The organism is Scytonema sp. UIC 10036 (genome assembly GCF_009725235.1).
Window position 1 is genome coordinate 1 of the sequence record NZ_WJFC01000014.1, and the last position, 112,134, is coordinate 112,134.

A 112,134-nucleotide genomic window follows, 5' to 3' on the forward strand; every position below is an offset into this window, starting at 1 on the left:
AGGGGGGAAACAGGAAATTTATTTTCCTCCCCTTTATAAGGGGAGGTTAGGAGGGGTAAAAATAATGTGCAACTTCATATTAAATTGGTATTAGAGAATATAGCAATACTAAATCATTTGTAAAATTTTCTCTCCTCTCTTTTCTCCGTGCTCTTTGCGACGCCAGGTGCTTCAACTCTGGGAACCAGAGCAACGCACTGGCTCGTCTTTGCGGTTCATAATTTTTACTTCTCAAATAGGACTGCTAGAATCATGAAAATTGCCTTCACGACTTCAGACCAAATTCATATTAATGCTCACTTCGGATGGGCCAATAAAATTGAAGTCTATGAAGTTTCACCAAATGGATATCAGTTTATAAAAACTCTGCGATTTGATGGCGATCTCAAAGAAGATGGCAATGAGGATAAATTAGTCCCAAAAATTGAAGCTCTGGCTGATTGCACGATTGTTTATGTATCCGCAATTGGAGGAAGTGCAGCGGCTCGGTTAATTAAAAAACGTATTACACCAATTAAGGCAAACTCCGAGGATGACAAAATTACTGATGTTCTAGAAAAGTTAGTCCAGACTTTGAAAGGAAGCCCTCCCCCTTGGTTGCGAAAAGCTTTGCAACAAAAATCACCAAGTTTTGATGAAAAGGAAGTCACTGTATGAGCCCCACTGAAGCTGTTAACGAAACTACTAGCAATGAAGCTTTGAATTCTCCCTTTCTCCGAGAGTTAGTCAGACAAATTCGCGCCCAGGATTCTTATGGATTTTACCGAAACTGGTCGGATGAATTGATAGTCAAACCTTATGTTGTCAGCAAAGAAGCTAAACGCAAAATTTCTGTAGAAGGCGACGTTGAACCCGTTACAAAAGCCAGAATTATGTCATTTTATCGGGCGATCGCAGCCCAAATTGAGCAAGAAACAGGCTTATTATCCCAGGTGGTTATAGATTTAAGCCATGAAGGTTTTGGCTGGGCGCTTGTTTTTTCCGGTCGTTTGTTGCTAGTGACAAGAACCTTACGAGATGCTCAACGTTTCGGTTTTGATTCCTTAGAAAAATTAGTAGCTGAGGGGGAAACTCTGATACAAAAAGGTATTGAATTAGCACAAAAATACACTGAAGTTGCCAAAGTGTAACAGATTTTCACCAACCATTGTACGGGCGCAAGGCATTGCGCCCCTACCAACCACTAACCACTAACGTATGATACAAACAGCAAAAACAGAACCTGTCAGTCAACACGCGATTGAAGACCTAAAACTGCAAATTAAGCGTCTCAATAGTAAAGCGGGTCAATTGAAGATGGATCTTCACGATTTAGCTGAGGGATTGCCACAAGATTACCAAAAACTGACAGCGTTAGCAGCCCAAACTTATGAAGTCTACCGTCAGTTAGATGAACTGAAGCGTCAGCTAAAAAAATGGGAGAAGCAGTCATGAAATGGGATGTGGAGCAATTCAATCAACTTGTCAATACAGAGGAGTATTTTGAGTTTTTTCAACTTTCTTACGATCGCCGAGTTGTCCTTGTGAACCGCCTGCATATTTTGAAACTGTTTTCGCGTTACATTCACGAGATTGATGCTCATAATTTAGAAGCAAGTCAGGCAGAAAAACTCGGTTTATACCGTATCGCCCTTCAACAAGCTTATGAAGTGTTTCTCAAATCAACACCTCTAGAACAAAAGCTGTTCAAGGTGTTTAAAGAGAAGCCTAAAAACATCGTCATGCTGACAGAAATTGCTACAAACTAGGAGGGATAAAGAGTGGTGAATCTCATGCCTACCGAATTAGAACGCTACCGCCGCCAAATTATGCTCCCTGGTTTTGGCGAAGAAGCACAGCAGCGACTCAAGTCAGCCACAGTCTTAGTTACAGGTGTAGGAGGATTAGGTGGTACAGCAGCGCTTTACCTGGCGGTAGCTGGTGTTGGGCGGCTCATTCTGGTTCGAGGCGGTGAGTTACGGCTCGATGACATGAATCGACAGATTCTCATGACCGACGATTGGGTAGGTAAGCCGCGAGTGTTTAAAGCGAAAGAAACGCTAGAGAATATTAACCCAGATGTTGAAATAGAAGCAATATTTGATTACGTCACGCCAGATAATGTAGATTTTTTAGTTAAATCTGCCGATGTGGCGATCGACTGCGCCCACAACTTTGTTGAGCGCGACTTATTGAATGCAGCCTGCGTGCGTTGGCGCAAGCCAATGGTAGAAGCCGCAATGGATGGGATGGAGGCTTACTTAGCGACAATTATCCCTGGTGTTACGCCTTGCTTGTCTTGCCTATTTCCCGAAAAACCAGAATGGGATCGGCGCGGCTTTGGAGTACTCGGTGCGGTTTCTGGAACCCTAGCGTGTCTGACAGCACTAGAAACAATTAAGCTCATCACTGGATTTAGTCAGCCACTCCTATCACAACTATTGACAATGGATTTGAATCAGCTGACATTTGCCAAACGCCATTCTTACCGCGATCGCAATTGTCCAGTTTGCGGTACTCCTTCTTCCCTACCTCTAAAGTTCGTAGTTGCGCTTTAGCGCATACATCCCAACTACCTTCCAGAAAATTACCTCTTTAAAAACCCTAGAAAACACAGAGATAGAGGATTTATTTCTCGCACATCCCTTAGCAAAATTTCTCTAATCACTAAGTACATTTTATGACTCTAACATTAACAGAAGCCGCAGAATTCCGGCTCCGCACCTTTCTTCTAGCCTCTAGCAAAGACGAAAATTCTGCTCTACAGGGTATCCGTGTCGCCGTCGAGGATGGCGGTTGCAATGGCTATCAGTATTCTTTAAAACTTACCAACACGCCACAGATAGATGACATAGTGATGCAACAAGGCAAGTTACAAATCTACATTGACTCGCAAAGCGCCCCATTACTAGAAGGAGTCGTCGTCGATTTTGTCGATGGCTTGTTGGAGAGCGGATTTAAGTTTAGCAATCCCAATGCTACTGATACCTGTGGCTGTGGGAAATCATTTCAAGCAGGTAGTTGTACTCCCGCAGGCATACCGTGTAGCTAATACCCTTTTCTCCCCCCACACCCTACACCCTTTATTTAGAAGGATACATCAATGACAACTTATCAAGTACGTTTAATCAATAAAAAGCGATCGCTCGACATTACCATTCCTGTTGACGAAAACACCACAATTTTAGATGCTGCAGAAGACCAAGAACTAGATTTACCCTTTTCCTGTCAATCTGGCTCTTGCTCTAGTTGCGTCGGCAAAATAGTTGAAGGTGAAGTCGATCAGTCCGAACAAGTATTTCTTGATGAGGAGCAAGTTGCGAAGGGATTTGTTCTCCTCTGTGTCACCTATCCCCGTTCTGACTGCACAATTCGCACTCACCAAGAAGCTTACTTAGTCTGAGTTATACTTTGCACGGGAATAAACTGAACTTTTGATTCAGCGCTGGATCTATTAGCTCTAAGTTCTTAGGGAATTCCCAGAAATAAATTATCCATCTTGTGGTACGGGCGTCCCCGCCCGTCCTCTAAATCTGTAATATCATCTTCGTTTAATAACTCATGAAATAATTTGTTTGTAGTTGCGCTTTAGCGCATGCAACGCCCAAACTTAGTGCAAGCGTTCATCCGAACATGATATAACAGCTCGTGTCGCCACAACAGATTTTTGGATACTTTTTTATTTGAAAGCCCCTTAGCTAAAAGCTGATAAAAATTCACTTTGGTAAATTGAGGAAAATGACGCTGTGGTAACATTCACTGGTTTAACTTTTGGCGGTCAAGTCTGGACACCCCAATTCGTCCAAGAAATTAATCAAGATAAATGCATTGGTTGTGGTAGATGCTTTAAGGCGTGCGGTCGGAACGTGCTAGTACTGCAAGCACTGAATGAAGACGGAGAGTTTGTAGAAGATGAGGAGGCTGAGGAAATCGAGCGTAAAGTCATGTCTATTATTCACCCAGAGCACTGTATTGGTTGTCAAGCTTGCGCTAGGGTATGTCCCAAAAATTGTTACACTCATAGCCCACTCGAACTCAATTAAATAGTGTTGAAGTGCTCATCCGACCATATTATTCTTGGTAGCGAATAACACGCTACCATTTCCATGTTGCTGTGGGACTCCTAATATCCCCTCAATTTGCGATCGCAATGAGTGGCAATCAGCATTCAGTTCTGAATTAACCGCTCAAAATTCTGCTGGTGAATTGTTACCACTTGCAGTAATGCTTCTGCTGTTGCTCTGAGTTCGGTGGTTGATTGTCTCAGATTTACGCTCACAACGACTTGGTTGTCCAACTGCTGCTCTAGGCACTCTCCTCTGTCCTGAGCCATGCTGCACTGTCTTTACTGCTAGTGGTTTCTAATTCACGATTTACATTTTATTCTGCTCTAAACGCATGATTTTTTAGGCTCTTGTACTTTTAGTATTAATAGATAGTAATTACGAACGATTCACTTTTTTGCTAAATTGTCAACACATAAGACCTAATTCTTTTGAAAAATTAATAAAAATGAAATATAAGCAAAAATAATAGGAAAATTATGCTTTTTTCTGTTAAAATCGCAGATTCCTCACAACTTCCTCAAATTTTGATTGGAAAATCAAAGTAGTGTGTTTAGTCATGTCAACGTGACAAGTAGCTAGATAAGAATAAAGTCCACATATAAACTTCCAAACAAGTTTTTTGATAGATTGTCTGTGTATTAAAAAAAATAACAGCGGAAAGTACCCATGAAGGTACTTTTTTTAACGCAGTAAAAAGTAGAGCATATTATTGATAGTTGTTTAAACTATTTCAGCACTACGAATAGAGAAGGATAGCAAATTTTCCAAAATTAACTGTAAGCCTATAACTTAATTAAATAGTAGGATAGCAAATGACAGAGATTTTATTAACCAATGATAATCCTGACACTCAAAACCTCTTAATAAAATGTTTGAAGACAGCAGGATTTGAGGTTTTCATTACAGAAGATGGTCTAGTTCGCGTTCATCTTACCGAGGAGAAATTATCTATCACTGAGGGAAGTAAAAACTCAAATACCCCTCAATCCATATTTCCCTCTATTCCACGACTGCACGAGGTTTTCAAGTTTATCGAATTGAATTATCATCAACCTATTAGCCTAAAAGAAGTAGCTCAAGCAGTCGGTTATTCCTCAGCTTATTTAACAGATTTAGTACGACGTCTTACTGGAAAAACGGTTAATGATTGGATTATTGAGCGTCGGATAGCCCAAGCCTGCAACTTACTATTGTCAACTAACGACTCTGTTAATCAGATTGCTTTACAAGTGGGCTATCAAAATATCAATCATTTCTACTGTCAGTTTCGCAATTACTATAAAACTACCCCCCATGCTTGGAGAGAAGCACAACTTTGCAAACTAGTTCAAAGCAAAAGGCTGCAACCATCAATACCTTTGCCAAAATAAGAGCCTACAAAAATTTTGACAAAATCTGGCAAAATAACCCATAGATAAGCGTTTAGCTGACAAACAGGCTGATAATCTCAAACCCTTTATAATACAGGCGATACGTTAAAAAAATCCTATGGGAAACCTTGCAGGAATTTTTAAGACTAATTGTTTTTGCCAAGCCTCAGAGAAAAAAGAGTGAATACATCCATTCACCCTCGTAAATTGGCAAAGGTATTGTCATGCGAAACCGGGTTTCTATTCCGGCTTATCCGAACCGTATTGGGAGTACAGAAATCGGGTTTCTTGACGTTGCTTAACTAAACCGTATTAAATCTTATACCTAAAAATACTTAATTTGCTCTTGTACTAATATCTAAAAATAATTAATTAGCAATCTCATTTTTTTAATCTACTCTTTGTATTAAGAGATGACTACACATCTAGCAAATAATCTATTATCAAAGGAATAACCAAAACCTCATGTCTACATATAACCCTGAATACTATCCTAACGTCTGCGAATTCACGGTTCCTATTAAACTAAAGATTCCCATCTTTATAGAGCCAGAACTGGTTATCAAACCCGTTGAGTCTGTGAGAGAGAAAGTACATATACATCTCGAACCAGAAATCTACCTTAGACCAGAAGTAACAGCAACTCCACCTGTTTGTGTTCCTCAAAATGGATATAGTCAACAAGCATTGCCTGTTGAATCAACTTTCCAATAGTTATAACTGCAATAAACAATTCACGCAATTTATTTTTAAACAAAAGGATGCAATTCATGTCTACATACAACTCTGAATACAACTGCGAATACTACCCTAACGCCTGTGAATTTACGGTTCCTATCAAATTAAACATTCCAATGTTTATTGAGGCTACACCAGTTATTAAGCCCGTTGAGCCTGTGAGGGAGAAACTAAATATTCATCTTGAGCCAGATATTTATCTTAAACCAGAAGTCAGGACAACTCCACCTGTTTGTGTTCCTCAAACTGGATATAGCAGACAGCAGTTACCTGCTTCACAAACTCTTCCATAGTCCTAAAATATTTATTGGGACACATAGTTGACAGAGTGCAATGTATAGGGCGCGATTTATAAGGGTACAATGCCGCTGCGCCCCTACATATATAACTTATTTTTTCCTTTGATACCATGCAAAAACGCAAACTGAATATTTCGATGATGTTAAAAGTGCCTATTGACCTCGAAATAGAAGTCGCAGGAGTACCACCAATAAACAATCAGCCAGTTGAAGATAACAAAGAAAATCAAAAACTTTTTAACTTCATCGGAGAATCTGAACCAGAAGCGATCGTTAATGGAGTAAGTCTAGCCGAGCTTGATGAAGATAGTCAAGTTCTAGTTAGTGAACTTATAGGTCAACTTGAGCAAAAAGGTAAGATTTTTTCTACATTGTCCCAAATTCAATACAAGCAAGAGAACTTAGGAAATGATGAACAGGAGATAGCAGAGAGGCAATATGAAGATGTAAATACTTTGTTATCCAAAGATGATTTTACAACTATTCAGCCACAAACTCAACTAGATAAGAAAAAAATGACAACGCGCATCTTGGACTCTTTCAACGATGGTTTTACTCTTCTCATAAATACTATGGGAACAGTTTTGTTTCTAGGTAAACTTGCTAACTATAGTTGGGAGTGAAGAAACTGAACAATGCTTTTATAGGAAGGGAAATCGCGATCGCGATTTCCGAACAGCCATATTTTGTAGTAAATTTGGATTTTAATACAGTAAAGTAAACAAGTAGTTGTTGAAGCTAAAAATGGTAAGTCTGTGAAAATTACGGTTCCTGTAGCAGGCTTTGTCATTTATGAGTAGCAAGTGAACGTATTTAGGTGTAAGAAAATTCTAATTAGAGAAGGGGGTAGAGGCGATTCCTATCAGGAGTTGTCTCTACCCCAATAGTACTTGGATAAGCAAAAATTAGAAACCCGGTAACTTCTGCGAAACCGGGTTTCTGGAGCTTTGACTATCAAAAACCTACGCAGTATTAGCCTCTACCCCATTTTCTTTACAAGAATTTTCAGGTAATTAGACCACAATTGTAGGGGCGCGGCGGCATTGCGCCCCTACGAAAAATAATTAATTAGCACTTCTATAACTACCGAAAAATAATTAATTATCAGATCCATTTTTTCTAGCTACTATCTTTAGTATGAAATAACCGAAAGGTTAGAAACAAACTAAATGTCAACAGCAAAAATTCAAAAATGCCAATACAACCTACATACCCAGGCGTTTATATAGAAGAAATTCCTAGTGGTGTACGCACGATTACAGGTGTATCCACTTCTATTACTGCTTTCATAGGACGTGCCAAGCGCGGTCCTGTTAACGAACCAATTACTATCAACAACTACGGCGATTTTGAACGCATTTTCGGAGGGCTGTGGTTAGACAGTTCTCTTGGCTATGCTGTGCGGGACTTTTACCTTAATGGTGGTAGTCAAGCGATTATCGTTCGATTGGTTCATAACGAAACTAACAATAATGAACCTAATACTAATGCTAGAAAAGCAAGCTTAAATGCTAGTGGACTTGAGCTAGAGGCTGCAAGTGAAGGAAACTGGGGTAATTTTTTGAAAGTTCGTATCGACGATGATGTCCCTAAGGATGACAAATCCAATCAAGATGGCTTGTTTAATCTCACCATCCTAGATGAAGCAATGAGTCAAATCGAAGTATTCCGTAACGTCTCAGTGAAAAAGGATCATCCTAGACGAGTGGATATAGTTTTGCTCAATGAATCCAACTTAGTGCGGGTGAAAGTGCAAGAAGAAACTCAAACTCCCGTATTACCACCTGAAAAACCAGCTCCTACCGACCAGGAGGTTAAAGCTAGTGGCGGAGATGATGGTGGCGAGTTAACTCAGAACGACTTCATAAACAACAAAGAAGCAAAGAAAGGTCTTTATGCTTTGGAAAAAGCTGACCTATTCAATCTCCTCTGTATTCCACCCTATAAAGATGGTAACAAGAATATAGATTATGACTCTCTAGTTGATGAAGCAGCTAGATATTGCGAAAAACGCCGAGCCTTTTTCATTATTGATCCACCCAGCAATTGGATTAATAAAGACAAAGCTAAAGAGGGTATTAAAAATTTTGGTACACCCACCAGTTATGCTGCTGTTTTCTTTCCTAGGGTTAAGCAACCAAATCCTCTGCGAAAGAACGCGATGGAAGAGTTTGCTCCCTGCGGTGCGATCGCTGGTGTGTTTGCTCGTACCGATGTTCAACGCGGAGTGTGGAAAGCGCCTGCGGGTACGGAAGCAACATTAGTGGGTGTCCCACAATTGAGTGTACCTCTGACAGATGCTGAAAACGGTGAGTTAAATCCTCTGGGTATTAACTGCTTGCGAACTTTACCAGCCGTTGGTCGTGTCATTTGGGGAGCGCGCACACGGCGAGGAGATGACCGTCTTACCGATGAGTGGAAGTATATTCCGGTTCGCCGTTTAGCTCTTTTCTTGGAAGAAAGTCTTTATCGCGGTACTCAATGGGCAGTTTTTGAGCCTAACGACGAGCCATTGTGGGCGCAGATTCGCCTAAATCTTGGGGCTTTTATGCATACGTTGTTCCGCCAAGGAGCTTTCCAAGGGCAAAAACCAGAAGACGCTTATTTTGTCAAGTGCGATAAGGAAACAACAACTCAGAATGATATAAATCTGGGTATTGTCAACATTGTGGTTGGTTTTGCTCCACTCAAACCCGCAGAATTCGTCATTATCAAGATTCAGCAAATAGCCGGACAAATAGCAGTATAAGGACAAAGGACAGAAATATATGCCTTCTATTTCAGGAACTCGTTTAGACTTTTACAAAAACTTCAAATTTAAAGTCAGAATGGACGGTCAGGTTGTGGCTGCGGTAAGTAAAGTCAGTGGTTTGAAGCGCACAACTGAAGTGATAGAACACCGCACAGGTGGTGACCCTAGTACTGTTTATAAGTCTCCAGGACAAAGCAAGTACGAGGCTATTACTCTAGAACGGGGTATTACTAAAGATTTGAAGTTTGAAGAATGGGCAAACAAAGTGTGGGCGCTTGGTGGTAGCCCAGAAGTTTCCTTGGCTGACTTCCGTAAAGATATCATCATTGAGGTTTACGATGAAGGCAATCAAAATAAAGTGACTTCTTATAATGTTTTCGGTTGCTGGGTTTCGGAATATCAAGCTTTACCTGACCTTGATGCTAGTGCTAATGCTGTTGCGATTGAGTACATAAAACTCGAAAACGAAGGTTGGGAGCGCGGCGCTTAAGGAAAAGATGTAAGGGCGCAAGCATGAGCGCCCCTACGACCAATGTATATGTATCATGCATTTTGTGGATTGGTATTAGATTATGCGATCGCTATCATCCTTAGAACTGTTCAATATTTGGGACTGGGGACATAACCAGCCATCTTGGTCTAGAGCTATCAAGCTACTAGCCACTGCTTGTCCTGATGTACCCCTAGAGACACTTACCCAGATTAGTATTGGTCAGCGCGATGCAATGCTGCTAACTTTACGGGAGTGGACTTTTGGTTCACAACTGGCAAGTCAAACAGCCTGTCCGAAGTGTGGTGAACCTCTAGAACTCAACTTTAATGTTGCAGATGTCCGTATTGTATCACCTCAACTTGAACCAGTAGAGAAATTTTCTCTCTCCCAAGGTGAGTATCAGGTGAGCTTTCGTCTTCCTAACACATCAGACTTGATGGCGATTTGCACTTCTACTTGCAAAGATGTTTTGTCCAACCCACAACAGCACAACGCTCTAACAACGAACCAACAGTTAAAAACGGCTCAACAAGTTTTGCTCGATCGCTGTATCTTATCCGTCACTCATAACAGTGAAAGTTTATCACTTAATAAATTACCACCCAATATAATTGATACAGTTATTGCAGAAATGGCTCAGGCTGACCCGCAAGCGAATGTACCAATAGATACTTCTTGCCCTGCTTGCGGTCACGAATGGCAATTAGTATTTGACATTGTGTCCTTCTTTTGGAGCGAAATTAACGCTTGGGGACTTCGCATTTTACGGGATGTGCATACCTTGGCTACTGCTTATGGCTGGCGCGAGGCTGACATTCTGACTATGAGTCCTAGACGACGGCAACTGTATTTAGATATGGTGGTGAGTAGATGAATAATTATCTTAACCAATTGGTGGCGAAAAACCTCAACTTGGTCGATACAGTTCAACCGTTTCTGCTGTCGATATTTGGTTTTTTACCAGGGTCTTCTATAGAATTGGGGAATGAGCAAAATTGGGGAATCAATCAAGAAATTGTCACAGGTGATAATCAAGATTCCGCCATAACAACTGGGTTGGAAACAAGTCCAGAGGCTCACATATTTAGAAACTCTGACATTGCACAGCCGTTAGACCTGCAAGCGATCGCTGCGCCAACGTCTTCGACAAACGCAAATCAATCACAAACATCGGACGATATAAACGATCCACCGTCAACTAGTTTAACCCCAAGACCTACTCACTACTGGGAACAACCCGATTCCCAGCAATCGCCACGATCTATGGCGATCGCCTCTGATAAATCTTTGTTGCTAAACACAGAAACACAGCCGTTAACGCTAGCACAAACGACGCAAACAAATACTCCCTTACCACATCAAACGGTCAAACAACTAACACAGCCTGCAAAACAATCATTGGGACAGGAACCAGTTAAAAGTCATCCTGGGGTTTCTCTTCCCCAATACCAACAGATGGTATCAAAAGGAAAATCACCAATGATACCAGAGTCAGAACTAGTAGTAACAGAACAGACATCTGATAAAATACTGCCTACTGTGGAGAAACTCCAATTAACTTCGACTGCTGATGTGGAAGCGATCGCTTCTTTATCATTCTTGTCAGTAAAATCACAGCATGCTTCTGTGCCTTTATTAACTCAGCAGCAGGGAACTGAAAGCGATCGCTTTGTTCCATCCTCACCATCATTAAAGGTAATGAGGGAGCAACCCGATTCCCCGCAGTCGCCACAACCGATGGCGATCGCGCCCGATGGATCTTTGTTGCTAAACACAGAAACACAGCCGTTAACGCTAGCACCAACGACGCAAACAAATACTCCCTTACCATATCAAACGGTCAAACAACTAACACAGCCTACAAAACAATCATTGGGACAGGAACCAGTTAAAAGTCATCCTGGCGTTTCTCTTCCCCAATACCAACAGATGGTATCAAAAGGAAAATTACCAATGATACCAGAGTCAGAACCAGTAGTAACAGAACAGACATCTGATAAAATACTGCCTAGTGTGGAGAAACCTCAATTAACTTCGACTGCTGATGTGGAAGCGATCGCTCCCTTATCATCGTTCTCAGTAAAATCACAGTCTATTTCTGTACCTTTATTAACTCAACAGCAGGGAACTGAAAGCGATCGCTTTGTTCCATCCTCACCATCATCAAAGGTAATGAGGGAGCAACCAGATTCCCAGCAGTTGCCACAACCGATGGCGATCGCCTCTGATAAATCTTTATTGCTAAACACAGAAACACAGCCGTTAACGCTAGCACAAACGACGCAAACAAATACTCCCTTACCACATCAAACGGTCAAACAACTAACACAGCCTGTAAAACAATCATTGGGACAGGAACCAGTTAAAAGTCATCTTGGCGTTTCTCTTCCCCAATACCAACAGATGGTATCAAAAGGAAAATTACCAATGATACCAGAGTCAGAACCAGTAGTAACAGAACAGACATCTGATAAAATACTGCCTAGTGTGGAGAAACCTCAATTAACTTCGACTGCTGATGTGGAAGCGATCGCTCCCTTATCATCGTTGCCAGTCAAATCACAGTCTGTTTCTGAGCCCTTATTAACTCAACAGCAAGAAACTCAAAACAATCGCTTTGTTCCACCCTCACCATCATTAAAGGTAATGAGGGAGCAACCCGATTCCCAGCAGTCGCCACAACCGATGGCGATCGCCCCCGATCAATCTTTATTCCTGAACACAGAAATACAGCCGTTAACACCAGCACCAACGACGGAAACCTCACATCCAGGGATCGAACAACTAACACAGCCTGCAAAACAATCATTAGGACAGCTACCAGTTAAAAGTTATCCTGCAGTTCCTGCTTTCCAGTCCCAACAGATGGTATCACTTGGAAAATTACCAACGATACCAGAGTCAGAACCAGCGGTAATAAAACGGACATCTGATAAAATACTGCCTACTGAACAGAGACTGCAATTAACGTCCTCTAGTCATGGAGAAGCGATCGCTCCTTTATTATCATCGGCAGTAAAATCACAGCCTGTTTCTGTGCCTTTATTAACTCAACAGCAAGAAACTCAAAACAATCGGTTTGTTTCATCCTCACCATCATCAAAGGTAATGAGGGAGCAACCAGATTCCCAGCAATCGCCACAACCTATGGCGATCGCTCCTGACAAATCTTTGTTCCTGAACACAGAAACACATCCGTTAACACCAGCAGCAACGACGGAAACAAATACTCCCTTCTCACATCAAGCAGTAGAACAACTAACACAGCCTGCAAAGCAATTATTGGGACAGCAAGCAGTTAAAATTCACCCTATTTCTCTTTTACAAGACCACTCCCCACAGCCCACACCCAATATTATTGAACCGAGAAATGATGATTCTCGTCCCGATTCTATCTTCATCTCAGCCAGCAGACAAGAACGACAACAGAGGGAATCATTCGCTCATTCAACAACACCTACTATTCAAGTTTCCATTGGTTCTATGGAAATTCGCACACCACTACCACCACCACGACCAAAGCCAAGACCAAAACCACCTGTGATGAGTTTAGATGAATACTTACGCCAACGTTCTAGGGGGAGGTGAGCAAGATGAGTAACGCATTATCTATTGCTGCTGTGACCACAACATTACGTTTCTTGTTACAGCGAAGATTTGACACCGAAGGTGGTGGGACTGTCGTGACAACAAAACCTTTGGATAAAGTACGAGATAACAGTATTAGTAACGGAAATCAGGTTAATCTATTTCTTTATCATACGCAAATTCACCCAGGTTGGCGCAACATGGATATGCCTGACCAAGTAAAGCCAGGTGAAACAGCACAGCCACTATTACCGTTAAACCTCTACTACTTACTCACTGCTTATTCTCAAAATGATGATTACCCAGAACCTACCAGTCATCGTTTGCTTGGTTTAGCAATGAGTGTTTTTCACGACCATTCTATACTGACTCCTGCTGATATTAAAGCTGCTTTGCCTACAACCACAGATTACGACCTCGACCAACAGCTTGAACAGGTGCGAATTGTTTACCAAGCGCTATCTGTGGAAGAGTCATTTAATCTGTGGACAACTTTTCAGTCTCCGTATCGGATCTCAGCAGCTTATGAGGTGTCGGTGGTGTTAATTGAAAGTGGACTGAGTACGAAAACTCCATTACCAGCTATTAGACGCCAAGCTGATGACAGTGGGGCGATTCTCCGGTCTGACCTGATGTCTTTTTTACCAATACTACAGTCAGTGCAGTTACCGAATCAGCAAGCTAGTGCCAGATTAGGAGATGTTCTCGTTCTCAATGGTGATAATTTAAACGGTGAAAGTTTAGTTATATTATTTACAAATACTCGTAGAGAAATTACTGTAGAATTACCATCCCCGACAGAGAGAACGGCGAAAGAAATTAGGGTACAATTGCCTGATGAAGCTGCTAACTGGGTAGCTGGTTTTTATACTGTAGCAGTGAGAGTCACCCGGACTGGGGAACAGACGCGGACTAGTAATGAGTTATCTTTTTCGCTAGCGCCAAAAATTTTGGATATCATACCACGTCAGGCACAGCGGGATGCTAATGGGGAGGTGTTGCTGACTGTGGTTTACAGTCCCCTGGTGCGACCAGAACAGCGGGTGGCTTTGTTATTAGGAGACAGAGAAATTGTAGCACCACCCCGAACGACTACCACAGATCGGCTAGAGTTTCGGATTACTGGGGTAAAACCAGGTGAGTATTTTGTGCGATCGCGCATTGATGGAGTAGATAGTTTGCTGGTGGATCGGACTGTGACACCGCCAGTCTTCGACCAGAACCAGAAGGTGACAATTGTATGAGCGAGATGAATAACTGGTTACAACAAAACCAAAAATACTTGGGTCAAGCGCTGGGTTGGTTGCGATCGCGTCTGCAGGAAATAGCAAAATTACCAGATGCAGAAATCCCAGAGGTAAAAGAATTTCCCACTGGCGAGGGGATGAATCCGCCACCAGCGCTGATTTTGTTAAGCCATAAATTAGGGCTATCGCGCTTTGAGCAACAGGTGCTACTATTATGTGTAGCTATGGAGTTAGATACTCGTATAGCTCGTCTGTGCGCCAAAGCGCAGGATAATGAGTACCAGCCTTACCCCACATTTGCCCTAGCTTTATCCCTATTCGACGAATCTGCTTGGAATGCCCTTTCTTGGGAAAGTCCCTTACGGTATTGGCGATTAATTGAAATTCACCAGTCGGGTGTGCAACCGCTGACTAGTAGTGCGTTGCGTGCTGATGAGAGAATTGTTCACTATATCAAAGGGTTAAATATTTTAGATGACCGCTTGGCATCATTATTAATGCCACTGTCAACTGAAGAATGGGAGGTAGAATTACCCCATTCCCAGCAGACTGTTGTGGAGTCAATTTTCCAACAACTGGCACATACTGGCAGAGGGCAACCTTTACCTGTGATACAGTTAGTGGGGGCAGATTCCCAGAGTAAACAACTCATAGCCCAGCAAGTAGTAGCCGCGATGGATAGATACATCTATCGGCTACCGGTGGAACTATTACCCAGCAACGCCAGTGAGTTAGAAACCCTTGCCCGTCTTTGGCAACGAGAAACTTTGTTATTACCCCTGGCTTTATATTTAGATGCCCAAGAGGTGGACGGGAAACAGCATCAGGAAGGAGAATTACCACCCCTGCATCGGTTTCTTCACCGCAGTGGCGGGCTAATTTTTCTGAGTACCCGTGAAGCACGGCAGAATTTAGGACTACCAACCATTGTTGTAGATATAGATAAACCTACAGCACAAGAACAACAAGCCCTCTGGGAGGCGGTGCTAGATTCTTCTTCACAGGAGTATGCGGGAATATTAGCCACTCAGTTTAATCTGAATGTAGTGGCAATTAGGCAAATTGCCGAGACTGCACAGGCGGAAAGCTCAAATTCAGCAATGAATAATCAGATAGAATTGCCTGGGAGTTTGCCCAGATCCAAAATCCAAAATCCAAAATCTAAAATCCAAAATCATTTATGGTCTGGTTGTCTCGCCAGTACCCGCCCACAGTTGGATTCCCTCGCCCAACGCCTCAACCCCAAAGCCACTTGGGATGATATTGTTCTCCCACCAGAAGAGACAAACTTATTGCAGCAAATAGCCGAACAAATCCGCCAGCGCAGTCAAGTTTATCAACATTGGGGATTTGATAAACGCATGAATCGGGGTATGGGTATCAGCGCCTTGTTTGCAGGGGAAAGCGGTACAGGGAAGACAATGGCTGCGGAAGTGATAGCCAATGATTTGCAACTCCATCTCTATCGGATTGACCTTTCGGCGGTGGTTAACAAATATATCGGCGAAACAGAGAAAAATCTGCGGCGATTGTTTGATGCGGCGGAAGATGGGGGGGCGATTTTGTTTTTTGATGAAGCGGATGCTTTATTTGGCAAACGTTCCGAGGTGAGAGACAGTCATGACCGTCACGCCAACATTGAGGTAAATTATCTATTGCAGAGAATGGAAGCGTATCGCGGTTTGGCAATTTTGGCAACTAATCTTAAGAGTTCTATAGACCAAGCCTTTATGCGCCGCTTGCGGTTTATTGTCAATTTTCCCTTTCCTGGCGTGGCTGAACGTCAGGTGATGTGGGAGAAGGTGTTTCCACCACAGACACCAAAAGAGGATTTAGATTATCAGCGCTTGGCGCGGTTGAATTTGACTGGTGCAAGTATCCACAATGTGGCGTTGAATGCAGCTTTTTTGGCAGCGCAAGGGGGTACACCTGTGACAATGGCGCAGGTGTTAGCAGCAGCGCGGAGTGAGTTTCGCAAATTGGATCGACCCGTGAATGAGGCAGATTTTCGGGTTTTAGTACCTACAGGAGTTAGGGGATGAATATCAACATTGATATAGAAAAGCTGGTTTTTGAGGGGATGGCTATGTCTCCCAGTCAGAGGCGGTTGTTGCAAGGGGCGGTGGAGGCGGAATTGGGGCGATTGCTGGCTACTGAGGGGATACCAGATAAGTGGAAAGGGGGTGGGGTAGTGCCTACGGGTGCTATTCAAATAAAGCCAGGAACGAATTTCACTCAGATAGGGCAGCAAATTGCACAAGGAATATATGGAGGAATGAAACCATGACTAGTAAAAGAATTGTACAAACTAATCAGCAGCAAAAAAGCGAAGCACCGAAGGCGAGTGGCATTTTACAGCGTTTAGCTGTGCGATCGGGTTTGGAGGCGGGGGTTCAATTTGAAGAACAAGAAGCATTGGCATTAAGTAATTCTGCTTTTTCCAACGACTTTAGCCAAGTGCCTATTAGCACGACTACATCACAGCAGATTATGGCAAAGCTTAGGATTAATCCAGTAGAGGATAAAAACGATGTAGTTCAGTGCTATCAAAACATTGATAAAGGTAAGCTTTCAGAAAATGCTGAGTTATTAGTTACTAATGCTCAAGAACTCTACGCAAGTGATGAACAATTTAAAAAGACAGATGATTTTAACAGAGTTAGCTTTCGCCAAGGTGAGGAATGGAAAGAGAATATTGGCGGAGAAAGCGTAAATAAAAATTTGAAAAAAGTCATACCTCAAGTGAATGACAAAGAACTATCAAACAGTATAAGCAATTATGGGAAGGATACAGAACCGACAGTTTTGATGAGCAAAATAGAACAGAGAGTAGAGAACCAGTTAAAAGCTCAATTTTTCGATGCAATAACCGATGGAATTCTTCGCCATTTGCCAGATGACTCGGACGCAGCTGCTGAAGCAATAACTGAGATTATTATAAAAAGGGGATCTAAATTTCAAAAAGACAAAGCGAAACAACGCTTGAAAAACTATCTAACCAGACAGACAGAACTTTTAGAGCGACCATTGCTGCCCTCCGATTGTGGAATCTTAGCTAAACTAATAACTGGGGTCAATGAAGAAAAAGAAGAAACCTCAGCAGTTAACCCAGGCACGTTGTATCGATACCAGCGCGACAGTAAAGATAACGGAAATACCGAATGGGATTACCACTATGCCGCCATTATTATGACGGATGGCACCGACCACGTAACTCTGGAAAACGCCGCTGCTAAGGTATCTGATATGTACTCAAAGCTGGAATACGACAGAACCTGGTATTTTGAAATGTATGGTCATGCCGAGGGTCAAACCTTTCAGGACAAGTATAAGGCTGATTTCAACAAGGGAGGAGAAGTGAAAAAATTTACTCCCTCTAATCAGTCGGAAAAAAGTGAGACAGCCCAAGCAAGTGGCATCTTACAGAAAAAGGAAATATCGGGAACATCCAGCGAGAGTATGAATACATTTGGGGTGGTTCAGGAAAACAAAACTGGACTTCCTGACAACCTGAAAGCCGGAATTGAAAATCTTTCTGGCATATCAATGGATGACGTAAAAGTCCACTACAACTCTTCTAAACCTACCCAGTTGCAAGCACTGGCGTACACGAAAGGAACAGAAATTTATGTGGCACCTGGGCAGGAAAAGCATCTGCCACATGAAGCATGGCATGTCGTGCAGCAAACGCAGGGACGTGTGAAACCGACGATGCAAATGAAGGGGGTACAGATTAATGATGATCAGGGATTGGAGAGGGAAGCAGACATGATGGGGGCGAAAGCAATGCCAATACCGCGTCCCACTCCCGCCGCGACCGGGGTGGCGGCTCAAGCGGTGAGGCGATCCTCTCCACCACAGCAGCAGTTATCACAACACCACGCCACAAAAGCCCCCTCTGCATCGACTAGCGATCTCGCGATCCAAGAGAAAGGCGACATCACACGAAGTAGTCAAGTCGCATCAAACAAGCATGTCCTTCAAGCTAAGTTCTTTAATGAAAGTAACACTTTGACCAAGGAGCAGGTGAGCAATTGGTATTTGAATTTGAGCGACTCTGGTGGGCCGACTATAATCCCAGAAGAATACAATCCGATCCTCGCCATCCTCGTGGATAGCGCAGATGAAATTCAGCTAAAGGACTTCAATAGCAAGGACGAGTTTGTAAAATATTTAAACGAAAGAGACAAGGACTACCGACCACGAACAAAAGAAAAAAGCAAGCTGATTCCAGGGACGCTAAGTATTGAGAAGCCTGGTTCTTTAGAGCATTGGAGCCTGGGAAGCAGCGAAACTCATGGGGTTCCCACGGATTTAGATGCGGCAAAAGCGACTGAGTTAACTCATGTAACCTACGACGCAGAAAAATTAAATCATACTTATATCTCGTCGAGTTATGGTAGCAATCCAGGAGAATTTGGATATGGATTCTATCTGACGACGGGTCATCAAATGCAGCCGCAGCAGGCTATTAGTAATCAATGGGGAGATCCGAAGACGAGAAAATTTCCCAAGGATATCGTTCGATTCAGAATTGCGAATACTACACTGGAGAAAATAGTTAGTAATAAAGAACACTTGGCTTTCTTAATTTATATGTTGCAGGCTAGTTCTGGATATCCGGAGGGAATGTCTGAAGATAGCGCTGTAGAGATCATGAATCAGATCAATATCCAAGGGAGAGTCTTAATATTTCCGGACGACAAGGAAAAGCGAATTAAGATCGACAAACAAACGTGGAGTACATGGACCCAATATACCGAACGTAACGCAGGTAACAGTCACCACTTTTTAGTTATAGGCCCTCAACGCCCAGATGCTTTGGCTAATATTCGTCAGATCGCAGTCCGAGGAGAGTATGGCGATCAATTCATAAATATGGCAAAGTGCTCCTATCAGAAATTACAATAGTGTGATCGCGTTCTCTGCGCAACTACAAACCAGTATTAATTTTTGTCTCTACACACGCGACTTCATGTTCTCATAAATATGCCCATGTATGAAGGTTAATGAGCGTGTGATGGGCTTTGTCCCGCCTGAGCGTAAAGCGCACGTTCTGCGAACAGCGATCGCCCTATTATTTGCAGGTTCAACCTAACTGAAGAACAATAAGATTCTGAACGCGATCGCTTGTATCTCCCCTCCTGTCCAATCGCGCTTAGTCTCCCGCCAAACAACATTATCAACAAATCCAACCCTAAGAAGCGATCGCCACGTTATTGTTAAGCCACTCCATAGCCCGTATATTCTCGCATTTGGGGAGCTTGAAATCCTAGAATAATATCATCTTTTGGAACTCCTTGCTCAACAAGTTCAACAGCCACTCTCATTTCCGTCATATTCTGCTCAATCCAAATTTTTCCCTCTTTAATATCTAAATGTAAAACAGAACCATAAACTCGCCTATGACCATCCCATCCCACATTCACCACCATGTAATGATCTTGTTTTGTATCAAAAACCGTGTAACAATCAATTTGACCATTTGCGATGGGAATAGCAGCATAAGCCGTTAACAGCGACTGAATGATATAGCGATAAGATTCTAGGGTATCCATTGTAAAATTACCTCTTGAATTGGGTCATAAACAATTTGTTTAATCTGATATCTCTCTACAGAAATTTGGGCAAATTCCCGCTTAAAAAAAGATTCATAAATATTTATAGGCACCGCCATATAGAGAATCCGATTTGGCTCGCTTATTTCTAAAGCCAGCCGATAATTCAAAAACTGTCCTAACGCAGCATGGTAATCTGTTAGGGGTGAATCACTCAAAAATGTTTTAATCTCAACTGCAATTTTTTCTTCACCTCTGTCTGCTGCTAACAGTTGTTCCGCACCTAAATCTAGACTAGTTAGGAGTGCGAAACTCAAAACCTTGACAGGAATTAAGATACACGAAATGCTCCCTTCCCGCTCCTACCCCACTACTGTTTTTTGTCGCCAGACATCGTATAGACGTTATAATAAAATCAACTTTTTGTTCAGGAGGTGCTTTGCCTGACAGAACCCATAGACGATGCAGCCATTACAGAACTTTACAAAGCTATCGGCAATATTGTTATCCGATTTCCTCTGCTTCACTGTCAAGAATGTGCTAGCACACTCAAAAGATGGCTAAAACAACGTGGAGTACCGGGAAAACTTTGGCGAATTTCTACCCGATACGACCATGAAGATTTTATACTCAGCGCTCGCCTCGAACAACTGTCTTTGCTTTGAAAGCATTACTGAAAATGGTGTTCACTATGGTGTTGAAGTTTATGGAAAAATCTTCGACAACCTTTCTAGACTTGGACTTTCACCAGAAAATTGGGTTGAAGATTTTACCTCCCTATCCAATGAATTTAAAACTGAAGTAATTGAAGAGTTTTAGAGATGCGATTTTATGGAGCTAAGAATGAGTACATTATTTGAACTACTAGAAAAAATTAAAAGCAAACCAGGGTTATACCTGGGAACTGCATCCATTACAAATCTGCGAATGTTTATACTTGGTTATCGCTTTGCGCGATCCGAAGCAGGTATTACTAATACTGAAGCCGAAAGTGACTTTTACAAAAACTTTCAACCCTGGTTGCAAAATCGCTTATCAATCCGTACTGTTAACGCGTGGGACAAAATTATTTTGCTCACCTGTATTGATGAGAAAGCAGGGTTTGATTATTTCTTTCAACTTTTGGATGAGTTTATTCAACGAGACAAAAGCCAAGATATAGATCCAATGTTAGCTGCACAACCCTCACAAAATACCGACAAAGTGCCCACACTACCCCACTAATTGCCTATTGACAAAAATTATCATATATGGGTGATGAATTGTAGGGTGGATACCCAACTATTGAAGATGCAATTGACACAGCTTTGGTGCTACTGGCTGACGAGACAACCAAGCATTGTTCAGAAGAAACCCCAGAATACCTAGCTTGGGTGGAACAAACACGCCTAAAGATTGAAGTTGGTGTGCAGGCAGCACAGCGAGGTGATGTTTTAGATGCAACTGTGGTATTAGCTCGATTACGCAATAAGGTGGAAGTGGCAGCAGCTTCAGCTACATGAGATACTAACTGTTAATCATACCATTTTGCCTACAGATAATTATTCAGAATATTTTGGTCTTTGCTCAGTAATATGTTGTTACTTAACAGAGCATTTGCAGTGATAATGCGGTCGAAAGGATCGCGAGTCCAAGTAATCGTTAAACTAATGCTGATAATATCATTAAAGTTTTTGTTACATATCTTTAAGCCAATCTGCTCAGATAGATCCGCAATAATCACATCTGGCTCATCGGTAATCCGTTTTATCTCATATAAATACTGTAGCTCTAATCGAACAATTGCCGAAATATAAACTTCATTGTCATTAATTAAAGTTTTAGCAATATCAGTTAATTTATCTATCAAACCAGAATATAGCCATACTACTACATGAGTATCAAGATAAATCAATATTAACCTCCTGCTCCCAACTGATATTAACTAAATCATCTGGATTTCCTTGAATAACATCAGGTTTAAAAGTCAAATTGTTAAGCTTATCTTTTTTATCTACAGGAACGATTTTTAACAACTTTCCATTTTTGCTGATTTCTAGTGGAATACCTGTTTCTAGTACCTCATCCAGTAACCGATCAATATTATTACTCAATTCTGTGAGTGTAACCTTCTTCATTGTGTTCCCTAAAAATTGACATTATTTCATGAGTGTAGATATCATAACTCAATTATAAAGTGCGATGTCTACGACGGGCTGCGCCTACGCTCAAGTAAGAGAATGATTTAGAACAGATGCCGAATTTCCAAGTACAATGTTTAAAGGAGTGCGATCGCATAACGCATAAACCAAACCCCAAACAAAGCGATTGTTGGGCTAGAAGTGCCGATCTCTCTCTCCATTCTCACCCAAAATGCGATCGCCTGATATTGTAGTGCGATCGTAGCAGCAAGCTTTGTTGTACCAAAGATTGTCATCATTTGGCTGAAATTCCAAGGCTTTGTCGTAAGCAGCCAGCGCTTCGGGATATCGTTTTAAGTAGTACAGCGCAAAACCTTTGTTGAACCAGGCGGAAACTCTATCCGGCTTTAACTCTAGGGCTTTGTCGTAAGCGGCGAGCGCTGAGGGATATCGTTTTAAGTCAAACAGCGCATTGCCTTTATTGTACCAGGCTGCTTCTCTATCCGGCTTTAATTCTAAGGCTTTGTCGTAGGCAGCGAGCGCTGAGGGATATCGTTCTAACTCAATCAGCGCATCGCCTTTATTTTACCAGGCTGCTTCTCTATCCGGCTTTAATTCTAGGGCTTTGTCCTAAGCGGCGAGCGCTGAGGGATAAAGTATGGAAGCGAATTAGAAATTAATGCTGATATTTCCACTTCTCGACAAAAACGACAAGAACGCAATTTATGGCAAAGACGATTTTGGGAACATCTGATACGTGATGATAGAGATTTTGCCAAACCGCAGCGATTATATTCATTACAATCCTGTGCGCCATCGGCTTTGTTCTGTTCCTGAAGATTGGAAATTTTCAACCATTCATCGGTTGATAGCTGGTGGTGTTTATCCGCCGAATTGGGGGATGGGGGAAATTCCAGAAAAGCCTGAAAGTATTTGGGATATATAGGCGGTGGTGGTGGGTTACGCTGGTGCTGTGGTGCGTTACACTGGCGCTAACGCACCCTACGATTATAGGCGGGGAGTGACAAAGGAGGGAAGGGTTTTACAAAGCGGCTACGCGCTGGCAAATTCGGTATATTGTCTAACATGAAGTGGATGAAATGCTAAAACAATTTCCTCTTTTGGAATCCCTTTGAGCAACAAATCTGTCGCTACCCCATTTTCTGTCCAATCTTCCTCAATCCAAATTTTCTCATCTTTTAAACGTATATAAATATCCTTGTAAATAGCGTGACTCCCCTTTTGATGGTCAAAATAAAAACCTAATTGTTCAATGACTCTAATAAAATCTTTAGCTTTAACACTGGGATAATTACTCATGCCTTGATACTTAAAGGCTTAACAATTAAATCTTCTTGAGGAATTGACTGATTATCAGCCTTTAAACTTTCAATATATAATTCAATAGCTTCTGTAATATTCTCAATGGCCTCTTCAAAAGTATCACCTTGAGAATGACAACCTTTGAGAACAGGACAAAAAGCGTGATAACCTCCATCTGATTCTTTTTCCAGAATTACTGTGTAATTGTAAATCTGTTTATTGTTGTCATTCATACATTTTCAACTTAAAGGCAATTTACCTACTTTTAGCTTAGACTTATTTCATAAAATGTGCGTAGGCGCAACCCGCAGCAGACATCGCTTTTTATTTCATTACGACGGCACAATTATAAAATTTTTACTATTATAACACAATTGGCTCGCTATCGCCACTAATATGTTTTGGTTTGGCTGTGGGATTGTTGCTGATGAACGCAGGCGCAGCCAGTCGCAGACATCGTATTTTTTGGAGAAGAGCGTAGAGGCTGGCGTACACTTGGATCAAACATTTGTGACTGAAAGCGGCGATCAAAAGAGCGATCGCCCATTGCCTTAAACAGAGTTAGAATTTTAGTGATTAATTCCCCAAAATACTAACCCTAATCTACTCCCATTATCAAAACTCATGAAACAAACACATTATCTAACCACAACCGTTCAAAAAGGCAACCGTCTTGAGATTACCCTTCCCAGTTTACCAGAAGGACAAACCATAGAAGTGATTTTAATCGTACCCAGTCAGTCAATGGATCGCCAAGCTTTTCGACAACTCCCAATAGAAGAATGTCGTCGCATTTTAACCGAACAAGCAGAAGCAATGATTGACTATTATCAAGAAGATAAAGAATGTATTGATTGGCTAAATTTTGAGAACGGTGAAATCTATGACTATCAATCCTAAAAGGGGTGAAATTTGGCTGATTAACTTAGATCCAACCATTGGCGCAGAAATCAAAAAACTCGAAGAGCGGTTGTCGTCAACTCAGATTATATTGGAAAACTTCCTCTTAAATTAGTTGTTCCAATTACCAATTGGCAATCATCTTTTAGCGATAATCTTTGGCATATTTATCTAACACCTACAAGAGAAAATGGATTAACCAAACTATCATCTGCTGACGTGTTACAGCTTTGAAGCGTTGACCTACAAAGATTTATTCGTCAACTAGGAGCTTTATCAACTTCCGATTTACAAGAAATAATAACAGCAATTGTGATTATTATTGAATGCGATCGGTAGTCAGGTTAATAAGCGTGCGATACACGAAGTGCGTCTAGCTTTGGGGTGTACGCCTCATCTTTCGTATAAGATACTTTTCCAAAAAACTATTGTGTTTGGGTTGTGGAATTTTTGGTCTTCACCGAGAGGAATGATGCGTAAAATAAAACACAACCATAAACTCGCCGATGACCAAAAGTCAAGCGATCGCCCATGTATGAAGGTTAATGAACGTGCGATGGGCTTCGCCCCGCCTGAGCGCAAAGCGCACACTCTGCGAACAGCGATTACCCTATTATTTGCTGGTTCAACTTCAGTCGCACGGCGATAGCTGATGCTGAATCAGTAAGTCAATGTAGGTTTGTTGACTAGAAGTAGGGGTCACTTCACTTCGCTCCGAATTCAAAAGTCAAAAGTCACGCATTCAAAATTAAGAACCATCAAAATGTGTTGAACCCAGAATTCCCGCAATTTCACCTTGCTAATTACATGCATCCCTAAAGTTAGAAATTTCTGCTAATTTTAGCATTGAAACACAGGATATTCCTGCACCTATTGCATATAATAATTAATTCCCCTGTAGCTGTACGCTCGAATCTTAAGTCACGGTTATTTTGACAAAGCTGAAAAAATTGCTCGTCAGTTAAGTCAACATTTAATTCGAGGGGAGCAGGTAAACTGACGGTATGAGTGTTCATATTATCTCTTGTGAGAGCAGCTATATATCATAACATAATTGACAATGGCAATTTAAAAAAACTAAGCGATCGCAAATTCAGTATATTGTCTGACATGAGGTGGATGAAATGCTAAAACAATCTCTTCCCGTGCAATACCTTTGTGCAACAAATCCGTCGCCACACCATCCTCTGTCCAATCTTCTTCAATCCAAATTTTGTCATCCAGCAAACGAATATGAATCATCACACTCTTAATCCGCTCATCTTTGTGCCAACCCATCAACAGCAAAAGGTACTGATCGTGTACCTCATCAAAGGCTAAAGCACTTTCAGTTGTAGAGCCAGATTTGTCATTCAATTGAAAATATTCTGTTAAAACTTCTTGGACAATTTGACGATGATACTTTAATCTATCCATTGCACAATTACCTCACTTTCTGCATCAACGATTAGCAATTTAACCTGATTGCGCTTGATAATCATTTGGGTTAATGGGCGGTGAAAATAACTTTTATACGTTCCTTGTGTAATCGCCAAATACAGTTGAAAATTTGATGCCGTCTCTAGTAAAATATCGCGATAAACAACATACTGACCCACAGCTTGCTCTAAATCATTAATAAACGAGCGACCTAAGAAGCTTTTGACTTCTACAAGTATTTTTTGCCCCTGTTTTTCTGCCGCAATCGATTTTTCAGCGGCAATATCCACATATAAGCGATCTCCACCATATTCCAAAGTATAATCTTCTGTTATAATCTCCCAGCCATCCTTGAGCAATGCGAATCTCACAGCATTATGGTAAATATCCTTAGCAGGCATTTGTATTTTTAACCTACATACCCCCTCAATTTTAACGCCATATTTCAAGTAAGCGCCTACTTTGTGGAGATTTGTAAACAGCAATCGCTCGTTGATCGGCTGCGGAACCCTCATCAGAAACATTCCTCATGAATTTCCTAATTCCCGATGATATCCTGAGTGCTAGTGAAATGGCCAAAGATGATATCCTGAGTGCTAGTGAAATGGCCAAAAAAGCTGCAACACTAATTAATCAGACTACGGTGGGAGCGATAAGAACCGTGAGGACGATGAAGCAATACGTATCTACATGGAGCGACTGCACAACGAACCGGGCGTAATCCGACAAACTGGAGGGCTGAATGAAGAAGACCTCAACCAACTAGAGCAACTTATCAAACAACGAGTGGGCGATAAGCCCAAGGCTTGACGCCGTCCATGGGTATCGCCTAATCAAGTTAGGTGCGGTATGTAGTTGGCACGGCTATCAAATCGTAAATGATGAGCTTATTTGGTGCATTATTCCGCTCCTACACCTAAAAATAATTAATCACTGCTTCTATATAAGACCGAAAAATAATTTATTAGCAATCCAATCAGCTTTGAATACGATCTGTATAAGGACAGGATGAAAGGCTTGCGCGTCAGCAAGCTTAACTTCTGTTATGCAAATAAGGTAGTGGCTCATTGTCAACTGCTGTAGAGACTTGGATTCATCTTTGTCTCTACACACTCAATTTGATGCTCTCATCAATCTCATTATTCTTCAATTCTCTCACCAAAAAACTGATGTCTGACTTTATTCTCACTACTGGCGACCCAGCCATATTCAACCCCACCTTTGGAAAAGCAATAGTTGTTGTATTCCCTGGTACATTGAGCGGTACTGGTAGAGCTACTGTGCAAGGCAGAACCATTTGTGTGGAAGGCGACGAGAAAAGAGTGATTGTTCCTGGTTGTCCTTACACAAGTCCGCCATTTGTCACTCCCGGCGCTGGAATACTTTTCATTCAATCCTTAAACGCCAATCAAAAAGCCACAAGAGTTAAATCTGGGGGAAAAGCGGTATTGCTCAAAGGCAGTACCTTCAATGCGAGATTTCAGGTAATGGTTCCTGCTATGCAACCATCATTACCAGTGCCGATACCAGACCCAGTTCCAGTATATACTGGCACGGGAACTTTTCTCACTACAAATATGAGAGTAAAAGGAACATGATAGAACGTGAATGGTGGACGGAAGATGGCGAACTATAGCAATCCTATTTGAGATCCAAATAAGGGAGACAAGGAAGACAAGGAGGACAAGGAAGACAAGGAAGAGGTGTTTGTAAATCATTTAGGACTGCTATATATACCTAAAAATAATTAATCAGCGCTTTGATTAATACCGAAAAATAATTTATTAGCTATTGATTCAGGAAAGGATACGATTTTTAGTAGGAAAAAACAAAATGGTTCGCGTTATTCAACATTATCACTATGCCTAGCTTTCCCCGTGCTCCACGCTTATTTAAAGGAGCTATTGTTCTGCTTGATTCTGTCAGCTTTTTCCCCAAAGGGATGGTGACACTACAATATAATCCTGAAACCCTCAGACGTACCTTGCAAGTACAGAGGACTGGATCTGACGGCGGCGATCACCTTGAAGCTTTGCGCCTCACTGCACCACCCATTGAAACAATTCAGTTAGAGGCGGAAATCGATGCTACAGATCAACTAGAGTTTCCTGTAAAAAATCCTGTCACAGTGGTAAACGGTATACATCCCCAACTAGCAGCTTTAGAAACTATTATTTATCCCAAAAGCCGCGAAATTCAGCAAAACAATGTGCTTGCCCGAAGTGGTAACTTAGAGATTGTGCCAATAGAAGCTGATTTAAGTGTATTTGTGTGGAGTGTAAACCGTGTTCTACCAGTACGCCTGACTGAATTCAGCATCACTGAAGAAGCATTTGACACCTTATTGAATCCCATTCGTGCCAAAGTTAGTTTGGGAATGCAAGTGTTAAGTACGAATGATTTGAGATTTGACCATAAGGGTAGTAGCTTGTTTAGTGTGCATCATAAACAAAAAGAAGTGTTTGCAAACATGAATTTGGGTTTGAATGCTCTAGGAGCGATCGCTTCGTTGTTATGATTTTGTTTATTATAGCAGTTTTTACAGAAATAACTCACACTGTTTGTAAGGTTGCAATGCCTTACACCCTGCATCAGATAAACCTAGTTTCACCTATAACATAAACAAGAGCAAAATGTTTTCTACTAACAGTCGTTATTATGGTATAAAAATGGCCACAATGCAAACAGCATCTAATCAAACTGTAGCTTACCTGCAACGCCGATTTCTCCCACCATCTGAGAAACTTGAAGTCCTTCAGGAACATACAGTGACTCAAGGCGATCGCCTGGACAATATCACAGCTCGTTATCTAGGCGATCCGGAACAATTCTGGCGTTTGTGTGATGCTAATAATGCCATGCACCCTGATGAATTGACTGCCCAAATTGGTCAAAAACTGCGTATTCCTCTTATTTAAACAGGTAGAATTTATGCCCGACAATGGTATACGCTTAGAACTTAGGATTGGTCGTCCTACCACACCAGTACCTGCTCCCTATGAGGTGGTAGATGCGCTGGTTGATTTAGAAGTCACTCAGCAAGACCGCGACCGTAGCGGCTTTCAAATGACCTTTAGTCTTGGCAAAGAACTCAGAAATTATTCAGATTATTGGTTGCTACGCGAAGGAATATTAAACCCTCCCAATCGAGTTATTATCACAGTTATTATTGGGGTCTTAGTCGGTACTAATCGCCCAATTCAACGTAAAATTTTAATTGATGGAGTTATTACTAACCATCAAGTTGTTCCTAGTAATCAACCAGGTGAATCAAGACTCATAGTCACTGGTGAAGACATTAGTTTGATGCTCGATCTAAAAGAAAAAAGCACGACTTATGAAAACCAATCTGACTCTAATATTGTTAAGCAGTTGTTACAAAACTATAGCGAATATTGGTCAACAACTGATGTGCAAAATAGCGAATATACACCCACAAAGGAAAAACTTATCACAACTCAGCAGGGAACTGACTTAGATTTTATTCAAAAACTAGCGCAACAAAATAGTTTTATTTTTGAAATTAAGCCTAGCAACATTCCTGGTAAAAATATTGCCTATTGGGGTGAGGACAAACGAAGCATAACTCCTTTTCAACCCGCACTATCAATGAATATGGGGGCGTTTACAAATGTAGATTCCTCCATTACATTCAACTTTAATGCTTTAAAACCGACTGAACCTCAAATGGAAATTGTTGATGACACCTCCGGACAGCAAATTCCCGTTCAGATTCCCACTTCACTAGGTCAACCCTTAGCTAGCGAGCCAGCAAAACCATTACGTCAAACCATACTACGCTGTAGCGATAAACTTGACCCAATTCCAGCAAAGCTTCGCGCTGAGTCAGAGCTGTCACGTTCGCGTGAAGATGCGGTAACTGCTAGCGGAGAAGTAGATACGGTGCGCTACGGTCATGTCTTGCAAGTGCGTCAATTGGTAGGAGTACGAGGTGTAGGTAAAAGTTATGGTGGCTACTATTACGTCAAACAAGTCACACACCGCATCAAGCGCGGGGAATATAAACAAAGCTTTACCCTCATTCGTGAGGGAAGAGGCGCAACAACTCAGAGAGTAGAAGTATGAACATACAAGAACATAGCGGTTGTGGAAGTACTAACAAACAAAGTTCTCCTTTTTATGGTAAATACCGTGGGGTTGTTAGTGATAACAAAGATCCGTGGAAAATAGGTCGATTGCGAGCTAAAGTCGAAGATGTGTATGGCGATCGAGAAAGCGGTTGGGCGCTGCCTAGTGTACCTTATGCAGGAAAAGGGGTTGGGTTGTTCTTAATTCCGCCTGTAGGCGCTTTAGTCTGGATTGAATTTGAAAATGGAGACCCAGATTATCCTATCTGGACGGGCTGTTTTTGGGCTGATGACAAGGTAGGAGCGGGTATATTACCAGCGACACCAGCGAGCCCAGAAATAAAAGTGCTGAAAACTGATATCGGTACGATTGAGATCAACGATACCCGTGGTCAAGAAAGTATCACTATTGCAGCTAAGATAGGTGGACAAACCATGCAGCTAGCGATAAATGCTTCCGAAATTAAAATCATCAATGGTCTCGCCTCTGATGTTGGAGCTGCTGCTATTAGGCTGAAAAACACTCCAGCAATTGAAATCAGTACCGGGCGGGGTGCAAGCGTAAACCTCGATGGAATGAAAGTTTCCATCAATGGCAACGCTTTGGAGGTGATGTAATGAACATTGATTTTCCACTTTCTTTTGACAAATGGGGTCGCACCGCTAGCACTAGCTATGAAAATCACATCCGCGACTTGATTGAGCAACTCTTATTTACCACTCCAGGGGAACGGGTTAACCGCCCTGATTTTGGCTGTGGCATATTGTCTTTAATATTTTCACCTAACAGAACAGAACTGGCAACAGCAATGCAAGTGACTATTGCAGCGGCTATTGAGCGCTGGTTAAGTGATTTGATTGACCTCAATACGCTGGAAGTTAAGAGTGAAGATTCGAGTCTTTATATAACAGTGCAGTATCGAGTGCAAAGCACTGGTGAGGAACAAACAGCAACTTTTAGGACGACAGTACCATGAACAATTCTTTGTATAGTCGCGATATGTCGCGTCTCTACACTTGTCAAAATGAACAGCGCCGCCACGAAGTCCGCAGACAGGGAAGAAACGGGCTAGATTATTTGGAAGTTGGTGAGGACTTGCGATCGCGTAGCGGCTCCTTTGGAGCATCGCTCTACGTCTACTTTCTGGGAACAATACCTGACAACCTAACAAAGGAGAACGTGCGGATTGAAGGGGGTCAGCGCATTCGCAATCTTCAAGTGACTAGTTTAGAGGTAGAATGCCCTGAAGACTCCGAGGCTTACTTAAAAGTCAATCTCAACCAATCGGGTGATTTCTCTACTTACACTTTGCGCTTAGTCGCATTAGATGAGCAAGGCAAACTGATACAACATCCTGATTTTGACTCGCGCTTCGCTCAATTGCAATTTAAATTCCGCAAGAGTGATTGTAGCAGTGAGTTAGATTGCCTGCAACAGGAAAGTTGCCCACCACCGCAACTGGTTGAACCGAATATTAACTACCTAGCAAAAGATTATGCTAGCTTTCGCCAGTTGATTTTAGACCGCTTGTCTCTGATTATGCCGGACTGGCAAGAACGTCATGTCCCCGATCTAGGCATTACTATAGTAGAACTTTTAGCCTATGTTGGCGATTATTTAAGTTATTATCAGGATGCTGTTGCTACAGAAGCTTATCTAGAAACTGCCCGTCAACGAATCTCTGTTCGTCGCCACGCTCGTCTCATTGATTATCCCATGCATGAAGGCTGTAATGCTCGGACTTGGTTGTGGATAGAGACAAATTTTGATGTTCGCCTTGAAGACAAGAAAAACTTTTACTTTATTACTGGTTATAAAAATGCCCCGCTCCTTGGCACTATTCTTAGGGCTAACGAAGACCTAAAAGATGTTCCTCCTAATAGTTATGAGGTGTTTGAGCCTCTAACTCCTGCACCTATCCAGCTTTATGTTACCCATAATCGGATATGTTTTTATACTTGGGGTGAAAGTTCCTGCTGTCTACCTTCTGGTTCTACAAGTGCTACGTTGGTGGATGGGTTTGTACCTTCCCAAGATGACCGTAGGGACGCAAATGCGGATATGGGTAGGGGCGCAAGCATGAGCGCCCCTACGGATACCCCAACACAACGGAAATTGCGGTTGAAGGTTGGTGATATTCTGGTTTTTGAAGAAATCAAAGGTCCAAAAACGGGTCATCCAGAGGATGCAGATGTTACCCATCGCCATGTTGTACGTCTTACCAGTGTCAAACCGAGTATAGACGAACTTTACAATCAGCCGATTCTAGAAATCGAATGGGCAAAGGAAGATGCGCTGCCTTTTACACTTTGCATCTCAGCAATTATACTGTCAGAGGGGAATGCAAATATGGGTGGTACGGGCGCAAGGCATTGCACCCCGACAATGTCTTGCGCTTTGGTTGAGGATATTAGTGTTGCTAGGGGCAATGTTATTTTAGTCGATTACGGTAGAACTATCTGTAATGAGGATTTGGGGACAGTCTCAGGAAAAGAAGTCAGGCACAAGTGTGAAGAGGAAGGGGAACTTGTAAAAATTGATGTTGTACCAGACCGTTTCTGTCCTATCTTACAAGAAACACCTTTAACTTTCAGTCAACCTCTTTCAAAGAAAACCTTTTCTCAAGCTCCTGCTTCTAGTTTATTAAACCAAGACCCTCGCCAAGCGTTACCTCACATTTATCTACACGGTAGGGTCGTAAATATCGGTATGGTTGCAATGGGTGGTACGGGCGCAATGGCTTGCGCCCCTACGGATGATGATAATCTGTGGGTTCCCCAACGCGATCTCATAGATAGCGAAGGTGAAGATAAACATTTTGTTGTTGAGATGGACAATGATGGACAAGCCCATTTACGCTTTGGAGATGGTGAGTTGGGAAGTCTTCCTGCAGTGGGAACTCACTTTTGGGCTACTTACCGAGTCGGTAACGGTCTATCCGCTAATGTCGCTGCTGGTGCAATTTCTTACATTGTCTTCCGTAATGTCAATTTTAATGCTCTCAGGCTAAAAGTACACCAGCCGTTACCTGCTATAGGTGGGACACCGCCTGAACCCCTATCTCAGGTGAAATTATTAGCGCCGCGCTTGTTGGAAGATAAGTTAGAGCGTGCGATCGCAGAAGATGATTACGCTCAACTGGTGATGCAAAATTTCTCTACCAAAGTGCAACGCGCAGCAGCAACATTCCGCTGGATGGGAAGTTGGTATGAGGTGTTGGTCATTGTCGATCCATTAAATCAAGACGACGTTGATGATACGCTACTTCAAGAGATAACAAATCATTTAAACCTTTACCGTTGCATAGGTCATGATGTGGTCGTCAAGCCAGCAACCCGCGTCCCACTGGACATTGCTATGGAGGTATATGTCAAATCTGACTATCTACGAGGTCATGTAAAACCAGCTTTAATCGATGCTTTTAGCAACCGTATTTTACCGGATGGACGGCGGGGATTTTTCCATCCAGACAATCTTACCTTTGGTAAAGGAATTGCACTCAGTCAACTTGTTGCGATCGCTCATGCTATCCCCAGTGTTGAAAGTGTCTCTATAACAAAGTTAGAACGTCTTTTTGAAGGTGCAAATGGAGAGATTGAAGCAGGATTTCTACCCATTGGTCCTTTAGAAATCGCCCGACTTGACAACAACCCTAACTTCCCCGAAAACGGTAAATTCTTTTTGGATATACGAGGTGGAAGATGAAATTAAGCTGTAACTGTGGCTGTCACTCAAACCAGAACTCAAACTGTGGCTGCTGTACGGGTGTAGATATTTTGACACCCATGAAGATAACAAACCTACCAGGTTCGTCTACTTTATCATACCGCGTGGGTACCCATGCCACCTTTTTGGAAACAATGAAAGCGCGTCTAGCTAACAACAGCTTTCCAGCGCTCAACAACCTGAAAACAAGAGATGCTAACGACTCCTCTATCGCCTTCTTAGATGCATGGGCAACAGTTGCTGACGTTCTGACATTTTATCAAGAACGCATCGCTAACGAAGGTTATTTACGCACCGCAGTTGAGCGTCAGTCCCTGGTGGAATTAGCACGTTTGGCAAAATACGCACCATCACCCGGTGTCAGCGCCAGTGTCTATTTAGCTTTTACCCTTGAAGACGGCTACAATATAGAGATTCCCGTTGGTACTCGCGCTCAAAGCACACCCACTTCTGAGGGACTCCCCCAATCATTTGAAACATCGGAAAAACTAGAAGCCCGTGCAGAGTTGAATATTCTTAAACCCAGGATGACTCAACCGCAGGGGATTACTCTAAATCCAGATAAGCCCAATCCAACGGACGCCTCAAAAATTGACAAGCTTTATTTAGAGGGTATAGGGGCGAACCTGCAAACGAACGATCTCCTTTTATTCATCTTTGGCAATAGTGACAAGCAGCAGATTTGGCGTCGGGTTCAGACGACTGAACTTCAAACTGCTGACAATCTAACCAAGATTATACTACAGCCCCCTGCGCCAGCGATACCACAACCTGACTCGCAAACCACGACTCAGACAGAACAAAGTGGCTCATCGCGAACCCCAACTAAGGCAGAAAAAATAGAACAAATCCTCAAACCACCATCACAGCAACCAGCCAATGCTTTACAATTGCAGCGTACAAACGAGCAAATCTTTGACCCTAAAAAGGTAGACATTACACCGTGGTTAATTAAAACTTTAAAGCCTGCTGTAGGTAGCGCAATTTATCAGATTTTAACAGGTAATGGGATTTGTTCCGAGTTACAGCAAATTCAGGCTTTAGGTATCAAAGCTGCTCCTTTTGGACATAACGCAGGACTAAATCTTGTTCTCAACGAAAGTGGGCAGTTTACTAATAGATTTGAAGAATGGCAAATTGCAGGTGTAGAAAATAATAAGCTACCAGCAGAGTTGCAAAAGGTTTTAGCATTAGATGCACAGTACGACCAAATGACACCAGGAAGTTGGGTTGCGATCGAGCGTGCTGATAAAAATGAATTGTGTATCTATCGTGTAGAAAAAGTTGAGAATATATCGAAAACAGATTACGGCCTAGTTGCTAGGGTAACACAACTGACTTTAGATAAACCTTGGTTACAAGAAGAGGATATATCTTTGGAGATAATGCGTAAAACTACGGTATATCTCAAGAGCGAAGTTCTCTCTTTATCAGAAAAACCTATCAAATTGGATGTATCCAATAAAACAGAAACATCTACCGAAAATGACATCCTCGACCAAATGGAAATTGAACTGGATAATCTTTACGAAGGTTTACATCCAGGTCGTTGGCTAATTATTTCTGGCGATCGCAATGATACATCCAATATAAACGGTGTCAAGGGTAGTGAAGTCGTTATGTTGGCTGGGGTCAGACAGGACGTAAATCCTAATTTACCTAATGATAAACCCCACACCTTCCTCAAATTTGCTCAACCTTTAGCCTATTCTTACAAACGTGACACTGTGACTATCTATGGCAATGTGGTAAAAGCCACTCATGGAGAGACGCGTACTGAAATCCTGGGTAGTGGTAATGCATCTGTAGCAAACCAACAATTTACCCTCTCTGGACGACCCCTCACTTATCTACCGGGGCTGACACCCACAGGTGTTACCAGTACCTTGGAGGTCTATGTTAACGATGTCCGTTGGTATGAAGCAGAAACTTTGAATCAGTTAAGCCCAACTGACCGTTGCTTTATGACTAAAACTGACAATGATGGCACTGTAACTATTATCTTCGGCGATGGGAAAAATGGGGTTAGGTTACCTACTGGTATTGAAAATGTTAAAGCAGTTTACCGCATTGGTATTGGCAAAGGGGGTAATGTTGGAGCAGAACAAATCAAGCAACTTGCGACACAACCTCTAGGTTTAAGAGGTGTCATTAATCCCTTACCAGCAACGGGTGGTGCAGACCCTGAAAGTCGCGAACAAATCCGCCGCAATGCATCTTTGGGGATGACATCCCTTAACCGTACTGTTTCCGTCAAGGATTATGCAGACTTTGCTCGCAACTTTGGTGGTATTGGTAAAGCAAGCGCTGTGTATCTTTCAGATGGGGTTCGTCAAGTTGTTCATCTCACCATCGCTGGCGCTGACGATATTCCTATTGATAAACACTCAGATTTATACCGTAATTTCCTCCAAGCACTACACAAATTTGGTAACCCCTATCAACCAATATGGGTAGATATACGCGAACTTATGCTGTTAATTATCAGTGCTCGTGTACGTATTTTATCCAGTTATCAATGGGAAACAGTAGAACCGAAAATCCGTGCTGCATTACTCGATACTTTCAGCTTTGACCGTTGGGAACTGGGTCAAGATGTAAGACTGAGTGAAGTCATTAGCACGATTCAACAAGTGGCTGGGGTAGATTACGTGGATGTGGATATCCTAGATTCCGTTTCGGAAACCGAAGCTAAACAACCAGACCTTTTAAAAATAAAACTTGAAAACCTAGCAAAGGTGGGTATGGGAATAAGTACAGCACAGCCAAAACAACGTATCGATGTTAACTTAGCTTTTGCTCATCCAATAGCTGGTAAACGCTATTCTCCTATCCACCCTGCTCAATTAGCTATTCTTAGCCCCCAAGTGGCGGACACGCTGATTCTTAAGGAATTGAAATGATGAACAAATCACCAGACCGTCTTTACGAACTCCTACCAGCGATTTACCGCATTCGCGATGCAGAACTTGGTTATCCCCTTCGGGATTTATTGCATGTCATTACAGAACAGGTAGACGTTGTTGAAGCTGACATCACTCAACTTTATGACAACTGGTTTATTGAAACTTGCCAAGATTGGGTAGTACCATATATTGGCGACCTCATTGACTACCAAAGCGTCCTTTACACTGGTAAATTGAGAAACGCAAGTACTCTTGAAGGACAACAGCACAACAAAATTTTAATTCCCCGACGGGAAGTTGCAAATACTATCCGCTACCGCCGACGCAAGGGTACCCTGGCGCTGATCGAATCCTTAGCTTATAAGATTGCTGGTTGGTCAGCACGAGTTGTAGAGTTCTATAAGTTCCTTAGCTATACGCAGAATATCAATCATTTGGGTTCCCTCAGTCAAACAACAGTGAATTTGTGTCAAATGGATGCACTGGGTAAATTGGATAGCCCATTTGATGAATTAGCACATATAGTAGATATACGTAGAATCCTTTCTCAATATGAGACCGGGAAATACAATATACCCAGTGTAGGGGTCTTCGTTTGTCGGCTCAAAACCTACTCTGTAACTAGGACACCAGCTTATTGCTTGGAGGAAGTGAGCCCTAATTGCTACACCTTCAGTATAACAGGCAACGATATTCCTCTCTACACTCACCCAGTACTCGAAGAAGATTCCAGCCAAAATCCTCGTGAGTGGAATTTACCCATTCCCATCAGCCGACGAGCTTTGCAGTCTCGCATGAGTGACTATTATGGCCCAATCTCAGAGCAATTTCTCAAAAGTTTAGAAATCTGGGTGGGAGATGGGTCACAAGTGCTACCAGTAGCGCCAGAGAAGATTATTGTTGCTGACCTGAGCGATTGGAATTACCAACCTCCTAGAGACCATGTCGCAGTTGACCCAGAACTCGGTCGTATGGTTTTTCCACGACGCCAATTACCTAAAAATGGAGTTTGGGTTTCTTACTATTATGGTTTTAGTGCTGACATCGGTGGTGGTGAATACAACAGACCATTGTTGAATCCTGAAGGAAATTTGCTGCTTGACGTAGAAGATGCGATCGATCCCGCAGGACTGATCGCGAAACTGAAAGAGAATTCTCCTTTATCCCAGTTTATGCGATCGCAATTCTCCCTCAATACCCAAAACCTGTTGAATAGTCACAATCCCGTTTACTCCCCCCAACTATCATTAATTAAGGCTGTCGTTGATGAACTTAACCTACTGCTTCTAGGCGAAAGTCTTTATGAGGAACACCGTTTTGCATCTATAAGGTTAACTGAGAGAACCAATTGGTTGGTTCAGCACAACCTGCAAGGTAAAGAACTGATTCGCCTCAATCGGTTGCTTTTACAAGAAGTCTTTCCCTACGAAATCAGAAAGCATAAAGACTATGCACTGTACCAAGTCAGTCAAAATATAAGAGAATGCCATCAAACTATTACTGAAGCAATTTTACAATGGCAGAGAGAGAAACCTCGTCGTGCTGTCATCGAAATTCTTGATAGCGGTGTCTATGTAGAACGGATTGACATTCACCTAGAAACTTCTCAAACCCTGCAATTACGTGCAGCCAATCGTCAACGTCCAGTCATTCGCATTCTAGACTGGAGGACTTCTTACGGAGATGCGTTAAATGTCACACTCAACTCAGGAAGTTCCTTCACCCTTGACGGCTTACTCATTACCGGGCGAGGAGTCCATATAGAAGGCGTAGGGGCGCAAGGCATTGCGCCCGTACAGACATCAAGACATGGGATGCAAAAACCACCATCAGTATTTATCCGTCACTGTACACTAGTACCAGGTTGGTCATTGCATTGGGATTGCGAACCTCGACACTCAAATGAACCAAGTTTAGAGCTATTCAACACAGACGCACATACAGTCATTGAACATAGTATCGTTGGCTCTATTGAAGTCAACCAGGATGAAGTTCAGACTGACCCCTCACCCATACACATCTACGATAGTATAATAGATGCTACCAATGTGGAACGGGAAGCCATTGGAGCAGTAGGTAGCTCCATAGCCCACGCTCGGTTAACCATTGCACGGAGTACTGTACTTGGTCAAATTAACGTACATAGTATAGACTTAGCAGAAAACAGTATTTTCAACGGAAAAATATTCGTCAGCCGTCAACAACAAGGTTGTATTCGTTTTTGTTATGTGACTCCGAACTCACGCACGCCACATCGGTATAATTGTCAACCCGATTTAGTAGAACAGGCGATCGCAGAAGAAGCTGAACGACAACAAGAACGCGATCGGGTACAACCTCAGTTTAACAGCACACACTATGGCACACCCACATACTGTCAGTTAGCAGATAGTTGTGCGGAGGAAATTAAACACGGCGCTGATGATGAATCGGAGATGGGTGTTTTCCATCACCTGTATCAATACCAAAAAGCGGCTAATTTACGCAACCGTTTGGATGAGTATACACCAATTGGTATGCAAGTAGGCATTATTTACATTAACTAAAGAGGATAATATGCAAGGCGAATTTAGAGGGGATTTTACCCGTAACACCTACGATAAGAGCAAGCAGTTCTTACGAGTACTCATGCAGCAAGGACGAGTTCAACTCGATGCTGACTGGAACGAACAGGTATCTATTTTATTAGATCGCATACAAACCTTAGCGAAGGACATCATTGGACTGCATGGGGGTTCAGAAGATAATTGCGGCTTTGAGTTTATCGCTACTGAAGAACAGATTGATAACCTCAAAAATTTGAGCGATGGGGAAAAAGCAACATTAAAAGAACAATTGCGTTCCGAAGGTTTTCTCATTGGAAAAGGGAACTACTATGTAGAAGGTATACTGTGTGAAAATAACAACTACATACCCTTTGCCAAGCAACCAAACTTTACCCCTAATCTTAGTTTAGGTCCCCGTGAAATCAAAGAAAAAGCTATTAATTATCTTGCTTATCTAGACGTTTGGGAAAGGCACATCACTCACGTTGAAGATTATGATGAGTTAAAAGCAGGGATTCGTGAAGTTGCTTTAGGTGGTGTAGATACGGCAACTCGCTCAAAGCTAGTATGGCAAGTAATGCTGAAAAAACTTGACGATGATAACAATATAAAAATCATTGGGAATCAAGTTAAAAGGAACTATAATTTTTTCCGGAATTTGTTAGGTCAAGACCATTTGAAGCCAGGAAATGGAGTGTTGAGAGCCAGAACAACAAAACTCTTGACTCCTAGCTCAAAGGATTCTTGTATCATGCCTTTTCATTCCAAATATCGTGGAGCAGAAAATCAACTTTATAGAGTAGAGGTTTTTGATGTTTACCGCACTGGTAACAATTGTAAGGTTACATTTGTTTGGTCGCGGGATAATAGCTCAGTTGTTTTTCCTATTGTGGCATTTTCAAGTCTCACAGACTCAACCATAACGCTCACACTTGAATATCTAAAATGCGGCGATCGCTTCAGTTTATCGCTAGGAGATTGGGTAGAGATTGTATACGATAATTATGTACTTCATGATGTTCCTAGAAAACTGTTCAAAGTTGATAAAGTTGACCCGATAGAAAACCAAGTTACACTCTCGTTAGAAGTAAATTCTGAGAAAATAGACTCTCGGCTCCATTGTTGGAATGCAGTTGGCTCGGAACAGCGTCCTCTACTACGCCGATGGGATTCCCGTGAAATTTCTGTAGAACCACAGAACGGAAAAGATGAGTGGATTGCACTAAAAGATGGTGTTGAGGTTCAATTTTCAGAAGGCTTTTATCAGGTAGGTGACTATTGGCTGATTCCCGTCCGTACTGCCACAGGAGATGTAGAATGGCCTAAAATAAAAGATGGAGATAAACTAATACCAGATGCTCAAAAACCTCATGGAGTAGCTCATTATTATGCCCCACTGGCAATTATTTCAGTTGATTCAAATCAAGTAGAAGCTTATGATTGCCGACAGAAGGTGAGCAATCAGACTAAATTTGAATTGAATCGTGTTATTAACGCTAGTTGGCATCACGATCAAGTGTTTGAAGTCAGCAACTTAGGAGAACAGGGAGAGGGAGAAACCACAGCACCAGACCAAATCTTTGATGTTAAGTCACAAGATTTAAAAAATTTATTAACTCAATTAGGATTGGTGATTGAGTTCCAAAAAGCAGTACGAGTTGATAGTCTGCACCAGCGTAGTCTGTTACTTTCAGCACAAAAAATTACCCCAACAGGTGGCATAGAGTCTTATCTGTTACCAGTAAATATTGAACCAGTGGAAGTTAAAAAGAGGGAAATAAAGTCTATTCGTTGGTTCATTGGTAACGATATTGTCAGTAACGAATTTAATTTAATTACAGAAGTTGAGAGAGCGAATAATCAAGACTTTACTAATGCTGTTCGTTTGATTCTGCCTCAAGATTGGTCTACAAAAGAAGTTTTTACGAAACATACTTTCTCTCAGTTGAAAGTCATACTACATGGTGAGTTCATCTTGAATGAAGAAATTCTACTTATTATCCCAAATCTGAATGACACCAAGAAACTTAATGATGGTATAATTCCAGAGAATTTCCGCCAGCATTTGATGGAACAAGGTATTTCCATTTCCCACAAAGCTCTTCTTTTTAAAGAAAAGGATAACCTGAGATGGCGCTTAATTAATGGAGAAAAGATGTACGTTATTAGGCAAGAAAACAATCAACTAACTGTTAACACAGTTCATGCACTTGATGGAAACCATATCTGGCCCGGTGTACCCGAAATCCCTAGTGGAAATGGGTCAAGTGGTGATAACTGGATTAGTATTATTAATATCCTGCAACCACAATAATGTAAAGCCATTCACCAGATTTGGGCCAAATCCAAAACAAAACCAGGTAAAACATCCTCTCCCAATAAAGTTTGTGGACTTTGTAAAATTTCAACTTCTTGATGAGGACGATAAATTTCTAAGAGCTGCTGTTGGCGATTAATTAACCATCCCAGTCTTGCGCCATTATCTATATATTCCCTCATTTTGGCGCGTGTTTTTTCCTTCCCCTGTAGCTTTCCGCTCGAATCTCAAGTCACGGTTATTTTGACAAAGTTGAAAAAATTGCTCGTGGTTCACCACATAAGTTTTGATGGGCAGCCACCTCGTTCCCAGGCTCCGCCTGGGAATGCCTTAGTAGAGGCTCCGCCTCCCAAATGCGAGGCAGAGCCTCGCTGTCTGCATTCCCAGGTAGAACCTGGGAACGAGAGGAGGGGATCGGTTTACTTACCCATCGAAATTAATGTGGTGGATCACTCGTCAGTTAAGTCAATATTTAATTCGAGGGGAGTAGGTAAACTGACGGTATGAGTGTACAATTGAACTCTCTTGGCTTTGAAAAACTTCCAAGAAATAAATTTTGTTGATTACTTTTTTATTTGGAGCTAAAACAGAGTCAGAATATACAGCAGGGTAAATAGGACAATCCAGATGATGTCTACAAAGTGCCAGTAGATTTCTGCCATTTCAATGCCAGTGTGTTTAGTGGCAGAGTAATGACCGAAACGGCGCGATCGCCACAACACTCCTAGTATCAACAATAACCCTACAAATACGTGCAAACCATGAAAACCTGTCATCAAGTAAAAGCAGTTGGCAAACACGTTAGTTGTTAACCCATATCCCAGTGTCAGATACTCATAGACCTGACCTGCAAGGAAAATAGCTCCCATCAAAGCAGTGATACCATACCACAATCGCATTCCGGCGATATTGTTCTTCTTAATCGCTGTATCACCTAAGTGGATGACAAAACTGCTAGAAACCAGGATGACTGTATTAATGGTAGGTACAAGTAATTCTACTTCTGTCCCTTCAGGAGGCCAAACTGCGGTAGCACCGCGTAAAAATAGGTAAGTGGCAAAAAAACCACCAAACATCAAGGACTCGGAAACCAAAAAAGTTAGCAACCCAAACACTCGCAAGTCTGGATGTTCTTCATGGGAGGCTACTGAATCAAATGCTATTTCTGGCGTGTTAAAAGTTGAATCCTGCATAAGTTCCAATTTCTAAATGAAGGATAGATTATGCTTTCTCCATTCCCACCACACGATTACCAATGTTTTTTGTCTCTCGCCTCAGCGTCCTCTACGGTTTTTAGTTAGGTAATCTTTGGGTGGGACAGGAGTAAAAAAGTTGCCATGTATGCGCTTAAGCGCAACTACGAACCAACAGGGACGGCTATTTCGCTAACTTCATCGCTTTTACCGTATTCGTAGGGACCGTGAGTGACTACAGGGAGTACTGCCCAGTTTTCAATTGCGGGTGGAGAACTGGTTGTCCACTCTAAAGTCAGTGCATCCCAAGGGTTATCTGTTGCTTTGGGGCCATACAACCAACTCCAGACAGCGTTGATAAAGAATGGTATTACAGAGACTCCTAAAATAATTGCTCCAAAGGTACAAATATGATTGATACCAGCAAACTGAGGGTCATACATTGCAACTCGTCTCGGCATTCCCTGCAATCCCAGTTGGTGCATTGGTAGGAAGGTGAGGTGAGTGCCGATAAAGGTCAGGGCAAAGTGAACCCGTCCCCAAGTTTCATTGAACATACGTCCCGTCATCTTGGGAAACCAATGATAAATTCCGGCATAGATACCAAATACAGAACCGCCAAACAAGACGTAGTGGAAGTGACCAACTACATAATAGGTATCGTGAACGTGGAGATCGAAAGGAGCCGTACCCAATGTCACGCCGCTCAGTCCGCCAACGACAAACATTGACAGCAAGCCAATAGCAAACAACATGGCACTGGTGAAGCGGATTTTGCCACCCCAAAGTGTAGCTACCCAACCAAAAATTTTTACCCCCGTAGGAACGGCAACAATGAGGGTGGAGATAGTGAAGAACATCCGCATCCAAGCAGGTGTTCCACTGGTAAACATATGGTGTACCCAGACAAATAAACCGATAACGCAGATTGCTAAGCTGGAATAGGCGATCGCTTTATAGCCAAAAATCGGCTTGCGGGCGTGAACCGGAATCACCTCGGACATAATGCCGAAGATCGGTAATATCATTAAATAGACTGCGGGGTGGGAATAAAACCAGAACAAGTGTTGGTAAAGCACCACATTTCCCCCGGCATCAGGTTTAAAGAAAGAAGTGCCAAAGTTGATGTCAAATAACAACAGCACCAATCCGGCTGCGAGCACTGGGGTGGAAAGCAGGGCTAGGACTGAAGTTGCCAGGATTGCCCAACAGAATAGTGGTATTTGAGTCCACTTCATACTGGGAACTTTCAGCTTCAAAATCGTAACAACAAAGTTTAACGACCCCAAAATTGAGGAAGTCCCTACCAACACAATGCTGAGAATCCACATTGACTGGGCTGTATTTGCTGTAATTAAGCTCAAGGGCGGGTAAGCAGTCCAGCCACTTTGGGAACCGCCAAACAAGAAACTTGCTAGCAATAACGCTCCAGCCGGAGGATTGAGCCAAAAAGCGATCGCATTGAGTTTGGGAAACGCCATATCTCGCGCTCCAATCATCAATGGCACTAAGAAGTTGCCAAATCCGCCAATGGCAGATGGGACAATCCAAAGAAAAATCATGATTGTGCCGTGATTGGTCATGAAAGCATTATAGAGATTGGGGTCGAGGACATCTGAATCTGGCGTATATAATTCGATTCGGATGGCCATTGCCATCAATCCCCCAATCAGATAAAACACAAAGGCTGTAACCAGATATTGGATACCAATAACTTTGTGATCGATGTTAAAGGTGAAGTAGTCGTACCATTTCCAACTCTTGGGTAGTTCGTGATGGGTAACGACTTCTGTTGCTGGTGAAGTTTCTAACTGTGTCATACCAATTTTGGATTTTAGATTTTAGATTTTGGATTGAACAAGAATACCTATCCGAAGTTGGTATCATCGATGAAAACAGGCTAAGGATTGACTGCAACGGTTCGATCCATTTCTGGCTGCTGGGCTACGCGGTTTTCTTCCAGCCAGCGATCGAACTCTTCCGGCGTGTGGACGATTACAGAAGAACGCATACTGCCGTGATAGCCGCCACAAAGTTCGGTACAAACTATTGGGTATTCTCCGGTTTTTGTTGCGGTGAACCGTAACTGTGTGGCTTGACCGGGAATTGCATCTTGCTTCAACCGGAACTGTGGAACCCAAAACGAGTGGATCACATCATTTGCAGAAATGTTAAGCAGTACGTCTTGTCCGACTGGAACGTGCAATTCGCCAGCAATGATATTGCTATCGGGATAGTTGAACAGCCAAGCATACTGCATTCCGCTGACGTTCACGACTAGAGATGGTGCCTTGCCTTCGTTAGCAGGTATAGAACCAATACCAATTGGGCTGGAGTTGGGTTGTGCTGTTGACTGGTGGGCGATCCCATGATGGGCGATCGCATCAATTCCTCCCATTTCAGTGTAAACATCGACACTATATATCCCCAGTCCGATAACAATGATTCCTGGTATGATAGTCCACAAAACCTCTAGAGGAAAGTTGCCTTCAATTGGCAGCCCATCACCGTTATCTCCGCGACGACGGCGAAATTGAATGATAGAAATTAGAATTGCCCCTTGTACTACCAAGAACAAAGCAGTACCAATGGCGACCATAACGTTAAAGAAATTGTCTACTAAAGGCGCTTGTGCAGAAGCTTGCTCTGGCAGAAGAGAATGATGTTGCCCTACCCACACGCTGATAAGAGTAATTAAAATGCCAGCAATTAAGGTGAAGATCCCAAGGGGAATTTCTTTCATAAAATAATTTCCTCTGGATAAGTATTTCGCTCCCACAGTCTTTCCAACATTTCGACTTGTCTTTGCAGCACACTAGTACGATAAACAACATATCTGTCGTACAAAGCAATTCCCAAACCAAAACCAATAGGGGAAAAAAACATCAACCATAATGAAAGACAGATAACTGTATTGTCCTCATGAGTCGTTAATTGCTGGCTATCGTTAACTGCATACAGTAAATGTTGTGTCGTCATAAAATCGAGATGGTGCTTCCAAACCAAGCCGACGACTCCTATAGCTGGAGAAAGCACGACTAAGGTTAACAAACAAACTGTCAGAAAATTCAAGAGTTTAGGTTTCATCTTGGTACTAATGCGCTCTAGTAATATTTACTGCACGAACCTTCTTGTTAGCACTTTGTGTATCAACAGCGTTATATCAGTTACTTCATCTTTCAGTAGCACATATTTAAGCGTGTACTCAACTGTTAGAATCCTTAAAGGATAAGGACTGCAAAATTTTTTGCCTTTGGGGTACTAGTATTTTATTGACGTTGTTAGCACCAACAGCAATATAGTTCAGTTAAGTCAGTTGGCGAGAAAAAACCAAACTATGTAACGAAAAGTAAAATCTGTATATTTGGTTCTTAGTAGCGCTGTCTTCGCATGCATCGCCACTACAAACCAACAATCGTTATTTACGCCCACTTACTTAGCAACGATCAATTCCGATTGTTTTACCTCACCTCTCACCTCTTACCTCTGCGTACTCTGCACCTTAGCGGTTAAATAAATAACTTTTGAACCGCAGAGGACACAGAGAACGCAGAGAGTGAAGATGAGGAATTGCTGCCAGAAGCCAAATTTTATGAGTGACCTTGACAGGGCTAGACTAAGGGGGGTAATAATGTGATTAAAATCACAGCCAATCACTTTTCAAACATCCTCTTAAGGCGAAATACTTTGTATAATAATTTTGCCAGAAATATTAAGATTTCATTTAATAGTTCAAATTGAACAAAAGCCTCATAATTTTCCGGTTAAAAAAATTACTAAGAAAAATTTAGAAGAGTGCGGCTCTCAGCACAACGAGTAGGTCGGCGTGACAAAGCCAAACAATCTAAAGATAAGTTAATACAGGGGGTGCATTTACCAAGGTGATTGAGATATGGACGCTTGTTTAAGGGTATTTTGGACTTGCGATCGCGATAAAACTCTCTTATGTCTGAGAGATGCGAATGTACCGCAGAAAGTCAAAGATGGTATAACTGCACTAACTTTGATATGGTGAGGAATCAATGGAAGCTGAAGCTTGTAGGTATATACAGCTTTAGTTAGCATTTCAAAGGTGAAAATCACTCCTACACGACTATGCCTTACGCTATTACTCAGCGCTGTATTCAGTGTCATAACTGCCTTCCTGAGTGCCCTACAGGTGCCATTAAAATTATCGAAGGCGAATACTGGATTGACCCTAGTTTGTGTGATAATTGTCAACATTATGTTGCGCCGCAGTGTGTAGTTTTGTGTCCTGTCAATTCTCCAGTTCCTTGTCAAACCAAAAAGGGTAGATACAAGGTTGATGAGAGAAATGTTCCCATCCAGGAGCTTTTTCTTGACGGGAAAAGCCATCCTTTTGCTTCAGCGATTGTCATTTGGGAATTGTGTAACGTTTTAGCACAGCGACAATCTCTTCCCTGGAAAATAGATGCTTTTGGAAAGCTGCATTATCAAAGGCAAATTCATGGAGGTAAGGGAACGATCGCCTTCCAAGTTACAGACAGTGTAGGTTTGGAGCCGCCCGTTGCACTGAAAGGGGAAAAGGTTTTCTCTGCGATCGAGACATTTGATATGAGATCGGCTTGCGTACACTTGCTATATGCTGCTCATGTTACTAACCTAGATAAGCCTTGGGAAAAAGAGTTCATCATCAACGACCGACAAATTGAGGAATATCTGGGATTGGACAAGCGCACGGACTTGAGCAAACCTATTAAGTTAGCTCTCATTAAAGAACTTGCTCAACAACCCTGCCGATTTATAGCTTCTATTCATTTGCCTCCAAAAGGAAAGATCGAGGGGGTCTGCCTTGAAAAAAGTCGTATATGGCATTTATTGGACATTCAGCACCACTTTCAAGAAGATGAGATGGGCTGCAAACATCTGGTGGGTTTGACTTTCAAAATTAAAGCAGGTCGGTGGGCGCAGTATTTTCTCAATCGGCAAGGGTGCAAGGAGCGTACTGCTTTCTACCAATATGGTACTTTACCCAAAGCCTTACTAAGTGCGGTCATGAGTATTTGGCAGAAGCATGAGGGTGCAGCTCGGATGATGCTGTGGTTGTTATTTAAAACCAAAATGGGTAGAGAACAGCGGGTGACGATCCCCACTCTCATGAAAGTTGCTTATGGGGAGGAAAAATTTAGCCAAGTATCTTTGCAACCGGAGAATCGCCAACGTCTGCTAAAAATATTTGAAAGCGATTTAGAGGTACTCAATCATTATGGATTCAAACCTATATTCGATCCAGTGACCTATCCATTGGAAATTCAACCTTTATGGGCTAAGCTAGTTGATATTCCAGAAGACGGGGAAGCAGCTGTGGAATTCTGGATTGATGATGGCAGTCATGACACCCGATTGACCGATGCGGCTCCTCGTGGTAAGTGGAATCGATTGATGAATGCCCGCATCTTATATTTTGAAATGCCACCAGAGTGGAAAAAACAACTTGCAAAGTCTAAGAAGAAACAGAAAACAACTAACCGCAAAACACAGTTAAAACCGCAAATAACTCTCTCTACTGAATATATTTCTGAAGCAAGAAAAAAATTGGGGTTGAGCCAAAGAGACTTGGCACAACTAACAGGTAAAAGTCAGAGTTGGATTCGTGATATTGAAAATGGGCGTTTTCAAGCTAAGTTAGAAGACCAGATGTTATTGCTAAAAGCGCTGGGGATGAATTAGATTTTGAGATGACGAAGCGCAACAGCAAAATAGTTAGAGATGAAGCATGAAATACAAGCCTCACAACTAAGAAATAGCTTTGCTCCATCTAAGTTGGCATGATGTAGTAAAGCTGCTCTCAAGTCTGCGTAGCTCAAATCTGCCCCATTATTCGACCTTTGATTTATAACTCTAGCACTTTCTTATTATGGACATTTGAGAGCATTGCCTTCTAAGGTTGGGTTAACACTGCCATCAGTTCTGCGACGGACATGATACGTTCAGTGTACTTAACATTAGCTCCAGAAAAAATTAGACCGTGTTCTACGTCTCCAGATGCAGCTTTAGCTAGCGCTTGGAGAAGACAATAAGTTTTTCCAGTGTCTCGACACAAGCACGCTTCTAAGCAATTAGCTACACATCGCCGTTCTAATGCTGTTGATGAGCCAGCTATTGCCTGCTGTGCAAAGGGATTGCGTAAAGCACGACTGGGTTTTCCTACAGGGCTGGGCACAGTCACAATATCTTCTGGACAGGCTTTGAGATGGCACTCTTTATAACGTTGGTCAGCATCGCATTCTTCTGTGGTAATGAAGCGAGTACCGATTTGGACGCCATCTGCTCCAATTGCCAATATGCGATCGATATCGCTTCGATCCCAAATGCCTCCCGTAACAATCAACGGAATTATGACACCTAGCTTTTGTTCCAAATAGTCTCGCAGCTGAGAAATGAGAGACTCTGTCGAGAATTCTGGAGTGTTTACGTGTTCGCACTGCGTGAAATGCCCCCCAACCATCTGACAATTTTCGACAATCAAGGCATCGGGTAGTCGATTGTATTGACGTTGCCAACTTTCGCAGATGGTTTGGGCTGACAGCAAGTCGGAGATGCTTGGCACTAATGCCACATCGGGATAGTCTGCTGTGTACATCGGTAAAGTCAGAGGCACTCCAGCTCCAGTAATAATAAAATTGGCTCCATGAGCAGCAGCTGTCTGAGCCAACACGGGATAATCTTTGGTGGCAACAAGAATATTAACCCCGATCGCTCCATTTGGGCTAAGGGTGCGGGCTTTGGTCAGTTCATCTATCAAAGCAAGTCGATTGGCTTCAAAAAAGTTCCCTCGTTTGCGTTGACGAAAGTAGGGAGAATGCAACCCCAGTCCCAGCGAGGCGATCGCACCTACTCCACCTGCGTTGGCAACTGCTGCTGCAAGCTTTGCGCCAGATACCTGTACTGCCATTGCACCTTGAACAATGGGATAGCGGGCAACGTGTTTGCCAATCCGTAGGGGATGTAAGATAGAGGTCATTAAAATACATTTCCTTATAACTGTTGAGTCATTTTAGCACCTCAGTGTTCATTGTTGCTTTGGTATGGAGTATTGGGGTAGCTTTTTCGGTCTGTTATAACTAAGCCTTTAAAGTAGCGAGCGCTACATCGGCAAAAATTGATTCAAGAATTGAATGAGTTTTTCTACCTCATAGTACAAAAGTATTTCGCGATCGCGTATAACCTGCCAAACAACTTGTTCTTTTGTAGATATCACTTCTATGCAGATGGGAGAGGATTTGCTCTCAGTCTGAACAAGAAATCCCACTCTTTCCAAAGCGCGTTTTGTCCATAACGCTTCTACACCGTCACCCACCAAATCTACTGCACCCCGTACTGCTGTATTAAGATGAAACTCTCCAGAAGTAATATCAAATTCCACTCCTTCACTGCGGAAAGTTTCGGCAAATGCACCGCTCAAAACTAAATCTTCCGGTGCGCCAACGTGCAAAGTTCCATTGCTGGCTAATAACCAAATTTTGTCTGCTAAACGTAAAGCGAGATTGAGATCGTGGGTGGATAAGAGAATTGCTTGGTGATTTTTCCAAGCAATCTGGCGCAGCAATTGCATAATTTCCACACGTCTGGGTAAATCTAAAAATGCTGTTGGCTCATCAAGTAGCATGACAACAGGTGATTGTGCTAAAGCGCGTGCGATCGCAATTTTTTGTCTTTCTCCGTCACTAAGTTCGCTAACATGGCGTTGCGCTAAGTGTGTGGCACCGACAGATTTTATTGCCCAAGTGACAATTTCTTCATCTTGCGGTGTTAACTTTCCCCACCAATCCGTGTAGGGATAGCGTCCTAAAGTCACAAAGGTGTATGCTGATAGCATTCCTACATCTATCTTCTCAGTCAGCACCAAGCTGAGACGTTTTGCTAATTCTTGCGGTGGTAATTTATAAACATTTTCTCCTAACAGTTGCACTTCCCCTTGAAGAGGGGGTTGCATGCCAGCAAGCGTCCGTAGTAAGGTTGACTTACCCGCTCCATTGGGACCGAGCAAACAGACGAGTTCTCCAGCTTGGAGTGATAGGTCAATACTGGATGCAACTTTTCGTAAAGTTGTCTGGGATGTTTTGTAACCAATAGTCAGGTTGTGGGTTGTGAGAATTGCATCACTCATGTGGGAAAAGATTTTTGCGAATTGCGTTTTAAAATGACCCAGGTAACCACAGGAGTTCCTATTAAGGCAGTGATAGCATTTAATGGTAGAACAATTTGACTTCCCGGAAGTTGGGAAATCAAATCTGCAATTAATGCTAGAATAGCACCCATCATTGTAACTGCTGGAATTAATATGCGATGATCTGAAGTATTAAACAAACTGCGACATAAGTGGGGAATTGCGACACCCAAAAAGGCGATGGGACCGCAAAAAGCAGTGATTGCTCCTGCTAAGACAGAAGCACTAGTAATAATTAAAAATCTGGCTTTTTGTACTGTTAACCCCATACTGCGTGCATAAGATTCTCCAAGTAACAATGCATTGAGTGGTTTTGATAGCAAGAGCGCCATCAGCAAACCCAAAAGTATGACAGGAGCTAAAATAATCATTTGTGTCCAAGTTACCCCCGCAAAACTGCCAAAAGTCCAGATAAGATAAGTTTGAATGCGTTCTTGGGAACTAAAATTTAGTAAAATACTAACAATGGCACTAGTAGCGTAGCCAAATAATAAACCTAAAATCAACAGTGTCATTGTGTCGCGGACTCGGCGAGCAACCAGTAACATCATTCCTAAAACTGATGCTGCACCAAGACTGGCTGAGATGACTAAACCAAAGTCGCCAATTATGCCTAAATCTTTTAATAGTGTTGGTATACCTGTGGCGGTAGCTGTGAGGACAACTAATGCGACTCCTAAACTTGCTCCCGAACTAATTCCTAAGATGAATGGTCCGGCTAGAGGATTTCTAAATAAGGTTTGCATTTGCAAGCCACTGACTCCTAATGCTCCACCTGCAAGGATTGCAGTCAATGCTTTTGGTAAGCGAAATTTGAGAATGATGCTAGTCCATGTGGTTTTTTCTGGTTGTTGTCCTAGTAGGATTGTGATGACTTGATTGAGGGGGATTTGAACTGAACCTAGGGCTATATCGAGCAGGAAGGCGAGAATGAGGGTTAAAAGTAATGTGGAGAAGAGGAGTAGTGGTATGGGGAGATTTTTGGAGGTTTTTAAAAATGGCATTTTAATTATATAAACCGCAAAGGTGCGAAGTACGCAAAGAAAGAAGGTAAGAAGGAGAGTTTTGGAACTTAGGAAAGTTTACGATAGTATGTTAGCTTGTGAGCGGGAAGGATTTCCGGATGCAGAATTTTAATTATATCGGATAGGATGAGATGGGGGTTGCTAATGCCGCTTTCCCAGCAGTCATTGCCATTACTGGAGTTAAGACGAGCGTTGTTGTTATAAAGGTTTCCGTTTTTTACTGCTTTAAAAGTAGCATAGCGGTTATCGTCTGCCAGTAAGTCTTTTCGTGTTTTCCAATATTGGCTACCGTTTAACCAGTAATCAGCATTGGCACCACGTTCAAAGACTTCTTCAAAGGATAATGGTAGAGAACCTGATGATTTATTATCTTTCCACACATAGTTTGCGCCTGCATCAGCTAAATATTGGGCAACATAACTGTTACCTCCTGGCATATACCAAGTTCCTTTTGAGTTAAATCCTACGAATACGGTTGGACGATTTTTAACAGCTTTTGCTTTGGTGGAGATTGTTTGATATTGTTTTGCTACTTCGTTGAATATTTTTTCGGCTTTGGCTTCACGGTTAAAAAATAAGGCAGTAAACTTTAGCCATTCCGCTTGTCCTAATGGAGAGGATTCCATGTATTCGGCGTTAAGAGCCACTTTTAAACCTGCTTCTAGTAATTTGGGGTAACTATCAAATTCTGGATTACCGACTCCATACGTTGTCACTAAGTCGGGATTTAAATCTAATATTTTTTCTATATTGATATTAGCATTATTTCCTACTGAGGCAATTTGACTGGCTTTTATTTTCTGAACAACACTAGCAGTATTCACTTTACTGATGTCGCTGAATCCAAGAAGTTTATCTACAACTCCTAATTTATCCAAATGGGGTAAGTGAGTTGTTGACAGCGAGACCATTGTGTTTATTGGGATTTGAATAATTTGTGTTTCTTTATATTCTTCTGGTATTGGTGTACCGCATTGAACAAGAACATATTGAAATGTCACGTCAGCATTTCGCCAAGGATTTTTGATTGTAATAACTTTGTAATTATCGCGATATTCTACTACAAACCCCTTGGCATATTTCACACTCGCTTTTTCTGGAAAGTAATTGATTGTTGGTTTATAGTTTTGAACACATCCTTGGAGAACATTGGTATTGGAAGAGAAAATTGTGCCATCAGTCAATTGATTAGTATCACTTACTGTGTTTGACTTGTGACAAGCTATAATCAAAACAGCAATTAAGACTATCTGGCACAAGAGGATTAGGGTTTTAGATTTGAGAAATCTTGCACCTATCATGCATTTGATCCGGGTGGGTAAGAATGTTGGGTTAATTTATTTCCTTGAACTAAATGCTCGTTGACAATTTTTTCAGCAATATCTGGATTGACACGAGTATACCAAGTTCTATCCTCTGAGTAAAATACGACAGGACCAAGTTTACAAACTTCCAAACATCCAGAAGTTCTGACTTCCACTTCTAAACCTGCTTCATCAACTGCTGCTTTTAATGCATCATAAACAGGTTGCCATTTTTGCGAAGGAAGACAGCGACTAGAGGTACAAACCGATATGTAAGAATGTTTCAGGGGATTTTTGTGAAATGGTAGGGGTTTATTTCCTAATACATAAATATCCCGAAGCTCTTCATACAATTCTAATTTAGATAGATCGGGTTTACCTTCTGGTAATAAGTTTTCTCCCTCCACTAATGGATTGGGTAATAAGATTGTCATCAATTGCTCGCGATCTCCATTCCAAAATTGTATTCCCCAACTTCTAGGGTTTCCCTCTTCGTTAAACCGACGATAAAAAGCTGCACGGCTGACTTGGCGCTGTTTCCTTAATTCTACTGGTGTATTGCAATGGGGACCTCCTAAATTTGCCTCAATACACAGGTGCAAGTGCCAACCTTCTGCTGCGACTGTAAGATATCCATCATAGAGAATACAAAGTTTGGGAGGGGCATTAAATTCTAATTCTAAAACACTTCCTTGTACAATATGCCCTACTCCTACTTGATGCCAGTTTTGCTGAAACAGAGTATATAACAGTGATGAAAGCACATCAGTACTACAATCAAAATCTTCATATTCTATCTTTCCTCCAGTTGGTGAAGGTTCAGAGATAACACGATTTAATGGTTTGACCCAAGGATTGAATTCAGTCATAGGGATTTTGGATTTTGGATTTGAGATTTTGGATTCTTAGTTAAACAACTAACAACTAACAACTAACAACTAACCACTAACCTAAAAAGTCGAATTTATACCTACTTGAAAAACTCTACCTGCATCGGGAAATCCAGGAAATAACTGATATCTTTGATTAAAGATATTGTCTACGCTACCTGCGATTACTATTTTATCACTTAGAGGCACTCTTAGTTTAAAATCAAAAGTTGTATACCCTGGTAAAAATTCAGTGTTCGTATTATTGGTTGGATATGAACCTAGGGAATGCATAAGTATTCCTGCGTATAATCCTTGGGGTGTTTCATAGGAAACTCCGAAATTTAAACTATCTGCACCTGCAAATCTTAATTCATTGTCTTCCTCGTCAAGATTGACACTTTCTAAAATGCGAGGTTCATTGAGCGTGTAGTTCACAAAAGCGTATAGGTTTTTTGCCAGTTGTAGGTTCAAAACTGCTTCAATTCCCAAGGTGCGGACTAAACCAATATTCTCGTATGTAGCTACGGGAACAGCAAAGTTATAGGCAATTAGGTCTGATATTGTATTGTTAAAAAAGGTTAAACGCAATAGACCGAAGTTCCCAAGTTTCTGGTCAATTCCTATATCATAGCTGTTTCCTTTCTCTGGTTCTAAATTTGGATTACCTACAAAGGTGGAACCTCTAGCATACAAGTTAAAAAGGGTAGGTGCGCGAAAATTCCTGATGTAGTTGGCTCTTATGGTGGTAGAGTCTGTAAGTGCTAGTTTTGCGCCTACACTGGGAGATGTGAAGGAGCCATTCACTAAGCTGCTAAAATCTTGGCGTATGCCAAAATTCATACTGAAGCTTGGGGTAAAATTTATTTCATATCTAGCAAACAATGCTCCTTGATTAATACTATCGTCGTAACTAACTGTTTGTTGGTTGTTGAAATAGGTGAAGGTGCTGTTACGTGCTGATACACTGCGGTAATCAAAGCCATAAACCAATGCTTGATTTTTAGCAAAATTCCAACTGTGCTGTACTTGCATTCCGTAAGAATTTTGCTCGTTATCAAACCGATTTTGAACGTTCAGTGTTCCAGTACGATTATCAGAACGGGTGTTGAGAAAATCTGCGTAAAATTTCGCTGTCAGCAGGGAATCGTTTCCTCCTCCCAGTTTTGAAGCCCAGGTTAAGTCAGTGAGAACTTGATCTGTGTATTTCCGATTGTTGTCGGTTAAGGAGTTGAAATAACCTTGTCCAAAGACTGGGAAAGGGATAGGAACTCCTCCTGGAACTCCTTGATCTTTTGAAAGGTACAGAGTTGACAGAGTTAGGGTATTGCGATCGCCTATATTTCCTTCTAACTTAACATTAAAGTTATTGTATAGAGCTTCATTATTTTTTCTAGTGCCTTCAAAGTTCGCTTCTGGAATCGAATAAAGATAATTGTTATCAGCTTGGGTGCGATTGTACCCCACAACCCATCCAATATTGCCTACTTTCCTGCTATTTTGAATAGTCTGTTGATTAAGCCCATACGCACCAACTGTGACTTCCCCTCGTGTTGTGAGTGTCTCTGTTGGAGGGCGAGTGATGATGTTGATAACTCCTCCAATTGCGGAGGAACCATAAAGGGTAGAACCTCCTCCCGGTAAAACTTCTATTCTTTCAACAATGTTGCTAGTAATTTCTGAAAGGTCAAAACTACCGCTTCCAAGATTGTTAATTGGTCTCCCATCTAGCAAAATCAAAACTTGTTCCGAGTTGGAACCCCGGATAAATTGACCGCTTAATGCGTTCACCTCTGTCCCGACTGTACCATCAGGTAAGATTCCTGGAAGAAATCGCAGTGCTTCTCTGACAGTTTTCGCTCCCTGCGCTTCTATTTCTTCTCCTGTAATGACATAGACTGGACGAGTAGAATCTTTGACTGTTCCTTCTCTACGAAAGGGTGTAAATACAGGTTGATTCAATACCTTTCCTGTGACATTCAGTTCAATATCTGGTTCTTGTTCGTTAGTTGGCGCTGGTGTACTTTGGGTGATGGTTGTGTTATGAACTGGTTGCTTGTTTTGTTGTGCGAGCGCGCACTCGCTCTTACAAAACATCCCCCAAGTCACTCCAATAGACACAATAAGTTGAATTCTCCAACTGAGAACACACAAGGTATTCATTTCTCTCCTCACTGATTCAGCTTTTTTAGAAACCACTTTCTGTACTAAAGAGTTAAGCTCATCCCACCCTGAAGGAATGGGACGAGAGCAAGAAAGCAGGAATGGGGCATGAGGCATGGTAAATTACAGCAGTTTGCACCTAAATGAACTACACTGTTTGTCATAGCGCAGTGTTAAGAGCGCCCCTACAACTGTGGTCTATTGACTTGAAAATGACTGTAACTCAGCACCAATGCCTCTAGATTGGTATTTGGCCCAAACTTTTACTCAGATAAATCCCTGAGAGTGCATTGAGCGACGAACTATAGAAAAATTGAGGGTGCCGATGTGAAAGTCACCAATTGTGAGATGATAATTGTTACCATAGCAATGGGAGGAATTTTTGCCAAGATTCCTTTTTTGAGAGGTTCTGGTCTTTCTGCCCAAGGCAACAAGCCCTGGGGATGAGTATGATACTTACTAGCGCACTCCAACACACCTGCTATTGCTGAAAGAGGTAAATCTGGTGATAAATCACCAAAAAGATAAGTGTATTTATGACTTGCTGCAAAAGAAATAACACAAGAACGATTGCAAGCGCTCATACATTCTACAGGTTGAATTTCAAACTCTGAGTGCAATTCCCAATCAGAGAACGATTCCTGCAATCGCTGTAATAGTTTTTCACCACCACTTACGCCAACTCGCTTTCCACCTTGCCATACACTGGCGCAAGTGGTACAAACAAACATAATATGCTGTATTTTCATCTATACCTCGTAGATGAGCATCAATAAAAGTTAACCAATCGGTGGGCGTTCTGACTCAAAAGGAAAACCTTTATTACAGCTGCGGGACAGTGCCGGATTTGCACCGAACTTTCCCCGTTACCTCTAGTGGCTGGTCTCCACTAGAACCGAATTGTTTTTTACGATATCACATTTGTGTAGCTGCTCATCTTTAATTTTTGGGGGCGTTGGCACTTTGCCTAGAACTGAAACAAACCATTTCAGCCAATCGATCCCATTGCTCATCGGTTGTTCATTCAAATCGCTGCTCTATAAATATGCCCGATCTAGTGATGTTATACAACATTAGAGTTATCAGAACGTGTATGAAATGGTTCCTTGTACTGTGAATGGCGCATCAGGGTAAATAATGTTTCTACTTTGAGATGTCTCGTAATATTCAACGCCAAAGAGATTTCTGATATTGAGCGCAACCCGCCACGTATCGCGTTTGTAGAAGATGGTGGCATCTGTTCTGAAGTAGCTTGGCAATTCAAATGTGTTCAATGAATCCCCAGGTCTATCTCCAACAAAAAATAATCCAAGTCCTCCTCCAAAACCTTTCAAACCGCCATTCTGAATTTGGTAAGTTGTCCAAAGACTGGCAGTATGTTGAGCTGAGTTAGACAATCGATTACCAATGGGAATTGTGTTGTCTTCCGTGACACGGGCATCAATATAGGCATAGGTTGCAATAATGTTCCAACCGGGCAAAATTTCGCCAATCACATCCAACTCAAAGGCAAAGTCTTTTCTCCCACCACTGTCACTCGTACAGTATTTGCATCAATATTTGTGACTGTAATCTCAGTAATTCCCTCCACTGTCCTGAAAGCATAAACCAAAACTCTAGGGGATGTGGATGGTCAATGCTTTGTATGATTAAATTGTCAGGGCGCTGACAGCTCTCAATTTCCAACAATAAACCTTGTCGCAATTCAATTCGCCGATGATATCCTTCTCCTAATGTTTGGGGAAACTTGCAGGTCACATCTAATTGATCGTCGGGGTCATGATGTTGGTTTTGATCGACTTCTTGAAAGAGTTCCTCGTGCGCTTGTTGGGAAATAGTAATAGTCATGATTAATTAAACAGGAGCTTATTGAGATTAATTATTACTATTTTCTTAGCCCTACACAAGCTAGATAAGCTCTCATCTTGAGGTGTCAAATTTCTCACCAGTCTATGTAAGAATATTGCCCCAAACATTTAGCCGATCGCTGTTTAAATTTGTGCGATCGCATGGCAGCGCCGCCGTACCCGGCTTATCGTGCTTGTACCTTTAGCCTTAGCATCTACCCCTGTTAAGGTGTACTAACAAAGTACTAGCTCAAAGCCTGATTCTTACGTCGCACCCCCAGGGCAAACGCATCTAAAAAGGCAGGGGAAGCAGGGAGGTAGGGGAGGCAGGGGAGGTTGGGAAACTGGTAAGTGTAGAAATTTAAGTTCGAGTCGTGGTGATTACCCATAACAGTTAATAAAATTGGCATCAACTGCTGAATTTTAGGGACTAAAAGCAGCCTGATAAAGGGAGTATTAAATAAAGAAACTGTTAGCATTTTTTGGCTAAATAATTCAATTAAATTTTCCCAACTTCTGAGGCAAGTTCCTGTCAAAAACTAACATATATAGAGCAACTACAGAAGTGAATGTAAATGATATCTTTAGCTGTTCAACGATTAATTAACCAGGGGGATGGATTGTTAATCATATTGACGCTCACCAGACAAAACTTGATTGTAGCGGACGTAAAGTTCTTGTCCAGTAGATACTTCTATGTAACCACATTTGATAGCAAAGTCAATCCAAGGAGCGTGTTTCCGCAGCTTCAGCTTCACAATCATTCAATTTTGCAATAAAAGCCGCAACAAGACCGCCTTTTCCTCCAAGCTTCTGCCAGATTAGCACAAACGGAGCGTGAACAACGACGAATTTGATCGGTTAAAGCATATTTTTCTTCAAGTTTATCTCGTCTACAACGTCTACAACGTATACCCTGTATATGTTTGACGTTGTGTATATCTTCTACAACATAATGAAAGTCCATCGTGCGCTCGATAACTAACGGTTGCTTCTTTGCCATAAATATTCTAGCGTCCGTCCTTTTCAAACTATTGTTTCTAGAGGTATCCATTCGTCAGTAATTTCTCAAACTAAAATGCCCCCTTTAGTGCCTTGACTTGCTTAAACTAAGCCTTGTTCTTGAGCTAATTTAAACCACTTTGAGAAAGAATCAGTAATTTGATGAAGTTATTCAGAATCAGTGAAATTTGGTGTCCAACCTTCTTCTAATGCTTGTCTGAACAGTCCAGCTTTTGATTGAATTTTTGGCTGACTCTTTAAATATTCCTCGATGGCCAATAGAGCATTAAAAATTTCCAGTTGTGTTTTAGATTCGAGAATTTTCTTAAGTGTAGCATTCATTTTAATTCCTAGACTTGATAGTTTCATCCGCAATTGTTCCTCAACTTCACTCTCCCTAAAATTTGGCGGGAATTTTTGATTAATAAGAAGAGTCTCCGGGGGAATTTCTCTCAAATTAGTTTGAGAAGCTAGGAATTCATTTCTGACTCTTTCCAGTTCTAAGTTCAGAATTTTAATTTCTGATTTCTGTCTCATATTTTCTTGTTGAATCCGGTCTAACAAATCTAGTTTAATTCCTAGTTGATAAAGCTCGCCAGTCATTTGTTCATTTTGTCTCTTCAACTCTTTTTTTTCAAATTCAATCATCTTAATTCTTGAGCGCAACTGTTGAATGATAACTTGTTTAGATTTTTCTGATGCAGTTTGAGGACGAGTTAAGATTTTTGCTTGCTTAACTTGTTTATCCCGAATTTCTTGAATACGGTCTTTAACTTCCGGATATTTATATAGATAACTAACACTTACATTTGCTTCCCTAGCAATATTGCCAAAAGAAAGGCGCTCATCATTCTTTAGCAGTTTATGAATGGCGAGTTCGGTCCGCTCAATACAATCTTGTTTGCGTTGTTGTTGCGTTGCATTTAGTTTAGCTATTCTTTTTTCTTTTCCATTCATATGATTCTTCTATACCAGACGATCGGGGCTATTTACTGATTACCAGACTCCAATGTATTAAGAATTTTTTCTAAATTATCCTTGACTCTTTTATTCATTTCTGCATGACGTTGCCAATCTTTTTCTTCAGCATTTTTGAGAATTTTTTTGGTGGATTCAAGTTGGGTTTTATGCTGTTCTAAAAACTCGATAGTTGTGCGAAAATCACCACAGGTAAGGCAAGCATTAGCATGAGGGCATTCACCTAATATAATTGGTCTAGCACAAGAACCATTAGGTAAAGATTGAGCTAATACTTTTTTCTTAAGAATGTGTAAGTCTAAATTATTGTCTATTTCTGGATTTGTAGATTCAACAACTTCACCAGCAACATTTACTACTCTAATATCATGATATTTAGCTATTTCTTTTTTCAAAGTTTGGTCATAAATGTGAGCATAAACTTGAGTCATTGTCGGAGAATCATGACCTAAATATTTTTGAACAATGTGATGCGGAACACCATTATTAATCATGCTTGTGCCTACAGTATGACGACATTGATGAGGATGAAAGTGCCAGAGATTTCCGTTCTCATCACAGATATTATTTTCAACTATAAGTAGATTGATATTTTTGATAAAACTTTGTTTTCCCCTAGCTCTATCTTTTCTTCTTGGTGAAGGAAAAAGAAACCAAACGTCCTGACCATATTTCTCTTTAGTTTTCTGTTGTTGTTCTTGAATTATGATAGTAACTTCACGAGTAATAGGAATAGTAATTTCTTTCTTCATTTTGGTTTGGTAATATTGCAGAAAAAAATCCCCAGAACTATCTTGTTTAATACAATTCATCGAAAGATTACATAATTCACTAATTCGCATTCCACAACTTATCAAAATTAAATACATTCTTTGATCAACTCGCTCGGGAATTTTCTCCAAGTTTTTATTTATAGCTTCCATGACACTTTCGGGAATATATTTAGGTGTTCTACTCCGATTGTATCGGGGGAAATCATCTTGATAAAATAGCTGAATACCAGTTATATCGAGCCATTTTTCTCTAGAGCATATTTCCAAAAAGTCTTTGAGACTTGTGAGAATTTTATGATGAGTTTGATCTGTGAAATTTTGACTTTTTAAATAGCTCAAAAAAGCTAGAACAAGATGGCGATTGATTTGGCAAGGCACAACCGAAGAATATTGTTGTTCAATAAAATCCGAGAACTGAACTAAGGCATAAAGTCTGAAACGACAAAGTGAAGTAGAAACAAGCGCTAACTTATATTTGATGAATTTTTTAGAAGAGTTCCGTAACCAATCTTGCTTAATCGGCGTAAAATCAAATTTATTTTTATCTACTAAATTGTCTAGATGAAAATTTAACTTTCTTAAATCCCAAATATCTTTATCATATTCATCTCTGTCATCATAATAATCGAAGATGGTTTGATAAAGAACACCGAAAGTATAAATAGTCTCATCTTTGGCTGTATATTTTTTACGTTTTTTTTCTTTTGTAATCATCTCGTATTCTCTCTGAGAAAAAATTTGATTTCTGATGAGATAGCTGGTCAATAGTTCTGACCACTGTTTGACTTCTAACTCAATGATTGAACTGACTAGATTTTCACAATTTTGCAAAAATTTGATAAGATAATTAATTTTCGTGGCTTTGGCTTGATGAAGAGTAACCCATCCCCATTCTTTTGTGATTATCTTTTGATAGCAAGCATATTTAATTTCTGTTTTCAGAATATTAGGCAACCCTTCAAAATAAATATATACTCCTCTGATATCATTAGAGCCTTTCAATGGATTCTCATTGGGATTCCATGTATCATCTGCCCAATAACCCTTTAACTCCTCTTGCATTTCAACGTACTTAATTCTTGACCATTTAATCTGAGAAGATGATGGCTGTGTTGGTTGAATATAGTTTATGTTGCCTGACATTTGTTCTGCTCTTGGTTTTTTAAATATTTTTGGTACTCGGTTTTCAAGTCATCATCTAGTAAATGAACATAAGTATTAACAGTAGTTTGAATATCGCTATGTCCCAATCGCTTTTGAACATAGCTCATATCCCATCCGGCTCTAATTAAATTAGTTGCGTGGCTATGTCTTAATAAGTGAGCACTGGCATAAATATTAGTTTTTTTACTAAGACGACGGAATAAACTATCTACTGCTGAATATTGAAGCGGTGTTCCTGGTTCTACTTTCTGACTCCAAATACTTACAAACACATAATCTGAGTCAACATTTTCTGGATATTCTTCAATTAGATAATCAGAATAAAATCTCATGACTTCTTTATTAACATGAATTATTCTGTTTCCACTTTTGGCTTTAGCTTGGTTGAAATTATCAAGTCTATTTGTGATTTTTATTTCATTTTTACCTCCGGTTGCCATATCTTCATGCCTTAACCCTAATGCTTCTCCGATACGCATTCCTGTTTCATAGAGAAGGCAAATTAAGAATTTATCTCTCATGTGATTACAGGCCTTAATTAAATTCTTTACTTGTTCATCATTTAGACAACCAGGGAAGGTTTTAGGCTCTTTAACTTTTAATAATCTCGTCTTGGCTAATTTTCCTTTGCTAATATGATGTAAAAATGGTTTGTATTGACGAACCGAATTCACTCCATAACGATAGGCTTCTATCCCTTCAGTCTTTCCTAAACGTTCGTAGAACTCATAGAAGGAGGCTACAGTAGTTAAAGCATGGTTAATAGTTTTCTCTGACCTTTTGGACTGTTGTGGATGAAGTGGTATAGTTCCTGGTTTTGGATTTCTCAGCCAATGAATAAACTCTGATAGTTGCGACAAATTAACTTCTTTCCAGTCTAAATAGCTTTGCTGTAAATACTCCCAGTAGAGTTTTAGGTTTCGTGCATAACTAGCAATAGTGTTCGGCGATCTTCTCAGACTTTCAAGATAGCGTAAATATTTGGATATCGGTTCAACAGGTAGATAGTTATCATCCAACACCAACCAAATTGTTTTGCCGTTTTCTAATTGTCCTTTCTGTACTTTCATATAAATATTGTACATGATATAGAAACAATCAGCAAAGAATTTACACAATAAACTTCAATAAAGTTTGTCGGCTCTTGTTGTTGTTGTTATAGAATCTAATTATTTCATTGGAGATAATCCACAGGAAATCTTTTAGACAACTCAAAAATTTCCATGGCTACAGAAAAAGCAATTTTATAAATTCCTAAATCTTTATGGTCTTTGAGCGGTTCTAAGCGTCATTTTCCTTACCTTCATAGTATGAATCATACCTGAGATCTTTATAGAATTTTTTCTGAGGATAGACTCCGAGCATCAAGTCTTCACAAACATGACCAATTACTAGTATAATTTATTTTCAGAAACTTGATTCAACAAAATTGATTATTTTGAAACTAATTGTAAAACTTGACTTAAGTAGTTGTCGTCCATTGCGGCTAAAAATTGTTTATTTTTAATTCCTATCTTCTTGCTCTTTTCTTGACCTAAAAGATTAATGGCTATCCGACGAAGAACAGCAAAATTCTCAGGTGCATTATCTTTCCGAATTCGGCAGTCGTCCTCACTAAAAGCAACATCCAGCACCCAGTGGAGAGAATTTTCAACTCCCCAATGACTGCGTATCGCTCTACCTAATTTTTCGGCGTCATTGTTTAAACTACAAATATAATAACGAGTTTCCACAGTAGTTTTACCATCCACAGTTCTGACTGATTCAACCATCCCTATACTATTTAAATTAACCCATTGATGATTTGGGTCTATCTGCTGCGCTATATTTGACAACATTAAATAATTCCGTATTTCTTCTCTTCCATGACTTTTTTCACGGGTATGATAACTGCTATGGCTGTATCCATCAAATTTTTTGGCGATGGCGTCTTGAAATATTTGCTCTACGTTTTTATACAGATTCTTTTGATTCTTTTTTAGCGTAATCACGTAATCTCCTTGCTGCTCGGTAATTAATTTCACTATGTTTTTCTGACACCCCATTGCATCAATTGTTACTAGACAACCAGCAACATCTAAGATTTTAATCAGTTCGGGAATTGCTTTGATTTCATTTGATTTTTTATCGACTTTTCGTTGTCCTAAAACTAATCGATTTGCCGTTGCCCATGCATTAATCATATGGATAGCTGCTTTATCTTTTCCTTTCTCATAAGAGCCTTTTAAACTTTTTCCGTCAATTGCTATAATTTCTGATTCCGTTGTTTTACTAATAGATTGAATCCACTGGAAAAAACATTCTTGGAACTCTTGTGGATTGATTCGAGAAAACAACCTCGCAAAAGTATCATGTGATGGTGAGACCAGTCCTGAAGGAGGGTCTCCCTCCGCAGGGAACTGGCGAACCCGAAGGGTATACCATTTGGTAACTCTAAAAACTGTTTCAACCATTTCTGCTTGGCTTTTCCATAAGTTTCTATTGCTACCCAACGAGGAAGCTCCACAGATCACAGCACAAATAGCAATCGTAATAATATCAATCAGCAAGTGCCGCTTTGTCCGATCTCTTCTTGGATCTGATAAATCAGCAAAGTGCTCAGCAATTGTTATTTTGGGTTTAATTTTCATACCAATTGAACCAGAGGTACTCCATTTTGGCTTGATAGTACCACAAGGCTCCTTAATTACCTACTTTCAATGAAGCACTTGGACAAAAGTCTAGAATCCACATATATAGGTGAGATTTGTCAGGCTGCGCTCTCAACACTGTCTATGACTCTTAATTCATAGTTTGGCTCAAATCTGACACCAAGAAAACTTAATGTCGTTTTGATATACACTACTATTTCTTCGGCTCTTATTTTACTAATTAAGAGCTAAGAAAAACATTGCCGCTTTATTGCACTGCTTTTGATTAAGCCATTGATGATACCGATTAGGTGTAAGATCTCAGTTGACCGACTGCTCCGCGTGCTTCCTCTACCGAGCGAGCTCCCCCTCTCCCCTCTTCCCTGCCTCAATAGCTTCCCCTGCTTCCCCTGCCTCCTCTGCCTTGATTTTAGATGCGTTTTCCCTGCGTCGCACCCCAATCCTAAAATCTAAAATTGATGCAAATATTAATTTTTAGCTTCCAAATTTTAATGGGTGCGAAGCTAAACCCGTTCTCTGAAGGATAAACGTTCTTGGCGGCAAACCCTTGGTTGTTAGCGACAGACATAATTTTTGAAAATAGAGTACCTATTAGCTTAAGAAACATCTACAAAGTAAGGAGTTTTATCATTATAAATTACTCCTGATTTTGCTCGGAATTAAGATGAATTTTTTGCTCTCGTATTCTCTCTATAATTCTTTTTTCTGCTGCCTCTAATTGAGCAAGTTCTTCTAAGGTTTTTTGTTTCCTTTTTTGCACTACTTCTAAGTTCTTAATCAGGTATTTACCACTTAAATAGTAATCAAACGTTCGTAATGCTTCTTCATCCGATATTTCTCTCCCAGTACAAGGACTACTTTCTAGTTCTTCTGCTTCTTCAATTTGATTCTTAACTTGTTCCTGCATCACTTTTACCTCCAACGTCTGATATGTTCCTCTAAAAATTGTAGCGCTCTTTCCTCCGTTAATATCATTTCCCTGGAACCATCTGGGTTCTCCTCGAAGCCAATCCTTCTATAAAACTCAATAGATCTAGGTATCGCTGCTACTTTAAATATTCCACTCACTTCATTAGGAGCAGAGGTCATTTCCTGAATAATATCAGCTATCAACCACTCAGCCGCTCCCCTACAAGTTTCAGATACGCTTCTAGGTAAACAATTCCAAGGTGCGGCGCAGACAATATCTAATAATATATGCTGTTGTCGTCCTTCATTCAAATAAATTTCCCCAATTCTGTATTCAATAATTGCACCAGCTTGAAGCATATCATTATTCACTACCCCTCTAAAATTGGTTGGCTCATCTCCAGAGACTTCTAATAAATCAAGACATATATTTGCACAATCTCCAAATTTAGTTCCTAAAGCATTATTTCTATTACCACCATAAAACTCAATCAAATAATCCTGTATTTTATCTTGCCAATACAACAAGTTAGTAGCCACTAAATTATTAGCATAATTTACATAAACAAATTTATTTTTAGTCATACATTGACATTAACAATCAAACATATATCTTTCCAATTCTCACCGATAGCGCTTATGACAACTATGACGGCATATCCACCCCCACTGTATCCCCTTCAAAACGCTTTGTAACAAAACCCCAGCACACATTTGATCTGAGGTTTGAAGAGGCGAACTGCATCCATCTACTCTATCAAATAGCGATCGCGCTTTCATGCCCCCTCGTGCGATAGCTTCGCTGGTGCCAAGGGCAGATCGCTTCAAGACGAGACGCGCTCTTTACGCTGCTGCTCCAGTGTATCAGGATATTGCCCCAAACATTTAGCTGATGACTGTTTAAAAAATTAGAATTACCAAAAATGAGCGATCGCTAGGTCGATTACCTGTTTGAATTTCCACTTCCTGGTGTAGCAACAACGCCAGCAGTTCCAGTGCTTTACTTTCCAAATACACCCGTTTGGTAAAGCCCTGGTAGGGGACAGCGTAAAATTTGCTGCAACACGCTTTGCATGAATGGGGTTGTATTGCTACAAAGACCATAACATACTCGATCGGAAGGTCGTAGTAAGTGTTGCAGTGCGGCGGGCAGTTCCCCTGTTAGGTTACCGATAAATGAGCGCAGGATTTCTGGCTGAATTAACACCTCGACCGAGAAAAACGGCTGCACAGCGAAGGCGGCACAGCAGTCTTTGGGAGCTAAACCATTCCCATAGAAAGTATATTGTCCAGCACTAAATGAGAAGTTATCCCAATCAGAAACTCCTGACGTCAAAAAGAAATATCCCAAGTGGCGTTCTTCTTCAGGATACTCCACAATTAGATCGTCATACTGTCGAATGTTTTCAATCCGCAAAGACAGCCCTTCTCGAAGCTGAATTTCTCGTACCCATCCCTCTCCCAACTGTTTTGGATACTTCCAAGTAATATCCAAATCATCGGTTGGGTCACAGTACTGCTGCGTTTGGTCCACTTCTTCAAACAATTTCAAATAAGTTGGGTGTGAAAGTGCGATCGCCAACCGCATCGTTTAGCTGAGTTATTCACTAAACCTCAACCCAAGGTAGCAACTGTGTAGAGATTTTTAGGGGGCAAAGAAAGCCCCCTTTGTTGTATCCACCCGCACAAAATAGAGAATCGCTAAGAGCATTTATATTCCTGGATATAATCGGGAACTTGACCATCCGGGATTTTAGACAAAAATCAACAATTATTTCTTAAATTGGTATTACCTATTCTCCATAATGTGTACCTATCACTTTTCCTCGAAAGACAATGTAATTGTAGATGTTGTAGAACAACATAATGGGAATCAGAAATCCAATGAAGATAATCATAAACACTAACGCGCTAGGTGCTGCGGCTGCTTGATAAATGGTGATACCAGGGGGGATGATATAGGGAAAAACAACTAATCCTAAGCCCACAAAGGTAAGCAGAAAAAGCAGCACTGTCCAAACTAGGGGAGTAGTTTCTGCTTTGCGGTTCAGGCTTTGAATCAATAACCCAATCAGCAGCACGCCTAGCACTGGAATGAGTGAAAATAGATAGACTTCTGGCTGGTGAAATAACTTTGCTCTGGCATTTTCATACACAACAGGGGTGGCGATCGTGATTAAAATTGCACCCAACAGCGTTGTCCAAGCAGCGAGTTTTGCTGTGCGGTAATGAGATGTTTGCAGTTCTCCCTCAGTTTTCAGGATGAGATAGGTGGAGCCAATCAATACATAACCCTGGATCAATGTCAAGGCAACTAAGAGCGATCGCCAATCGAGCCAATCCCATATACTGCCGATAAAGTGACCCGATTCATCCACTGTAATGCCTTCTAAAATGCTCCCCAAGGCAAATCCTTGAAACAGCGCCGCCATGAAACTCCCAACTCCAAATGCCACATTCCAAAACAGTTTGTGGGTAGAATGCTCTCGAAACTCAAAGGCCACAGCCCGAAAAATCAAGCCAAAGATCATGCCAAAAATAGGAATGTAGAGCGCATTCAAAATGGTGCCATAAGCAAGAGGAAATGCCCCAAATAATGCACCCCCCATCAACACCAACCAGGTTTCATTGGCATCCCAAATATTACCCAAACTCGTCATTAAAATGTCCCGTCGCTCCTCATTAGAACTGGTTAGCGACAGGATACCTACGCCTAGATCGAACCCGTCTAACATGACGTAGAGAAACAAAAACAGAGCCAAGATAATAAACCAAACCTGTGCTAAAAAGTGTTCTAAATTCTCCATACAATTACTGAATTGTTTTACTGCTGTGCTTCCACAGGACGTTGATCTCGAACAAATTCAGCCGGAGTAGTTTCTACGGCTGGTTGGGTGTCAATACCTGGAACCGGAAGCTCCAGATTGGGGCCTTGACGAACGATCCGACTACCAAAGAATAAGGCACAAATAAACAGGGCTGTATAAATTCCCGCAAAAATTAGCAAGGATGTTAAAACCTCAGTCGCTGGTAGGTGGGAAACGCCATCTGCTGTGCGAATTTTCCCATAAACTACCCAGGGTTGCCGTCCAACACAGCGCACAATCCAGCCTGATTCCACAGCAATGTAGCCCAGTGGAGCCGCCAAAATCCAGATTCGCAGTAGCCATTTTTGCTGGGCGATCGCCTCTGGTGACAGCCTCCCCCGCAACCATTGAATCACACTGATACCCATCAATCCAGCCAAGAAAAAGCCGATACCGCTCATGATGCGGAAGGCGTAATAAATCAAACCCACCATCCGGGGGCGATCTTCAGGTTTCCACTCTTTCAATCCCAGAACGGGTTTAGACAGATTTTTTTTGAATTCCAAAATGTAGCCTAAGCCGTTGGGAATTGAGATTTCCCAGTCATTTTTCTCAGTCTGGTTATTGGGTAATGCGACTACACTCCAGGGCGCGGGCTGTCCGGCTGGAGTAGTTTCCCACTTGGCTTCCATCGCGGCGAGTTTGGTAGGTTGATAATCAGCTACCTGTTCGGCGCTGAGGTGTCCGACATAGATTTGTAATGGGGTGACAGCGATCGCTGTTGCTAACACAATTTTAAGCGATCGCGCAAAAAAGGCCTCATGACGGTGGTTGAGAATATACCAGGCGCTAATTCCCCCAATTACAAATAGAGAAGTTTCCAGTGTCGCCAAAAACATATGCGACACGCTGTTGAGCATGAAGGGATTTAAAATTGCCTGAAAGTAATCATCAACAACAAACTTCCCGTTCACCATTTCCCCGCCTGCTGGGGTCTGCAACCAAGAGTTTGCCGCTAAAATCCAGAAGGTAGATAGGTTTGCGCCAAAGGCAACCATAATCGTGGCAAAATAGTGAATCACTGGGTTTACCCGTTCCCAGCCAAACAACATAATCCCCAAAAATCCAGCTTCTAGCATGAATGCCATCGAAGCCTCAAAACCTAAAATACTGCCAAAAAAGTCACCTACCGCTTCGGAAAACGGGGCCCAGTTCGTACCAAATTGAAACTCCATTGGTAAGCCAGATGCTACACCAATACCGAAATTCAACACATATAGCTTGGCCCAGAAACGAGCATGGTGGTAGTAATCAGGATTGCGTGTTTTTAGCCACATTCCTTCAACGAGCGCCAGATAAATCCCCATCCCAGTGGTGAGAACAGGCCATAGCATATGAAAAATCGCCGTCAGTGCAAACTGCATCCGCGATAGAGCAACGGTGTCCGATAGAAAATTCATGAACTAACCTCTGAATTTGTTTCAATCTTGATTTGCACGGCATCTTGGGATCGTAGTCGCAGTTTAAAGGTGGAAGATACTCAAACATGGTCTTCTCCTGTGCAGATCTACAGCACTTAATCAAAGTTAACACGTATCTTCTTCAAAGAATGCATTCGCTCCTGATTTATCTAGCCATTCTTTAACTTTTTTCTAGATTTATTAGTTTGACAAGATGTCCTATTTAAGGATGACAACCTGTCGTTTGACATTGGTAGAAAATTCACCATAAATTTTTGATAAACTACTAAATATTGTTTCTAAAAAATCTGGTAGAAAATATTTTTTCATTGGAGGAGCAGCACTTCGGTCTTTTCGACTTCGCTCAAGGCAAGTGGCTCAGTAACCAAGGGGCAGAGGGGAAGGGAATAATTAGCTTACTTAAGTGCATCGATCGCTAGTGGCTATACAGGCGGAGCGCGGACATTCAGTTTTTGATTAATCAGTTGAAATAGAGGACTTGTTACAGTTCAATAATTCTTCAAACAGTTGTTACTGCATATTGGGATAAAAATGTGATACAATGGTAATTTAAATATTAAGTACCAGTAATGCGAGTTCTCAGGCTGTAAATCAGGGTCAAAATATTTATATCAATAGCTATGTCAACAAGAACGCTCGATCTTCAACAATTACAAATCAGTGTTAGTGAGTTGCTCTCCTTGATTCAAGATGACAAAGAAATAGTCATTACTAATGGTAGTACTCCTGTTGCTAGATTGACTCTACTTAATCCTGTTGCTCAAGTCATCAGTGAATCAGAAAAAAAACCTCTACCTGGATTAAATTTAGGTGCAATGGAAATGAGTAATGATTTCGATCAACCTTTATCCGATGAATTTTGGTTGCAAAATTCATGAATTTACTATTAGATACACATACCTTTATTTGGTGGGATAGCGAGCCAACAAAACTTTCTAAGCAAGCATTAGACTTATTAGCAGATAAGAATAATATTAGGTTATTAAGTGTTGTAAGTCTCTGGGAAATCCAAATTAAACACCAGTTAGGTAAACTAACACTAAATAAACCTTTAGGTGAAATTATTGCTAGTCAACAAAAAAATTATATCGAAATCTTACCAATAACCGTTGCTCATGTTTTAGCTTTAGACGGTTTGCCCCTCTATCATAAAGATCCTTTTGACCGATTACTGATTGCTCAAGCTAATATAGAAAATTCTGTGCTAATTAGTTGTGATGCTGTTTTTACTAATTATTCAGTTCAAGTAGAATGGTAGCTGATGCTATGCAATGAGAGGATTTCTGAGAAGTCAATCATGAATACTAGCTTTGGCAATGTGGTTATTTATAGTCGATGATGAGTAGTTATAGCAATTTGTCTAACTCTTGGATGCACCACCCTTGGCTAATGAGAATTTGCAACAATTGTTGACAACAAAAGCACCATGGGAGTAATGGTAGCAGGAGAACACAACAAGTTAATACAGGCTCCTTAACCGATAAAATCAGACCATCAGCTAAAGTATTTTAAGAAATTTCGGGATTATGTATTTGATTTTATTGAACCAGAAACCGCTAAGACATCCCACGCGCCGGAGTCTTTGTGGTTGAATTGTACTGTCCGCTGGAGGATTGGTATGACTACACCTTATTTTTAGCATTATGGATTGAGATAGCTAGAAGTTCTGCTTCAAATTCCTCTCAAGCAGCAGCACAAAAGTTCCTGAGTTTCTCCCACATCTCATGGTGTCTGGAGTTTAGACTAAGACATGAAAAATGGCCCAGCGATGCTGGGTAAAATAAACTTCCGCCAAAAAATGAACGAGATATAAATACTAAGCTGATTCAGCCGTTTGTTTTCGGTGCTTAGAAGTTCGTTTTTTAACAATTGGGTAGCGGGTTTTACGTTGTCGCTGCTTTCCTGTTTTCCAACCAGGAGATTTTCCACGGAGTTTTGGAGAACTTGCAGGAGATCCAATCGCCGCCAAAACTCCTCCCATAGACTAAACAACCCTTCCAGGGGTGAGTTGTGCGATTGATTTTTGCTCTTAGGAGAGGATTATCGAGTACAGTATCACGAGCTAACCATAGTTCCCAAGTGATTATAGGCATTAGCTCACTCCACCTTTCACATTGTTTAGGTGTAGCAAATTTAGGAACTGAACCACAAGGCTTTAATTCCTCTCTCCCTTCAATAGCTGAGCAAACGTACAGTATTTAGTCTAAACTCCAGTAACGTAATTACGTGCTAAAAAATGGAAGTAGAACTTTGCCAAAGTCAATTGGAAGCGTAAGCACGTAAAAACGGCAATATTATCGTCCCACTGACATTTGACTTGTTTGCGGTTTGAAGCGTTCTTGTTTGCAGTTCCTTACAGCTATGTTACAAATAAAGAAACTCTACGGATTTTAAAGTTATGCCGTCGGTTCGCTTGATCAACAATCGCTATGCTCTATCTCCCCAACAACCGCGCGCTGGTGGAATGGCTGATGTCTATAGAGCAAGAGATTATGAACAAGAAGAACGACTTGTGGCGGTGAAAGTATTCAAACATGGGCAGCTTGAAGGCGATATCTTAGAAGAGTCCTTCAGACGTGAAACCCAAGCACTCAAAGAATTAAAGCATCAGGGAATCGTAGAACTTCTTGACTTAGGCAAGGATGAAAGTACAGGTAAATATTTCCTTGTTTTAGAGTGGATGGAACAAGACTTAGCAAAATTGTTGAAAGAGTCTCCATTACATGAGTGGGATTCTTTTTGGCAAAATGTGGCTTTTCCTGTATTACAAGCTCTGGCTTTCTCTCACAATCGCAACTACAGCCATCGAGATATCAAGCCCAATAATATTTTAATTAGTAGCGACGGTAAACCAAAACTTGCCGACTTTGGAATATCTAAGCTCAGAAGCTACTTTCGACCTAGCATTACTCTAAGGGAGTTTGTATCTCGTCCCTTCACACCACCGGAACCTGATGATGGCACTTATCCTTACACCAGGGATGTCTTCAGCTTTGGCGTACTGGTACTAAAGTGCTTAACAAAGGTAGAGATTAATGATTATGATGCCATACCTCAAGGGGTGGCTGCATTTAATGCACCACCTGAAATTATCGAAGTCATAGAACGTGCTGTTTCCTCAGATCCAGCAGAACGCCAACACAATGCAGAAGTGCTACTGACAGAACTTAATGTTATCCAAGAAAGGCGATCGCAAATCCTGTCAACTAAAAAACGTGCTTGTTATCTGATATTAACTCGAAACGCCTTGAAAAATCTTAATAACGAACTTCAAACATCAGAAGCGGAAATTCAAAAAATTATTCTAGAGGATTTGAATACAGCTTGTGGCATCAGCCGTTACCGTAACCGTAATTTCAACTCTCCTGAAGAAGAATTTCGAGAAGAACACTATTCTATTTTTGGGGTTAATTATAAATATCATGTAGCGGTAGGAAAAGAATACCTTGATATTATTAATGCCAATACTTTCTCTAGTGCCTTGCTAGAAAGAAATCGAGAGCAAGCTTGGATGCCTCCATACGAATTTAAGTTTGGTAGGCCACTCTTCATGTCTGAAGCCGTAGACGTTATTATAGACATGGAGAATGCAGTTGAAGAACACGAAGCTAACCTCCGACAAACAAAATTAGAAGCGGAAAAACAAAGATTATTCCAGACTTGGTTTAATATTCTCCAAGCTAAAACCGATTGGGAAAGAAGCCGAGAACAGCCAATTAAATATACCGATTTTACTCGTGATGGCAAGCATCTTATCTTTGAAATCTCAGAAATGCCAGATAAAGATATAGCAGGACAACCCCGACATATTATTAACAAAAAGGGATTTAGTATTTTAGGAGGAGATGTTGTTGAAGTCCAAGAAGCTATTGACAAGTTAATTCTCTATGTGAAACATGGACAACCAGACAGACTGCCAAAATCCGGTGAGCTAGTTTTTGATATTCGGGCCACTGAAACCGCATTAAATCGCCAAAAATACGCGCTAGATGCAATTAGATTCGACCGTGCAGTTCGGTCTGATATGCGTCAATTATTTGTTAATCCTCAAGAAGTCAAGCATCCAGAAATATCTAGAGATATAGAGTGTTTTCAATCTCTGAATGAATCACAAAAGGAGGTTGTAGAAGCGGCATTAACAACACAAGATTTTCTTTTGGTTCAAGGGCCACCAGGGACAGGAAAGACAACCTTTATTACAGAAATCATCATTCAAACTCTTCTGCAAAACCCAGAAGCACGAATCCTGTTGAGTTCACAAACTCATGTAGCATTGGATAATGCACTAGAACGGATTCAAGACCAAAACCTTGACTTAAAATTGTTACGCCTTGGTAATCATGAACAGGTTTCAGAAAACATTCACTCTCTGTTATTAGAAGAACAAATGGAGAAATGGAGAGAACAGGCTGAAACTACCAGTAAAAATTTTATAACAGAGTGGTCTACTAAAAGAGGTGTTTCTCAACAAGAGTTAGAAAAAGCTATTTTATTTCAAGACCTAAAAGCTCTATTCACAAAGCTTAATGAATTAAAAACAGAAGCAACAACTCGCAAAGAAGAATTATATGAAATTTACCCTACAGACCATGACATAGACAATCCCAAATTTCCAGCTAAACAGAAAATCCCCAAAGATAAAAGAGATGAATTTCAGCGTCTTACAAGTGAACTTGAAGAATTGCGGGAAGAACAAAAACAAGTACGAGAGCAACATAAAGCCAAAGCCCAGCGTCTCCAAGAAATCACAGGAATTGCTAAAGAGGAATTATTAAAACTCAACGCTAATCAACTAGAAGAAAAGAGCAATCAGTTGATTGACCCTCATGCTCCAGATGCCAAAATGTTACAGCAACTAATTAGTATTCAAGCCGAGTGGTTTGACTGTTTTGGTCGCAATGACAATTTTAACGATCCACTAATCAAACGTTCTGCTGTAGTAGCAGGAACTTGTATTGGCATTGCTAAATACATTCAGGATATAGAATTTGACCTTTGCATTATTGATGAGGCATCAAAGGCTACAGCAACAGAAGTATTAGTCCCGATGTCGAGAACTCGGCGATGGATACTTGTGGGTGATCCGCAACAACTTCCACCCTTCCAAGATGAAGTCAGCCGCAATCCAGAATTTTTAGATAAATATGATTTAACTGAAGATGACATCCAAGAAACTTTATTTGACAGACTGCTAACAACACTCCCTGATAGTTGTTGTAAGATGTTAAAAATTCAGCATCGGATGGTTGAATCAATTGGTAATCTAATCAGTGAGTGCTTTTATCAAGGTGAACTTAAAAGTGCCAGAAAAGATATAGATGCAAATTTGGCTAAAGTTTTACCACAACCAGTAACTTGGTTGACAACTTCTAATCTGCCAAATTATCAAGAGCAATTTGTTAATTACAGTTATAACAATAGCTGTGAATCCAGAGCGATTATTAATCTGCTTCGCCAGATTAATACAATGGCAGAAGCAGCAGAAAAAACCTACAGTGTGGCAGTATTAAGTGGTTATTCAGCACAATTAAAATTGCTGAGTCGCGGAATTAATACAGAATTAAACAATTGGAAAAGATTAACCATTAGATGCGCTACAGTTGACGCATTTCAAGGAAGTGAAGCTGATATAGCTGTATATTCTATCACTCGTTCAAACAAAAAAGGGGAAATAGGTTTTCTTAGAGATGAAGCACGACTAAATGTTGCTTTATCTAGAGGCAGAGTTGGCTTGTTGATTGTGGGAGATCATCATTTTTGTCGGAGTTCAAAAAATAATCCTTTGTACCAAGTCTTAGATTACATTGAACGCCATCCTGAAAGTTGTAGCTTAATGGAAGCGATGAATGGTAAGTAAATAAAATAGGTAAACAAAATTATGAATTTAGACAAGTTTATCTCTCTCTCAGCCAACGACCTGCTGCGTTACAATAGAACAGGTTTTGATTTAGTAGCCTGTAAAGAGGTAGGTTTACCTGTTTATAAAGTAACTATTGAAGCTTTAATACAATTACGTAAACCAATACCACCAATAGAGGAATTTGTCTTAAAGGCTATTGATGCTGGGCTGAATTTAGAAAAAGATATTAGTGCTTTTCTCGGTATAGAAAAGCAAATTTTAAAAGATGCAATGGTCAATTTAAGAATGAGTGAAAATATTGACCTTATAGCTCCTGACGATTCTCGGTTACAAGTTTGGAAATTGACTAAAAAAGGTATTACAACTCTCCAAGAAGCTAAAATTATTGTTCCAGAAGAGCGTACATTTGATATAGATTTTGATGGATTATTACGATATCCACGCTGGTATGGCAGTAATTCATACTTTTTAAAACACAAGGATTTACGAGAGCAAGACATTATAGAGATTGATCCGTTTCCAAATAAACCTCCAGAATTATCTGATATCAAACTTAAAGACGTAGATGAAATTATTCGTCAAATTGAGGGAGCTAGTAAAGCCAGATTTAAAGAAGAGAAAGACTTACTAGCATTAAAAGCAATTGAAAAAAGGCAGAGATTTTTTGAAAAAGCTTTGGCACTCATATATAAAGCTAAAGATAGTGATGATGTTCAGGTGGCATTTTTAATTGATGATGTAATTTCCAGTAAGCATGAAGCTGCTTTTGCTCGTTCTAATGGAATTAAAAAACTTCGCATTGTCGAAACTCTAAAAGAAAGCTCACCCAGGAAATTAGCTGAAGAAGTTTTAGGAAGTGATTTTGTTAATCAAGCTCGACTAGAAGAAATTGATTCTATTAAGTCTGAAATTTATACTAGTCAAGTAAAAATTGTAGCTGAAATAGAGAAAGTTAAAAATAACCTTGAACAAACTGAAAATGAAGATGAAAAAGCTATTTTTGTGCAGCAACTTCAATCTGCACAAAAACAAATTGAAGAACTTCGGACACAGCTAAATTCGCTCCTAGCTACAGTTACCATGCGTTGGTTAGATATGTCAGAACACCGTCCGCTTCTGGAACAATCTCTCCATGATACTCAAGAATGTTTAATGATTATCTCACCTTGGATTCGAGCTAGTTCTGTAAATAAACGATTTCTTGCAGATTTTGAAAATCTCCTTAAGCGGGGAGTGCAAGTTTATATTGGGTATGGTTTGGGAGAAGACGATAACGATAGAAAGTACAAAGAAGATATCGAAGCAGAGAAGAAAATAAAACAATTGGCCATTCAGTACAGAAATAATTTCCAGCTAAAGCGTTTGGGAGATACCCATGCGAAAATTCTTATTTCTGATACGCAATTTGCTGTTACCACAAGTTTTAACTGGCTATCTTTCCGAGGCGCGAGCGATCGCACATTCCGTGATGAACGGGGAATACTTGTATCCGAACCAAAGAAGATTAGTGAACTATTCGACACCTATAGAAAGCGATTTGACGAGTAAAAGAGTTGATTGGATCGTACTAACCTTTGGAAAGGCGTAGATATAACGTAGATACTGTTGGCGAATTCGGGAAACGCTTGTCCAGGGAGGAAGACTTGAGGAGTAAAGCGATGAGGTTGTATAGAGGTTGAGCCGAGATAGCTGCATTTTCGGAAATTAAGGCTGAAAATTATTGTCTTACGTACTTACTAAAGAGATATTAAGACCATTTGGGAGAAATTCGTTCAAAGCCAAGACATTAGTACATTGCCTTTTTTTCTCACTTGTGAGAAATCCGGGACCAGTGTCCAACAGAGCCATAGCCTCGATAGAGCGATCTCTGTAGGTCAGTGTAGTCGGGAGATACGGCAACGTGCTGGATAGACCAAGGCTGTTAGTTCGCTCAATGAAAGGAAACCGCTTGCCATCAAGCATTGCCTTCTTGCCTTGTTGCTACTAAAAGATCTGAAAGTTTTTGGGCAGCTTCATGAGCCTCGTAAGGCGACCATACCACTGCCTCAGTAGATGCCAACTGCTTTAGCAGTAAGTTTTCTGAGGCGGGATCAACGGCTGGCTCAAGCTCATGGCCTTCTTGCTGCGGGGTGCTGATGACCGACTCTAGCTCGCACCCCTCTTCCTTAGCGACTGCAAGCAGCAGGAAATGGATGAGGCGGAGCTTATCTTGGTGAGATAATTGATCGACAGCAGGCAGTAATTCGGAGAGCGGCATAGGCTTATAAAAAAGCAGTTGTCTATTAGCTTAGCTTAATCAGGAAGGGCTGTGTTTGGAATCCTAGAAAAAGAGATGGGGATAGGCTCAGAGATTGGGTTCCCATCAAAATCTGTCCAGCAGTTTTTCTCAAAGTCATAAAGTTTACAGATTCTCGATGAATAATGGTAAGAACCTGTAAAGTTTGAGGGGAGAAACCACGCGAGCGAAAGGACTGGCGTACTAGGTGGCTAGAAAAAGCCGATATTGCTCATGATGCGGAAGGCGGTATGTTTGATTTTTTGGAAGTTCCTTAATGCAAGCGTTGAATCAAGCGATCGCCAACCCGCAACGCATTGGCAATAATAGTTAAAGCCGGACTCACCCCAGAGTTAGACGGGAAGAAACTACCATCAACAACATAGAGATTATTCACATCATGGGTGCGACAATCGAGGTCAAGCACGGATTTAGCTGCATCTTCCCCAAACCGACAAGTACCGCACTGATTCGCCACCACTTGAATAGGTCTATCACTATGGGGATAAATCCCGCGACGAAACACTGGGTTTTCCGAAGTGCGGTCTACAGCTTTGAGGATATTAGTCCAACGATAAATCAGGCGATCGTGTGCCTCAATATTATTGGGCGTATAATCCAAATACAACTTATTACTTACTACCCGCACTCGATTTTTCGGCTCAGGTAAATCTTCTTGGCCCTTGAATCGACATTTCTGCATAGATGTTGTAACTGTATGTGGCAATCCATAGGACTAACAAAATGGGAATTGTTGTCCAAACGACTTCTAAGGTAATATTGCCTTCTATTGGAGGGCCATCGCTGGTGTCATACTTACCTGCACGATGGAAAATAACTGAATACATGACTGTTCCAGTTACTCCCAGGAAAATAAAAGTTCCTAAGGTGACTAAAAAACTAAATAGTTCATCTACGAGTTTGGATTCAGCAGCAGCTTGTGGGGGTAACCAGGAATAGGCTTGCTGTCCCATCCAGAGGCTAGCAGCTGTCAGGGCGATCGCACAGCCAATTAAAATCAAAATATTGCGAATTTTCATTTACTTTAATAGTGCGTTAATGTCTTTACCCAATCTCAGTAATTGGTCAGCAGTATTATGTACGCCAAACTCTGCTGCCAGTTGCGCTCCTAATGTGCCGTGAACGAACATAATAAACATGATGAAAAACCCAGCCGCAAGATAACTCCATTGCACTTGTTGGCTGCTATCTTTTCGCCATACATACCGCTGAAATCCTCTCCATACAGTCATTCCAATAATTAGTGCTAATAAAAGAACACCACCAACACCATGCCACAGCATTGTTTCCATCGCTTGTAATCCCCAAGCACTTTTTAAATCTGTTGGTACTTCTGCCAACATGATTTCGTAAAAACCTGCCGCTACCGTCAAAAAGGTGATGATGGCTGAAGCCAGCATATTGTACCAACCAACATCAAAGAAGCCGGCGCGAGTAGCGGGAATTGCCAAAAATTTGAAGACTGGTTTTTCTAGAGGAAAGAGTACACCAACAACATCAAAGGCAATGGCGATGATAAACAAACCCAAGGTGAGATGGACTAAGTTGGGATGAATGGGAATAGCGTAAGGTAGTCCGTTTGCGCCTAATTGTGACCTAATTTGCTCAATGAGTTGGGCATTCATCGCAAAACACCCGCCTTCACAGCTTCTACAACTTGTACTGTATGCAGTCCATACACCCAGACCAATTCATCTCCCAAATACACTTGGAACAACACTAAACAAGTTAAAAGTAGTCCTACTCCCAGATAAGGAACTGGTACTTTTTCTGGATTGCGTAACCGAATCACATAACGCCAACCTGTAATTGCGGCGATGATTCCTGAAAGTGACCAGCCAATCAGAGTATGTAAGTTGAGGACTGGTTCAACTGCATTGTAAGGTGCGGCTAAACCTGCTTCAATCTGACCAAAGACGATGGACATATGGTTTGGGGATGGGAAGGTTGGGTTAGTTACGGACTTGCTATCAGTTTCTTAGGATTTGCAGGCGTCTTATGGCTAAAATTAGCCTGGGAAGGAAACCAGACGCTAAAACAAATTCGTACTTATCCTACAGCTTATATCTGCGGTACACCAGTACGGTTATTAGATGTGCCTGTTGTTTATTGTGCTTTGGTTGGTTTCTGGGAACCTGAATTAATCATCACTCAGGGATTACTAGATATTTTAGATGCTATCCACATCAAAGCTGTGCTAGCCCATGAGGATGGACATCACCACTACCGCGATACCTGTTGGTTTTTCTTGTTGGGGTGGCTACGTCAGTTAGCCTTTTGGCTACCTAACACTGAATCTTTATGGCAAGAATTATTACTTTTAAGAGAAATACGAGCTGACCATTGGGCAACTAGAAAAGTTGATAGTCTGTTATTGGCAGAGGCTTTACTCTTGGTTGTCAATACTCCACTTTTACAATCAGTAAATTTTTGTGCAGCCTTTACCCAAAATGTCTCAACTAATCATGTTACGCAGAGAATAGATACACTTTTACAGCAACCAGATTCTATGAGAAAGCCAAAACTTTGGTATTGGGTATGGTTAATTTTGACGCTTTTACCATTACTGGTGATTCCGTTTCATAGCTAAAATTCCTCAATTTGTGGAGATGGAAAAAAGTTACCACTTTCCAATAAAAGCAATTTCTGATAAGGATGAAAGTCAATACTGCAAGGGCTGAGAGAAATTGTAGTAGGGGTAAACCCGTGTGCGAAACCCAACAAATGCCGATAAATGTTGGGTTTCGTTCCTCAACCCAACCTACGTAATTGCGTGTTTTTATGCTTAACCTACGCAGTATTGGGATGAAAGTTGTTACTGTAAATTTTTCACTAACCCTAAAGTTTTTTGATAGGTTGTAGTTTCTTTCTGTTGAGAAAGGTATGCAACTGCCTTTTGTAAGTCTGTAATTGCCGCTTGTTCGTGACCGACTTGATGGTAAGATACATCCCGATACTGTGTATATCGCCAGTGAACTCCAAGCGGCTTTATGAAAAGCTAGGTTCAAATTATACGAATTGTAAAGATACTATCTTTGACAGCTTCGTATTAGATGCGAGAAAAACGCCCAAAAGCATTTCATTGAAAGTGTTTGGGAGAACTAACGAAATTTATTCACGAGTATTGCTTTGAAAATTGGCTAGGGTATTGCCAAAGAACAAAATTTTGAGTAAAATAATCGAGAAAAATTCTTAAGTGCATTTATCGCTAGTGGGGAAAAAGTCCATGAATAGTGGAGACAATCAGGTCAATTCTTGGATCTCTGCTCAAGCAGACTTGTCCCCAGACGCGCTAGAGAATACTGGCGAAGCTAGAGTGTTTCCCCTGTCTACAATGCAGGTGGGCGCTCGCGTTCGTATCGTTTCCCTCAACTGTGGCGAATACAATAACCGCCTGATGGGAATGGGCTTGATGCCAAATGCGCTCCTAGAGGTGATAAGTTGCACCGCCAGTGGTTCGGTGATTGTAGCTCTACAAGACCAACGATTAGGCTTGGACGCAGAAATGGCGCAAGGGATTCAGGTGATTGATACAGCACAAGCGTTAAATAAGCGTCTAAGTAACCCTACACCAGGAATGACAACTATGCAAACTCCCCCGCAAGTATCTACTGTCAAACTACGCGATGCGGCGATCGGCTCGGTGTTACGGGTTGTTGGCTACGCACCGACCACACGAGAATATAGGCGCAAGTTACTGGCGATGGGGCTAACACCTGGTACAGAATTGCGGGTCACGCGCCATGCCCCACTGGGCGATCCGACGGAAATTGTCGTGCGCGACTTTCACCTGAGTCTGCGAAAAGATGAAGCTGATGCCCTGATAGTTACGCCCGTTACAGGAGCAGAGTCATGACACAATCGACGATAGGATTAGTGGGCAATCCCAACTGCGGCAAAACCACGCTGTTTAATTCCTTAACAGGAGCCAATCAGCGCGTGGGGAACTGGCCCGGTGTAACGGTGGAACGGAAAGAAGGCAGCTATCGCGCTCACGGTCAACAAATTACCGTAGTGGATTTGCCCGGTGTTTACTCAATGGATGCGGAAGACACCACGACGGGCTTGGATGAACTGGTAGCAAGGGATTACTTGCTGTCTGGTGAGGCGGATATAATTGTCAACATCGTGGATGCCTCTAACCTGGAGCGGAATCTCTATCTCACCACCCAGATTCTGGAGATGGGTGTACCGATGATCGTTGCCCTCAACATGATGGATTTGGCAGCAAAACGGGAAATTCGCATCGATTCAGGGCTATTGTCCCAACGGTTGGGATGTCCAGTGATTCCCCTGAGTGCTCATACTGGAAAAGGGGTGCCGCAGTTAAAGGAAGCGGTGGATCGAGCTTTGACGCACCCCACAATCCCCAACACCTACGTCGCCTATCCCCCGGTGATTGAGGAAGCACTGACCGATTTAATACCATCGCTGAAAGCACGGGTCAATCCCGCCCATGTCCGCTGGTTTGCATTGAATCTATTGCAGTATGACGATCGCCAACTCCCGGATTTGGGACAAGATACACTCCGACGGATTGCCGAGCATCGTCACCGCATTCATCAAACACTGGGAGAAGATACCGATCTCTCGATCGCCGACAGTCGCTACACCTGGATTCGGCATATCATTCAGGGTGTAACCGAACGAACTCATTTGGTCAGACAAACCCTGTCCGATCGCATCGATCGAGTGGTGCTAAACCGTTGGCTGGGGATTCCGATCTTTTTGGTAGTGATGTATCTGATGTTTCTGGTGTCGATCAACGTGGGAGGAGCCTTTATTGATTTCTTTGATATTGGCGTGGGAACCATCTTTGTGGATGGAACGGCACATTTGCTTCAACAGATGAATGCTCCCGGATGGTTGATTGGATTACTGGCAGATGGTGTTGGTGGCGGGATTAAAACCACTTCTACCTTTATTCCTCAGATAGGCTTGCTATTCATTTTTCTGGCGATTCTGGAAGACTCAGGTTACTTAGCACGAGCAGCGTTTGTCATGGATCGGCTGATGCGGTTTGTCGGGCTTCCCGGTAAATCCTTTGTGCCGATGATGGTGGGGTTTGGCTGTAATATCCCAGGCATCATGGCAACTCGGACACTGGAAAATCGTCGCGATCGCCTGATGACGATTCTGATGAATCCGTTCATGTCCTGCGGTGCCCGTCTGCCGGTATATGCTCTGTTTTGCGCCGCTTTCTTTCCTACCAACGGACAAAATATCGTTTTCTTGCTTTATATGCTGGGCATCTTGGCAGCCATCTTTACCGGACTGGTGATGAAACGGACTCTATTTCGGGGAGACACCGCCCCGTTTGTGATGGAATTGCCGCCGTACCACATTCCCAGAATTAAAGGGGTGTTGATTCGTGCCTGGGATCGGCTTAAAGCGTTCATTACCAAAGCCGGACGCATGATTGTGGTGATTGTGGTGATTTTGGGGTTACTAAACTCGGTCGGCACCGATGGTTCCTTTGGTAAACAGAATAGTCAGGATTCGATTCTCAGTGCCTTCAGTCGCACCATCACCCCCGTCTTCTCCCCAATGGGGATTCAGCAGGAAAATTGGCCAGCAACGGTGGGGTTAATGACGGGAGTGTTTGCCAAGGAAGTTATGGTCGGCACGATGGATTCCCTTTATACCCAACTGGCAGAGCAGGCTTCCGGAGCCAACGAGGAGTCAGAACCCTTTGATTTTTGGGGCGGTATTGGGACAGCCTTCGCCAGCATTCCCAAAAACCTGGCAGACTTGACAAATCAAGTGCTAGACCCGATCGGACTTAGCATTCTCAACGAGACTGGCGATCAAAAGGCGGCGGCGGAAGCACAGGAAATTCACTACACGACTTTTGGACAGATGGCAACGCGATTTGGCAGTACCACTGCGGCGATCGCCTTTCTGCTCTTCGTGCTGCTCTACTTCCCTTGTGTCTCGGCAACGGCTGCTGTCTACCGAGAAACTAACTTGGGCTGGACTACCTTCGTCGCAGCTTGGACAACGGGACTGGCGTACTGGGTAGCTGTGTTCTACTACCAGTTCGTGACATTTAACCAGCATCCCGGTAGCACGATCGCCTGGTTGGTTGGTCTAGTCTTATTCGCGATCGCCGTCCTAGTGGGATTGAAATTGTTCAGCGATCGCCGCCGCATTCCGTCGCAGAGTTCAACTCCGAAGAAAGTATTAGTAAATCGATAAACTCATGATTCTGCAACAACTACAAACCTACCTCCGCACCCATCCCCAAACCTCTCTCGAAGAACTCGCCCGTCAGTTTCAAACTGACGCGGATGCCCTGCGAGAAATGCTCAATGTGCTGATTCGCAAAGGGCGTGTGCGTAAATTGGCAGGAAAACAATGCGGCGGCTGCCAAAGCTGTGCGCCAGAGAGTCTGGAACTGTATGAGTGGGTACACTCGTGAAAGATTTCTGCACCTCAAGACCTTGACGATTTAATTAGTCGTTCCACTAAAGTAAAAACTCTACATGGTAGTAAACTACAAAACTGTGATAGGATTTAAAAAATGATTCAGTTCTAGTGGGGAACAGCCACTAGAAGTAATGGGGAGAGTCCGGTGTAAATCCGCCGCTGTCCCGCAGCTGTAATCAAGGCTTGCCTTTATTTGTGGTAGTAGGCATTGCAACAGTGCTAGTATATCTGGCATGGGCTGCTTGTAGTTTTTATATTCTCGTTGTAAGAGACCATAATTCTTACTACATCTGCCCTGTCTCTTTATCCTCTTTTTTTGGCAACGATATCGAGATATGACAGCTAAATTAATTTGAATCGCACCTGAGATTGAAAACATAATTAGTTATTGTGCTAGAGTAAGTAACCCTAGAAATCAACATAATCCAGAAGTGTCTAAACTACTTACTTATTGTATTAAAAATAAGCACTGGTCTATATTTGAGATGGGTAATATGTGTGTAGAAATACAAACGTCAGAACAGTATAGATGATTTAAGTGAAGAAGCAATTGAATGGTGAGAGGAAAATAGTAAACAATTAAATGAACTTAGCTTTCAAATATATAAACAAGCTTTAGATAAAGGTATAGCTAAAGAGTGTGCTCGACGCATATTACCAATGGCTAGCAGTACAAGATTATATATGAACGGTACTATTCGTAGTTGGATTCATTATTTAGAAATACGAGCTAATAAAGAATCTGGAACACAACTAGAACATTTCTTAGGTGCTAATGAAATAAAAGAGATATTTAAATTGAAATTGCCCATTATTTCTACTGCGTTAGGTTGGTAATTAGTAAATGCCGATTTTCTCTTTATATAAAGGTATACAGATTTCTATTTCCGGTTAGTGCGATCGCTACACCTCTAAGCATTTACCTCCTCCCCCACTCCTCTCTTAAGTTTTGATAGGAGAATCGATTCCCTAAATCACTTTATACAGAATTTAGGAAGTTTTGAGTTAAGATAGAAAGTCCATAATGTTATTAAGTCTTTTCCTGCTGCTTTTCATTAAGTCTGATGTCGGATAGCGCTGAGATTTTTTGTCGCGCAGTTGCAGTAAATGCTCTCATAACATTTCTTAAAAAACAAGCTCTTAGGTGGGAACACGCTTGGCAAATTACGGTTCCTTAGAATTTAATAAGCTATGGTGATTGGTTGCAACGAACAAACATAAGGATGAATTATTTGCCACCCAAGCTACACCAAACAAAACTATAAAATCACGACGGGTCATAGAATTTGAAAGATTTTAGACGCTAACAATGCGTTTAAAGACAGGTAACATCCCACCCAGGTTCCTATTTACTGCTTATAGTTCAATTGTTCTAAGACTGAATTAAATTACATCGCGTCCTGCTCATCGGTTGGTAAAGTTTTTAATCAGGCGATCGCCTGCTCAAATCGCTCAGTCATGTGTGATACCTAATAGACAGTTGCTCATGATTCTAAACTAATCTGACCTTGCAGAATTGCCACAACTAAACTAGACTTAGTTTAGAGACTTAGTTTTTTAAGATTATGGAAACTGTAAATATCCATCAGGCTAAAACAAACCTCTCTCGGCTACTGTCCCGTGTAGAGCTTGGAGAAGAAATTGTTATTTCAAACCGGGGTATTCCAATTGCAAAGCTTGTTCCATTTCGGACATCGTTAGATCGACGATCTAGTTTGGGAAAAGACCGGGGACTGTTTATCGTACCAGATGACTTTAATGCTCCTTTACCAGAAGATATACTAGCGGCATTTGAGGTTGGTGTAGAGTGAGACTTTTATTGGATACTCAATGCTGGTTATGGTGGTTTGCTCAACCAGAAAAGCTGAATGAGAACGTGATTGAACAGATTGCGGATGAAACCAATGAAGTCTGGTTCTCTGTTGCCAGTCTTTGGGAGATGGGAATTAAGGTTTCAATCGGTAAGTTGCCACTGCCAGAACAAATAGATGATTATGTATCTACTCGTATGACTCAACTAGGAGCTAGATCGTTAGAGATCACCGCTTCGCATGCTTTGCGGGTAGCTGCATTACCTTTACATCATCGCGATCCTTTTGACAGAATGCTGATTGCACAAGCTCAGGTAGAAGAAATGACTCTTGTGAGCGCGGATTCAACATTTAATCAATATGAAGTCTCTTTACTCCGGGCAGCTAGAGCTAGTTCGTAAACTACAAAACTGTGATAGAATTTAAAAAATGATTCGGTTCTAGTGGGGAACAGCCACTAGAAGTAATGGGGAAAGTCCGGTGTAAATCCGGCGCTGTCCCGCAGCTGTAATCAAGGCAAGCCTTGTGAGTCAGAATGCCCGCCGACTAGTTAACTTCTGCTTCAATCTACGAGGTTATAGATGAACGCTACTATAAGTATTTTCACGTTCGCTTGGTTTTATTTCTTCATAGCGCCAAAGATACACTTCAAGTTACGGCTAACTAGGAAACGATAGAAGTTTATTTTACGGTACAAATTACGCTCCGAGCTAATGGTGTCATTCGTTCTAGTTTTTCTAGACATAAGTGTCTGTACTACTAGTCAATTGCTGCTACAAATTCGTAATAAGGATACTGTACAGTCAGCAAGATAGGAGTTCAGCGTTAGCAACGATGGATGATATCTGCGGTTTGGATTTCCTCCTACAGACTTCAAAATCAATGATTAACAAACAGCATACTTTATTTGTTTGCACAACTTGTGCTAGCATCCGGCAAGATGGCAAGCAAATTGGTGAAAGCGGTGGTCAACAACTACTGCAGCAACTTCAGGAACTTGCATTCAACTGGGAATTGCGAAATAAATTCTCAGTTCAGGGAGTTGAATGCATGAGTGCTTGTAACCATTCTTGCGTTATTGCCTGTAAAAGTAGCCCCAATTAGTCTCTTGAGTGCTTTAAGACTTTTGCTCTCTTACTTCTTCTTGAGTTCAATAATCAGGTCTCATTATCTACACGATTCCTCTGTGTGTTCTCCGTTCGTGTAGCGTTTCTGATAGGAAAAGTTTTGAGCAAAAGCTTCTTGAGCTTCCGACCTCTCTGTGTATTTTGGAGCGGTGCTTTTTGTTTTGGAGTTGAAAAATGATGATAACGACAGTAGAAACGATCGCAGCAATTGATGACAAACTATCCAAACGATTTTTAGAACTCGATCCGGCAGGTTACTTCATTATCTACTTAGATCGGGAAGCAGGCTTAATTTGTGCGAAACATTTTACTAATGAAGTTAATGAGCAAGGATTGGCTGTCGATCCAGAAACCGGAAAGCCATTCGGTGCAAATGTCAAAGTGGAACGACAACCAACTACCCTCTTTACAGGAAGAACCGAAGTACGAAATTTGCATTCAACTGTTTGAGTCAACAAAACCCTGTCTTGTGAGCCGATTGGATCGTGCTGCTTACTTGGGACGTGAGTTTATGCGAGCAGAATTGGCATTGGTGACAGGACAAGACTATGTACAGGATTGATGTCTCATGCAAATGCGAAATGAATTCTGGCAAGGATACTTCGGTTACTGGCAGAACCGATTTATTCACCATAATATTTTGACCATCGGATACACCGCTTGGAATGGTTATTTGAATGCGGGAAAGGGCATGGTAGTTTGTGATGTCGTAGATGCAATCCCTACCGCCATTGATTGGAGTGTCGATACAGTAAGTTTCAATCGGGCATTCATTCCTCAAGCGCAGGTAACTTTGTATCTGCAAGCACTTGAACTGGAGAAAGATGCTGTAACCGCACTGCACAAAGCGATCGCCACCTACGATCCCACCCAAGAGATGGTGATTCTGCTCGTTGGCAATGGTGCAGTAGATATCAACCTGCTGCAAAACCTAGCAATTTCTCCTGCTGAATGTTACAAACAGGTGCAACAACGTTGGGCAGAATTTTATCCTGATTTAACCGCTTAGAGAAGAGACTTATGCGTGAAGCCCCTGATACTTCGGACTGGCAGCAAGACTTTATTGCCACAAATTTGTTAGCGATCGGTTACAATGCCTGGATTGGGTATTTAGGCGGCGAGCGCGGTGCTATCATTTGTAGCACCAACTCTCCTGTTATCGGAATTGCAGGGGAGAGCTTCAAAACCCATTTTGTGCCGCGTTCTTGTTTAGCCGCGTTCTTAAATGCCTGGTTAGCGGCTCCTGACACTGTGATTCTACGTCATCGCTTTATGAATGCTCACATTCTAGAAGCAGTGGATACTTATAATCCTGCAACTGATGCCGTGTTCTTACTGGAGTCTTTCAACCAGGTCACTTTTTTCTACCTGAAAAATTTACTCCCCACCCCACCCCAATGTTACGAACAGGTCTGCTCATTATGGACAGAATTTCATCCGCCATCCCCTCAGTTATCGAAACAAAAACAATATGATTGATGTTTGGTTAAATCCGCCTCGTCCTCGTTGGCTTGTCAATAGTGACCAATCCACTCTCTGTAAATTGGATCGCAAGCTCATTGACCCCAAAGGACTCTCTGGATGCTGGCATCCTCCGGATTAACCTCAATCATCAAATCTCCACCCCGCCGTCCAGTATAATCTTTCGCTCCATAGTTCACTCGCCATACCCAACTACCATCCTGAGAGTGTTGAGTTAGGCTAATAATGCTTTGCATGACATCAACATTCAATTCGCGGGCACGTTTATTCGCAGAAGCAATCACGCGGGCAACTGTGACAGCAACATCATCTTGAAGCACATCTGAACTCAACGCTATCAATTCTCCAATAATAATTCAGGGCAAGCTTTGGTTTAGTAAAGAATTAAACGATCTCTCATGAATGACAAATTCCAGTATAGATCGACCGTTGATTTTTACGCAAGCAAATCACAGTTGTGTTAATATGCTAAGGAATCTCGGTTCTAGTGGGGAACAGCCGCTAGAGGTAAGGGGGAAAGTCCGGTGTGAATCCGGCGCTGTCCCGCAGCTGTCATCAAGGCTTGCCTTGTGAGTCAGAATGCCCGCCGAAATTAACTTGTCAATTTTGTACATCTGCGAGGTACGGATGGTTTATTACATGACGATCGCTAGGTCTGATATTTTGAAAGCAGTGCATATTAAAACGCTACAAATGGCGGCTTTCCAGGAAATAAGTAATTAATATTAAATTTCCATTAGTAATGACTTTGTTAGTATTCAGGTAATTTTTTTTGCTTTGAAACCTGAAAAATTTTCGACGAGATATTGCACTAACTCTCGCTCGCCACTATATATTGCGTGCATAACTACTGTGTATTTTTGTTAAATTCTGACTCAGTTAATCATCATGCCGAAATTTTATCTTCACCGAACTGGGAAGATTCCTACTGCTGTTCATCCCTTTGTCAAACAAACAGGTTTTAGAGAAGATCGGCAGAAACCCTTTCTAAATCTCAGGAAAATGATTCGAGGTTGGCAAAATATTGCAAGTTCAACCTATAAGAAGATTACCATTGTCATCGCTCATTTAATTCGGGATGAACCATGAATCAATTCAAAATTCAAAATTCAAAATTCAAAATTAGATACAGCCACGTTGAGTCAACCCTTAGTTTTTTCGGCACAATTGATGCAGAGCCGCCGCTATTGCCAACAGCGCTTGGTGTTGCTGGGGGATGCTGCCCACTGCTGTCATCCGGTAGGCGGTCAGGGGTTAAATATGGGTATTCGTGATGCGGCTGCCCTAGTCCAAGTGCTGCAAACTGCACAACAACAAAAACAAGACCTGGGTTCTTTAGCAGTGCTAAAACGCTACGATCGCTGGCGACGCTATGAAAACTGGGTGGTGCTTGCTTTTACCGATCTTCTCAACCGCAGCTTTTCTAATCAATGGCTACCAATGGTTAAACTACGGCGGTTAGTACTACGGCTGATAATTTACTGGTCTTTCCCACGAAGGCTACTGCTGCGACTGATGACTGGGCTGTGGGGTCGCCCACCCCAATGTTACCAACAGGTCTGCTCATTGTGGACAGAATTTCATCCGCAATCCACTCAGTTATCGAAACAAAAACAATATGATTGATGTTCGGTTAAATCCGCCTCGTCCTCGTTGGCTTGTCATTATATTCACGCTCTTGCTGCATCTAGGAGTATTATTGGCATTTGTTCCTACTAATTTTAGCTGGTCAGCCGTTGGAGTTGCCCTGTTTCTTCACTGGCTGACAGTGGGACTGGGGATTTCCCTTGGCTTCCATCGGCTCGCCACACACCGCAGCTTTAAAGTTCCTAAATGGCTGGAGTACTTCTTTATTTTGTGCGGCACTTTAGCATGTCAGGGTGCTGTCAAAGGTTGGGTGGGCTATCATCGGATGCACCATTTATACGCCGATCGCCCCGACGATCCCCATGACTCCACTCAGGGGTTTTGGTGGAGTCATATGAGCTGGCTGATGCACGAGGTTCCAAATCGAACAAAACTCAGCCGCTTTACCAAAGACATTGCGGACGATCCATTTTATCAATTTTGCCACAAACACTATATTGCTTTACAAGTCGCGCTGGCGGCTTTATTATACGGACTGGGTGGGCTGCCTTTTGTAGTCTGGGGAATTTTTGTTCGCTTATTTGTAGGGTTTCACAGCACTTGCTTTGTCAATAGTGCCTGTCACAAGTTTGGCTATCGTAACTATGAGGTAGAAGATCGCTCCACCAATTGCTGGTGGGTAGCATTACTGACCTTCGGCGAAGGTTGGCATAACAATCATCACGCATTCCAATCATCAGCACGGTATGGGTGGCGCTGGTGGGAAGTGGATATTGTTTGGCTCACCATTCGACTTCTAGAGAAATTAAGGTTAGCTAATATCTTACACCTTTCTCAACAAGAGCACAAACTCAACATTCAATTTAGGGAGAGGAACTCATAGTGAGACATAATACGTCCAGTGAAAATACGTCTGCTCAACCTGTAGACAAAAAATTGGATAATAGTTCTGTTCCAGTATCAAAGCGCGATCGCTTCAGCAATCTACCCGATGGAGAACGCTATCTCTATCAGCTTTTTAGTATGATTGAAGATGGAGATCTGACGGTCACAAACCCAGAGGGCAGAGTATTCCACTTTGGCTTGGCAGGTTCTAAAGAGCCACTACGTCTGATCGTTCACAACCCCAACACCTACAATCGCATTCTGACCTTTGGAGCGCTGGGGTTTTGTGAAGCGTATATGGACGGCTGGTGGGATGAAGAAAATAATAATCTTGTTGAACTCCTTGGATTGTTGTATCGCAGCAATGTATCTAAAAAAGCTGGTAATAAGATAACGATCGCCCTTGCTTTCAAAGTCCTCACTCAACGTTTGCGAACGCTCCCCATTCTGATTCAAAACAGTCGCAAGAATGTCCAGCATCACTACGATTTAGGCAACGATTTTTATCAGAATTTTCTCGATCCCACAATGACCTATTCCTGTGGCTATCGTCTTCGAGAAACAGATTCCATCGAACAAATGCAGCTTCAAAAGTATGAATTAATTTGCCGAAAACTGGCGTTGCAGCCCGGAGAATCCCTAATAGACATCGGCTGTGGCTGGGGTGGAATGCTAATCTATGCGGCTAAGAACTATGGTATTTCTGGAACAGGGATTACGCTGAGTGTAGAGCAAGCAAAGCTGGCGCAAGAACAAATTGATCTTAGAGGGTTGGGCGATAAGCTGGGTACAGCTTGCGCTTCGCGATCGCATTAAAATCATCATTGCCGATTATCGAGAAGTACAAGGACAGTTCAATAAGTTTGTCAGCATTGGGATGTTTGAGCATGTGGGTAAAAACAATTTTGCTACATTCATGCAAAAGGCATCCGAACTGTTAACGCCGAATGGAGTAGGACTGCTACAGACCATTGTTACCCAGAGCAATGTACGCAATGGAGCTTGGGTGGATAAATATATTTTTCCAGGTGGGTATGCGCCACAACTTCACGAATTGACCCAGGAACTATGGGCTGCAAAACTATCGGTTGCTCATTGTGAGAACCTAAAGCCTCACTATGCCGAAACCCTGAAGCGATGGACACATAATTTTCTGAGCAATCGAGCCAAAATTGCATCACTGGGTCAAACCTATGACGAGCGATTTCTCCGAATGTGGTATCTCTATCTGCAATCGTTTGAAGCCTCATTTCGATATGGCAGTCTGCATATCTATCAGATATTGTTTTACAAGGGTAAACAATGGCAACTTGATACTCCTTTAACATTCACTGCTAAAAATCTGGCTTTGAGCTAGTTCTTTTTTAGTTAATTTCTACATTATATCATGTTTGGATGAATACTTAATAATGCAAGGGATGCAATAACTGAGGAGTCAGAAACCCGTATTCTTGGAGATACCGGGTTTCTAATTTTCGCTTATCCCTTGCAGTATTGGTTGTTGTTGCAATACTGCAAGGGATAAGAGCAATCAATTGACATTTCAACCTCGTAGAGACGCGATAAACCCTTGTCTCTACACCCGCAAAATTATTACGAAAAATCCTTAACCGAGCAGTATTGGTTGTTGTTGTTATTTAAAATTTAAAAATCATCCCAACCCCCATAAATGCTCCCGAATGTAAGGAGGTGCGATGGGTACTGAACCCTTTGCCCATTTTTCATAGAAGAATTTGCTGTAAACGGGCAACACACTGGCTGTACAACCTTGAACTAAAGATGAAGAAGTATTAGGAGCGATCGCAGTAATGTGTGAATTGCGAATGCCATATTGTTTGATATCTTGACTTAGTTGTAAGAAGCGTTCTGGTTGACTTGCGTGTTGTTTAAACCAATCGACAGGCTTTGCTCCTATTAAATGTCCCTTGCTCCATTCACTTCCTGCAAAAGCAGGATATGCACCCCGTTCCTTCGCGAGTTCCATTGATGCTGCGGTGCAATTATAACCGATGTCTTCAAATAAGTCACTGATTTCCTGAAGATGAGTGTAGGTGAGATGACGTATGCTGAGCCAGTCGGCTAATCCCATACAACCCACCCCAATTGTACGGTATTTGGTGTTGTGAGTAGCGCTAGCAGCAAAGGGCGGTGACGTAAGTTCAATGGTATTATCTAACATACGTACTGCGATTTGACAAATTTCTGCTAGCTGTTCATTCTCCAAGTTTGCCAGATTAATACTTGCTAAATTGCATGAATGTGCTTCTTCATCTAAGAAGATTACCATTGTCATCGCTCGTTTAATTCGGGATGAACCATGAATCAATTCAAAAAATATACGTACTGCAATTTGAAAAATTGCCTCGATATCTTCTGTTTCAGTCTGTGCTAACCATTTGCCGTGGGTGTCTAGCTTGATTATTATAACTTATGCTGTGCAGATCGCTATTGTGTTAATATGCAAGGGAATATCGGTTCTGGTGGGGAGCAGCCATCAGAGGTAACGGGGAAAGTCCGGTGTAAATCCGGCGCTGTCCCGCAGCTGTAATCAAGGTCTGCCTTGTGAGTCAGAATGCCCACCGAAATTAACTGGTAAATTTTGTACATCTGCGAGGTACAGATAGGTATTTTTATGAATATTTATACAATTACTAAAGTAGGCATTTTTATAGCCCCACATATTAACTAAGGGATTTCAATGTCAACTTTATTATATTTTGTAATTGGTTTTCTTCTGGTTTTGGCGATCGCAATTGCGGCTTATCTCCTGAGTGCCCGCAAGTATCAATCCTCAACCACAGTCGCTAATTCCTACGATCGGTGGACTCTTGACGGCATCCTAGAGTTTTATTGGGGGGAACACATTCACCTCGGTCACTACGGTTCGCCGCCACGAAGGAAGGATTTTCTAGCTGCGAAATCTGACTTTGTACATTACATGGTTAAATGGGGTGGTTTAGATAAATTACCTCCCGGTACTACCGTCTTAGATGTTGGCTGTGGTATTGGGGGTAGCAGTCGAATTTTGGCGCAAGATTATGGGTTTGCTGTAACAGGAATTACCATCAGTCCTCAGCAGGTAAAGCGTGCTGTGGAGTTAACACCTGAAGGATTAAACGTCCTGTTTGCAGTCGATGATGCGATGGCATTGTCGTTTCCAGATGCCAGTTTTGATGTAGTCTGGTCGATAGAAGCGGGTCCCCATATGCCTGATAAAGCCGTTTTTGCTCTTGAGTTAATGCGGGTGCTAAAGCCCGGTGGAGTATTGGTTGTAGCTGACTGGAATCAGAGGGATGACCGCCAAAAACCGCTAAATTTCTGGGAAAAACCAGTCATGCGGCAACTTCTGGAGCAGTGGTCTCATCCAGCTTTTTCCAGCATTGAGGGTTTTTCCGAGCTTTTGGCAGCAACGGGATTAGTCGAGGGAGCGGTAATTACGGCAGACTGGACGAAAGAAACGCTTCCTTCTTGGTTAGATTCGATCTGGCAAGGGGTGATTCGACCGAGCGGATTTCTGCGTTTTGGACTGTCTGGTTTCGTCAAGTCTGTGCGCGAGGTACCGACGTTGTTGCTGATGCGTTTGGCGTTTGGTGTAGGGCTGTGCCGATTTGGAATGTTCCGCGCTGTGCGAGCGAACTCACGCACGGAATTGATGGACAAAAACTTTGCCAATCAAACTCCCTCACGCTTGGTTGAGTAACCATAAGTCATTAGACATCTCCGAAAAAGAAGATAAAAGCGTTGTACAGTCAGGGTCGATATCTCATTTCTGGAGATGTCTGTTGGACGCAATTCATTTCAATAATGTTTTTGCTTTGCCCCATGCCCAATGCCCACTCAACTTCTTTACTATACATTGCAAAATTAATCAACAAGCAACATATTTTCTATGCATAAAATTCCCGTCACAGTGATTACAGGATTTCTTGGCGCAGGCAAAACAACATTAATTCGCCATTTACTTCAAAATAATGAAGGACGACGCATTGCTGTTTTGGTGAATGAATTTGGATCCGTCGGAATTGATGGCGAACTTTTGCGTGACTGTCAAGTTTGTGATGATGAAGACCCTAACGGTAACATTGTTGAACTCACCAACGGTTGCTTGTGCTGTACCGTACAGGAGGAATTCTTGCCAGCGATGCAGGAATTGCTGAAGCGACGCGATCGCCTTGACTGTATGTTGATTGAAACCTCTGGACTAGCACTCCCAAAACCATTGGTGCAAGCATTTCGCTGGCCGGAGATTCGCACAGGCGCTACAGTGGATGGCGTCATTACTGTAGTGGATTGTGAAGCCTTAGCAACTCATCAATATGTAGGTGATTTAGAAGCCCTCTTAGCACAGCGACAAGCCGACTCCAGTATAGAACACGAAACACCCATTGAGGAACTGTTTGAAGATCAGCTCGCTTGTGCAGATTTGGTGTTGCTGACTAAAGGCGATCGCGTTGACGAAAAAACGCAAGTTAGGGTGCAGGAATGGCTAAAGCAGAACTTATCCCCTGGTGTAAAAATCATTCCTTGCCAGAACGGTAAAATCAGTGGCGATTTGTTACTCGGTTTCAATGCAGCGGTAGAAGACAACTTAGATAGTCGTCCCAGTCACCACGATACTGAAGAAGACCACGAGCATGACGACGGGATTAATGCAGTGCAACTACTGCTAGACCGGGCATTTGAGCCGTCTGTCTTGGTCAAACGCTTGCAAACATTGGTACAACAGCAAGAAATTTATCGAATTAAGGGATTTGTAGCAGTTCCTCTCAAAGCGATGCGTCTGGTATTACAGGGAGTTGGTAATCGGTTCGACTACTTTTATGACCGTCCTTGGCAACCCAACGAACCTCGTCAAACGCGATTAGTGTTGATTGGTCGGGAGCTCGATCGGGTTCCCATTGAATCATTAGTGTTGGGAGAGGAAGTGAATGCGAACTTATAAATTTCAACGTGGTTCGCTGTAAAGCTTTGGTGTCGGCGCGGGAGTATTTTTTGTAAGAGATGATTTATAAAGTAAACATTAAGAAAAGCGTAGGTTGGGTTGAGGAACGAAACGCAACATTTATGCGGTACTTTATCCTTTTACAAATGAGAGGAACTTTGAGAATACCCGCACTCCCTACAGTACGGCAAATGTTTGTATGTGAAGTTATGACAGTTTGGGCATTCAGTGTATTGATGGTAACCGCAATGGGAACAGTAAACGTCATGATGACGAATTTTTTTGGCACACTTAAGACAGCGTGATTTTTGGACTCTATTAGCTGCTTGAACTTTGGGATTAAAGATAACTTTTTGGATAAATTTGATAAGTCCAAAACCAATCAGTGGAATCAGCAAGATATAAACATAACTGATAAGGAAAAGCAATCCTCCAAAAATAGTGCTAATGACATTAAAAAGAAACTCGAATATAGCACCAAACTGTAAAAATTCAAAGATTTTTAGAATCAGTGGAATAAAAAAGATAACTAACAAATGCCAGCTAATTAACGAGATAAGCCCGTAGCCTCTCGCTCCAGCAAATCTATGAACTGATAAGGCAAGGAGAATCAGTGGGAGGAGAAAGATAGACTGAAAAGCAAATTGGATGCTAGGATACCAAAACGCTGCTTGTTTATAACCTTTTTCAACCGTACTAAATTTTCCCTCATCTTTAAGAAAATTTATAAAATTGACACTTTCTGGTTTGGCAAGCAGTTGATTTTTTAAATTAGAAATTTCCCGGATAAGTGTAGAAATATTGTTAGCATTTTGCTCTAAAGTTTGTTTGGCTTTTTCAGCACCAACTGGATTAATAGATTCAGAGCGGGGTTGACCTGCAAGTTTTTCTAAAAGCGTGGAATCATATCGATCGCGAATGTTACGATTATCTTGTTCGAGTTTACTGATGTTTGTTTGTTTTTGGTCAATAGTTTTTATAGTTTGTTGGTTTTTAGAGGTATAAATCTTATCTTTGTACCCAGCATAGTTCAAACAGAATTCAGTAACTTTACCTAAATGTCCTTCTTGGATTTGCTGGTAATTCCTTTGAAAGGATGGCTCGGTATTTGTGTCAGTTAATAACAACCTAATAATTTCATAGTCTTTATCTTTATCGGTTTGTGTTCGATAATTATTCCACTCGGAATAACACGGGTAAGCTTGGGAAGGACTGAGATGCCATCTACTAATATCATCTAGACCCGTAAAAACATTGATTAAGATAAATATATCGATAAAAATAATGACAATCAAACTCACCTTATTTAAGGGTTCATTGTTGATTGTCCTTGACTTAGTAAAAAATTGTCTTAAAAGACGGCGGATTCTAGCAAGCATATTAGCTCTTAAGAGGATGTTTGAAAAGTTGTTTGTTGTGCTTTTAACCACATTATTACCCCCTTAATCCCCCTTGTAAAGGGGGAAACAAGAAAAATTCAGTTCCCTCCCTTTACAAGGGGAGGGTTAGGGTGGGGTAAAAAATATTTGATACATCAATCATGACTTTTAAAACATCCTCTAAATAGTTGTTATTTAACTTATGACCAATTTGAAACAAGAAGATGACAGATAGTTGAATGAAATTAAGTCCAATCGCGACTTTACCAATCCAAAATCCAAAATCTAAAATCAAAAATGGTATGATTTATTTTAATCACTAATTTCTTACTTGTCTCGCTCGCCACTGGTGACTGCTCACTGATGACTGGTCATTGATTAACAACGTGCTGAACGTTGTAGCATAAAAGTCTCCTTTTCGGGCGCAAACTCACCACGAACCATAAGGTAATCATCGCCGTTTAATCGGTGAGGAAATTCTTGAGCCTCAACATTGAAACGATCGGGACTGAAATAAATTTCTACTTCCTCAATAGGGTGGGGTATCCTGTCCACAATAGCTTGCAGAGAGCAAAGTTTTGGTCCTACCAAATCAAAAAGCTTGAGTTTACTACCTTCTATGTTCATGCAAACTAGAACATCTAAGTCTTCTGCATAAAATAACGGATTGCGACTTTCAATGACACAGAAAAGCGCTTTTGCTTTTGTAACTCCTAAAATGTGAGAAACAGGTTCCCGTGTCTCTAATAGTCTGTTCAATAAACTGATATCATTATCATTGCCAGTGTCTAGTAATCGGAAGCCATGAGTACCGCCTGTTGGATTGCACTTAGCAACGAACATATGTTCTTTAATATAGCGAAAGCCAAAAGGTTCATATAATTCGGGCTGAGAAGTAGTCAATACTGAAGTTTTGTAACGGCGATCGCAGTAATCCAAAACTTCTTCCATCACTTCTCGGTAATAACCCCGTCTCCGAAATTCAGGATGGGTAGACACTCCATGAACTCCGGACACTGTCACTAGTTCCCCCATAAAATACATAGGTATTTCAAGAACACCAACATGAGTAACAGCAATATTACCCTCAAAGCGTATAAACGGAGTTGAAGCCGATTCCCAAGATGCACCAAGCTTAGAAGCGTGTTCTGCTGCATTAGTAATTCCAAGTCCGGGAAAAACAATCTCTAGCAAGTTAAACAGGTGTTTGCTTAAGGTTGGATCGCTCTGAAAAGAACGTTGAAAGCGATACTTTTTCATAACTGTTTCATGGGATTGGGATGTTTTTTTCTATACTACATATGCTACACGAGAAATTCCTGATGAACAAGATTCCCGACTTCTTTTGGGTCAGACCCCCCACCTCGTTCCCAGCCTCAGGCTGGGAATGCCTAAGTGGAGGCTCCGCCTCCTATATAATAAAGAACAGTTTATCAGCCTGCATTTCTAAGTAGAACCATCGGAGAGACAAGGAAGTCAAGTAGGGTGGGCAATGCTAGCCCTGTCAAAGTGGATTAAAATTTCAGGAAATCAATCGTCTTCTCACCTCTTACCTCTGGGTACTCTGCGCCTGGAGCGGTTAAATAACTGACTTTTGAACCGCTCCAGGCACAGAGTACCCAGAGGAAAAAAATGTTGCCTTGCCACATGAATCAAAATTTTGTGAGTCACTTTGACAGGGCTATCTTACAAATCAGATAGGATTGCTATGGTAGGCTGATTTGAGAAAAATAATCCAGCACTTTTTCCAACTTACAAGGTAGGTCAAAATGACACGCAAACGCCTGATTATTGAAATGGGGATGGGTATTGACCAACACGGACAAGAACCAACTGTTGCAGCAGCAAGGGCTGTGAGAAATGCGATCGCACACAATGCCTTACCTGGAGTTTGGGAAGTTGCTGGATTGAGCGATCCAAATGAGATGATAGTTGAGGTACAGGTTGCTGTTCCTTATCCGGAACAGGTGAGAGAAGAGGAAGTTTTAGCTGTGCTACCCTTTGGGCGGAAAACACTGACAGTAGAGTCTGGGGGAATGATTGTTCAGGGCAAAGCCATTCCGGTACTTAATGATAAAAATGATGAAATGTTAATCGCAGTTGCGGCTGTAACCGTTTTAATCAGTGACCAGTGACCAATGACCAATGACCAGTGTTAATCGGCTAGTAATTGGGTGCTTTCTTCCGGTTGTTCAAGATCGGGAACTTTGACGTGTTCGAGAAAGCGAGACATCCATGGTAAAGCAGCAAGTATTCCCCCTAACACGATTAAAAATACAGAGATTCCAAAAATCTGATCTCTAGGAATCTCCAGAACGCCACGTAAAATTACCTCTCGCAAAGCAGAAACAATGGTAATTTCTACGGCTGCACCTACGGATATTCGCCGTTCTTGAAGGTAATCAATTAACAGGCGAAACAATTCTACTAGAATCAAAATAAACAAGATATCAGACGTGATTTCCCGCAAATCTAACGGATGTACGAGAGAGAAAAACATAGCTCCCAAGCGTATAAGCATTACACAGAATAAACCAAGGCAGAGAGAGATAACAATAATATCTTGAAAAAATTCTAGGTTACGTACAATCCTATCTCGCTGGAACCAATGATTTAACCCTGTCATGAGGCGTTTTGGCATGGCTACTCCGGACAGTCTAGATTCACGCTTTCATCATAGGCAATTTTAAAATTAAAATTTAAATTAAAAATTACAAATTGAATGTTTCTAAATGAAGGATTGTCTGCTCATCAATAATTTTCACGTGGAAAGGGAGTAACTTTAGAGCACTAAATCTTTCGGAATAGTATTAAATTATACTTTTGATAAGAGTTATATTCTTAACTTTTCTTTATAAGAAATACGGGAAAAAGTGAAATTCTGGCTTTTATGGGAAAATTTTATAATTTAGTAATAAGAGTAAAAGTACTTAGACTGGTCGAGCCTTCCATCTATAATAAAGAAAATTTAATATGTTGATTCACAACGACTACTAATAGTGCGAGTCAGCTATACAGCTCATGCTAGATACAGCGATCGTCTCCGGAAATCCGAATTTCTAATGAGTAACAATCCCAATCAACCCCGGAAAATTTTGCTTTTGTCAGCAAACCCTACAGATAGCAGTCAGCTTCGTCTGAGTGAGGAGATGCGCGAAATTAAAGAGGGATTGAAACGCTCAAAAATGCGCGACCAGTATTCAGTTGTTACGGCGGAAGCAGTACGATACATGGACATACATAGAGTTCTTCTGGAGTACGAACCCTATATCATTCACTTTTCGGGACATGGGGCGCAAGAAAAAGGCTTGGTCTTTGAAGACGAGTTAGGTCAAACCAAGTTAGTGAGTGCAGAAGCATTAGCAGAATTGTTTCAACTGTTTGCTGACCAAGTAGAATGTGTTGTCCTTAATACCTGTTATTCAGAGATACAGGCTCATGCGATCGCAAAACATATTCAGTACGTGATTGGTATGAGCCAAGAAATCAGGGATACGGATGCTATTAAATTTTCAATTGGCTTTTACGATGCATTGTGGTCTGGTAAAACTGTGGACTTTGCGTATCAGCTTGGTTGTTCACTTATGAGAGTAGCAGATTTTCCAGCCCATATGACTCCTACATTAATCACCAGCTCTAAAACTCTATCTTCTTCAATTCCTTTAAGAAATCAAAATCCACAAACATCCTACTTAGGTAAGACTATTCTTCTAAAAAGACCCTACTTGAAAAATACTGATGATTCCTCATTAGTCTGTCAAAATGTAGGTGATTTTAACTCTGAAGAGAACGATAGTAATATAAAGTTTTTACTTATGAAAATTCACGTAGAACCCGTAGACTCGCATAAAGTTAATTTATATATCATTGCAAATTTTAGCGAGCAACGGATCGAGGTGAATGGTGTTACAATTTGGTTTGGGTTGAAGCGGGGACAACTAAAACTGTGTTTAAAAAACGGCATTATCCCTATTGAATCCGTAGATACATCTCAGTTCGTAAATTGTCAGGTTGATATGTCAGGAGGAGTAGAAAACGATATATGCTGGACTTTTCAAGCAAATACAATACAAAATGGTACACTAAAATGTTTAATTAATCGAATTAAGTTGGGAACTGTAGTTAAAAGTATGCAGCAAACAACATCGCAGCAACCTGTTGATATAGAAGATAGTACGATGTGCTCTATAAAAGCAACCTTTGAAGCTACCTCGATCGCAGATTTCTGCATCACTGAAATTGAGAATGAGAATGAGGAGAAGAACTCGGTTTTGGAATTTTTTAGAAAGAAAAAGAAAAAAGCAGTTGCTGAAAGGTTAATTCTTCTTAATTATTTAAAACCACGAATGAAACCTTGCATAGTTCAAGCAGAGTTTAATGTTTAAGCAACCTACGGCTAGAAAAGGAATTCTATGAATAAGGAACCATCTTTGCCAGATTTGTTGCAAGATTTAGCCCAAACAGAAACAAACCAATTTTCTGAATTAGTGCAAATTGCTGGGTTAAATTTACATAAAGATTTTGAAGGGATTGACCTGAGTGGTGAAGACTTAAGCGAAGATAATTTGAGTCAGGCAAATCTCAGTTTTGCCAACTTAAGCGATACTAACTTAAGAAGTACAAATCTCAGTGGTGCCAATTTAAGAGGTGCCAACTTAAGTGGAGCTAATCTCAGAAATGCGAATTTAAGCCATGCCGATCTGAGTGGTGCAAATCTCAGTGATGCTCATCTTGTTGGTGTTAATTTAAATGATGCTATTCTCTGTCAAGCTAACCTCAATGGTGCTAACTTGAAAAGTGTTAATTTGACAAATACTGATTTGAGTGGTGCCAATCTTAGGGATGCAAATCTCAAAGATACCAAGCTGAGAAATATCGATGGTTTAGGCAACGAATCTGTCATTACAATACAAGAAAAGGCTTTTGAACCTTTTTTAGAAGCGGATAAAGAAATAACACAAGCCATTGCAGATTTATTTGGTCAGGAAACTATTTTAGATGATGTTAGTAAGGAAATTCAAGAATCACTGGGTTTTGACTTTGTTAGCATATCATTAGTTATACCCGAACAAGATACTATTGAAGCAGTATACGGAATTGGTATTGCAGGAAGATGGGTCGATCGAGCAAGACATTATCTTAATGCCGACCAAGATATCAGAGATATTCAAGCAGATATTGTTAAGACTTATCACACTGAAATCATATCTGGATGGGATAAACGATTCGATCGCTGGATTTATGAAAACTTTCAACACGATCGACTGAGCCGTGTGTTTTCTCCTATTTTATTAGTTCATGATGAGCAAGGAAAAGAAATTGAAAATTGGTTTGAAAATTATGATTGGGGTAAGAATTTTATTCCCTGTTCGGGAAATAGCGAAGGCAATAATAAAGTTTTCCGAATGGAACCATTACCTGGTGGTTCCCCACCTGTAGTTATCGGTACAGTAGAAGCAGGTTATGAAAATCCTAATAGACCAATTACATACCAACAAGCAACCAATCTTGCTCAATTGATTGCAAGAAGGGCATTAGACATTCGTCGTGGTAGTTTGCGTTATGTATTAAAAACTATTGCTGAAAATGCAAAACGCATTTTTCATGCTGACTTAACTACATTGCATTTTTTATGGGAACCACAGGAAGAACGTTACATTTACGAAGTGTTTGCTGGCGATCCCGGTAATATTCCCTTACAACGCTTTTTTCCAAGGAAAAATGGGGTTGGATGGCGAAGTATTTCTGAAGGAAAGCTTCAGTACGTCACACATTTATCTTCAGTTCATAAAAACTCAGAAGTAGATTTTAGCCCAGTTGCGCTTGAAAGAGGAACAAAGACTTACGCCGCTTTTCCATTACTGATTAACGATCGCTACAAGGTCATACCACGAATAATTGCAACTCCTACCAGGCAAGGTAGTAGTGTGGAACGAGAACAGCATCTAATTCCTGTAGGAGTTTTATATGTTCATTTCCGCTACGAACATCAATTTATTGAAGAACTCAGCCGTCAGGGCGAATACTTTGCTAGTAAAGCTGTTGATGCGATTTGGCACACTACAATATATCAAAAAATGCGTGAAGAAGCGCGACAGTTAGCCACTCTTCAATATGTAACGCAATCTCTAAGCCAAATAGAAAATAATTTACTAGGCCATATTGCTTGGAATACACTTAATGTACTGGCAGCAGATTTAGTTGTTATTTACGAATATATTCAGACGGAAAAACAATTTCTCACTCCACCTAGCCTTGCAGGAATGTTGATTCAAGAAGATGCAATGGAGTCGGAAGTTCCCGAACAAAGTGTGCCTTTTTTACTGATTCAACATGAAACAAATATTTATGTTTCAAACATTTCTCAAGAACCTATCTTTAAAAATTCAATTTTTACGCAAAGAGAAGAAATTCAATCGGTTGCTGGCATTTTATTGAGAGTCGATAAAGATATTGTTGGGGTTATGTTCATTAACTACCGACGACCTCACATTTTTCTAAATGAAGAAAAACAAATGATTAGCTCCATTGCCTCTTCTGCAGCAAGTGCTATCAAAAATCAACGTTGGTTGCAAACATTAGATGGCATTGAGCGAGAAATTATAACAACTTTAGATTGGGAGCATTTGCAAGAATTAATTGTGCAAAAAGCAGTGCAAAACACGGGTGCTGATATAGGAGTGATTAGCATGGTTGAACCCGGAACTCGCGAACTTGTTGCCAAAGCTAAATATCCTGCTTATAAGCAAATTGAAAATGCGTCTTTCAACATGAAAATGGGTGAAGGAATTACTGGTTGGGTAGCAATGCACCGCAAGCCAGCATTAGTAGATGATGTTGAAATAGATAAGCGCTACATATGCTATTTTGCTGACAGCCGTTCAGAACTTTGCGTACCTCTTTTAGATAAAGATAGTCAGGTACTAGGCGTGCTGAATGTAGAAAGTCGTCAAAAAGCAAAATTTAAACAAAAAGACCTGGGAAGGCTAGAATTCCTAGCTGGTTTGGCGGTTATTGCTATTCAGAATGCACAGAATGCAGAAAAAAAAGAGCAAAAGAGTATAAAGGAAGTATTAACTAGTGTCGGTAATGTTTCTGGCAAAGTTCTCAATAAAATGAACAGTGGTATTAGCACAGTCGAAGGGTTGTTACGAGAAATCATTAGCGGCTTAAATGAAAATAATGTTGAAGCCAGCAAAAATACAGGAAATACTGCTCTCAGTTTTGTCGATCAAATGAGTCAAACCCTAAGAGGTCTTAAGATTGCTCAAGAGGAGAAACCTCAACCTCTCGATCTTCATAAGATAGTAGATATGGTTCTTAGTGAAATTCCACAATTTCATGGAGTCAAGCTATCTATTAATATTCCAATTAATTTACCCAAAGTGTTAAGTGGCGAACAGCAATTGCTGAATATTTTTTATCACCTCATACAAAATGCTGTAGATGCAATGCCAAATGGTGGTACGTTATCTCTCAATGCTATAACTCTAGAATTAGAAGGCAAACTGTGGGTGGAAGTCAAAGTTTCTGATACGGGCTTGGGGATCGCACCAGAAAAGTTCAACGAAATTTTTCAACTTGGGTTTACAACCAAAAGCGATCGCGGAAATATCGGTTTGGGTTTATGGTTGACTAAACTCCAAGTAGAGGGTTTGGGCGGAGTTTTAAAATTGGACAGTTCCCTCAATGAGGGTTCACACTTTACAGTCACATTACGAGCACATCAACAGTGACCACCTGACCAATAGATTAAAACTTGGAGAGTGGTAAGCGAATACCTGATTCAAGAGGAGGAATTTTATAGTAATTAACTGCCTCAGCAGGTTTAGATTCTTCGTTTTGCGGCTGCTCTAGTTTAGAACAGAGCTTGAGGTTAGCTGCAGGGTCTTTAATAAAGTCTAGGGGATCGATATCTTTACATTTTTTTTCACGTACCAGCCTAAAGGAGGTAGAGGTTGGTTTTTGATTGTTAATTCGCGTATTACCTATTTGATTTTCTATAGAAGCTGGCTTCACCATCAAAAGAGAAGCTTGACCTGGATTTGTTGTAGAGGTCGAAACATTCTCTTCATTAGCATAGGCTGGATGAGCTACAGCGATCGCACTCACGATTACAAGTAAGGCTGGTAGTGACCATTTCATAATTTAATCTCCCATGACGATGCTTGCCTTACAATAGCAACAGCATGTATGGCAAGCTTTCCGGTAATTTAGAAAAAAAGCAGTAAAGGTCTTATTGTGCAAAAGATGAGCCAAGCCTAGCATACTTAGAGAGATATTGCCAGAATTTCAGACACATATTTTACAAATTTTTTATCAGTGGTGTGAAATGTGCTTGGAATTACGTTAAGAATAGTGACAAGAAGAATGTATATTTTTTTCTCTAAATCATAGTAGAGCATTGACAATGTTTCAACTAGCTTGTAACTTCAGAGCGTCGGCTTCAAAGTAAGTATACCCCTCAAAGTGGGTGAGAGCCGTCAGAAGGAGGTAAAAATGTCTAACGCTTCGTTGAGTCATTCCTGGTCCCCCCCTACACGTTCCTTTTTACCGCTCATCTTAATCCGTGGTTTTGGAGGTCTCGACGTTTCAGAGGAGAAGAAAAGCACTTACCAGGGATTTAACGATGGCTCTGTCTATCCCCAAAAGCAGGGCGAAAACTACATCTACGAGGGGCTAATCCTTCGTTTTCTAAAGTCGAACTGGAAGTACCAAGATGCAACCAACGTTGTCGGCTACTATGGCAAAGAAATACAGCAACAGCGGGACAACCTTTGTCCAGAGTTGCAACCGTTGGATCGACTGGGCTTCTTTTCTGGGAGCAAAGTTGTCATCGATCCAGCTATGGCGCTACGCCTCATCCAATCAAATGACGACCCAAGCAAGACTCTCTGGGTTTTCCGCTATTACGATCTTGACGACCGAGCTTTCAAAACCTATGGTCAGGCGCTCGTCCGGCTTATCGATTTTATTCGCACGCTCATTCAGATAAAAACACCAATCGTAGACCCAAAAGTCAATAAAGTTAATATTATTGCTCACTCAATGGGCGGACTGATTGTGCGCGAGGCAATTCAATCCGCCTATCAAAGTCAAGATAGAGTGGGTAAGGCAACAGCTGATGAATCCATCAACAAGATTGTCACCCTAGGAACGCCCCATCAAGGGATTTCCTTCCAGGTTTTAGGGCAATTGCGGTGGTTAAATCTGAGTGCAGAAGATGAACTCAAACGCTTCGATCCTAACTGGCAGGATGAGAAATATGAGCATAATCCTCTTTCGTACAAGCATTTTGGCAACCACTTTCCCCTCGAACGACTGCTGACAGTGGTTGGTACAAACTATCGCACTTACAATATCGGGGCTGCAACGGTTTTGAATCGATTATTCTCCGTGTCAGGAGAATACGGTCCAAACTATAACCGGAGTGACGGGCTAGTTAAGCAGGCATACGCGCAGATCCCAGGCGCACCGAGAACTTTCGTCAACAAGTGCCACGGAGGTTTTGACTCCTTGATTACTGCTCGCGAGTCATTTGAGGTAGCAACGCGCTTTTTCTTTGGGGACGTGCGTGTACGCCTCCGCTTAGTACACGCAAAAATTAAGAGTGGTAGAGATATATTTGGCAAGAGCGAGTTTTTCCTGGGTGTGTCCATCAAGCCGCGCAGTGTGGATTTCGAGCTTTTCCACCAAAGCAAAGAAGCGGAAAACTGTTATGGACCGTTCCGGGAACTTGATTTGAGCGATCGCGAGGATACCGTTGCCTTTCCTTGGGCGGGTAAAAACCGACTCATTTGGGAGGGGTTTCTCCTAAGAAATCCAGAGAAGGACGACCTTGTGATGCGGCTGGAAATTTATGTTGGAGAACGTGATTTTTTTGGTATGGGTTTCTCGGATAACTTGATTGTGCATGAAGATTATTTCGTTCGTGCTGTCCTGTCTCAATCCGGGGTGAAACTCTACCTCTATCCCGACCAACAATTAGCTGCTGAGAGCGAGACTGAGATGACGAACGTGGATGGTGGTTTCCAATTCAGCGTGAACGAAAAAAGTTTTGATGGCACTTTCGTCGTTGAGTTCGATAATATTCCTGATATAGGACAGCCAAAACCGTTCACCAGTGGGGGACTCGCAGGGGGCTAAGGGGGATTATAAGCCGTTTACTCCTTCATACCAAATCTGGCTGATAACTCTTGAATTTCTGCCTCCTCCAACTTACGGAATAGTGGTGCGATTGCACGAATTGCATAACCTAGAGGCAAAGCTTCAAAATTTACACTCTCACTAATCTTTGTCATTCTATCAGTTTCAGATAACTGCAATGCATCAAATAATTTGACCGAGGTAAAGGGAATAATTGGTGCAGAAACCAGAGCGTAAATTCTGATTAAATGAAGACAAGTCCGTACCGATTGGGCTGCTGCTTCACGGTCTATTTTAATCAACTTCCAAGGTGCTGTTGCATCAATATACTGATTGCCAACAGACCATAAGGAATAGAGAGCTTCTACTGCCTTGCGAAACTCCTTATTCTTTAAACAATTGCAGTATTTGCTGACAAGTATTTCACAGGTATTTTGTAACTCCCGTTCTTTTATACCAAAACTACCACCTTTTGGAACAGTTCCATCAAAATAATTGACCGTAAACTTGAGAGTTCGGTTCACAAAATTGCCCAATGTATCTGCCAACTCTTTATTAACCTTCACTTGAAATAACTCCCAAGTAAAAGCCGAATCAGCAGATTCAGGAATCATCGATAAAAGACTATATCGCCAATAATCTGCTTCATAAAGTGAGAGTGCTTGGTCTAGAAAAACTCCTCGTTTTGCACTCGTAGAGAACTTTCCACCATAATATGTAAGCCAGTTAAATCCTCTAATTTGGTCAGCTAGTTTCCAGTTTTCTCGCGTACCCAGAATCATGGCTGGAAACATAATGGTATGGAATGGTAAGTTATCCTTAGCCATAAATTGCACGTACTGGGTATTTTCTGCATCGCGCCACCAAGTCTCCCAATCTTGGTTATTTTCTATTCCCCATCCTTTGGTTGCAGAAATATACCCTATGGGAGCATCAAACCAGACATAAAACACTTTTCCTTCAAATCCCGGACGAGGTACGGGAACTCCCCAAGCTATATCGCGGGTGATACACCTGTCTTTTAACCCTTCATTCAGCCACTTCATTGCAATTGATTGGGTGAGATGAGACCAATTGGGATGTGCTTCAACCCAAGCTTTTACCTCATCCACAAGTGCAGAAAGTTTTAAAAAGAGATGCCTAGTTTTTCGGACTTCCAAACGCTTGCTTCCAGAAATAGCCGAACGCGGTTCTATGAGATCGGGTGGGTCAAGCAATGATGTACAATTTTCACACTGGTCACCTCTAGCTGATTGATACCCGCAGTGCGGACAAGTTCCAATAATGTATCTATCTGGCAAAAAGCGATCGTCGTCAAGAGAGTAGACAAGATTCATCTCTCGTTCTTCAATCAAACCGTTTTTGTCCAGAGATTGGTAGAAATGCTGAGTTAATTCGTGGTTTTCAACTGAGGAGTTACGACCAAAATAATCAAACGACAAACCAAGATTTCTGTAAATTTCTGCTTGGACTTCGTGCATCCTTTGACAGAAAGTCTCTACATCCAGCCCTGCTTCCAAAGCAGCTATCTCAGTTGGTGTACCATGTTCGTCAGTGGCACAGATAAAGAGAACCGTTTCGCCTTCCTGTCTTAAATAACGGGCGTAAACATCTGCGGGAAGCATGGAACCAACAAAATTACCTAAGTGCTTGATGCCGTTTATATAAGGCAGCGCACTAGTAATTAAGTACTTAACCTTGCTGTCATCGGTAGTGTTGAGTGTTACTGATGGTGTGGAGAATTTATGGTCACCTCCGTACTAACTTTATGTATGATTTAATATTACTACTATAATACACCCTATTTGCACAATTGCACGCTGGATGAGGGCTACCTCTATCTCAAGAGAGATCTCCGCATATGTAAGGTGAATTATATTTAACTTATAACCCAGCTCCATTAACTTTGTCATAAATGACAAGAACTCTCAGTAAAGAGGGCGATTTAAGTACTCAGTTAAAACTGCCTCCTGAATCAATTTCTGAGTGGATACAAAGTGAGTTGCTCAAAGCAAGTCGAGCAGAATATGTTGCTGTTGAACAATCAGTCAGTTTTTGGAAAAAACAAAGATTCGATGTCCTTGGAATCCTAACAAGTCTAGTTGTCATTAGGATTTTAAAAATCAACGGTTGGGCAGTTATTCCACTCTGCTTAATAATGATAGGTACAACTTGTAAAGTAATTTCTCCCAAACCTAGATTGAGTCAGGGTCAGAAAGATTTATCAAATCCTGACTCGGTGGTTTACAGTGTTGTTCATGCGATCGCAGGACGGATCAGATTTCAGGTTCCCTTAATTGCCAAAGATTATCAATACGCGCAGCATCTGGAAGGATTGCTGAAAGCAGATAACCAAGCAACAAGCATTCGGATTAATCGTGATGCAGCATCCGTAGTTGTTAATTACAACCCTAACACAATCTCAGAAAAGCGAATGCGATCGCACGTAGCCAATTTGATTCAGTCTGCGAGAGATGCAGTGGTGACGGAAACCCTTACTACACCGTCAATTGTCCTCATTTGTTCCATAGAAATACGACAAGCCACAGTTTCATCAGACAGTTGCTGTTTGTTAAAAAGTAAAACAGGAAAACCACTTAAAGGTGGCGCATTAGGAGCAAGAACTCACAGACTTTACCGACTGGGGATATTAATTTAACGCCACTTTATTTCTTTGGGAGCAAACTTCCTACCACCTCGTTCCCAGCCGGAGGCTGAGAATGCCTTATGGGAGGCGGAGCCTCCTGTACTCTACCACAGAGTGCGAGGCGGAGCCTCGCTGCCTGTGTTCCCAGGTTCCGCCTGGGAACGAGAGTCGGGGATATAGTCACTGGTTACCGTTTTCAAGTAAAATATCTGTAGATTTTGCTGTTAATTTTCTTTAAATAAAATAAAAACACCAGAATCTACACTAAACATTAGCTAATTCCGACAAAAATGACATCTCTTTCCGATTCTATCGATTATTTGGCTTCCTCAGAGACAGAATCTCTCAATCTTCCGTTTCCTGAAGCCGTGCGTGTTGGTAATATGCTTTATCTATCGGGGGTTATTGGTAACATCCCTGGTGCGAAAGAATTAGTTCCCGGAGGAGTCGCCGCCGAAACAAAGCAGACGATGGAAAATATCAAACGCGTTCTTGAAAGATATGGATCGTCTCTCAACCAAGTCGTTAAAGTAACTGTGATACTTGCAGATATTAAAGAATGGAATGCAGTCAATGAAGTTTATATCACCTACTTTTCTAAAGATCGGCTTCCCGCAAGAACCGCCTTTGAAGCTAGCAAATTGATTTTAGATGCACACGTAGAAATGGAGTGTATCGCAGTAGTCCAGTCAATTTAATGCTCAATCTGCTACCATCACAACAACCCGAGTATCCACATTTAACACTTGAACTCCTTGAGACAGAGCAATCATGGGGACTTTCCAATGGGAATGACCGCAAATCACTAACAGGTCTTTGCCTCGAACAAGTTCAGCACGTATAGATTCGTTTCCTACTAACTTGGCATTTACGTCGTTAGGACCTTCATGTAGCACAAAAATATCTGGTGACTCATCAAGAAGCTGTGTGAGTAGTTTTCTGAAATCTTTTTCCGAACGACGGAAAGGTTTAGTTGATTTACCTATAATACCAGAAATTCCAGCGATACGCAATCCATCAAGACAGGTGATATTCCCATCTAAATAATTTATACCTTTTCCGTCCTGAAAGGCTCGAAATTCCTGTTGTGTTTTACCAAAACTGTCGTGATTTCCCCCTACTCCTGCAGTCCAACGAAAACGCTGGCGAAATGCTTGCCACACGTCACGAACATCACCTACACCACCACGCTTATCTACCTTTGCGTAAAAATCCCCCGCTAAGATGACACCTGTTGCTCTTAATGGCGGAATTTTTCCTAAAGAAGCCAATTTATCCAATTCTTCATTGACAAGATGACCAAGAAGGCGTTGGTTATTGCGATCGATACCTTGCAAGTCGCTTGTTGCAACAATCGCCTCCAACCCATCTGGTAGTGAATCAACACGAGCTAATAAAACAGGCAGCACTTTATTAACCACGCCAACCCCATTAGGCGAGTGGGTAATAAACGGTATATGATGAATAACTTGGTCAGATATAGAAAGGATTTGCATTGTTCATTCCGACACCCACAAATATTGTATGCTGCATGATTTCATTGCTTAACAAATTTATGTGAGTCCTATACATAATTCTAAAATCTCTACATAATAAGTAGTTTGTCTACAAGTTGTTACACATTTTTATAAATTTTGATTTTGAGGTCTTTTTCATGGCTATTGCCTTATTTGTAAAAAATTATTAAGAATAAAAGACTTTTCTTAATTTATGACAAAATTCTCAGTAAAACTACTGTGTTTACTTATG

General features: G+C 41.4%; 106 protein-coding genes, 12 pseudogenes and 4 riboswitches. Of the genes and pseudogenes, 68 read left to right on the forward strand and 50 right to left on the reverse strand.

Annotated features, from left to right (window positions below):
• Positions 1 to 252: 252 nt before the first annotated feature.
• The 8 genes from nifX (at position 253) to fdxB (ending at position 4,022) form a co-directional block, all read left to right on the forward strand.
• On the forward strand, positions 253 to 657 hold the full coding sequence (gene nifX / locus F7734_RS08740; protein WP_155744307.1) for a nitrogen fixation protein NifX: 405 nt from the start codon (positions 253 to 255) through the stop codon (positions 655 to 657).
• The gene (locus F7734_RS08745; RefSeq protein ID WP_155744308.1) at positions 654 to 1,130 is read left to right on the forward strand and encodes a NifX-associated nitrogen fixation protein; all 477 of its coding nucleotides are present in this window, start codon (positions 654 to 656) and stop codon (positions 1,128 to 1,130) included. The genes nifX and F7734_RS08745 overlap by 4 nt, the downstream gene beginning before the upstream one ends.
• 67 nt (positions 1,131 to 1,197) lie before the next feature.
• Positions 1,198 to 1,434, forward strand: a complete 237-nt coding sequence (locus F7734_RS08750) for a CCE_0567 family metalloprotein (RefSeq protein ID WP_155744309.1) — start codon at positions 1,198 to 1,200, stop codon at positions 1,432 to 1,434.
• Positions 1,431 to 1,748 (forward strand): nitrogenase-stabilizing/protective protein NifW, encoded by a 318-nt coding sequence (nifW, locus tag F7734_RS08755; RefSeq protein WP_155744310.1) that lies wholly within the window; start codon positions 1,431 to 1,433, stop codon positions 1,746 to 1,748. Before F7734_RS08750 ends, nifW begins: the two co-directional genes overlap by 4 nt.
• A 12-nt stretch (positions 1,749 to 1,760) precedes the next feature.
• Positions 1,761 to 2,537 carry a HesA/MoeB/ThiF family protein gene (locus F7734_RS08760; protein ID WP_166481806.1) on the forward strand — a complete coding sequence of 259 codons (777 nt, stop codon included), beginning with the start codon at positions 1,761 to 1,763 and terminating at the stop codon, positions 2,535 to 2,537.
• Between the two features lie 122 nt (positions 2,538 to 2,659).
• Positions 2,660 to 3,031, forward strand: a complete 372-nt coding sequence (locus tag F7734_RS08765; protein WP_155744311.1) for an iron-sulfur cluster assembly accessory protein — start codon at positions 2,660 to 2,662, stop codon at positions 3,029 to 3,031.
• 51 nt (positions 3,032 to 3,082) lie between these two features.
• Positions 3,083 to 3,382 carry a ferredoxin FdxH gene (gene fdxH, locus F7734_RS08770; RefSeq protein WP_155744312.1) on the forward strand — a complete coding sequence of 100 codons (300 nt, stop codon included), beginning with the start codon at positions 3,083 to 3,085 and terminating at the stop codon, positions 3,380 to 3,382.
• A 343-nt stretch (positions 3,383 to 3,725) separates the two neighbouring features.
• Positions 3,726 to 4,022, forward strand: coding sequence for a ferredoxin III, nif-specific (gene fdxB / locus F7734_RS08775; protein ID WP_166481807.1), 297 nt, complete (start codon positions 3,726 to 3,728; stop codon positions 4,020 to 4,022).
• Between the two features lie 125 nt (positions 4,023 to 4,147).
• Here fdxB and F7734_RS08780 read toward each other — a convergent pair whose 3' ends face one another.
• Positions 4,148 to 4,312, reverse strand: coding sequence for a hypothetical protein (locus F7734_RS08780; RefSeq protein ID WP_155744313.1), 165 nt, complete (start codon positions 4,310 to 4,312; stop codon positions 4,148 to 4,150).
• A gap of 546 nt (positions 4,313 to 4,858) precedes the next feature.
• On the opposite strand from F7734_RS08780, the gene F7734_RS08785 reads away from it, so the two are divergent.
• The 12 genes from F7734_RS08785 to F7734_RS08840 all read left to right on the forward strand — a co-directional run bounded on the left by F7734_RS08785 (position 4,859) and on the right by F7734_RS08840 (position 19,444).
• Positions 4,859 to 5,416 carry an AraC family transcriptional regulator gene (locus F7734_RS08785; RefSeq protein WP_155744314.1) on the forward strand — a complete coding sequence of 186 codons (558 nt, stop codon included), beginning with the start codon at positions 4,859 to 4,861 and terminating at the stop codon, positions 5,414 to 5,416.
• A 465-nt stretch (positions 5,417 to 5,881) separates the two neighbouring features.
• Positions 5,882 to 6,130 carry a hypothetical protein gene (locus F7734_RS08790; RefSeq protein WP_155744315.1) on the forward strand — a complete coding sequence of 83 codons (249 nt, stop codon included), beginning with the start codon at positions 5,882 to 5,884 and terminating at the stop codon, positions 6,128 to 6,130.
• Positions 6,131 to 6,186: 56 nt separating this feature from the next.
• Positions 6,187 to 6,447: a hypothetical protein gene (locus F7734_RS08795; RefSeq protein WP_155744316.1), complete on the forward strand. Its 261-nt coding sequence runs from the start codon at positions 6,187 to 6,189 to the stop codon at positions 6,445 to 6,447.
• Between the two features lie 116 nt (positions 6,448 to 6,563).
• On the forward strand, positions 6,564 to 7,076 hold the full coding sequence (locus tag F7734_RS08800) for a hypothetical protein (protein WP_155744317.1): 513 nt from the start codon (positions 6,564 to 6,566) through the stop codon (positions 7,074 to 7,076).
• Between the two features lie 569 nt (positions 7,077 to 7,645).
• Positions 7,646 to 9,202 (forward strand): phage tail sheath subtilisin-like domain-containing protein, encoded by a 1,557-nt coding sequence (locus tag F7734_RS08805; protein ID WP_155744318.1) that lies wholly within the window; start codon positions 7,646 to 7,648, stop codon positions 9,200 to 9,202.
• 19 nt (positions 9,203 to 9,221) lie between these two features.
• Positions 9,222 to 9,695, forward strand: a complete 474-nt coding sequence (locus tag F7734_RS08810; protein ID WP_155744319.1) for a phage tail protein — start codon at positions 9,222 to 9,224, stop codon at positions 9,693 to 9,695.
• A gap of 82 nt (positions 9,696 to 9,777) precedes the next feature.
• Positions 9,778 to 10,572, forward strand: coding sequence for a phage baseplate protein (locus F7734_RS08815; RefSeq protein ID WP_155744320.1), 795 nt, complete (start codon positions 9,778 to 9,780; stop codon positions 10,570 to 10,572).
• Positions 10,569 to 13,286, forward strand: a complete 2,718-nt coding sequence (locus F7734_RS08820) for a hypothetical protein (RefSeq protein WP_155744321.1) — start codon at positions 10,569 to 10,571, stop codon at positions 13,284 to 13,286. The genes F7734_RS08815 and F7734_RS08820 overlap by 4 nt, the downstream gene beginning before the upstream one ends.
• 5 nt (positions 13,287 to 13,291) lie before the next feature.
• A complete protein-coding gene (locus F7734_RS08825) occupies positions 13,292 to 14,530 on the forward strand; it encodes a DUF4255 domain-containing protein (protein WP_155744322.1) in 1,239 nt (412 codons plus the stop codon).
• Complete coding sequence (locus tag F7734_RS08830) at positions 14,527 to 16,575, forward strand: ATP-binding protein (protein WP_155744323.1); 2,049 nt, start codon at positions 14,527 to 14,529, stop codon at positions 16,573 to 16,575. Before F7734_RS08825 ends, F7734_RS08830 begins: the two co-directional genes overlap by 4 nt.
• The gene (locus F7734_RS08835; RefSeq protein ID WP_155744324.1) at positions 16,572 to 16,820 is read left to right on the forward strand and encodes a hypothetical protein; all 249 of its coding nucleotides are present in this window, start codon (positions 16,572 to 16,574) and stop codon (positions 16,818 to 16,820) included. Before F7734_RS08830 ends, F7734_RS08835 begins: the two co-directional genes overlap by 4 nt.
• Positions 16,817 to 19,444 carry a DUF4157 domain-containing protein gene (locus F7734_RS08840; protein ID WP_243146763.1) on the forward strand — a complete coding sequence of 876 codons (2,628 nt, stop codon included), beginning with the start codon at positions 16,817 to 16,819 and terminating at the stop codon, positions 19,442 to 19,444. Before F7734_RS08835 ends, F7734_RS08840 begins: the two co-directional genes overlap by 4 nt.
• A gap of 311 nt (positions 19,445 to 19,755) precedes the next feature.
• On the opposite strand, the gene F7734_RS08845 is transcribed toward F7734_RS08840, so the two are convergent.
• Together F7734_RS08845 and F7734_RS08850 are read right to left on the reverse strand one after the other, a co-directional pair.
• Complete coding sequence (locus F7734_RS08845; RefSeq protein WP_155744325.1) at positions 19,756 to 20,091, reverse strand: XisI protein; 336 nt, start codon at positions 20,089 to 20,091, stop codon at positions 19,756 to 19,758.
• Entirely contained in the window at positions 20,079 to 20,408 is a 330-nt protein-coding gene (locus F7734_RS08850) for an element excision factor XisH family protein (protein WP_155744326.1), read from the reverse strand. Before F7734_RS08850 ends, F7734_RS08845 begins: the two co-directional genes overlap by 13 nt.
• A 117-nt stretch (positions 20,409 to 20,525) precedes the next feature.
• Between F7734_RS08850 and F7734_RS61775 the strand changes: the two genes are divergently transcribed.
• The 3 genes from F7734_RS61775 to F7734_RS08865 all read left to right on the forward strand — a co-directional run bounded on the left by F7734_RS61775 (position 20,526) and on the right by F7734_RS08865 (position 21,593).
• Entirely contained in the window at positions 20,526 to 20,756 is a 231-nt protein-coding gene (locus F7734_RS61775; RefSeq protein WP_207714053.1) for a papain fold toxin domain-containing protein, read from the forward strand.
• A gap of 178 nt (positions 20,757 to 20,934) precedes the next feature.
• Positions 20,935 to 21,315, forward strand: coding sequence for a hypothetical protein (locus tag F7734_RS08860; protein WP_155744327.1), 381 nt, complete (start codon positions 20,935 to 20,937; stop codon positions 21,313 to 21,315).
• Positions 21,316 to 21,401: 86 nt separating this feature from the next.
• On the forward strand, positions 21,402 to 21,593 hold the full coding sequence (locus tag F7734_RS08865) for a hypothetical protein (protein ID WP_155744328.1): 192 nt from the start codon (positions 21,402 to 21,404) through the stop codon (positions 21,591 to 21,593).
• Positions 21,594 to 21,622: 29 nt separating this feature from the next.
• Here F7734_RS08865 and F7734_RS08870 read toward each other — a convergent pair whose 3' ends face one another.
• The 3 genes from F7734_RS08870 to F7734_RS63210 form a co-directional block, all read right to left on the reverse strand.
• Positions 21,623 to 21,985: a PIN domain-containing protein gene (locus F7734_RS08870; RefSeq protein ID WP_155744329.1), complete on the reverse strand. Its 363-nt coding sequence runs from the start codon at positions 21,983 to 21,985 to the stop codon at positions 21,623 to 21,625.
• The gene (locus F7734_RS08875) at positions 21,972 to 22,208 is read right to left on the reverse strand and encodes a type II toxin-antitoxin system Phd/YefM family antitoxin (protein ID WP_155744330.1); all 237 of its coding nucleotides are present in this window, start codon (positions 22,206 to 22,208) and stop codon (positions 21,972 to 21,974) included. The genes F7734_RS08870 and F7734_RS08875 overlap by 14 nt, the downstream gene beginning before the upstream one ends.
• A 140-nt stretch (positions 22,209 to 22,348) precedes the next feature.
• A complete protein-coding gene (locus F7734_RS63210) occupies positions 22,349 to 22,510 on the reverse strand; it encodes a hypothetical protein (protein ID WP_243146764.1) in 162 nt (53 codons plus the stop codon).
• 458 nt (positions 22,511 to 22,968) lie between these two features.
• Here F7734_RS63210 and F7734_RS61785 point away from each other — a divergent pair, with 458 nt between their 5' ends.
• A complete protein-coding gene (locus tag F7734_RS61785) occupies positions 22,969 to 23,157 on the forward strand; it encodes a hypothetical protein (RefSeq protein ID WP_207714055.1) in 189 nt (62 codons plus the stop codon).
• A 107-nt stretch (positions 23,158 to 23,264) separates the two neighbouring features.
• On the opposite strand, the gene F7734_RS08890 is transcribed toward F7734_RS61785, so the two are convergent.
• Entirely contained in the window at positions 23,265 to 23,531 is a 267-nt protein-coding gene (locus tag F7734_RS08890) for an element excision factor XisI family protein (RefSeq protein WP_155744331.1), read from the reverse strand.
• Positions 23,528 to 23,767, reverse strand: a complete 240-nt coding sequence (locus F7734_RS08895; protein WP_155744332.1) for a type II toxin-antitoxin system HicB family antitoxin — start codon at positions 23,765 to 23,767, stop codon at positions 23,528 to 23,530. The genes F7734_RS08890 and F7734_RS08895 overlap by 4 nt, the downstream gene beginning before the upstream one ends.
• A gap of 163 nt (positions 23,768 to 23,930) precedes the next feature.
• Between F7734_RS08895 and F7734_RS08900 the strand changes: the two genes are divergently transcribed.
• From F7734_RS08900 to F7734_RS08915, 4 genes are all read left to right on the forward strand, one after another.
• Positions 23,931 to 24,089 carry a hypothetical protein gene (locus tag F7734_RS08900; protein ID WP_155744333.1) on the forward strand — a complete coding sequence of 53 codons (159 nt, stop codon included), beginning with the start codon at positions 23,931 to 23,933 and terminating at the stop codon, positions 24,087 to 24,089.
• 69 nt (positions 24,090 to 24,158) lie between these two features.
• A complete protein-coding gene (locus tag F7734_RS08905) occupies positions 24,159 to 24,434 on the forward strand; it encodes a hypothetical protein (RefSeq protein WP_155744334.1) in 276 nt (91 codons plus the stop codon).
• A gap of 90 nt (positions 24,435 to 24,524) precedes the next feature.
• Entirely contained in the window at positions 24,525 to 24,668 is a 144-nt protein-coding gene (locus tag F7734_RS63215) for a hypothetical protein (protein WP_347566155.1), read from the forward strand.
• Positions 24,669 to 24,903: 235 nt separating this feature from the next.
• The gene (locus tag F7734_RS08915; RefSeq protein ID WP_155744335.1) at positions 24,904 to 25,083 is read left to right on the forward strand and encodes a hypothetical protein; all 180 of its coding nucleotides are present in this window, start codon (positions 24,904 to 24,906) and stop codon (positions 25,081 to 25,083) included.
• Positions 25,084 to 25,312: 229 nt separating this feature from the next.
• Here F7734_RS08915 and F7734_RS63220 read toward each other — a convergent pair.
• The 3 genes and pseudogenes from F7734_RS63220 to F7734_RS08930 form a co-directional block, all read right to left on the reverse strand.
• Positions 25,313 to 25,450 (reverse strand): annotated as a pseudogene (locus tag F7734_RS63220) (Uma2 family endonuclease); the annotation flags it as partial.
• A gap of 61 nt (positions 25,451 to 25,511) precedes the next feature.
• The gene (locus tag F7734_RS08925) at positions 25,512 to 25,850 is read right to left on the reverse strand and encodes a XisI protein (protein ID WP_155744336.1); all 339 of its coding nucleotides are present in this window, start codon (positions 25,848 to 25,850) and stop codon (positions 25,512 to 25,514) included.
• Positions 25,838 to 26,302, reverse strand: a complete 465-nt coding sequence (locus tag F7734_RS08930) for a XisH family protein (protein WP_243146765.1) — start codon at positions 26,300 to 26,302, stop codon at positions 25,838 to 25,840. The genes F7734_RS08925 and F7734_RS08930 overlap by 13 nt, the downstream gene beginning before the upstream one ends.
• A 720-nt stretch (positions 26,303 to 27,022) precedes the next feature.
• On the opposite strand from F7734_RS08930, the gene F7734_RS08935 reads away from it, so the two are divergent.
• From F7734_RS08935 to F7734_RS08980, 10 genes are all read left to right on the forward strand, one after another.
• Positions 27,023 to 27,451, forward strand: a complete 429-nt coding sequence (locus F7734_RS08935; RefSeq protein ID WP_155744337.1) for a hypothetical protein — start codon at positions 27,023 to 27,025, stop codon at positions 27,449 to 27,451.
• A gap of 263 nt (positions 27,452 to 27,714) precedes the next feature.
• A complete protein-coding gene (locus F7734_RS08940) occupies positions 27,715 to 28,371 on the forward strand; it encodes a hypothetical protein (RefSeq protein WP_155744338.1) in 657 nt (218 codons plus the stop codon).
• A 160-nt stretch (positions 28,372 to 28,531) separates the two neighbouring features.
• Positions 28,532 to 28,771: a LysM domain-containing protein gene (locus F7734_RS08945; protein ID WP_243146766.1), complete on the forward strand. Its 240-nt coding sequence runs from the start codon at positions 28,532 to 28,534 to the stop codon at positions 28,769 to 28,771.
• A gap of 13 nt (positions 28,772 to 28,784) precedes the next feature.
• Positions 28,785 to 29,939: a hypothetical protein gene (locus tag F7734_RS08950; protein ID WP_155744340.1), complete on the forward strand. Its 1,155-nt coding sequence runs from the start codon at positions 28,785 to 28,787 to the stop codon at positions 29,937 to 29,939.
• On the forward strand, positions 29,936 to 30,559 hold the full coding sequence (locus tag F7734_RS08955; protein WP_155744341.1) for a phage baseplate assembly protein V: 624 nt from the start codon (positions 29,936 to 29,938) through the stop codon (positions 30,557 to 30,559). Before F7734_RS08950 ends, F7734_RS08955 begins: the two co-directional genes overlap by 4 nt.
• Entirely contained in the window at positions 30,559 to 30,918 is a 360-nt protein-coding gene (locus tag F7734_RS08960; RefSeq protein ID WP_155744342.1) for a GPW/gp25 family protein, read from the forward strand. The genes F7734_RS08955 and F7734_RS08960 overlap by 1 nt, the downstream gene beginning before the upstream one ends.
• A complete protein-coding gene (locus F7734_RS08965; RefSeq protein ID WP_243146767.1) occupies positions 30,915 to 33,647 on the forward strand; it encodes a putative baseplate assembly protein in 2,733 nt (910 codons plus the stop codon). The genes F7734_RS08960 and F7734_RS08965 overlap by 4 nt, the downstream gene beginning before the upstream one ends.
• Entirely contained in the window at positions 33,644 to 36,571 is a 2,928-nt protein-coding gene (locus F7734_RS08970) for a putative baseplate assembly protein (protein ID WP_155744343.1), read from the forward strand. The genes F7734_RS08965 and F7734_RS08970 overlap by 4 nt, the downstream gene beginning before the upstream one ends.
• Positions 36,568 to 39,120, forward strand: coding sequence for a hypothetical protein (locus F7734_RS08975; protein WP_155744344.1), 2,553 nt, complete (start codon positions 36,568 to 36,570; stop codon positions 39,118 to 39,120). Before F7734_RS08970 ends, F7734_RS08975 begins: the two co-directional genes overlap by 4 nt.
• Before the next feature lie 10 nt (positions 39,121 to 39,130).
• On the forward strand, positions 39,131 to 41,434 hold the full coding sequence (locus F7734_RS08980) for a DUF6519 domain-containing protein (RefSeq protein WP_155744345.1): 2,304 nt from the start codon (positions 39,131 to 39,133) through the stop codon (positions 41,432 to 41,434).
• 11 nt (positions 41,435 to 41,445) lie between these two features.
• Here the strand turns inward: F7734_RS08980 and F7734_RS63225 are convergent.
• The 5 genes and pseudogenes from F7734_RS63225 to F7734_RS09005 form a co-directional block, all read right to left on the reverse strand.
• A pseudogene (locus F7734_RS63225) lies at positions 41,446 to 41,634 on the reverse strand (Uma2 family endonuclease); the annotation flags it as partial.
• A 384-nt stretch (positions 41,635 to 42,018) separates the two neighbouring features.
• Entirely contained in the window at positions 42,019 to 42,630 is a 612-nt protein-coding gene (locus tag F7734_RS08990; RefSeq protein ID WP_155744346.1) for a heme-copper oxidase subunit III, read from the reverse strand.
• 164 nt (positions 42,631 to 42,794) lie between these two features.
• Positions 42,795 to 44,450, reverse strand: a complete 1,656-nt coding sequence (gene ctaD, locus F7734_RS08995) for a cytochrome c oxidase subunit I (RefSeq protein WP_155744347.1) — start codon at positions 44,448 to 44,450, stop codon at positions 42,795 to 42,797.
• A gap of 80 nt (positions 44,451 to 44,530) precedes the next feature.
• On the reverse strand, positions 44,531 to 45,373 hold the full coding sequence (coxB, locus tag F7734_RS09000) for a cytochrome c oxidase subunit II (protein ID WP_155744348.1): 843 nt from the start codon (positions 45,371 to 45,373) through the stop codon (positions 44,531 to 44,533).
• Positions 45,370 to 45,717: a hypothetical protein gene (locus tag F7734_RS09005; protein ID WP_155744349.1), complete on the reverse strand. Its 348-nt coding sequence runs from the start codon at positions 45,715 to 45,717 to the stop codon at positions 45,370 to 45,372. Before F7734_RS09005 ends, coxB begins: the two co-directional genes overlap by 4 nt.
• 805 nt (positions 45,718 to 46,522) lie before the next feature.
• Between F7734_RS09005 and F7734_RS65140 the strand changes: the two genes are divergently transcribed.
• Both F7734_RS65140 and F7734_RS09010 read left to right on the forward strand, forming a co-directional pair.
• A complete protein-coding gene (locus F7734_RS65140) occupies positions 46,523 to 46,645 on the forward strand; it encodes a hypothetical protein (protein WP_279239682.1) in 123 nt (40 codons plus the stop codon).
• An 80-nt stretch (positions 46,646 to 46,725) separates the two neighbouring features.
• Positions 46,726 to 48,321 (forward strand): helix-turn-helix domain-containing protein, encoded by a 1,596-nt coding sequence (locus F7734_RS09010; protein ID WP_155744350.1) that lies wholly within the window; start codon positions 46,726 to 46,728, stop codon positions 48,319 to 48,321.
• A gap of 74 nt (positions 48,322 to 48,395) precedes the next feature.
• Here F7734_RS09010 and F7734_RS66005 read toward each other — a convergent pair.
• The 20 genes and pseudogenes from F7734_RS66005 to F7734_RS09110 all read right to left on the reverse strand — a co-directional run.
• Positions 48,396 to 48,467 (reverse strand): annotated as a pseudogene (locus F7734_RS66005) (pentapeptide repeat-containing protein); the annotation flags it as partial.
• Positions 48,468 to 48,532: 65 nt separating this feature from the next.
• On the reverse strand, positions 48,533 to 49,615 hold the full coding sequence (locus F7734_RS09020; protein ID WP_155744351.1) for a nitronate monooxygenase family protein: 1,083 nt from the start codon (positions 49,613 to 49,615) through the stop codon (positions 48,533 to 48,535).
• A 123-nt stretch (positions 49,616 to 49,738) separates the two neighbouring features.
• On the reverse strand, positions 49,739 to 50,761 hold the full coding sequence (locus tag F7734_RS09025; protein WP_155744352.1) for an ABC transporter ATP-binding protein: 1,023 nt from the start codon (positions 50,759 to 50,761) through the stop codon (positions 49,739 to 49,741).
• Complete coding sequence (locus F7734_RS09030; protein ID WP_155744353.1) at positions 50,758 to 51,825, reverse strand: iron ABC transporter permease; 1,068 nt, start codon at positions 51,823 to 51,825, stop codon at positions 50,758 to 50,760. Before F7734_RS09030 ends, F7734_RS09025 begins: the two co-directional genes overlap by 4 nt.
• A gap of 68 nt (positions 51,826 to 51,893) precedes the next feature.
• Complete coding sequence (locus F7734_RS09035) at positions 51,894 to 53,147, reverse strand: ABC transporter substrate-binding protein (protein WP_155744354.1); 1,254 nt, start codon at positions 53,145 to 53,147, stop codon at positions 51,894 to 51,896.
• Complete coding sequence (locus F7734_RS09040; protein ID WP_155744355.1) at positions 53,144 to 54,019, reverse strand: (2Fe-2S) ferredoxin domain-containing protein; 876 nt, start codon at positions 54,017 to 54,019, stop codon at positions 53,144 to 53,146. Before F7734_RS09040 ends, F7734_RS09035 begins: the two co-directional genes overlap by 4 nt.
• 81 nt (positions 54,020 to 54,100) lie before the next feature.
• A complete protein-coding gene (locus F7734_RS09045; protein WP_155744404.1) occupies positions 54,101 to 56,182 on the reverse strand; it encodes a TonB-dependent receptor in 2,082 nt (693 codons plus the stop codon).
• Between the two features lie 302 nt (positions 56,183 to 56,484).
• Positions 56,485 to 56,931 carry a DUF1636 domain-containing protein gene (locus tag F7734_RS09050; protein WP_155744356.1) on the reverse strand — a complete coding sequence of 149 codons (447 nt, stop codon included), beginning with the start codon at positions 56,929 to 56,931 and terminating at the stop codon, positions 56,485 to 56,487.
• Between the two features lie 22 nt (positions 56,932 to 56,953).
• Positions 56,954 to 57,097: riboswitch (cobalamin riboswitch) on the reverse strand.
• A 167-nt stretch (positions 57,098 to 57,264) separates the two neighbouring features.
• Positions 57,265 to 57,687: pseudogene (locus F7734_RS09055) on the reverse strand (TonB-dependent receptor); the annotation flags it as partial.
• 28 nt (positions 57,688 to 57,715) lie between these two features.
• Positions 57,716 to 58,030 (reverse strand): hypothetical protein, encoded by a 315-nt coding sequence (locus F7734_RS09060; RefSeq protein ID WP_155744358.1) that lies wholly within the window; start codon positions 58,028 to 58,030, stop codon positions 57,716 to 57,718.
• Positions 58,031 to 58,621: 591 nt separating this feature from the next.
• Positions 58,622 to 58,969, reverse strand: a pseudogene (locus tag F7734_RS09065) (four helix bundle protein).
• A gap of 230 nt (positions 58,970 to 59,199) precedes the next feature.
• Positions 59,200 to 59,988 (reverse strand): DUF6262 family protein, encoded by a 789-nt coding sequence (locus F7734_RS09070; RefSeq protein WP_155744359.1) that lies wholly within the window; start codon positions 59,986 to 59,988, stop codon positions 59,200 to 59,202.
• A gap of 32 nt (positions 59,989 to 60,020) precedes the next feature.
• Positions 60,021 to 61,925 carry a site-specific integrase gene (locus F7734_RS09075; protein WP_155744360.1) on the reverse strand — a complete coding sequence of 635 codons (1,905 nt, stop codon included), beginning with the start codon at positions 61,923 to 61,925 and terminating at the stop codon, positions 60,021 to 60,023.
• The gene (locus F7734_RS09080) at positions 61,910 to 63,016 is read right to left on the reverse strand and encodes a tyrosine-type recombinase/integrase (RefSeq protein WP_155744361.1); all 1,107 of its coding nucleotides are present in this window, start codon (positions 63,014 to 63,016) and stop codon (positions 61,910 to 61,912) included. The genes F7734_RS09075 and F7734_RS09080 overlap by 16 nt, the downstream gene beginning before the upstream one ends.
• A gap of 363 nt (positions 63,017 to 63,379) precedes the next feature.
• Positions 63,380 to 64,576, reverse strand: coding sequence for an ISAs1 family transposase (locus F7734_RS09085; RefSeq protein ID WP_243146768.1), 1,197 nt, complete (start codon positions 64,574 to 64,576; stop codon positions 63,380 to 63,382).
• A 658-nt stretch (positions 64,577 to 65,234) separates the two neighbouring features.
• On the reverse strand, positions 65,235 to 65,504 hold the full coding sequence (locus tag F7734_RS09090; RefSeq protein WP_155744362.1) for a hypothetical protein: 270 nt from the start codon (positions 65,502 to 65,504) through the stop codon (positions 65,235 to 65,237).
• Between the two features lie 5 nt (positions 65,505 to 65,509).
• Complete coding sequence (locus F7734_RS09095; RefSeq protein WP_155744363.1) at positions 65,510 to 66,091, reverse strand: hypothetical protein; 582 nt, start codon at positions 66,089 to 66,091, stop codon at positions 65,510 to 65,512.
• Positions 66,092 to 66,506: 415 nt separating this feature from the next.
• On the reverse strand, positions 66,507 to 67,094 hold the full coding sequence (locus F7734_RS09100) for a hypothetical protein (protein WP_155744364.1): 588 nt from the start codon (positions 67,092 to 67,094) through the stop codon (positions 66,507 to 66,509).
• Positions 67,095 to 67,299: 205 nt separating this feature from the next.
• Positions 67,300 to 68,313: a cytochrome d ubiquinol oxidase subunit II gene (gene cydB / locus F7734_RS09105; RefSeq protein WP_155744365.1), complete on the reverse strand. Its 1,014-nt coding sequence runs from the start codon at positions 68,311 to 68,313 to the stop codon at positions 67,300 to 67,302.
• Between the two features lie 17 nt (positions 68,314 to 68,330).
• Positions 68,331 to 69,773 carry a cytochrome ubiquinol oxidase subunit I gene (locus tag F7734_RS09110; RefSeq protein ID WP_155744366.1) on the reverse strand — a complete coding sequence of 481 codons (1,443 nt, stop codon included), beginning with the start codon at positions 69,771 to 69,773 and terminating at the stop codon, positions 68,331 to 68,333.
• Positions 69,774 to 70,414: 641 nt separating this feature from the next.
• Here F7734_RS09110 and F7734_RS09115 point away from each other — a divergent pair.
• Entirely contained in the window at positions 70,415 to 70,672 is a 258-nt protein-coding gene (locus F7734_RS09115; protein ID WP_155744367.1) for a prevent-host-death protein, read from the forward strand.
• Positions 70,669 to 71,052 carry a type II toxin-antitoxin system VapC family toxin gene (locus F7734_RS09120; protein WP_155744368.1) on the forward strand — a complete coding sequence of 128 codons (384 nt, stop codon included), beginning with the start codon at positions 70,669 to 70,671 and terminating at the stop codon, positions 71,050 to 71,052. Before F7734_RS09115 ends, F7734_RS09120 begins: the two co-directional genes overlap by 4 nt.
• A gap of 625 nt (positions 71,053 to 71,677) precedes the next feature.
• On the opposite strand, the gene F7734_RS63235 is transcribed toward F7734_RS09120, so the two are convergent.
• Positions 71,678 to 71,887, reverse strand: coding sequence for a hypothetical protein (locus F7734_RS63235; protein ID WP_243146769.1), 210 nt, complete (start codon positions 71,885 to 71,887; stop codon positions 71,678 to 71,680).
• A gap of 305 nt (positions 71,888 to 72,192) precedes the next feature.
• Here F7734_RS63235 and F7734_RS09130 point away from each other — a divergent pair, with 305 nt between their 5' ends.
• Together F7734_RS09130 and F7734_RS09135 are read left to right on the forward strand one after the other, a co-directional pair.
• The gene (locus tag F7734_RS09130) at positions 72,193 to 75,651 is read left to right on the forward strand and encodes an AAA domain-containing protein (RefSeq protein ID WP_155744369.1); all 3,459 of its coding nucleotides are present in this window, start codon (positions 72,193 to 72,195) and stop codon (positions 75,649 to 75,651) included.
• Between the two features lie 21 nt (positions 75,652 to 75,672).
• Entirely contained in the window at positions 75,673 to 77,202 is a 1,530-nt protein-coding gene (locus tag F7734_RS09135) for a phospholipase D-like domain-containing protein (protein ID WP_155744370.1), read from the forward strand.
• A 406-nt stretch (positions 77,203 to 77,608) separates the two neighbouring features.
• Here the strand turns inward: F7734_RS09135 and F7734_RS09140 are convergent, their stop codons facing one another.
• The 5 genes and pseudogenes from F7734_RS09140 to F7734_RS09160 all read right to left on the reverse strand — a co-directional run.
• Positions 77,609 to 77,911: a hypothetical protein gene (locus F7734_RS09140; protein WP_155744371.1), complete on the reverse strand. Its 303-nt coding sequence runs from the start codon at positions 77,909 to 77,911 to the stop codon at positions 77,609 to 77,611.
• A gap of 292 nt (positions 77,912 to 78,203) precedes the next feature.
• A pseudogene (locus F7734_RS09145) lies at positions 78,204 to 78,605 on the reverse strand (GMC family oxidoreductase); the annotation flags it as partial.
• A 1-nt stretch (position 78,606) separates the two neighbouring features.
• Positions 78,607 to 78,969: pseudogene (locus F7734_RS09150) on the reverse strand (cytochrome c oxidase subunit II transmembrane domain-containing protein); the annotation flags it as partial.
• Positions 78,970 to 79,575 (reverse strand): DUF2231 domain-containing protein, encoded by a 606-nt coding sequence (locus F7734_RS09155; RefSeq protein ID WP_155744372.1) that lies wholly within the window; start codon positions 79,573 to 79,575, stop codon positions 78,970 to 78,972.
• Positions 79,572 to 79,877 (reverse strand): annotated as a pseudogene (locus F7734_RS09160) (DUF2231 domain-containing protein); the annotation flags it as partial. The gene F7734_RS09155 and the pseudogene F7734_RS09160, both read right to left, overlap by 4 nt.
• On the opposite strand from F7734_RS09160, the gene F7734_RS09165 reads away from it, so the two are divergent.
• From F7734_RS09165 to F7734_RS09215, 11 genes and pseudogenes are all read left to right on the forward strand, one after another.
• The gene (locus F7734_RS09165) at positions 79,878 to 80,540 is read left to right on the forward strand and encodes a M56 family metallopeptidase (RefSeq protein WP_155744374.1); all 663 of its coding nucleotides are present in this window, start codon (positions 79,878 to 79,880) and stop codon (positions 80,538 to 80,540) included.
• A 636-nt stretch (positions 80,541 to 81,176) separates the two neighbouring features.
• Positions 81,177 to 81,806 (forward strand): FeoA family protein, encoded by a 630-nt coding sequence (locus F7734_RS09170; protein ID WP_155744375.1) that lies wholly within the window; start codon positions 81,177 to 81,179, stop codon positions 81,804 to 81,806.
• Positions 81,803 to 84,148 carry a Fe(2+) transporter permease subunit FeoB gene (gene feoB / locus F7734_RS09175; RefSeq protein ID WP_155744376.1) on the forward strand — a complete coding sequence of 782 codons (2,346 nt, stop codon included), beginning with the start codon at positions 81,803 to 81,805 and terminating at the stop codon, positions 84,146 to 84,148. Before F7734_RS09170 ends, feoB begins: the two co-directional genes overlap by 4 nt.
• 4 nt (positions 84,149 to 84,152) lie before the next feature.
• Entirely contained in the window at positions 84,153 to 84,371 is a 219-nt protein-coding gene (locus tag F7734_RS09180) for a FeoC-like transcriptional regulator (RefSeq protein WP_155744377.1), read from the forward strand.
• Between the two features lie 593 nt (positions 84,372 to 84,964).
• Positions 84,965 to 85,216, forward strand: a pseudogene (locus F7734_RS61795) (FAD-dependent thymidylate synthase); the annotation flags it as partial.
• Between the two features lie 728 nt (positions 85,217 to 85,944).
• Positions 85,945 to 86,190, forward strand: coding sequence for a type II toxin-antitoxin system Phd/YefM family antitoxin (locus tag F7734_RS09190; RefSeq protein WP_155744378.1), 246 nt, complete (start codon positions 85,945 to 85,947; stop codon positions 86,188 to 86,190).
• Positions 86,187 to 86,591, forward strand: a complete 405-nt coding sequence (locus F7734_RS09195) for a type II toxin-antitoxin system VapC family toxin (RefSeq protein WP_166481808.1) — start codon at positions 86,187 to 86,189, stop codon at positions 86,589 to 86,591. The genes F7734_RS09190 and F7734_RS09195 overlap by 4 nt, the downstream gene beginning before the upstream one ends.
• A gap of 17 nt (positions 86,592 to 86,608) precedes the next feature.
• Positions 86,609 to 86,752, forward strand: a riboswitch (cobalamin riboswitch).
• A gap of 320 nt (positions 86,753 to 87,072) precedes the next feature.
• Positions 87,073 to 87,273 (forward strand): annotated as a pseudogene (locus F7734_RS09200) (DUF1636 family protein); the annotation flags it as partial.
• 221 nt (positions 87,274 to 87,494) lie between these two features.
• Positions 87,495 to 87,879 (forward strand): annotated as a pseudogene (locus F7734_RS09205) (DUF4346 domain-containing protein).
• A gap of 6 nt (positions 87,880 to 87,885) precedes the next feature.
• Complete coding sequence (locus F7734_RS09210) at positions 87,886 to 88,326, forward strand: hypothetical protein (protein WP_155744380.1); 441 nt, start codon at positions 87,886 to 87,888, stop codon at positions 88,324 to 88,326.
• An 11-nt stretch (positions 88,327 to 88,337) separates the two neighbouring features.
• Entirely contained in the window at positions 88,338 to 88,796 is a 459-nt protein-coding gene (locus F7734_RS09215) for a hypothetical protein (protein ID WP_155744381.1), read from the forward strand.
• A gap of 77 nt (positions 88,797 to 88,873) precedes the next feature.
• Here the strand turns inward: F7734_RS09215 and F7734_RS09220 are convergent, their stop codons facing one another.
• Positions 88,874 to 89,131, reverse strand: a complete 258-nt coding sequence (locus tag F7734_RS09220; protein ID WP_155744382.1) for a hypothetical protein — start codon at positions 89,129 to 89,131, stop codon at positions 88,874 to 88,876.
• Between the two features lie 130 nt (positions 89,132 to 89,261).
• A riboswitch (cobalamin riboswitch) is annotated at positions 89,262 to 89,405 on the forward strand.
• Positions 89,406 to 89,687: 282 nt separating this feature from the next.
• Here F7734_RS09220 and F7734_RS09230 point away from each other — a divergent pair.
• Genes F7734_RS09230 through F7734_RS65155 form a run of 5 tightly spaced genes read left to right on the forward strand, consistent with a single transcriptional unit; the run spans position 89,688 to position 92,628 of the window.
• The gene (locus F7734_RS09230) at positions 89,688 to 89,888 is read left to right on the forward strand and encodes a hypothetical protein (protein WP_155744384.1); all 201 of its coding nucleotides are present in this window, start codon (positions 89,688 to 89,690) and stop codon (positions 89,886 to 89,888) included.
• Between the two features lie 48 nt (positions 89,889 to 89,936).
• Complete coding sequence (locus tag F7734_RS09235) at positions 89,937 to 90,425, forward strand: FAD-dependent monooxygenase (RefSeq protein ID WP_243146770.1); 489 nt, start codon at positions 89,937 to 89,939, stop codon at positions 90,423 to 90,425.
• Positions 90,418 to 91,269 (forward strand): fatty acid desaturase, encoded by an 852-nt coding sequence (locus tag F7734_RS09240; protein ID WP_155744385.1) that lies wholly within the window; start codon positions 90,418 to 90,420, stop codon positions 91,267 to 91,269. Before F7734_RS09235 ends, F7734_RS09240 begins: the two co-directional genes overlap by 8 nt.
• Positions 91,269 to 92,087, forward strand: a complete 819-nt coding sequence (locus tag F7734_RS66010) for a class I SAM-dependent methyltransferase (protein ID WP_347566153.1) — start codon at positions 91,269 to 91,271, stop codon at positions 92,085 to 92,087. Before F7734_RS09240 ends, F7734_RS66010 begins: the two co-directional genes overlap by 1 nt.
• The gene (locus tag F7734_RS65155; protein WP_279239684.1) at positions 92,029 to 92,628 is read left to right on the forward strand and encodes a class I SAM-dependent methyltransferase; all 600 of its coding nucleotides are present in this window, start codon (positions 92,029 to 92,031) and stop codon (positions 92,626 to 92,628) included. Before F7734_RS66010 ends, F7734_RS65155 begins: the two co-directional genes overlap by 59 nt.
• Positions 92,629 to 92,922: 294 nt before the next feature.
• On the opposite strand, the gene F7734_RS09250 is transcribed toward F7734_RS65155, so the two are convergent.
• The gene (locus F7734_RS09250) at positions 92,923 to 93,558 is read right to left on the reverse strand and encodes a hypothetical protein (protein ID WP_243146771.1); all 636 of its coding nucleotides are present in this window, start codon (positions 93,556 to 93,558) and stop codon (positions 92,923 to 92,925) included.
• A 168-nt stretch (positions 93,559 to 93,726) separates the two neighbouring features.
• Positions 93,727 to 93,870: riboswitch (cobalamin riboswitch) on the forward strand.
• Positions 93,871 to 93,969: 99 nt separating this feature from the next.
• On the opposite strand from F7734_RS09250, the gene F7734_RS09255 reads away from it, so the two are divergent.
• Together F7734_RS09255 and cobW are read left to right on the forward strand one after the other, a co-directional pair.
• A complete protein-coding gene (locus F7734_RS09255) occupies positions 93,970 to 94,971 on the forward strand; it encodes a methyltransferase domain-containing protein (protein ID WP_155744386.1) in 1,002 nt (333 codons plus the stop codon).
• A 189-nt stretch (positions 94,972 to 95,160) separates the two neighbouring features.
• Positions 95,161 to 96,213: a cobalamin biosynthesis protein CobW gene (gene cobW / locus F7734_RS09260; RefSeq protein ID WP_155744387.1), complete on the forward strand. Its 1,053-nt coding sequence runs from the start codon at positions 95,161 to 95,163 to the stop codon at positions 96,211 to 96,213.
• Between the two features lie 140 nt (positions 96,214 to 96,353).
• On the opposite strand, the gene F7734_RS09265 is transcribed toward cobW, so the two are convergent.
• Together F7734_RS09265 and F7734_RS09270 are read right to left on the reverse strand one after the other, a co-directional pair.
• Positions 96,354 to 97,592 carry a hypothetical protein gene (locus F7734_RS09265; protein WP_155744388.1) on the reverse strand — a complete coding sequence of 413 codons (1,239 nt, stop codon included), beginning with the start codon at positions 97,590 to 97,592 and terminating at the stop codon, positions 96,354 to 96,356.
• Positions 97,593 to 97,970: 378 nt separating this feature from the next.
• A complete protein-coding gene (locus F7734_RS09270) occupies positions 97,971 to 98,852 on the reverse strand; it encodes a GNAT family N-acetyltransferase (protein ID WP_155744389.1) in 882 nt (293 codons plus the stop codon).
• 509 nt (positions 98,853 to 99,361) lie between these two features.
• Between F7734_RS09270 and F7734_RS09275 the strand changes: the two genes are divergently transcribed.
• Positions 99,362 to 99,727, forward strand: a complete 366-nt coding sequence (locus F7734_RS09275) for a Lin0512 family protein (RefSeq protein ID WP_155744390.1) — start codon at positions 99,362 to 99,364, stop codon at positions 99,725 to 99,727.
• 20 nt (positions 99,728 to 99,747) lie between these two features.
• Here F7734_RS09275 and F7734_RS09280 read toward each other — a convergent pair whose 3' ends face one another.
• Positions 99,748 to 100,233 (reverse strand): phosphate-starvation-inducible PsiE family protein, encoded by a 486-nt coding sequence (locus F7734_RS09280; protein ID WP_155744391.1) that lies wholly within the window; start codon positions 100,231 to 100,233, stop codon positions 99,748 to 99,750.
• 358 nt (positions 100,234 to 100,591) lie between these two features.
• Here F7734_RS09280 and F7734_RS09285 point away from each other — a divergent pair, with 358 nt between their 5' ends.
• Positions 100,592 to 101,977 carry a CHAT domain-containing protein gene (locus F7734_RS09285; protein WP_347566154.1) on the forward strand — a complete coding sequence of 462 codons (1,386 nt, stop codon included), beginning with the start codon at positions 100,592 to 100,594 and terminating at the stop codon, positions 101,975 to 101,977.
• A 27-nt stretch (positions 101,978 to 102,004) separates the two neighbouring features.
• Positions 102,005 to 105,328: a pentapeptide repeat-containing protein gene (locus tag F7734_RS09290; RefSeq protein WP_155744392.1), complete on the forward strand. Its 3,324-nt coding sequence runs from the start codon at positions 102,005 to 102,007 to the stop codon at positions 105,326 to 105,328.
• 16 nt (positions 105,329 to 105,344) lie between these two features.
• On the opposite strand, the gene F7734_RS09295 is transcribed toward F7734_RS09290, so the two are convergent.
• On the reverse strand, positions 105,345 to 105,737 hold the full coding sequence (locus tag F7734_RS09295; protein ID WP_155744393.1) for a hypothetical protein: 393 nt from the start codon (positions 105,735 to 105,737) through the stop codon (positions 105,345 to 105,347).
• A gap of 354 nt (positions 105,738 to 106,091) precedes the next feature.
• Here F7734_RS09295 and F7734_RS09300 point away from each other — a divergent pair, with 354 nt between their 5' ends.
• Positions 106,092 to 107,738, forward strand: coding sequence for a hypothetical protein (locus F7734_RS09300; RefSeq protein WP_155744394.1), 1,647 nt, complete (start codon positions 106,092 to 106,094; stop codon positions 107,736 to 107,738).
• A 17-nt stretch (positions 107,739 to 107,755) separates the two neighbouring features.
• Here F7734_RS09300 and metG read toward each other — a convergent pair.
• Positions 107,756 to 109,438: pseudogene (gene metG / locus F7734_RS09305) on the reverse strand (methionine--tRNA ligase); the annotation flags it as partial.
• 215 nt (positions 109,439 to 109,653) lie between these two features.
• On the opposite strand from metG, the gene F7734_RS09310 reads away from it, so the two are divergent.
• Both F7734_RS09310 and F7734_RS09315 read left to right on the forward strand, forming a co-directional pair.
• Positions 109,654 to 110,397 (forward strand): HMA2 domain-containing protein, encoded by a 744-nt coding sequence (locus F7734_RS09310; RefSeq protein ID WP_155744396.1) that lies wholly within the window; start codon positions 109,654 to 109,656, stop codon positions 110,395 to 110,397.
• Positions 110,398 to 110,675: 278 nt separating this feature from the next.
• The gene (locus tag F7734_RS09315; RefSeq protein ID WP_155744397.1) at positions 110,676 to 111,083 is read left to right on the forward strand and encodes a RidA family protein; all 408 of its coding nucleotides are present in this window, start codon (positions 110,676 to 110,678) and stop codon (positions 111,081 to 111,083) included.
• Positions 111,084 to 111,086: 3 nt separating this feature from the next.
• On the opposite strand, the gene F7734_RS09320 is transcribed toward F7734_RS09315, so the two are convergent.
• Positions 111,087 to 111,881 (reverse strand): metallophosphoesterase, encoded by a 795-nt coding sequence (locus F7734_RS09320; RefSeq protein WP_155744398.1) that lies wholly within the window; start codon positions 111,879 to 111,881, stop codon positions 111,087 to 111,089.
• Between the last annotated feature and the right edge of the window lie 253 nt (positions 111,882 to 112,134).

What these genes read in the sequence shown, in the direction of transcription:
- nifX (WP_155744307.1), top strand. Translation starts at nt 253, where the DNA reads ATGAAAATTGCCTTCACGACTTCAGACCAAATTCATATTAATGCTCAC.
- F7734_RS08745 (WP_155744308.1), top strand. Translation starts at nt 654, where the DNA reads ATGAGCCCCACTGAAGCTGTTAACGAAACTACTAGCAATGAAGCTTTG.
- F7734_RS08750 (WP_155744309.1), top strand. Translation starts at nt 1,198, where the DNA reads ATGATACAAACAGCAAAAACAGAACCTGTCAGTCAACACGCGATTGAA.
- nifW (WP_155744310.1), top strand. Translation starts at nt 1,431, where the DNA reads ATGAAATGGGATGTGGAGCAATTCAATCAACTTGTCAATACAGAGGAG.
- F7734_RS08765 (WP_155744311.1), top strand. Translation starts at nt 2,660, where the DNA reads ATGACTCTAACATTAACAGAAGCCGCAGAATTCCGGCTCCGCACCTTT.
- fdxH (WP_155744312.1), top strand. Translation starts at nt 3,083, where the DNA reads ATGACAACTTATCAAGTACGTTTAATCAATAAAAAGCGATCGCTCGAC.
- F7734_RS08780 (WP_155744313.1), bottom strand. Translation starts at nt 4,312, where the DNA reads ATGGCTCAGGACAGAGGAGAGTGCCTAGAGCAGCAGTTGGACAACCAA.
- F7734_RS08785 (WP_155744314.1), top strand. Translation starts at nt 4,859, where the DNA reads ATGACAGAGATTTTATTAACCAATGATAATCCTGACACTCAAAACCTC.
- F7734_RS08790 (WP_155744315.1), top strand. Translation starts at nt 5,882, where the DNA reads ATGTCTACATATAACCCTGAATACTATCCTAACGTCTGCGAATTCACG.
- F7734_RS08795 (WP_155744316.1), top strand. Translation starts at nt 6,187, where the DNA reads ATGTCTACATACAACTCTGAATACAACTGCGAATACTACCCTAACGCC.
- F7734_RS08800 (WP_155744317.1), top strand. Translation starts at nt 6,564, where the DNA reads ATGCAAAAACGCAAACTGAATATTTCGATGATGTTAAAAGTGCCTATT.
- F7734_RS08805 (WP_155744318.1), top strand. Translation starts at nt 7,646, where the DNA reads ATGCCAATACAACCTACATACCCAGGCGTTTATATAGAAGAAATTCCT.
- F7734_RS08810 (WP_155744319.1), top strand. Translation starts at nt 9,222, where the DNA reads ATGCCTTCTATTTCAGGAACTCGTTTAGACTTTTACAAAAACTTCAAA.
- F7734_RS08815 (WP_155744320.1), top strand. Translation starts at nt 9,778, where the DNA reads ATGCGATCGCTATCATCCTTAGAACTGTTCAATATTTGGGACTGGGGA.
- F7734_RS08820 (WP_155744321.1), top strand. Translation starts at nt 10,569, where the DNA reads ATGAATAATTATCTTAACCAATTGGTGGCGAAAAACCTCAACTTGGTC.
- F7734_RS08825 (WP_155744322.1), top strand. Translation starts at nt 13,292, where the DNA reads ATGAGTAACGCATTATCTATTGCTGCTGTGACCACAACATTACGTTTC.
- F7734_RS08830 (WP_155744323.1), top strand. Translation starts at nt 14,527, where the DNA reads ATGAGCGAGATGAATAACTGGTTACAACAAAACCAAAAATACTTGGGT.
- F7734_RS08835 (WP_155744324.1), top strand. Translation starts at nt 16,572, where the DNA reads ATGAATATCAACATTGATATAGAAAAGCTGGTTTTTGAGGGGATGGCT.
- F7734_RS08840 (WP_243146763.1), top strand. Translation starts at nt 16,817, where the DNA reads ATGACTAGTAAAAGAATTGTACAAACTAATCAGCAGCAAAAAAGCGAA.
- F7734_RS08845 (WP_155744325.1), bottom strand. Translation starts at nt 20,091, where the DNA reads ATGGATACCCTAGAATCTTATCGCTATATCATTCAGTCGCTGTTAACG.
- F7734_RS08860 (WP_155744327.1), top strand. Translation starts at nt 20,935, where the DNA reads ATGAGTACATTATTTGAACTACTAGAAAAAATTAAAAGCAAACCAGGG.
- F7734_RS08875 (WP_155744330.1), bottom strand. Translation starts at nt 22,208, where the DNA reads ATGAAGAAGGTTACACTCACAGAATTGAGTAATAATATTGATCGGTTA.
- F7734_RS63210 (WP_243146764.1), bottom strand. Translation starts at nt 22,510, where the DNA reads ATGATGACAATCTTTGGTACAACAAAGCTTGCTGCTACGATCGCACTA.
- F7734_RS08890 (WP_155744331.1), bottom strand. Translation starts at nt 23,531, where the DNA reads ATGAGTAATTATCCCAGTGTTAAAGCTAAAGATTTTATTAGAGTCATT.
- F7734_RS08895 (WP_155744332.1), bottom strand. Translation starts at nt 23,767, where the DNA reads ATGAATGACAACAATAAACAGATTTACAATTACACAGTAATTCTGGAA.
- F7734_RS08900 (WP_155744333.1), top strand. Translation starts at nt 23,931, where the DNA reads ATGTTTTGGTTTGGCTGTGGGATTGTTGCTGATGAACGCAGGCGCAGC.
- F7734_RS08905 (WP_155744334.1), top strand. Translation starts at nt 24,159, where the DNA reads ATGAAACAAACACATTATCTAACCACAACCGTTCAAAAAGGCAACCGT.
- F7734_RS08915 (WP_155744335.1), top strand. Translation starts at nt 24,904, where the DNA reads ATGATGCGTAAAATAAAACACAACCATAAACTCGCCGATGACCAAAAG.
- F7734_RS08925 (WP_155744336.1), bottom strand. Translation starts at nt 25,850, where the DNA reads ATGGATAGATTAAAGTATCATCGTCAAATTGTCCAAGAAGTTTTAACA.
- F7734_RS08935 (WP_155744337.1), top strand. Translation starts at nt 27,023, where the DNA reads ATGTCTGACTTTATTCTCACTACTGGCGACCCAGCCATATTCAACCCC.
- F7734_RS08940 (WP_155744338.1), top strand. Translation starts at nt 27,715, where the DNA reads ATGCCTAGCTTTCCCCGTGCTCCACGCTTATTTAAAGGAGCTATTGTT.
- F7734_RS08945 (WP_243146766.1), top strand. Translation starts at nt 28,532, where the DNA reads ATGCAAACAGCATCTAATCAAACTGTAGCTTACCTGCAACGCCGATTT.
- F7734_RS08950 (WP_155744340.1), top strand. Translation starts at nt 28,785, where the DNA reads ATGCCCGACAATGGTATACGCTTAGAACTTAGGATTGGTCGTCCTACC.
- F7734_RS08955 (WP_155744341.1), top strand. Translation starts at nt 29,936, where the DNA reads ATGAACATACAAGAACATAGCGGTTGTGGAAGTACTAACAAACAAAGT.
- F7734_RS08960 (WP_155744342.1), top strand. Translation starts at nt 30,559, where the DNA reads ATGAACATTGATTTTCCACTTTCTTTTGACAAATGGGGTCGCACCGCT.
- F7734_RS08965 (WP_243146767.1), top strand. Translation starts at nt 30,915, where the DNA reads ATGAACAATTCTTTGTATAGTCGCGATATGTCGCGTCTCTACACTTGT.
- F7734_RS08970 (WP_155744343.1), top strand. Translation starts at nt 33,644, where the DNA reads ATGAAATTAAGCTGTAACTGTGGCTGTCACTCAAACCAGAACTCAAAC.
- F7734_RS08975 (WP_155744344.1), top strand. Translation starts at nt 36,568, where the DNA reads ATGATGAACAAATCACCAGACCGTCTTTACGAACTCCTACCAGCGATT.
- F7734_RS08980 (WP_155744345.1), top strand. Translation starts at nt 39,131, where the DNA reads ATGCAAGGCGAATTTAGAGGGGATTTTACCCGTAACACCTACGATAAG.
- F7734_RS08990 (WP_155744346.1), bottom strand. Translation starts at nt 42,630, where the DNA reads ATGCAGGATTCAACTTTTAACACGCCAGAAATAGCATTTGATTCAGTA.
- ctaD (WP_155744347.1), bottom strand. Translation starts at nt 44,450, where the DNA reads ATGACACAGTTAGAAACTTCACCAGCAACAGAAGTCGTTACCCATCAC.
- coxB (WP_155744348.1), bottom strand. Translation starts at nt 45,373, where the DNA reads ATGAAAGAAATTCCCCTTGGGATCTTCACCTTAATTGCTGGCATTTTA.
- F7734_RS09005 (WP_155744349.1), bottom strand. Translation starts at nt 45,717, where the DNA reads ATGAAACCTAAACTCTTGAATTTTCTGACAGTTTGTTTGTTAACCTTA.
- F7734_RS65140 (WP_279239682.1), top strand. Translation starts at nt 46,523, where the DNA reads ATGGACGCTTGTTTAAGGGTATTTTGGACTTGCGATCGCGATAAAACT.
- F7734_RS09010 (WP_155744350.1), top strand. Translation starts at nt 46,726, where the DNA reads ATGCCTTACGCTATTACTCAGCGCTGTATTCAGTGTCATAACTGCCTT.
- F7734_RS09020 (WP_155744351.1), bottom strand. Translation starts at nt 49,615, where the DNA reads ATGACCTCTATCTTACATCCCCTACGGATTGGCAAACACGTTGCCCGC.
- F7734_RS09025 (WP_155744352.1), bottom strand. Translation starts at nt 50,761, where the DNA reads ATGAGTGATGCAATTCTCACAACCCACAACCTGACTATTGGTTACAAA.
- F7734_RS09030 (WP_155744353.1), bottom strand. Translation starts at nt 51,825, where the DNA reads ATGCCATTTTTAAAAACCTCCAAAAATCTCCCCATACCACTACTCCTC.
- F7734_RS09035 (WP_155744354.1), bottom strand. Translation starts at nt 53,147, where the DNA reads ATGATAGGTGCAAGATTTCTCAAATCTAAAACCCTAATCCTCTTGTGC.
- F7734_RS09040 (WP_155744355.1), bottom strand. Translation starts at nt 54,019, where the DNA reads ATGACTGAATTCAATCCTTGGGTCAAACCATTAAATCGTGTTATCTCT.
- F7734_RS09045 (WP_155744404.1), bottom strand. Translation starts at nt 56,182, where the DNA reads ATGAATACCTTGTGTGTTCTCAGTTGGAGAATTCAACTTATTGTGTCT.
- F7734_RS09050 (WP_155744356.1), bottom strand. Translation starts at nt 56,931, where the DNA reads ATGAAAATACAGCATATTATGTTTGTTTGTACCACTTGCGCCAGTGTA.
- F7734_RS09060 (WP_155744358.1), bottom strand. Translation starts at nt 58,030, where the DNA reads ATGACTATTACTATTTCCCAACAAGCGCACGAGGAACTCTTTCAAGAA.
- F7734_RS09070 (WP_155744359.1), bottom strand. Translation starts at nt 59,988, where the DNA reads ATGAATGGAAAAGAAAAAAGAATAGCTAAACTAAATGCAACGCAACAA.
- F7734_RS09075 (WP_155744360.1), bottom strand. Translation starts at nt 61,925, where the DNA reads ATGTCAGGCAACATAAACTATATTCAACCAACACAGCCATCATCTTCT.
- F7734_RS09080 (WP_155744361.1), bottom strand. Translation starts at nt 63,016, where the DNA reads ATGAAAGTACAGAAAGGACAATTAGAAAACGGCAAAACAATTTGGTTG.
- F7734_RS09085 (WP_243146768.1), bottom strand. Translation starts at nt 64,576, where the DNA reads ATGAAAATTAAACCCAAAATAACAATTGCTGAGCACTTTGCTGATTTA.
- F7734_RS09090 (WP_155744362.1), bottom strand. Translation starts at nt 65,504, where the DNA reads ATGCAGGAACAAGTTAAGAATCAAATTGAAGAAGCAGAAGAACTAGAA.
- F7734_RS09095 (WP_155744363.1), bottom strand. Translation starts at nt 66,091, where the DNA reads ATGACTAAAAATAAATTTGTTTATGTAAATTATGCTAATAATTTAGTG.
- F7734_RS09100 (WP_155744364.1), bottom strand. Translation starts at nt 67,094, where the DNA reads ATGCGGTTGGCGATCGCACTTTCACACCCAACTTATTTGAAATTGTTT.
- cydB (WP_155744365.1), bottom strand. Translation starts at nt 68,313, where the DNA reads ATGGAGAATTTAGAACACTTTTTAGCACAGGTTTGGTTTATTATCTTG.
- F7734_RS09110 (WP_155744366.1), bottom strand. Translation starts at nt 69,773, where the DNA reads ATGAATTTTCTATCGGACACCGTTGCTCTATCGCGGATGCAGTTTGCA.
- F7734_RS09115 (WP_155744367.1), top strand. Translation starts at nt 70,415, where the DNA reads ATGTCAACAAGAACGCTCGATCTTCAACAATTACAAATCAGTGTTAGT.
- F7734_RS09120 (WP_155744368.1), top strand. Translation starts at nt 70,669, where the DNA reads ATGAATTTACTATTAGATACACATACCTTTATTTGGTGGGATAGCGAG.
- F7734_RS63235 (WP_243146769.1), bottom strand. Translation starts at nt 71,887, where the DNA reads ATGCCTATAATCACTTGGGAACTATGGTTAGCTCGTGATACTGTACTC.
- F7734_RS09130 (WP_155744369.1), top strand. Translation starts at nt 72,193, where the DNA reads ATGCCGTCGGTTCGCTTGATCAACAATCGCTATGCTCTATCTCCCCAA.
- F7734_RS09135 (WP_155744370.1), top strand. Translation starts at nt 75,673, where the DNA reads ATGAATTTAGACAAGTTTATCTCTCTCTCAGCCAACGACCTGCTGCGT.
- F7734_RS09140 (WP_155744371.1), bottom strand. Translation starts at nt 77,911, where the DNA reads ATGCCGCTCTCCGAATTACTGCCTGCTGTCGATCAATTATCTCACCAA.
- F7734_RS09155 (WP_155744372.1), bottom strand. Translation starts at nt 79,575, where the DNA reads ATGAATGCCCAACTCATTGAGCAAATTAGGTCACAATTAGGCGCAAAC.
- F7734_RS09165 (WP_155744374.1), top strand. Translation starts at nt 79,878, where the DNA reads ATGGTTTGGGGATGGGAAGGTTGGGTTAGTTACGGACTTGCTATCAGT.
- F7734_RS09170 (WP_155744375.1), top strand. Translation starts at nt 81,177, where the DNA reads ATGAATAGTGGAGACAATCAGGTCAATTCTTGGATCTCTGCTCAAGCA.
- feoB (WP_155744376.1), top strand. Translation starts at nt 81,803, where the DNA reads ATGACACAATCGACGATAGGATTAGTGGGCAATCCCAACTGCGGCAAA.
- F7734_RS09180 (WP_155744377.1), top strand. Translation starts at nt 84,153, where the DNA reads ATGATTCTGCAACAACTACAAACCTACCTCCGCACCCATCCCCAAACC.
- F7734_RS09190 (WP_155744378.1), top strand. Translation starts at nt 85,945, where the DNA reads ATGGAAACTGTAAATATCCATCAGGCTAAAACAAACCTCTCTCGGCTA.
- F7734_RS09210 (WP_155744380.1), top strand. Translation starts at nt 87,886, where the DNA reads ATGCAAATGCGAAATGAATTCTGGCAAGGATACTTCGGTTACTGGCAG.
- F7734_RS09215 (WP_155744381.1), top strand. Translation starts at nt 88,338, where the DNA reads ATGCGTGAAGCCCCTGATACTTCGGACTGGCAGCAAGACTTTATTGCC.
- F7734_RS09230 (WP_155744384.1), top strand. Translation starts at nt 89,688, where the DNA reads ATGCCGAAATTTTATCTTCACCGAACTGGGAAGATTCCTACTGCTGTT.
- F7734_RS09240 (WP_155744385.1), top strand. Translation starts at nt 90,418, where the DNA reads ATGATTGATGTTCGGTTAAATCCGCCTCGTCCTCGTTGGCTTGTCATT.
- F7734_RS09250 (WP_243146771.1), bottom strand. Translation starts at nt 93,558, where the DNA reads ATGGTAATCTTCTTAGATGAAGAAGCACATTCATGCAATTTAGCAAGT.
- F7734_RS09255 (WP_155744386.1), top strand. Translation starts at nt 93,970, where the DNA reads ATGTCAACTTTATTATATTTTGTAATTGGTTTTCTTCTGGTTTTGGCG.
- cobW (WP_155744387.1), top strand. Translation starts at nt 95,161, where the DNA reads ATGCATAAAATTCCCGTCACAGTGATTACAGGATTTCTTGGCGCAGGC.
- F7734_RS09265 (WP_155744388.1), bottom strand. Translation starts at nt 97,592, where the DNA reads ATGCTTGCTAGAATCCGCCGTCTTTTAAGACAATTTTTTACTAAGTCA.
- F7734_RS09270 (WP_155744389.1), bottom strand. Translation starts at nt 98,852, where the DNA reads ATGAAAAAGTATCGCTTTCAACGTTCTTTTCAGAGCGATCCAACCTTA.
- F7734_RS09275 (WP_155744390.1), top strand. Translation starts at nt 99,362, where the DNA reads ATGACACGCAAACGCCTGATTATTGAAATGGGGATGGGTATTGACCAA.
- F7734_RS09280 (WP_155744391.1), bottom strand. Translation starts at nt 100,233, where the DNA reads ATGCCAAAACGCCTCATGACAGGGTTAAATCATTGGTTCCAGCGAGAT.
- F7734_RS09290 (WP_155744392.1), top strand. Translation starts at nt 102,005, where the DNA reads ATGAATAAGGAACCATCTTTGCCAGATTTGTTGCAAGATTTAGCCCAA.
- F7734_RS09295 (WP_155744393.1), bottom strand. Translation starts at nt 105,737, where the DNA reads ATGAAATGGTCACTACCAGCCTTACTTGTAATCGTGAGTGCGATCGCT.
- F7734_RS09300 (WP_155744394.1), top strand. Translation starts at nt 106,092, where the DNA reads ATGTCTAACGCTTCGTTGAGTCATTCCTGGTCCCCCCCTACACGTTCC.
- F7734_RS09310 (WP_155744396.1), top strand. Translation starts at nt 109,654, where the DNA reads ATGACAAGAACTCTCAGTAAAGAGGGCGATTTAAGTACTCAGTTAAAA.
- F7734_RS09315 (WP_155744397.1), top strand. Translation starts at nt 110,676, where the DNA reads ATGACATCTCTTTCCGATTCTATCGATTATTTGGCTTCCTCAGAGACA.
- F7734_RS09320 (WP_155744398.1), bottom strand. Translation starts at nt 111,881, where the DNA reads ATGCAAATCCTTTCTATATCTGACCAAGTTATTCATCATATACCGTTT.